The 114,357-nt window shown below is 69.9% G+C and carries 105 protein-coding genes and 1 pseudogene (1 of these 106 only partly in view); 57 read left to right on the top strand and 49 right to left on the bottom strand.

The genetic code is table 11. The features are described 5' to 3' along the window. The 5 genes from IEZ21_RS20780 to IEZ21_RS20760 form a co-directional block, all read right to left on the bottom strand. Positions 1–632: the 5' portion of an MCE family protein gene (locus tag IEZ21_RS20780; RefSeq protein ID WP_189323412.1), read on the bottom strand. It extends 616 nt beyond the left edge of the window; the window shows 632 of its 1,248 coding nt (coding positions 1–632); the start codon lies at positions 630–632; its stop codon lies beyond the left edge, outside the window. Between the two features lie 8 nt (positions 633–640). Further along, a complete protein-coding gene (locus IEZ21_RS20775) occupies positions 641–1,456 on the bottom strand; it encodes an MlaE family ABC transporter permease (RefSeq protein WP_189323411.1) in 816 nt (271 codons plus the stop codon). 3 nt (positions 1,457–1,459) lie between these two features. Beyond that, positions 1,460–2,230: an MlaE family ABC transporter permease gene (locus IEZ21_RS20770; protein ID WP_033324626.1), complete on the bottom strand. Its 771-nt coding sequence runs from the start codon at positions 2,228–2,230 to the stop codon at positions 1,460–1,462. Then, positions 2,227–3,165 (bottom strand): ABC transporter ATP-binding protein, encoded by a 939-nt coding sequence (locus IEZ21_RS20765; protein WP_189323410.1) that lies wholly within the window; start codon positions 3,163–3,165, stop codon positions 2,227–2,229. The genes IEZ21_RS20770 and IEZ21_RS20765 overlap by 4 nt, the downstream gene beginning before the upstream one ends. A 145-nt stretch (positions 3,166–3,310) precedes the next feature. Further along, a complete protein-coding gene (locus tag IEZ21_RS20760) occupies positions 3,311–4,378 on the bottom strand; it encodes an RNA polymerase sigma factor (protein WP_308429638.1) in 1,068 nt (355 codons plus the stop codon). A 291-nt stretch (positions 4,379–4,669) separates the two neighbouring features. Between IEZ21_RS20760 and IEZ21_RS20755 the strand changes: the two genes are divergently transcribed. The 12 genes from IEZ21_RS20755 to IEZ21_RS20700 all read left to right on the top strand — a co-directional run bounded on the left by IEZ21_RS20755 (position 4,670) and on the right by IEZ21_RS20700 (position 15,946). Continuing rightward, positions 4,670–5,425 carry a hypothetical protein gene (locus IEZ21_RS20755; protein WP_033324621.1) on the top strand — a complete coding sequence of 252 codons (756 nt, stop codon included), beginning with the start codon at positions 4,670–4,672 and terminating at the stop codon, positions 5,423–5,425. Next, positions 5,422–7,695 (top strand): hypothetical protein, encoded by a 2,274-nt coding sequence (locus IEZ21_RS20750; RefSeq protein ID WP_189323408.1) that lies wholly within the window; start codon positions 5,422–5,424, stop codon positions 7,693–7,695. Before IEZ21_RS20755 ends, IEZ21_RS20750 begins: the two co-directional genes overlap by 4 nt. Then, positions 7,692–9,368, top strand: coding sequence for a hypothetical protein (locus IEZ21_RS20745; RefSeq protein WP_189323407.1), 1,677 nt, complete (start codon positions 7,692–7,694; stop codon positions 9,366–9,368). Before IEZ21_RS20750 ends, IEZ21_RS20745 begins: the two co-directional genes overlap by 4 nt. Before the next feature lie 70 nt (positions 9,369–9,438). After that, positions 9,439–9,690, top strand: a complete 252-nt coding sequence (locus IEZ21_RS20740; RefSeq protein ID WP_189323406.1) for a YkoF family thiamine-binding protein — start codon at positions 9,439–9,441, stop codon at positions 9,688–9,690. Continuing rightward, positions 9,687–10,064: a helix-turn-helix domain-containing protein gene (locus tag IEZ21_RS20735; RefSeq protein ID WP_189323405.1), complete on the top strand. Its 378-nt coding sequence runs from the start codon at positions 9,687–9,689 to the stop codon at positions 10,062–10,064. The genes IEZ21_RS20740 and IEZ21_RS20735 overlap by 4 nt, the downstream gene beginning before the upstream one ends. 105 nt (positions 10,065–10,169) lie before the next feature. After that, positions 10,170–10,406, top strand: a complete 237-nt coding sequence (locus tag IEZ21_RS20730; protein WP_189323404.1) for a hypothetical protein — start codon at positions 10,170–10,172, stop codon at positions 10,404–10,406. Then, entirely contained in the window at positions 10,406–10,789 is a 384-nt protein-coding gene (locus IEZ21_RS20725; protein WP_033324611.1) for a hypothetical protein, read from the top strand. The genes IEZ21_RS20730 and IEZ21_RS20725 overlap by 1 nt, the downstream gene beginning before the upstream one ends. Positions 10,790–11,100: 311 nt before the next feature. After that, entirely contained in the window at positions 11,101–12,615 is a 1,515-nt protein-coding gene (locus IEZ21_RS20720) for a multicopper oxidase family protein (protein WP_189323403.1), read from the top strand. Positions 12,616–12,765: 150 nt separating this feature from the next. Further along, on the top strand, positions 12,766–13,284 hold the full coding sequence (uraD, locus tag IEZ21_RS20715) for a 2-oxo-4-hydroxy-4-carboxy-5-ureidoimidazoline decarboxylase (RefSeq protein WP_189323402.1): 519 nt from the start codon (positions 12,766–12,768) through the stop codon (positions 13,282–13,284). Next, entirely contained in the window at positions 13,284–13,625 is a 342-nt protein-coding gene (uraH, locus tag IEZ21_RS20710) for a hydroxyisourate hydrolase (protein WP_189323401.1), read from the top strand. The genes uraD and uraH overlap by 1 nt, the downstream gene beginning before the upstream one ends. 6 nt (positions 13,626–13,631) lie before the next feature. Then, entirely contained in the window at positions 13,632–14,534 is a 903-nt protein-coding gene (gene pucL / locus IEZ21_RS20705) for a factor-independent urate hydroxylase (RefSeq protein WP_189323400.1), read from the top strand. A 38-nt stretch (positions 14,535–14,572) separates the two neighbouring features. Next, positions 14,573–15,946 carry an 8-oxoguanine deaminase gene (locus IEZ21_RS20700; RefSeq protein WP_189323399.1) on the top strand — a complete coding sequence of 458 codons (1,374 nt, stop codon included), beginning with the start codon at positions 14,573–14,575 and terminating at the stop codon, positions 15,944–15,946. 358 nt (positions 15,947–16,304) lie between these two features. Here IEZ21_RS20700 and IEZ21_RS20695 read toward each other — a convergent pair whose 3' ends face one another. Both IEZ21_RS20695 and IEZ21_RS20690 read right to left on the bottom strand, forming a co-directional pair. Beyond that, on the bottom strand, positions 16,305–18,518 hold the full coding sequence (locus IEZ21_RS20695) for an alpha-N-acetylglucosaminidase (RefSeq protein WP_189323398.1): 2,214 nt from the start codon (positions 18,516–18,518) through the stop codon (positions 16,305–16,307). Positions 18,519–18,671: 153 nt separating this feature from the next. Next, a complete protein-coding gene (locus IEZ21_RS20690) occupies positions 18,672–19,469 on the bottom strand; it encodes an AraC family transcriptional regulator (protein ID WP_189323397.1) in 798 nt (265 codons plus the stop codon). 96 nt (positions 19,470–19,565) lie between these two features. On the opposite strand from IEZ21_RS20690, the gene IEZ21_RS20685 reads away from it, so the two are divergent. Further along, on the top strand, positions 19,566–20,420 hold the full coding sequence (locus IEZ21_RS20685; protein ID WP_373302256.1) for an SDR family oxidoreductase: 855 nt from the start codon (positions 19,566–19,568) through the stop codon (positions 20,418–20,420). 80 nt (positions 20,421–20,500) lie between these two features. On the opposite strand, the gene IEZ21_RS20680 is transcribed toward IEZ21_RS20685, so the two are convergent. After that, positions 20,501–21,994: an MFS transporter gene (locus tag IEZ21_RS20680; RefSeq protein ID WP_281399462.1), complete on the bottom strand. Its 1,494-nt coding sequence runs from the start codon at positions 21,992–21,994 to the stop codon at positions 20,501–20,503. A 101-nt stretch (positions 21,995–22,095) separates the two neighbouring features. Here IEZ21_RS20680 and IEZ21_RS20675 point away from each other — a divergent pair, with 101 nt between their 5' ends. After that, positions 22,096–22,497 carry a winged helix-turn-helix transcriptional regulator gene (locus IEZ21_RS20675; protein ID WP_189323395.1) on the top strand — a complete coding sequence of 134 codons (402 nt, stop codon included), beginning with the start codon at positions 22,096–22,098 and terminating at the stop codon, positions 22,495–22,497. 34 nt (positions 22,498–22,531) lie between these two features. Here the strand turns inward: IEZ21_RS20675 and IEZ21_RS20670 are convergent, their stop codons facing one another. The 4 genes from IEZ21_RS20670 to IEZ21_RS20655 all read right to left on the bottom strand — a co-directional run bounded on the left by IEZ21_RS20670 (position 22,532) and on the right by IEZ21_RS20655 (position 25,678). Further along, entirely contained in the window at positions 22,532–22,930 is a 399-nt protein-coding gene (locus tag IEZ21_RS20670) for an acyl-CoA thioesterase (RefSeq protein WP_373302255.1), read from the bottom strand. A 114-nt stretch (positions 22,931–23,044) separates the two neighbouring features. After that, positions 23,045–23,698, bottom strand: coding sequence for a hypothetical protein (locus IEZ21_RS20665; protein ID WP_189323394.1), 654 nt, complete (start codon positions 23,696–23,698; stop codon positions 23,045–23,047). A 167-nt stretch (positions 23,699–23,865) separates the two neighbouring features. Then, positions 23,866–24,399, bottom strand: coding sequence for a hypothetical protein (locus IEZ21_RS20660; protein ID WP_189323393.1), 534 nt, complete (start codon positions 24,397–24,399; stop codon positions 23,866–23,868). 70 nt (positions 24,400–24,469) lie between these two features. Beyond that, the gene (locus IEZ21_RS20655; protein WP_189323392.1) at positions 24,470–25,678 is read right to left on the bottom strand and encodes a pyridoxal phosphate-dependent aminotransferase; all 1,209 of its coding nucleotides are present in this window, start codon (positions 25,676–25,678) and stop codon (positions 24,470–24,472) included. An 86-nt stretch (positions 25,679–25,764) separates the two neighbouring features. On the opposite strand from IEZ21_RS20655, the gene IEZ21_RS20650 reads away from it, so the two are divergent. Next, the gene (locus tag IEZ21_RS20650) at positions 25,765–26,400 is read left to right on the top strand and encodes a winged helix-turn-helix transcriptional regulator (protein WP_189323391.1); all 636 of its coding nucleotides are present in this window, start codon (positions 25,765–25,767) and stop codon (positions 26,398–26,400) included. Positions 26,401–26,433: 33 nt separating this feature from the next. Here IEZ21_RS20650 and IEZ21_RS20645 read toward each other — a convergent pair whose 3' ends face one another. Continuing rightward, entirely contained in the window at positions 26,434–27,945 is a 1,512-nt protein-coding gene (locus tag IEZ21_RS20645; protein WP_189323390.1) for an IucA/IucC family protein, read from the bottom strand. An 83-nt stretch (positions 27,946–28,028) separates the two neighbouring features. On the opposite strand from IEZ21_RS20645, the gene IEZ21_RS20640 reads away from it, so the two are divergent. Then, positions 28,029–29,546 (top strand): IucA/IucC family protein, encoded by a 1,518-nt coding sequence (locus tag IEZ21_RS20640; RefSeq protein WP_189323389.1) that lies wholly within the window; start codon positions 28,029–28,031, stop codon positions 29,544–29,546. 71 nt (positions 29,547–29,617) lie between these two features. Then, positions 29,618–29,728: pseudogene (locus IEZ21_RS49130) on the top strand (HipA family kinase); the annotation flags it as partial. 218 nt (positions 29,729–29,946) lie between these two features. On the opposite strand, the gene IEZ21_RS20635 reads toward IEZ21_RS49130, so the two are convergent. The 20 genes from IEZ21_RS20635 to IEZ21_RS20540 all read right to left on the bottom strand — a co-directional run bounded on the left by IEZ21_RS20635 (position 29,947) and on the right by IEZ21_RS20540 (position 50,083). Continuing rightward, positions 29,947–30,618 (bottom strand): DsbA family oxidoreductase, encoded by a 672-nt coding sequence (locus IEZ21_RS20635; RefSeq protein ID WP_189323388.1) that lies wholly within the window; start codon positions 30,616–30,618, stop codon positions 29,947–29,949. 267 nt (positions 30,619–30,885) lie between these two features. After that, on the bottom strand, positions 30,886–31,869 hold the full coding sequence (locus IEZ21_RS20630; RefSeq protein WP_189323387.1) for a carbohydrate kinase family protein: 984 nt from the start codon (positions 31,867–31,869) through the stop codon (positions 30,886–30,888). A gap of 60 nt (positions 31,870–31,929) precedes the next feature. Then, on the bottom strand, positions 31,930–33,153 hold the full coding sequence (gene metK / locus IEZ21_RS20625; protein ID WP_189323386.1) for a methionine adenosyltransferase: 1,224 nt from the start codon (positions 33,151–33,153) through the stop codon (positions 31,930–31,932). A 109-nt stretch (positions 33,154–33,262) separates the two neighbouring features. After that, entirely contained in the window at positions 33,263–34,480 is a 1,218-nt protein-coding gene (locus IEZ21_RS20620) for a 3-deoxy-7-phosphoheptulonate synthase (protein ID WP_189323385.1), read from the bottom strand. After that, complete coding sequence (locus IEZ21_RS20615) at positions 34,477–34,968, bottom strand: PhzA/PhzB family protein (protein WP_189323384.1); 492 nt, start codon at positions 34,966–34,968, stop codon at positions 34,477–34,479. Before IEZ21_RS20615 ends, IEZ21_RS20620 begins: the two co-directional genes overlap by 4 nt. Positions 34,969–35,051: 83 nt before the next feature. Next, on the bottom strand, positions 35,052–36,599 hold the full coding sequence (locus IEZ21_RS20610; protein ID WP_189323383.1) for a class I SAM-dependent methyltransferase: 1,548 nt from the start codon (positions 36,597–36,599) through the stop codon (positions 35,052–35,054). Positions 36,600–36,630: 31 nt separating this feature from the next. Further along, positions 36,631–38,016 carry an aldehyde dehydrogenase family protein gene (locus IEZ21_RS20605; RefSeq protein WP_189323382.1) on the bottom strand — a complete coding sequence of 462 codons (1,386 nt, stop codon included), beginning with the start codon at positions 38,014–38,016 and terminating at the stop codon, positions 36,631–36,633. Beyond that, positions 38,016–39,038 (bottom strand): phenazine antibiotic biosynthesis protein, encoded by a 1,023-nt coding sequence (locus IEZ21_RS20600; RefSeq protein ID WP_246567957.1) that lies wholly within the window; start codon positions 39,036–39,038, stop codon positions 38,016–38,018. Before IEZ21_RS20600 ends, IEZ21_RS20605 begins: the two co-directional genes overlap by 1 nt. A gap of 120 nt (positions 39,039–39,158) precedes the next feature. Next, positions 39,159–40,187, bottom strand: coding sequence for a 3-oxoacyl-[acyl-carrier-protein] synthase III C-terminal domain-containing protein (locus IEZ21_RS20595; protein WP_189323380.1), 1,029 nt, complete (start codon positions 40,185–40,187; stop codon positions 39,159–39,161). An 18-nt stretch (positions 40,188–40,205) separates the two neighbouring features. Further along, the gene (locus IEZ21_RS20590; RefSeq protein WP_189323379.1) at positions 40,206–40,463 is read right to left on the bottom strand and encodes an acyl carrier protein; all 258 of its coding nucleotides are present in this window, start codon (positions 40,461–40,463) and stop codon (positions 40,206–40,208) included. Then, on the bottom strand, positions 40,460–41,998 hold the full coding sequence (locus IEZ21_RS20585; RefSeq protein WP_213089330.1) for an amino acid adenylation domain-containing protein: 1,539 nt from the start codon (positions 41,996–41,998) through the stop codon (positions 40,460–40,462). The genes IEZ21_RS20590 and IEZ21_RS20585 overlap by 4 nt, the downstream gene beginning before the upstream one ends. A 175-nt stretch (positions 41,999–42,173) precedes the next feature. After that, positions 42,174–42,782, bottom strand: a complete 609-nt coding sequence (wrbA, locus tag IEZ21_RS20580; RefSeq protein WP_189323377.1) for an NAD(P)H:quinone oxidoreductase — start codon at positions 42,780–42,782, stop codon at positions 42,174–42,176. A 19-nt stretch (positions 42,783–42,801) separates the two neighbouring features. Beyond that, the gene (locus IEZ21_RS20575; RefSeq protein ID WP_246567955.1) at positions 42,802–43,287 is read right to left on the bottom strand and encodes a flavin reductase family protein; all 486 of its coding nucleotides are present in this window, start codon (positions 43,285–43,287) and stop codon (positions 42,802–42,804) included. A gap of 115 nt (positions 43,288–43,402) precedes the next feature. Continuing rightward, positions 43,403–44,056: a phenazine biosynthesis FMN-dependent oxidase PhzG gene (phzG, locus tag IEZ21_RS20570; protein ID WP_189323375.1), complete on the bottom strand. Its 654-nt coding sequence runs from the start codon at positions 44,054–44,056 to the stop codon at positions 43,403–43,405. A gap of 9 nt (positions 44,057–44,065) precedes the next feature. Beyond that, positions 44,066–44,905 (bottom strand): PhzF family phenazine biosynthesis protein, encoded by an 840-nt coding sequence (locus IEZ21_RS20565; RefSeq protein ID WP_189323374.1) that lies wholly within the window; start codon positions 44,903–44,905, stop codon positions 44,066–44,068. Between the two features lie 39 nt (positions 44,906–44,944). Next, positions 44,945–45,280 (bottom strand): hypothetical protein, encoded by a 336-nt coding sequence (locus IEZ21_RS20560; protein ID WP_189323373.1) that lies wholly within the window; start codon positions 45,278–45,280, stop codon positions 44,945–44,947. Further along, entirely contained in the window at positions 45,277–47,184 is a 1,908-nt protein-coding gene (locus IEZ21_RS20555; RefSeq protein ID WP_189323372.1) for an anthranilate synthase family protein, read from the bottom strand. Before IEZ21_RS20555 ends, IEZ21_RS20560 begins: the two co-directional genes overlap by 4 nt. Continuing rightward, on the bottom strand, positions 47,181–47,804 hold the full coding sequence (locus tag IEZ21_RS20550; protein WP_189323371.1) for an isochorismatase family protein: 624 nt from the start codon (positions 47,802–47,804) through the stop codon (positions 47,181–47,183). The genes IEZ21_RS20555 and IEZ21_RS20550 overlap by 4 nt, the downstream gene beginning before the upstream one ends. Before the next feature lie 97 nt (positions 47,805–47,901). Continuing rightward, complete coding sequence (locus IEZ21_RS20545; RefSeq protein WP_213089329.1) at positions 47,902–49,113, bottom strand: acyl-CoA dehydrogenase family protein; 1,212 nt, start codon at positions 49,111–49,113, stop codon at positions 47,902–47,904. Positions 49,114–49,270: 157 nt separating this feature from the next. Further along, positions 49,271–50,083: an SDR family NAD(P)-dependent oxidoreductase gene (locus IEZ21_RS20540; protein WP_189323369.1), complete on the bottom strand. Its 813-nt coding sequence runs from the start codon at positions 50,081–50,083 to the stop codon at positions 49,271–49,273. Between the two features lie 293 nt (positions 50,084–50,376). Here IEZ21_RS20540 and IEZ21_RS20535 point away from each other — a divergent pair, with 293 nt between their 5' ends. The 3 genes from IEZ21_RS20535 (at position 50,377) to IEZ21_RS20525 (ending at position 52,994) form a co-directional block, all read left to right on the top strand. Next, positions 50,377–51,066 (top strand): class I SAM-dependent methyltransferase, encoded by a 690-nt coding sequence (locus IEZ21_RS20535; protein WP_189323368.1) that lies wholly within the window; start codon positions 50,377–50,379, stop codon positions 51,064–51,066. Between the two features lie 11 nt (positions 51,067–51,077). Next, positions 51,078–51,476 (top strand): VOC family protein, encoded by a 399-nt coding sequence (locus tag IEZ21_RS20530; RefSeq protein ID WP_189323367.1) that lies wholly within the window; start codon positions 51,078–51,080, stop codon positions 51,474–51,476. 438 nt (positions 51,477–51,914) lie between these two features. Further along, a complete protein-coding gene (locus tag IEZ21_RS20525; protein ID WP_213089327.1) occupies positions 51,915–52,994 on the top strand; it encodes a ParB/RepB/Spo0J family partition protein in 1,080 nt (359 codons plus the stop codon). 163 nt (positions 52,995–53,157) lie between these two features. On the opposite strand, the gene IEZ21_RS20520 is transcribed toward IEZ21_RS20525, so the two are convergent. Together IEZ21_RS20520 and IEZ21_RS20515 are read right to left on the bottom strand one after the other, a co-directional pair. Continuing rightward, positions 53,158–54,537, bottom strand: a complete 1,380-nt coding sequence (locus IEZ21_RS20520; RefSeq protein WP_189323366.1) for an FAD-binding oxidoreductase — start codon at positions 54,535–54,537, stop codon at positions 53,158–53,160. A 185-nt stretch (positions 54,538–54,722) separates the two neighbouring features. Next, the gene (locus IEZ21_RS20515) at positions 54,723–55,673 is read right to left on the bottom strand and encodes a LysR family transcriptional regulator (RefSeq protein WP_189323365.1); all 951 of its coding nucleotides are present in this window, start codon (positions 55,671–55,673) and stop codon (positions 54,723–54,725) included. A gap of 58 nt (positions 55,674–55,731) precedes the next feature. Here IEZ21_RS20515 and IEZ21_RS20510 point away from each other — a divergent pair, with 58 nt between their 5' ends. The 3 genes from IEZ21_RS20510 (at position 55,732) to IEZ21_RS20500 (ending at position 57,301) form a co-directional block, all read left to right on the top strand. Beyond that, on the top strand, positions 55,732–55,866 hold the full coding sequence (locus IEZ21_RS20510) for a transposase (RefSeq protein ID WP_189323364.1): 135 nt from the start codon (positions 55,732–55,734) through the stop codon (positions 55,864–55,866). Between the two features lie 245 nt (positions 55,867–56,111). Beyond that, positions 56,112–57,026: a HipA family kinase gene (locus IEZ21_RS20505; protein ID WP_189323363.1), complete on the top strand. Its 915-nt coding sequence runs from the start codon at positions 56,112–56,114 to the stop codon at positions 57,024–57,026. Then, complete coding sequence (locus IEZ21_RS20500) at positions 57,023–57,301, top strand: Rdx family protein (protein WP_189323362.1); 279 nt, start codon at positions 57,023–57,025, stop codon at positions 57,299–57,301. The genes IEZ21_RS20505 and IEZ21_RS20500 overlap by 4 nt, the downstream gene beginning before the upstream one ends. An 18-nt stretch (positions 57,302–57,319) precedes the next feature. Here IEZ21_RS20500 and aceB read toward each other — a convergent pair whose 3' ends face one another. Beyond that, positions 57,320–58,942, bottom strand: coding sequence for a malate synthase A (gene aceB, locus IEZ21_RS20495; protein WP_189323361.1), 1,623 nt, complete (start codon positions 58,940–58,942; stop codon positions 57,320–57,322). Between the two features lie 142 nt (positions 58,943–59,084). Beyond that, on the bottom strand, positions 59,085–59,684 hold the full coding sequence (locus tag IEZ21_RS20490; protein WP_189323360.1) for a nucleotidyltransferase family protein: 600 nt from the start codon (positions 59,682–59,684) through the stop codon (positions 59,085–59,087). Between the two features lie 188 nt (positions 59,685–59,872). Between IEZ21_RS20490 and IEZ21_RS20485 the strand changes: the two genes are divergently transcribed. Beyond that, positions 59,873–60,187 carry a DUF5955 family protein gene (locus IEZ21_RS20485; RefSeq protein WP_189323359.1) on the top strand — a complete coding sequence of 105 codons (315 nt, stop codon included), beginning with the start codon at positions 59,873–59,875 and terminating at the stop codon, positions 60,185–60,187. Between the two features lie 469 nt (positions 60,188–60,656). On the opposite strand, the gene IEZ21_RS20480 is transcribed toward IEZ21_RS20485, so the two are convergent. Beyond that, entirely contained in the window at positions 60,657–61,475 is an 819-nt protein-coding gene (locus IEZ21_RS20480) for an IclR family transcriptional regulator (protein ID WP_189323358.1), read from the bottom strand. A gap of 243 nt (positions 61,476–61,718) precedes the next feature. Here IEZ21_RS20480 and allB point away from each other — a divergent pair, with 243 nt between their 5' ends. The 3 genes from allB (at position 61,719) to IEZ21_RS20465 (ending at position 65,319) form a co-directional block, all read left to right on the top strand. Further along, positions 61,719–63,089 carry an allantoinase AllB gene (gene allB, locus IEZ21_RS20475; protein ID WP_189323357.1) on the top strand — a complete coding sequence of 457 codons (1,371 nt, stop codon included), beginning with the start codon at positions 61,719–61,721 and terminating at the stop codon, positions 63,087–63,089. Positions 63,090–63,094: 5 nt separating this feature from the next. Beyond that, positions 63,095–64,198, top strand: coding sequence for an allantoicase (alc, locus tag IEZ21_RS20470; RefSeq protein WP_189323356.1), 1,104 nt, complete (start codon positions 63,095–63,097; stop codon positions 64,196–64,198). A gap of 110 nt (positions 64,199–64,308) precedes the next feature. Beyond that, positions 64,309–65,319, top strand: coding sequence for a DUF6236 family protein (locus tag IEZ21_RS20465; protein WP_189323355.1), 1,011 nt, complete (start codon positions 64,309–64,311; stop codon positions 65,317–65,319). Between the two features lie 66 nt (positions 65,320–65,385). Here IEZ21_RS20465 and IEZ21_RS20460 read toward each other — a convergent pair whose 3' ends face one another. Then, a complete protein-coding gene (locus tag IEZ21_RS20460) occupies positions 65,386–66,174 on the bottom strand; it encodes an SDR family oxidoreductase (protein WP_373302254.1) in 789 nt (262 codons plus the stop codon). A 137-nt stretch (positions 66,175–66,311) separates the two neighbouring features. Here IEZ21_RS20460 and IEZ21_RS20455 point away from each other — a divergent pair, with 137 nt between their 5' ends. Both IEZ21_RS20455 and IEZ21_RS20450 read left to right on the top strand, forming a co-directional pair. Continuing rightward, positions 66,312–66,941: a dihydrofolate reductase family protein gene (locus IEZ21_RS20455; RefSeq protein WP_189323354.1), complete on the top strand. Its 630-nt coding sequence runs from the start codon at positions 66,312–66,314 to the stop codon at positions 66,939–66,941. A 117-nt stretch (positions 66,942–67,058) separates the two neighbouring features. Continuing rightward, on the top strand, positions 67,059–67,451 hold the full coding sequence (locus IEZ21_RS20450) for a guanyl-specific ribonuclease (protein WP_189323353.1): 393 nt from the start codon (positions 67,059–67,061) through the stop codon (positions 67,449–67,451). 42 nt (positions 67,452–67,493) lie between these two features. Here IEZ21_RS20450 and IEZ21_RS20445 read toward each other — a convergent pair whose 3' ends face one another. Then, positions 67,494–67,694, bottom strand: coding sequence for a hypothetical protein (locus tag IEZ21_RS20445; protein ID WP_189323352.1), 201 nt, complete (start codon positions 67,692–67,694; stop codon positions 67,494–67,496). A 180-nt stretch (positions 67,695–67,874) separates the two neighbouring features. Between IEZ21_RS20445 and IEZ21_RS20440 the strand changes: the two genes are divergently transcribed. Together IEZ21_RS20440 and IEZ21_RS20435 are read left to right on the top strand one after the other, a co-directional pair. Beyond that, a complete protein-coding gene (locus IEZ21_RS20440) occupies positions 67,875–69,197 on the top strand; it encodes a sensor histidine kinase (RefSeq protein ID WP_373302253.1) in 1,323 nt (440 codons plus the stop codon). Positions 69,198–69,250: 53 nt separating this feature from the next. Then, positions 69,251–69,925, top strand: coding sequence for a response regulator (locus IEZ21_RS20435; protein ID WP_189323351.1), 675 nt, complete (start codon positions 69,251–69,253; stop codon positions 69,923–69,925). A 62-nt stretch (positions 69,926–69,987) separates the two neighbouring features. Here the strand turns inward: IEZ21_RS20435 and IEZ21_RS20430 are convergent, their stop codons facing one another. Then, on the bottom strand, positions 69,988–71,001 hold the full coding sequence (locus tag IEZ21_RS20430; protein WP_189323350.1) for a Gfo/Idh/MocA family protein: 1,014 nt from the start codon (positions 70,999–71,001) through the stop codon (positions 69,988–69,990). A 127-nt stretch (positions 71,002–71,128) separates the two neighbouring features. Here IEZ21_RS20430 and IEZ21_RS20425 point away from each other — a divergent pair, with 127 nt between their 5' ends. The 8 genes from IEZ21_RS20425 (at position 71,129) to IEZ21_RS20390 (ending at position 81,782) form a co-directional block, all read left to right on the top strand. Next, the gene (locus tag IEZ21_RS20425) at positions 71,129–71,866 is read left to right on the top strand and encodes a GntR family transcriptional regulator (RefSeq protein ID WP_106972571.1); all 738 of its coding nucleotides are present in this window, start codon (positions 71,129–71,131) and stop codon (positions 71,864–71,866) included. A gap of 175 nt (positions 71,867–72,041) precedes the next feature. Beyond that, positions 72,042–73,193 (top strand): ROK family glucokinase, encoded by a 1,152-nt coding sequence (locus tag IEZ21_RS20420; protein ID WP_189323349.1) that lies wholly within the window; start codon positions 72,042–72,044, stop codon positions 73,191–73,193. Further along, a complete protein-coding gene (locus IEZ21_RS20415) occupies positions 73,190–73,771 on the top strand; it encodes a sugar kinase (protein WP_189323348.1) in 582 nt (193 codons plus the stop codon). Before IEZ21_RS20420 ends, IEZ21_RS20415 begins: the two co-directional genes overlap by 4 nt. A gap of 185 nt (positions 73,772–73,956) precedes the next feature. Next, on the top strand, positions 73,957–76,842 hold the full coding sequence (locus IEZ21_RS20410) for an SCO1167/SCO6262 family helicase (protein ID WP_189323347.1): 2,886 nt from the start codon (positions 73,957–73,959) through the stop codon (positions 76,840–76,842). After that, positions 76,842–78,860 (top strand): SWIM zinc finger family protein, encoded by a 2,019-nt coding sequence (locus IEZ21_RS20405; protein ID WP_189323346.1) that lies wholly within the window; start codon positions 76,842–76,844, stop codon positions 78,858–78,860. Before IEZ21_RS20410 ends, IEZ21_RS20405 begins: the two co-directional genes overlap by 1 nt. Positions 78,861–78,984: 124 nt before the next feature. Continuing rightward, complete coding sequence (gene pcaDC, locus IEZ21_RS20400; protein WP_189323469.1) at positions 78,985–80,268, top strand: bifunctional 3-oxoadipate enol-lactonase/4-carboxymuconolactone decarboxylase PcaDC; 1,284 nt, start codon at positions 78,985–78,987, stop codon at positions 80,266–80,268. Positions 80,269–80,314: 46 nt separating this feature from the next. Next, complete coding sequence (locus tag IEZ21_RS20395) at positions 80,315–80,950, top strand: MBL fold metallo-hydrolase (RefSeq protein ID WP_189323345.1); 636 nt, start codon at positions 80,315–80,317, stop codon at positions 80,948–80,950. 52 nt (positions 80,951–81,002) lie between these two features. After that, the gene (locus IEZ21_RS20390) at positions 81,003–81,782 is read left to right on the top strand and encodes an exodeoxyribonuclease III (protein ID WP_189323344.1); all 780 of its coding nucleotides are present in this window, start codon (positions 81,003–81,005) and stop codon (positions 81,780–81,782) included. Between the two features lie 186 nt (positions 81,783–81,968). On the opposite strand, the gene IEZ21_RS20385 is transcribed toward IEZ21_RS20390, so the two are convergent. Beyond that, a complete protein-coding gene (locus IEZ21_RS20385) occupies positions 81,969–83,684 on the bottom strand; it encodes an SGNH/GDSL hydrolase family protein (protein WP_373302261.1) in 1,716 nt (571 codons plus the stop codon). Between the two features lie 267 nt (positions 83,685–83,951). On the opposite strand from IEZ21_RS20385, the gene IEZ21_RS20380 reads away from it, so the two are divergent. Then, positions 83,952–84,389: a DUF6278 family protein gene (locus IEZ21_RS20380; protein WP_189323342.1), complete on the top strand. Its 438-nt coding sequence runs from the start codon at positions 83,952–83,954 to the stop codon at positions 84,387–84,389. A gap of 4 nt (positions 84,390–84,393) precedes the next feature. Here the strand turns inward: IEZ21_RS20380 and IEZ21_RS20375 are convergent, their stop codons facing one another. Both IEZ21_RS20375 and IEZ21_RS20370 read right to left on the bottom strand, forming a co-directional pair. After that, positions 84,394–85,977, bottom strand: a complete 1,584-nt coding sequence (locus IEZ21_RS20375; protein ID WP_189323341.1) for an alpha/beta fold hydrolase — start codon at positions 85,975–85,977, stop codon at positions 84,394–84,396. 116 nt (positions 85,978–86,093) lie between these two features. Next, entirely contained in the window at positions 86,094–86,852 is a 759-nt protein-coding gene (locus tag IEZ21_RS20370) for a hypothetical protein (RefSeq protein WP_189323340.1), read from the bottom strand. Positions 86,853–86,956: 104 nt separating this feature from the next. On the opposite strand from IEZ21_RS20370, the gene ggt reads away from it, so the two are divergent. Further along, on the top strand, positions 86,957–88,759 hold the full coding sequence (ggt, locus tag IEZ21_RS20365; RefSeq protein ID WP_189323339.1) for a gamma-glutamyltransferase: 1,803 nt from the start codon (positions 86,957–86,959) through the stop codon (positions 88,757–88,759). A gap of 33 nt (positions 88,760–88,792) precedes the next feature. On the opposite strand, the gene IEZ21_RS20360 is transcribed toward ggt, so the two are convergent. Beyond that, the gene (locus IEZ21_RS20360; RefSeq protein ID WP_189323338.1) at positions 88,793–91,435 is read right to left on the bottom strand and encodes an ATP-dependent Clp protease ATP-binding subunit; all 2,643 of its coding nucleotides are present in this window, start codon (positions 91,433–91,435) and stop codon (positions 88,793–88,795) included. A 459-nt stretch (positions 91,436–91,894) separates the two neighbouring features. After that, entirely contained in the window at positions 91,895–92,671 is a 777-nt protein-coding gene (gene map / locus IEZ21_RS20355) for a type I methionyl aminopeptidase (protein ID WP_189323337.1), read from the bottom strand. Positions 92,672–92,732: 61 nt separating this feature from the next. On the opposite strand from map, the gene IEZ21_RS20350 reads away from it, so the two are divergent. From IEZ21_RS20350 to IEZ21_RS20310, 9 genes are all read left to right on the top strand, one after another. Then, the gene (locus tag IEZ21_RS20350; protein ID WP_189323336.1) at positions 92,733–92,984 is read left to right on the top strand and encodes a helix-turn-helix domain-containing protein; all 252 of its coding nucleotides are present in this window, start codon (positions 92,733–92,735) and stop codon (positions 92,982–92,984) included. 174 nt (positions 92,985–93,158) lie between these two features. Next, on the top strand, positions 93,159–94,796 hold the full coding sequence (locus IEZ21_RS20345) for a hypothetical protein (RefSeq protein WP_189323468.1): 1,638 nt from the start codon (positions 93,159–93,161) through the stop codon (positions 94,794–94,796). Positions 94,797–95,218: 422 nt separating this feature from the next. Continuing rightward, a complete protein-coding gene (locus tag IEZ21_RS20340) occupies positions 95,219–96,061 on the top strand; it encodes a nitrilase-related carbon-nitrogen hydrolase (protein ID WP_033320165.1) in 843 nt (280 codons plus the stop codon). Continuing rightward, positions 96,058–97,341, top strand: coding sequence for an aspartate aminotransferase family protein (locus IEZ21_RS20335; protein WP_189323335.1), 1,284 nt, complete (start codon positions 96,058–96,060; stop codon positions 97,339–97,341). Before IEZ21_RS20340 ends, IEZ21_RS20335 begins: the two co-directional genes overlap by 4 nt. Positions 97,342–97,364: 23 nt before the next feature. Next, entirely contained in the window at positions 97,365–98,927 is a 1,563-nt protein-coding gene (locus IEZ21_RS20330; RefSeq protein WP_189323334.1) for a PucR family transcriptional regulator, read from the top strand. Between the two features lie 155 nt (positions 98,928–99,082). Next, entirely contained in the window at positions 99,083–99,925 is an 843-nt protein-coding gene (locus IEZ21_RS20325) for a nitrilase-related carbon-nitrogen hydrolase (protein WP_033320168.1), read from the top strand. Between the two features lie 88 nt (positions 99,926–100,013). After that, entirely contained in the window at positions 100,014–101,417 is a 1,404-nt protein-coding gene (gene hydA, locus IEZ21_RS20320; protein ID WP_189323333.1) for a dihydropyrimidinase, read from the top strand. A 10-nt stretch (positions 101,418–101,427) separates the two neighbouring features. Further along, on the top strand, positions 101,428–102,447 hold the full coding sequence (locus IEZ21_RS20315; RefSeq protein ID WP_189323332.1) for a TIGR03842 family LLM class F420-dependent oxidoreductase: 1,020 nt from the start codon (positions 101,428–101,430) through the stop codon (positions 102,445–102,447). Positions 102,448–102,564: 117 nt separating this feature from the next. Next, positions 102,565–104,124, top strand: coding sequence for an NCS1 family nucleobase:cation symporter-1 (locus IEZ21_RS20310; RefSeq protein ID WP_189323331.1), 1,560 nt, complete (start codon positions 102,565–102,567; stop codon positions 104,122–104,124). 29 nt (positions 104,125–104,153) lie between these two features. Here the strand turns inward: IEZ21_RS20310 and IEZ21_RS20305 are convergent, their stop codons facing one another. From IEZ21_RS20305 to IEZ21_RS20295, 3 genes are all read right to left on the bottom strand, one after another. Beyond that, positions 104,154–104,822, bottom strand: coding sequence for a hypothetical protein (locus tag IEZ21_RS20305; protein WP_189323330.1), 669 nt, complete (start codon positions 104,820–104,822; stop codon positions 104,154–104,156). Positions 104,823–104,971: 149 nt separating this feature from the next. After that, positions 104,972–105,805, bottom strand: a complete 834-nt coding sequence (locus IEZ21_RS20300) for a class I SAM-dependent methyltransferase (protein WP_189323329.1) — start codon at positions 105,803–105,805, stop codon at positions 104,972–104,974. Further along, positions 105,802–106,812, bottom strand: a complete 1,011-nt coding sequence (locus IEZ21_RS20295) for a carboxymuconolactone decarboxylase family protein (protein ID WP_189323328.1) — start codon at positions 106,810–106,812, stop codon at positions 105,802–105,804. Before IEZ21_RS20295 ends, IEZ21_RS20300 begins: the two co-directional genes overlap by 4 nt. Positions 106,813–106,978: 166 nt before the next feature. Here IEZ21_RS20295 and IEZ21_RS20290 point away from each other — a divergent pair, with 166 nt between their 5' ends. From IEZ21_RS20290 to IEZ21_RS20260, 7 genes are all read left to right on the top strand, one after another. Beyond that, positions 106,979–108,079 carry a sensor histidine kinase gene (locus tag IEZ21_RS20290; RefSeq protein ID WP_189323327.1) on the top strand — a complete coding sequence of 367 codons (1,101 nt, stop codon included), beginning with the start codon at positions 106,979–106,981 and terminating at the stop codon, positions 108,077–108,079. Beyond that, a complete protein-coding gene (locus tag IEZ21_RS20285) occupies positions 108,076–108,744 on the top strand; it encodes a response regulator (protein WP_189323326.1) in 669 nt (222 codons plus the stop codon). Before IEZ21_RS20290 ends, IEZ21_RS20285 begins: the two co-directional genes overlap by 4 nt. Positions 108,745–108,779: 35 nt before the next feature. Beyond that, positions 108,780–109,406 (top strand): DUF4232 domain-containing protein, encoded by a 627-nt coding sequence (locus tag IEZ21_RS20280; RefSeq protein WP_189323325.1) that lies wholly within the window; start codon positions 108,780–108,782, stop codon positions 109,404–109,406. 68 nt (positions 109,407–109,474) lie between these two features. After that, positions 109,475–111,316, top strand: a complete 1,842-nt coding sequence (locus IEZ21_RS20275) for a gamma-glutamyltransferase family protein (protein ID WP_189323324.1) — start codon at positions 109,475–109,477, stop codon at positions 111,314–111,316. A gap of 107 nt (positions 111,317–111,423) precedes the next feature. Then, positions 111,424–112,269, top strand: a complete 846-nt coding sequence (locus IEZ21_RS20270; RefSeq protein ID WP_189323323.1) for an inositol monophosphatase family protein — start codon at positions 111,424–111,426, stop codon at positions 112,267–112,269. A gap of 143 nt (positions 112,270–112,412) precedes the next feature. Further along, complete coding sequence (locus tag IEZ21_RS20265; protein WP_189323322.1) at positions 112,413–113,822, top strand: phytoene desaturase family protein; 1,410 nt, start codon at positions 112,413–112,415, stop codon at positions 113,820–113,822. Next, a complete protein-coding gene (locus tag IEZ21_RS20260) occupies positions 113,819–114,337 on the top strand; it encodes an O-acetyl-ADP-ribose deacetylase (RefSeq protein WP_189323321.1) in 519 nt (172 codons plus the stop codon). The genes IEZ21_RS20265 and IEZ21_RS20260 overlap by 4 nt, the downstream gene beginning before the upstream one ends. Positions 114,338–114,357: the final 20 nt, after the last annotated feature.

The following is a 114,357-nucleotide window of genomic DNA, read 5'->3' as shown; positions in this document are numbered from 1 at the left end:
CCGTACACTTCGGCGACGTCGGCGAACCGCGCGATGTCCTCCTTCAGGGACGGCATGTGCGGGTTGAGGCGGCGCAGATAGTCCTCGACGCGAACGAGGTTGTCGCCGATCCGGTCGCCGCGCCCCTCCAGCGCGGTGGAGAACGCCGAGAGCGTGGCGTTGAGCTTGCCGGGCTGCACGGTCCGCAGCAACGGCAGCAGATCGTTCAGCAGTTGCTGCAACTCGATACCGGCCTTCGTACGGTCCTGGGTGATGACGTCCCCGGCGCGGATGGCCCGGGCGTTCGTGTCCCGGGGCGCCACCAGGTCGACGTACTTCTCGCCGAACAGCGTCTTGGGCAGCAGCCGCGCGTGCACGTCGGCGGGAATGTGCGCGACGTGCTCCGGCTTGAGCGCGATGTCCAACGTGGCCTTCTCGCCGTCGGCCCGCACCGCGCGCACCTCGCCCACTAGTAGCCCGCGCAGCTTGACGTCGGCGCGCGGATCGAGTTGGTTGCCGAGGCTGTCGGCCTCCAGCGTGATGCGCACGACCGGGGTGAACGCCTGCTGGTAGACGGCCACGGCGAGCGACAGCAGCAGCGCGAGCACGGCGAGGAAGACGACGCCGTACAACCGCAGTCTCAGCACTCTCATACGGCGGCTCACCCCGCGATCCGTACAGTCGTGTTGGCGCCCCAGATCGCGAGACTCAGGAAGAAGTCCAGGACGTTGATGGCGACGATCGACGTCCGCACGGCGCGGCCCACGGCGACGCCGACGCTCGCCGGTCCGCCGCTCGCGTAGTAGCCGTAGTAGCAGTGCACCAGGATGATCAGGACAGCGAAGACGATCACCTTGCCGAACGACCAGAACACGTCGACCGGCGGCAGATACTGCTGGAAGTAGTGGTCGTACGTGCCCGCCGACTGCCCGTAGTAGCCGGTGGTGATGGTCCGGGCGGCGAGGTACGAGGACAGCAACCCGACCACGTACAGCGGGATCACGGCGACGAACCCGGCGATCATCCGGGTCGTCACCAGGAACGGCAACGAGGGCACGCCCATGACTTCGAGGGCGTCGGTCTCCTCGCTGATCCGCATCGCGCCGAGCTGGGCGGTGAACCCGGCTCCGACGGTCGCGGACAACGCGAGCCCGGCCACCAGCGGGGCGATCTCCCGGGTGTTGAAGTACGCCGACAGGAACGCCACGAAGTTGGAGGTGCCGAGCTGGTTGAGCGCGGCGTACCCCTGAAGACCCACCTCCGTGCCGGTGAAGAACGACAGGAAGGCGATGACACCGACCGTGCCGCCGACCACGGCGAGCGCGCCACGGCCGAAGCTCACCTCGGCGAGCAGCCGCAGGATCTCTTTCTTGTAGCGGCGCAGGGTACGCCCTGTCCACGCCAACGAGCGCCTGTAGAAGGTCAGTTGGCTGCCCAGCTCTTCGAGGGAGCGAAGTGGGCGGTCGAGAAGTCGCATCGACTAGCCCCTCTGCGGAACGACTTGGAAGTACACGGCGGTCATCACGAAGTTCGTCACGAACAGCAACATGAAAGTGATCACCACCGACTGGTTCACCGCGTCGCCCACGCCCTTCGGACCGCCCTTCGCGGTCAGTCCCTTGTACGAGGCGACGATCCCGGCGATCGCTCCGAAGACGAGGGCCTTGATCTCGGCCGCCCAGAGGTCGGAGAGCTGGGCGAGGGTGGTGAAGGAGGCTAGGTAGGCGCCGGGGGTGCCGTTCTGGAGGATGACGTTGAAGAAGTAGCCGCCTGCGACGCCGACCACCGACACCAGGCCGTTGAGCAGCACGGCCACCACCATCGAGGCCAGTACGCGGGGCACGACGAGGCGGTGGATCGGGTCGATGCCGAGCACCTGCATCGCGTCGATCTCGTCCCGGATCTTGCGCGCCCCGAGGTCCGCGCAGATCGCCGTGCCGCCCGCGCCCGCGATCAGCAGCGCGGTGACGATCGGCGAGGCCTCCCGCAGCACGGCGAGCACCGAGGCCGCGCCCGAGAAGGACTGGGCGCCCAACTGCCGCGTGAGGCTGCCGATCTGCAAGGCGATGACCGCGCCGAAGGGGATCGAGACGAGGGCCGTCGGCAGGATGGTCACGCTCGCGACGAACCAGGCCTGCTGGATGAACTCCCGTGCCTGGAAAGGACGTCGGGGCATGGTCCGGACGACGTCCAGGGCCATCGCGAACAGGTTGCCGGACTGCCTGAGCGCTCCGGTGGGCGACAGGCTCATGCGTCGGCCACCTCCTTCCGGTGCGACTCGGCCTCCCGGCTCGCGATCGCCTGCCAGCGGGGCGGGCGCGAGATGCCTGGACCCGGCAGCAGGCGGGGAGTCAGAGCCTGGCTGCCGGGAGCTTTGGTGGGGGCGTCCAGCTGCGCCAGCTCCTGCTCGACCTGGGCGGCGTCCTTCTCCTCCGCCATGCCGATCGGCCCCTGCATCCGGCCGTTCAGGAACTGCCGTACGACGGGCTCGTCGCTGGTCAGCAGCTTCTCGCGGGGTCCGAACATGACCAGCTCGCGGCGGAACAACAGCCCGATGTTGTCCGGCACCTGGCGGGCCGAGGCGATGTCGTGCGTGACGATCAGGAAGGTCGCGTCGATCTGGGCGTTGAGGTCGACGATGAGCTGGTTGAGGTAGGCCACGCGGACGGGGTCGAGGCCCGAGTCGGGTTCGTCGAAGAGGATGATCTCGGGGTCGAGGACCAGGGCCCGCGCCAGCCCGGCCCGTTTGCGCATTCCGCCGGATATCTCGCCGGGCAGCTTCTCCTCGGCGCCTATCAGGCCGACCATGTCCATCTTCTCGAGCACGATCCGCCGGATCTCGCTCTCCGGCTTACGGGTGTGCTCGCGCAGCGGAAAGGCGATGTTGTCGTACAGGCTCATCGACCCGAACAGCGCGCCGTCCTGAAACAGCACACCGAACAGCTTCCGCACCTCGTACAGATCGTGTTCCCGGAGCTTGGTGATGTCCCGGCCGGCGATCCGCACCGACCCCCGCTCCGGCTTCAACAGCCCCACGAGCGTCTTGAGAAACACCGACTTGCCCGTCCCCGAAGGCCCGAGCATGACCGAGACCTCCCCGGCGGGCAGCGTCAGCGACACGTCCTGCCAGATGACCTGCTGCCCGAAGGACTTGGTCAGCCCTTCCACACAGATCTCGACACCCATCCGGTACACCCTTCAGCCAGCCGTGGAGCAGCTCCGACATCTGCTCTACGGGGAAGAGCGGGGGGTCCGTCGCGATGAGTGCGGATTTTTTTGACGGGGGTGATCGGGAGCCTGACCGGCCGTGTGCGGAAGTGCGGAGGCGGGGCTACGGGAGTGTGCTCGGGGAGGGTACGTCGCTGGGGGTGGGCGTGGCAGCCGGTGCGGACGGAGTGTCTGGGGTCGCCTCGGAGATGGGCTCGGCGCGGCGCAGGGACTTGGTGTCCGGCAGGTCCGGGGCGTCGGGCGCGCTCGGTACCGATGGCAGCTGAGGTGCGTGTGGCAGCTGTGGCACCTCCGGGGCGGACAGTTCCGGCAGCGAGACTTCCGGCAAGGGCGGCACGGACAGGGGGAGGAGCGATCGGTCGTCGGCCGACGGGGATGCCCCGGGCTCGGGAGCCGCCATCGCGTCCGTGGCCGCCTCGCGCGCGTCTGAGGCGCTCTCCCGGACGGGGCCGTCAGATGGGAGCGCTTCGGCGGGCCCCGACACTGTGGGCCGCGGAGGCGGCCCGTCCCCGTCATACGCGTACGGCAGCACGAACCCCGCCACCACCGCCAGGGTCGCCGCCGTCGAGGCGGTCGCCACGGCCTGCGCCTTGCCGCCCCCGTGCGGCCGTCCGCGCCCGAGCAGGTACAGCGCGACCCCGAGGGTCGCCGCCAGTGAGTTGCGCAGCGTCCGCCGGGCCCGGGCCAGCAGCGACTCGACGGTCCGGTAGCTCAGCCCCATCCGCACGGCGACCTGACCGACGTCCAGGTCCTCGGACTTCAGCCGCAGCGCCTCCGCCTGGCGCGCGGGCAACTCACCGCTGCGTACGGCCAGCCACCTGGCCTCGGCCCGGTCGCACACCGCCTCCTCGACGGGCACCGGTCCCGGTGCGATCAGCGTCGGGCTCGTACGGACCTCGGCCTCGCGGTTCACCTGCCGGTAGCGGTCGATGCACAGCCGCATCGTCACCGTCGTCAGCCAGGCCGCGAGCCGCTCGTCGTCCAGGTCCGGGCGCTCCGCTGCGCGCAGCATCGCCTCGTGCACCGCGTCCTCGGCGTCCTCAAGACTCATGGACCTGCGCCGGGCCACCTTGAGCAGATGCTCGCGGTGGCTCCACATGCGCTGCCAACGGTCGTCGGCTGCCGACGTCTGTGCATGCATGGCTTCCGCAGGCATGGTCTCTGCAGGCATGTCCGTCGCCATGGGGCCCCTTCACGCTCACCTGCCGGTTTCGTGTCGTCTGCCGTCCGGCGGGTGGCGACATTACCGCCCGGTAGTCGGGGTTGTGGAGGGGGAGGGTGCCATCGAGTCCGTGCTGTCACCGGTCGGTGGACCGTGAGCTGCACGCCCGTGTGAAGGAAGCTCAAGTGTCACGTGTGTGACATCGCTGTTCGGGGAAGGCGAACGCGCATGGTGGTCAGGGGAGTTGGGGGGCGGGCGATGATCGGATCCCGGGCGGTGCCTACGGATGGCCTCTCTCCCGTGTACGACGACACGGGGGCCGCATCCGCGCGTTTTCTCCTCTGGCTGGCCGAAAAGAGCGGCGGCGTCGCCGGCCGGCGCGTGGCCAGCGACGAGTACGCACACCATGAGCGGTGCAGCCTGGAGCTGGTCGAGGGCATCGTGGAACGCCTTGCCGCGCTCGGCTGGATCGCTGTGCACAACGACTCCGGTGCCGTGCCGCCGCTGGTCAGCCCGACCGGCGCCGGGCTCGCGGAGGTGCGGGCCTGGGACGAGGCGTACGCCGACCGGGACACCCGGCGCCGGTACGCCAAGGCGGCCCTGTTCGCCTGGTGGGACCGGGCCGGGCAGCATCAGAGCGGCGAGTCGAACGCCGAGGCCTTCCTCTGGACGAGGGAGGCCTTCTACTGCGGCCGGCAACTCGCCTTCGAGGACCTGGAGTACGCCAAGGACCACCTGAGCCTGCCCACTCCGGTGCGCGTCGGCGTCACCGAACAGGGCGCCGGAGTGTTCCTGTCCTTCGAGCAGCTCGCCCAGCTGGTGCAGGCGTCCCGGCCCGACCTTTCGGAGAGCGACTCCGAACTGCAGCAGGTGCGCGAGCTCGCCGAGGCTCTGACCGACGCCTCACGGCGCGGTGCCGAGCCCGACCCGGGAATGCTGCAGCGCTTCCTGCAGCACAGCGGTGACCTGGCACAGGCGGGGTCCAGGTCGGTGGGCAGGGACATGGCCTCCGGCATGGTTTCGGAGATCATCCAGTCGATGCTGAGGCTGGGATGAGCGATCCCGCAGGCCCCGCCCTCGTGTCCGAGGGCCAGATTCCGGAGGCGTACGCACGTCAGCCCCTGCTGCGGCAGCTGGTGCCGCGCCTGGTCGGCCTCGAACGCGACCAGCACCGCAGACGGCCACGCCACGAGTTCGCCGAGGATCTGCCGGTGGTGCTGCTCAGCGGGCGGCACGGCACCGGCAAGAGTGCCCTGCTGGACGATCTCAAGGAGGCCTACGCGCCTGACGCCGGGCCTTGGCCGGGGCCGCGCGTGCCGTTCGCGCGGATCAACTGCGCGGCACTGGAGGAGCGGGTCAGGGTCGGCCCGGAGATCTCCAACAACTCCCACGCGGTGGAGGTCCTGGTCGAGCTCGTCACCCAACTGTCGCGTCCCGTCGCCGGGTTCGGGCGGCTCCGCTTTCCCCGGACCACCGCCGGGCTGCTCGCCGTGGTGTCCGCCCGGCGCCCCGGCAACGACGACGAACTGCGGGTGGCCGACCGGCACGCGGCCGCTCTGATGGGGCAGTCGCCGGGTGAGGGCCCGCCGCCCACCTGGGACACGCTCTTCCGCCCGGCGCTGTCCGTTCCCCCGGACGGTGTCACACCGGACCCCGCGGCGTTTCCCGAGGCGGCGGTGCGTACGTATCTGGGCAGGCAGTACCGATGGCGCTCGCGCAGACTCGCCTCCCGCCAGTTGGTCGGCTGGTACGAGAGCTATCGCAGAGAGGCCGACAACCGGCTGCGCGGACTGCCGCCGGGCGCGGACGCGCATGCGCGTCCGGTGCCGGCCGCGGAGCGTGCGGGGGCCGTGGCCCGGCTCTGCCGGGAGTTCCACCAGGGCCGCGGGTTCAGGCGTGGCGTCGAGCGCATGCTGATGGCCGCGTTCCTCGCGGATGTGCGCTACGGGCCCTTCCGGCGGGCGAACCGTGCCCCGCGTCCGCTGCTCCTCCTCGACAACGTGCACACCGACATCGGCCGCGACTTCCTCGAACTGCTCCTGGAGCAACGGGCGCGGCAGAGCCGTGAAACCCGCGACCAGCTGGTCGTGATCGCAACCGAACTGCGCGGCGACGACAACCCGGCCACCCGGGACGACACCCCCGACGAGGAGAACGACCCCTACCCGCAGGCCACCTACCGCTCCCTGCACGAAGTCGGCACGAACTCCCGGTGGACCCGCAGCGGCACCGCTCCCTCGGCGGGCGTACTGGTCCTGCCGCTTCCACCGCTCGACACGGAGCACGTGGAGCGGATGCTGAAGCGCGACGAGCAGGCCTCCTTCGACCCGTACATTGCCACCGCCGTACACGATCTGACCCGCGGCCACCCCATGGGAGCCCGCCGCCTGTGCGACGCCGTGGTGCGCAAGGCAGGCACCGAGGGGTGGGTGACCGCCGAGGAACTCCTCGATCTGACCCATCCCGACGGCGTCGGCGAATCCGTCATCTGGCGGCTGCTCAACACCCTGGTCGGCAGCGAGAACCACGACGAGCTGTGCCTGTTCTCCCTGGCCTGGGACCGGGAGGCGGCCGAGCAACTGGCCGAGCGGTGGGTGCCGCGCCGGATCGACGGCCTGCCAGCGGCCGACGGCGCCGCCGCCCAGCTGGAGCGGGAGCGCTGGTCCCGGGGAACGGGCAGTCGGCCGTTCATCACGGACCGGTTCCTGCGCGCCCTGCTGGTGCATCAGATGCGCAGCGGGCGCGGCGGCAGCGGGGTGGACTGGTTCAGTGCGCACGCCCTGCTCGCCGAGCACCACCGGCGGCGGGCCGAAGGCCGCTCGGGGCAGGCGGAAAGGGCCGAGCGGTCCCGCTTTCTGTGGCACCGGCTCGCCGGGGGAGAGGCACAGGAGGTCGTCGACTGGCTGCACGCGGAGTTCCTCAGGGACGACGGCGACGCGGTCGACTGGCTGCACATCCTGCGCACCGTGGCCCATGCGCCACGCCCGCCGGGCGACATCTGGTTCGAGCAGTGCCAGGAGGTCGGCAAGGGGCGCCGCGACCGGCTGCAACTCCAGGCGGACCCGGAAGTGGGCCTGGAGAAGCAGGCCGTCAACCGGCTCCTGCACGCCCTGTGGTACGCGGCCGACGAACTGGCCGAGGCGGACCGGACGTTGGTCGACCGGATAGGCCAGGACCTGTCCTTCCTCTCCGCCCAGCATCTGACCGGCCGCGCGGTCCTGGCCCAGGCCGCCATCCGCTGGCCGCGCGCCGTGAAGGACGGCGAGGACTGGCCCCTCGAACGCCACTGGCAGGGCGACCAGCCGCGAACGGGAGGGACGCGATGAGCAGCCGTACGGACCGCCGGAACTGGGTCTGGCTGCCGAGCCGGCTGCGCTTCCGGGTACTCGGCCTGATCGATGTGGCGGCCCTGTGGGTGGTGGTCTCCGCGCTGGTGGGGGCCGGTGCCTGGTGGGGTCTGGACACCTACCGGGACCACCGCGACTACTGCACCGAGAACCAGGAGCTGCGGCGCGTGACGAGCGACGCCGGCGAGGAGTGCATCGGCGTCACGGCCGCGGCGTACGCCTTCGACCCGGACCTCGCCGACGTCATGGGCCGGATCGAGGCCGAGAACGAGGCCGCACGGGAAGGGGCACGGAAATCGGGCAAGCCCGTGGTGAGCGTCGCCGTCGTCATGCCGTACACCTCCAGCACTCCAGGCGCGGCCATGTCGAAAGAGCTGATCCGGCACTCCCTCCAGGGCGCCTACCTCGCCCAGCGCGGCCACAACCACGGGCCCGCCACCCGCGACACCGCCATCCAGCTCCTCTTCGCCAATGTCGGCGAGGACCTGAGCCACTGGCAGACCGTGACCGATGAGCTGTCCTCCCGCCGCGGTGACAAGGCTCCCCTCGTCGCGGCCATCGGTCTGCCCAACAGCGACGCCCACACGCTCGACACCGTACGGAAGGGCATCGGGCGCGCGAAGGTCCCGGCCGTCAGCGCGGTGCTCAGCTCCCGCGACATGGAACACCCTTTTCTCTTCAAGGTCTCGCCCTCCACCGACCAGCTCGTCGACGCCCTCAAGCGCCATGTGAGCGCGAACAAGGTGAACCGCGAGGACACGTTCATGATCGCCGACGAGCGGGACGACAACTACGTCGCCAACCTGCGCCGTGTCTTCCGCCAGGAGTTCGGCGCCCAGTACGGCATCACCGACGACGAGGTGCAACGGCGGACCGAGACGTACCAGGGCATCAAGGGCCCCGCGGAGGAGGGCGAGCCGCAGATCTTCCGGCGGGCGGTGTCCGCGATGTGCGCGGTCGGCGCCCGGACGGTGTTCCTGGCCGGCCGCGACGCGGACCTGCCGCCCTTCCTGGAGACCATCGACCAGACGCGCTCCTGCGACAGCGACCCGGACGACGAGCCGATGCGCATCCTGCGCGTCAGCACGGGCCGCGACCCGGTCACCGAGACCGCCGCGATGCGCCGGATCGCCGAGCGGAACAACATCGAGATCGTGACCGCCGCCGCCGTGGACGCACCCCGCTGGCGCGCCGCCAGCAGCGGCGACGACCAGGTCCCCAAGGCCTTCGGGCCCTTCGCCGACTCCTACGACCAGTACTTCGGCAAGAACGGCAAGGAGCAGCCCGACGCCCTCAGCGACGGCTACGCCGTGATGCACCACGACGCCCTCACCGCCGTGGGCACCGCCGTGGCCGCGGCCCAGGACAGCGGCATCGAGTCCGTGGACCACAACGACGTCTACGACGAACTGCGCCGCGGCAGCCCCCTCGCACAGTGCGCCGCGGGCTGCGTACCGGGCGCGAGCGGCGTCTTCACCTTCGCGGACGAGAGCATGGGGACGGACGAGCGCGCCCGGCACGAGGCGGCGACCGGGCTGTGGCCCGTGTGCAAACCGGTACCCGTGGTGACCTTCCCGAAGGAGCGCCTCAGCAGATCGCCGCTCTACCGCACCTACCAGGAGCCGGACCGGACCACCTGCCCCCGCCCGTGAACCGGCAGCGGGCGGAGCCCGATCCTGGCGCGGCGCCCCGTGGCCGCCCCGTGCGCGTTAGGTTGAGCGCGTGCGATTGAGAGTGGAGTTCACGACCGAGCCCTTCGACCTCGACGAGGCGCCGCCGCACGCGCTGGTAGCCCGCGAGGTCATCGAGGCGGCAGAGCTGGACGCGGTGGACGTCGGCCCGTTCGGCAACACCGCGGAGGGCAGCGCCGACGCCGTGCTCACCGCCGTGGACGCCCTGCTGCGCAAGACCCTCGAGTCCGGCGCCACCCGGATCTCGCTGCAGTTCAACGTGATCGCGGAGGACGAGGCGTGACCGGCACCGGGGACGAGCCCTTCATCACGGCCGTGAAGCCACTGGTCGACGCCATGGGCGGCGAGATGCTCCCGCCGGACCAGGCCGGCGAGGACGATGTCGTACTCACCTGGGAGGGCGCCGACATCGTCGCCGTACGCCTGCCGCAACTCGCCGACTCCCTGGACCACATCCTCACGGCACTGGAGCGCAAGCAGGGCAAGCCGCTGGCCGAGCTCGACCGCAAGGCCAAGCAGGAGATCGTACGGATACTCGAGGCACGCGGAGCGTTCTCCGTACGGCACGGCGTGGAAACCGTAGCGAGCGCCCTCGGAGTGAGCCGCTTCACCGTCTACAACTACCTGAACAGGGAGAACGCGGCGAAGGGCGACTGATCCGAGCCGCCGCGGCAGGGTGACCGACGCAGCGCGGCATGGCTCGGACGGGAGCGTGAGCCGAAGGCCTCGCAGGGCAGGCACCAACTAGGTACCATCATGGGTATGCCATCCCTGAACGTGTCCTTCACCGACGAGGAACTGGAAGGCGTGCGCGCGGCCGCCGCGGCTGAAGGCAAGAGCCTCAAGCAGTACCTGCACGACCTCGGCGTACGCGAGATGCAGCGCCAGCGGTTCGTCACCGGCGCCACCGTGTGGGCCGACAGGCTGCGCGGCGAGTTCGACGCGGCCTTCCCCGACGAGGTGCCGCCCTCCGAACGCGACGGGGCCGCAGCCGCCTGATGCCGCCCGTCCCCTACATCGACGTCCCCTGGCTCCTGGATGTCCAGGAAACCGCCCTCGGACACGAGGACATGACGGTCTCGGACTACTCCGCGCTCGTAGCGGCCGTCGCACGGCACAAGACCAGACTGCCGACCCTCGAAACCTCCGACCCGGATGCCGCATGGCGCGCGGCCGCGCTGATGCACACCCTCGTCCGCCTCGAACCGCTCCCGCACCGCAACAGCCTGTTCGCGGCGTTCGTCACCGCGCAGTACATGGACCAGTCCGGTGAGGGCATAGACCCTCCCTACGGCGCCCTGTCCGATCTCGTACGCAAGATCCGCGACACCCGTTTCAGCGTCCACGCGGTCGCCGAGCAGCTGCGCTCCTGGAGACTTTGACGAGCTGCTGTGGCCTTCGGAGACACTCCGAGGGAGAGGACGATCAGCGCGGGCGTCATGGTGATGGCACGCCGGACACCACGAACGGCTCGCACGCACGCCGGTAGGCAGCAGGTGCGAGCCGCCCGTGACAGGCGGCTCGCACCAGCGTGGCGGATTTCTGGCGTATCTGGTGCGGCTGCGCGCTCCGCCTCGCGGTTGGTCTGCTGAACTTGTAGGGGAAATCCCTGAGGAACCATGAGGAGTTGAGTGGGGGGCGGCTGGGGGCCGTCCCCGATGTCGGCGCCGGCGCCCGCCGGGACGCTGGAGTCATGTCTCGCTTCAAACGCGTCCTCATCATTCTCACGACCGTTGCTGTCGTCCTCGGCCTCGCGCTCGTCGGCGGCGCCCTGTGGCTGTACTCCGATGCCAAGGTGTCGACCGTCGGTTCGACCGACTTCAGCAACGAGCTGGCGGTGCCGCCGCCGGCGGCATCGACGGTGAAGAGCGACGGGACCCGGGTCTTCGATCTGACGATGCGGGCCGGGGAGAAGGAGTTCAGGGCCGGGCAGAAGACGCCGACCTGGGGTTTCAACGGGGATTACCTGGGGCCGACGCTGCGTGCCAAGCGTGGTGAGAAGGTTCAGGTGAAGATCGAGAACGCGCTGGGGGAGGAATCCACCGTGCACTGGCACGGGATGCACCTGCCCGCGAAGATGGACGGTGGTCCGCACCAGATGGTCGCCCCCGGCGCGACCTGGACCCCACGCTGGACCGTGGATCAGCCGGCCGCGACCCTCTGGTATCACCCGCATCCGCACGGTAAGACGGAGAAGCATGTGCAGCGGGGGCTGGCCGGGATGTTCCTCCTTCACGACAAGAAGTCCGACCGTCTCGCACTGCCCGACAAGTACGGAGTCGACGATCTGCCGGTCATCGTCCAGGACGTGAAGTTCGACGGGGCGAAGTTCGACCACAGCCGCAAGCTGATGTCGGACACCGGATTCCTCGGGGACCGGACGATGGTCAACGGCACCCTCGATCCGTACAAGGAGATCGGCGACGAGCTCATACGGCTGCGGCTGCTCAACGCCTCGACCGCGCGCATATACGACTTCGGATTCTCCGACGGCCGGGAGTTCGCGCTGATCGGGACGGACGGCGGGCTGCTGGAGAAGACGACCCGGATGGACCGGATCGGGCTGTCGCCGGGTGAGCGGGCCGAGATCGTGGTGCGGATGAAGCCGGGCGAGAAGACCACTCTGCGCAGCTTCCCGCAGGACAACTACGGGGACTTCTGGCAGACGCGTTTCGCAGGCGGCGACGACTCCTTCGACATACTGCAGCTGCGGGCGGCGAAGAGCCTGCGGTCCTCTCCCGAACTGCCCGCCACACTGGGCGAGCTGGAGGTTCCGGACGAGTCGGACTCGGTACGCGGACGGTTCTTCGGGCTGCGCACCTCCGGCATCAACGGCAAGAAGATGGAGATGGGCCGGGTCGACGAGACGGTCACCCGGGGCACCGCGGAGACCTGGACCGTGCGCAACGAGCACAGCACGCCGCACAACTTCCACATCCACGATGTGCAGTTCCGGGTGCTGGAGGTGGACGGCAAGGAGCCGCCGGCCGAGCTGCGTGGCGCGAAGGACACGGTCTTCGTCCCGGGGAACACGACGGTGAAGTTGGTGATGCGCTTCGACGGACCGGCGGACCCGGACACGCCGTACATGTACCACTGCCATCTGCTGTACCACGAGGACCTGGGGATGATGGGGCAGTTCATGGTCGTCGAGAAGGGTGAGAAGGCGGGCAAGGTGCGTACACCGCACGCACACGCGGGGCACTGAACGCCGCCCCCGACATCCACTGCCGGAAACGGCTCGGCAGTTCCGGATGCGGCTCGTGCCCCCGCCGACCGTCCTGATCCTCGCCGCCTCGGTACCCGAATTTTTCAACAAACTGTTGACGCGGGGTTTCCGAGGGCGTTAGCTGGCTCCGTGACTTCGAGTACGACACCCGGTGGCCTCGCCCACTTCAACGCCCTGGAGGAGCGCGCCGCCCTCGCCGCCCTCCACGAGGTGTGCGCCTCGACGGTGTGGGCAGGGCGACTGCTCGTGCGGCGCCCGTACGAGGCCGTCGACGACCTCTTCGCCGCGAGCGACGCGGCCATGGCTGGGCTGACCAGCACGGACCTGGCGGAGGCGATGGCCGGGCACCCGCCGATCGGGCGGCCGAAGCCCGGGGACCCGACGAGCTCGCGTGAGCAGCGCGGAATGGCCGGCGCCTCCGAGGAGCTCAAGGCGGAGATGCTCGAGCTGAACCTGGCGTACCAGGAGAAGTTCGGCCATGTCTTCCTGATCTGCGCCACCGGCCTGACAGGTGAGCAGATGCGGGACGCGGTGAAGGTACGGATCGGCAACTCGCCGGAGCAGGAGCGGGAGATCGTCCGCACCGAGCTGGGCAAGATCAACCGTATCCGCCTGGCCCGACTCGTAGAAGAACAGGACGACGACTGATGAGTACCGCATCGGTGTCCACCCACATCCTGGACACCAGCATCGGCCGCCCAGCCGAGGGCGTGCCCGTCGCGCTGTCGGCACGCGGCGGCGCCGAGTGGACGGCGCTCGGCGCCTCCGCCACGGACGCCGACGGCCGCTGCAAGGACCTCCCGGCGCTGCCGCCGGGCACCACACACGTACGGCTCCGTTTCGAGACCGAGGCGTACCTCTCCGCGCACCGGGACGAGGCTGCGTTCTTCCCGGAGGTCACGGTCACCTTCACCGTGGCGCCCGGCGAGCACTATCACGTACCGCTGCTGCTCAACCCGTTCGGCTACTCCGTATACCGAGGGAGCTAGTGCCCGATGCCCATCCTTGGACAGAACCAGTACGGCAAGGCCGAGAACCGGGTCGTACGCGTCACGCGGGACGGCGCCACCCACCACATCAAGGACCTCAACGTCTCGGTGTCGCTGAGCGGCGACATGGACGAGGTCCACTACTCCGGCTCCAACGCGAACGTCCTGCCGACCGACACCACCAAGAACACCGTGTACGCCTTCGCCAAGGAGCACGGCATCGACTCCGCCGAGCAGTTCGGCATCCATCTCGCCCGCCACTTCGTGACGAGTCAGCAGCCGATCCACCGGGCCCGCATCCGCATCGAGGAATACGCCTGGGAGCGCATCGAGAACTCCGGGGAGGGCACGCACTCCTTCGTCCGCAAGGGCCAGGAGACCCGCCTCACGCAGATCACGTACGACGGCGAGCAGTGGGAGGTCGTCTCCGGCCTCAAGGACCTGGTCGTGATGAACTCGACGAACTCCGAGTTCTGGGGCTACGTCAAGGACAAGTACACGACACTCCCCGAGGCGTATGACCGCATCCTGGCCACCGAGGTCTCCGGGCGCTGGCGGTTCAACTGGACCGACGACGAGCAGGAGATGCCCGACTGGGAGACGTCGTACGAGCAGGTCAGGAAGCACATGCTGCAGGCCTTCGCGGAGACGTACTCCCTCTCGCTCCAGCAGACGCTCTACGCCATGGGCGCGCGCATCATCGACCACCGCGACGAGATCGACGAGGTCCGCTTCTCGCTCCCGAACAAGCATCACTTCCTGGTGGACCTGGAGCCCTTCGGCCTCAAGAACGACACCGCCGACGGAGCTGTGTACTTCGCCGCCGACCGCCCGTACGGCCTGATCGAGGCCACTGTCCTGCGGGACGGCTGCGAGGCGCACATCCCGGTCGACCTCAGCAACCTCTGACGCGGACACGGAAAAGTACACGAAAGTAGGGACGAACGATGGCCCAGCGCATCGTCATCGAGAACTGCGCGATCGCGACCGTGGACGCCGACGACACCGAGTACGCCTCCGGGTACATGGTCGTGGCCGACAACCGCATTGAGTCGCTCGGAGCGGGCAAGGCCCCCGAGGGCCTGGAGGACGTCGTACGCCGCATCGACGCGACCGGCCACCTCGTGACGCCTGGCCTGGTCAACACGCACCACCACTTCTACCAGTGGCTCACCCGCGGCCTCGCCACCGACCACAACCTCTTCAACTGGCTCGTCGCGCTCTACCCGACCTGGGCGCGCATCGACGAGCAGATGACGTACACGGCGGCCCAGGGCTCGCTCGCCACGCTGGCCCGCGGCGGTGTCACCACCGCGCTTGACCACCACTACGTGTTCCCGAAGGGTTCCGGCGACCTGTCCGGCGCCATCATCCGCGCCGCCCGCGAGACGGGCATCCGCTTCACCCTCGCCCGTGGCTCCATGGACCGCAGCGAGAAGGACGGCGGTCTGCCGCCGGACTTCGCGGTCGAGACCCTCGAAGGCGCGCTCGCCGCCACCGAGGCGACCGTCGACGAACACCACGACGACTCCTTCGACGCCATGACGCAGGTGGCCGTGGCCCCCTGCTCGCCGTTCTCGGTGTCGACCGAACTGATGCAGCAGGGCGCAGAGTTGGCGCGACGCAAGGGCGTACGGCTGCACACGCACGGCTCGGAGACCGTCGAGGAGGAGCAGTTCTGCAAGGAACTGTTCGGCATGGGCCCGACCGACTACTTCGAGTCCACGGGCTGGCTTGGCGAGGACGTGTGGATGGCGCACTGCGTCCACATGAACGACTCCGACATCGCCGCCTTCGCCCGTACGAAGACGGGTGTCGCCCACTGCCCTTCGTCCAACGCCCGCCTTGCGGCCGGGATCGCACGGGTTCCCGACATGCTGGCGGCCGGCGTCCCGGTCGGCCTCGGCGTCGACGGCACCGCGTCGAACGAGTCGGGCGAGCTGCACACCGAACTGCGCAACGCGCTCCTCATCAACCGCCTCGGCGCACACCGGGAAGCCGCCCTGAACGCCCGTCAGGCGCTACGCCTCGGCACCTACGGCGGTGCCCAAGTCCTGGGCAGGGCAAGGGAGATCGGCTCGCTGGAGCCGGGCAAACTCGCCGACCTGGTGCTGTGGAGGCTGGACACTCTGGCCCACGCCTCGATCGCCGACCCGGTCACCGCCCTCGTCTTCGGCGCGGCGGCACCGGTCACCGCCTCCTTCGTGGGCGGCAGGCAGATCGCCGAGAACGGCCGCCTGCTGCACGTCGACGAGGACGCCATCGCCCGCTCGACGCGGGAGGAGGCGCGGCGCCTCGCGCGGATCGCCGCGCAGGGCTGAACAGGGGGCTCCGCCCCTTCGACCCCGCCAGGGGCGCTGCCCCTGGACCCCGCTGGGGCTGCGCCCCAGACCCCCATCGGCCTGAACGGCCTCGTCCTCAAACGCCGGACGGGCTGGTTGTGCCTGGCCTGGGCTGAATCGCTGCGGAAATCAGCCCAGGCCGCGGAAAATCAGCCCCTCCGGCGTTTGAGGAGCGGGGGTTCGGGGGCTGGCCCCCGAAACGGGGTCCGGGGCGGAGCCCCGAGGGGGGGGGCTGGGGGCCAGCCCCCCCTCGGGGGTCTGGGGCGCAGCCCCAGGGATGGGACGGGTAGGGGCGGCGGGGGCGAGAAACCCATGGGCGCAAGGCCCGCAGGCCCGCTCAGGAAGTCGCAGCGAGCCGTTCGCGAACCCGCACAGCGGCCTCGTACGTGTCCCCGACCGGCCGCGTCGCCAGCCGCCCAGGCTCCCGAGTCCAGCGGTCCTCGAGCGCGAACCAGTCGATGGCCCTCGGCTCCCGGCCCTCCGCCAGTGCGGCCCGCAGCTCGTCGAAGTACGTCGACCAGCGCAGCCGGTACAGCCCGCCGAGCAGCCCCGACCACTCCCGGTTGGCGTAGTCGCGCAGCCCCGCGTCCGCGCCCTGCCGGGTGCCCCACACCGTCAGCAGCGACAGATTGTCGTACGCCAACTGGTCCCGCTCCTCCTCGTCGGCGCCCCAGGCCCGCGCGTCGGCCACCCAACGTCCCACCAGATGACGGGAGTCGGTGGCCATCAGGGTCTCCAGTACGTCGATCAGCGCGAGCCAGTCGCCGGCCAGCCGGTCCAGCTCGGCGGCGTCCCCGGCGTCGTACGCCTTCTTGACGCGGGGGAGGAGGACACGGCTGCGGTTGGAGGCGGACTGGCGGGCCACGTCGAGGAGGTCGTAGCGGTAGGCGGAGGAGCCGCGAAGTCCCGCGGGAACCTTCAGCAGCTCGTCGAGCGCGGGCTCGAAGTCCTCGGCGCTGTATCGGAGTTGCTTGGGCGACCACTTGGCGGCCGACCTGGCCGTGAGCGAGGGTCTGGCCCCGAAGAACCCGTCGGCGCCCTCGCTCCACGAGTCGGCGCGGGTCGTGCCGTACGCGGTGCGGCGCAGGATGTCCCAGGCGGCCTCGGCGTGCGAATCACGTGCTCCGTAGCGTGCGTAGGCCCAGTCCCTGAACCACACCTCAAGGTTCAAGTCACCCTCCTCCCAGGCCAGTTCGGAGAACAGGTCGAAGGCGGCGGGATTATTGTCGACCGCCTCCGGCATGAGGGCGACACCGCGCAGAGTGCTGCCCTTCTTGGTGCGCCACTTGTTGTACAGCTCGACCCAGTCGGGGGTGTTCGCGCCCATCGTCGTGTGGCCGCCGAAGTTCCAGATGGAGCCGAAGGCGTACGGGGTGTCACCCCAGTCGGCCTCGCGGTCGACGACGGTCGGGAAACGGTCGGACAGTCCGTCGACGACGAGCATGTGCCGCTTGTCGACGGCGTCGACGATCGCCCTCGGCGGATTGCGCTGCCAGCCGAGGATCACCCAGATCGCCTCCGGATGCGCGGTCAGCAGCGCCTTCTCGACGCCCTTCGCCGCCTCGCCGACCGGTACGTCTCCCGGGTCACCGCCCTCGTGCAGCAGGTCCATCTTGTAGAGCGTCGAAGGGCCGAACATCTCGTCCTGGACGCGGTAGAAGGCGGCCGCAACCCGCGCGAAGTGGTCGGTGCGCGGGTCCAGCCAGTCGGGCCGCGCGAGGCCCATCCACTCACCCTGCGGCAGGGGCCGCGCGCCCGGATTCCGCTCGGCGAAGCCAGGCGGGACCGTACCGAAGTAGCCGGGGAACACCGGCTTCATGCCCAACTCCCGTACCCGGTCGACGATCCGCCGCCCCAGCGCGGCCCGCGCCTCGAGCAGCTGCCGCGAGACCGGATACGGGAACGCGCTCATGTTCTGCATCAGGAACCACGGCTGATGGGCCGGGCCCGCGATCCACGCCCGCAGCTCCTCGTCCGTGTGCCCGAACTCCTGGAACACCCGGTGGTAGAGCGCGTCCGCGCCGATGTACACCAGCACCTCGTTGTAGCCGTGCAGTGCCAGGATGTCGAGCTCGCGCTCCCAGTACGTCCAGTCGTTGTACGCGCCCGTGTAGCCGTCGTTCGTGTCGTTGAGGACGAAGCGGTGCGGGACGTTGGCCCGGCGGGTGACGGTGCCCTCGAAGCCGGGCAACTGCTCGGGGAGGTCGAGCTGTTCACCGGCCCAGCTGATGTTGGCGTGCGTGATGTGCTTCAAGTACCAGCGCAGTCCGGCGAGTTGGGTACCGGGCGTGGTGCCGCCGATGGTGATCCGCCCGGTGCTGCCCGAGACCTGGAAGGCGTCGGCCCCGGCGGGGCTCGTCGTCTCGAACCGCAACTGCTCCCAGTGCCGCGGCAGTAGCCGCCGCGCCGCCCTGCTCGCTGCGCCGGCCTGAGTCACTGAAGCCCCCTTGGCGTCCGTGGCGGAGGAACTCTTCGCTGGTGCGTTCGAGCAGGCTACGACACCGGCCGATGCGGCAACCGCGATCAGAAACGCACGACGAGCAAGAGGCATTTGGGGTCTCCGATTCCACGGCTGAGGGATGCCGTGGAGAGGGATACCCGACGAGTGAGGACTTGAGCGTGGAAATACGGCCACATGGCGGAGAACGTGTCATGAATGGGCAAGTTGGCCCAAGGGTTTCGCCCCGGGCCCAGTTCCTCGGCCTCAGATCCGGCTGAAGGCCTGGCAAGGCTGGGCGTTCGGCAGACGGCCGGTGAAGAAGGAGGTGGGCGGAACGCCCATCAGGGTGCGGAAGTCGGATGTCATGTGGGACTGGTCGTAGTACCCGGTGGTGGTGGCGAGCTGGGCCCAGGACGTGGTGGCGGCATGGGTGAGCACATGCCGCACGCGGCCTATGCGCGCGTAGTGCTTGGGGGACACGCCGACTCCCTCGGAGAACAGGTTGCGCAGTTGCCGCTCGCTGACGGCGAGGCGACGCGCCAAGTCCTGCACCTGGGAGGGGACATGGTCCGCGTTCGTCGACAGCGCTTCGACGGCAGCCCGCAACAGCTCACGCCGCGAGCGGTCCGTGGCGGCGGACAGCCGGTCCGGCAGCACCTCTGCCAAGTGGCTCACCACATCCTCGGCCTTCAACCACCGCAACTCGTCGGCAAGTTGCCGGGCCGAGGAGTCAGGAAGGTCCCCCAGGCGTACGACCCGCCCGACGAGATCGACCGCCGCAACGCCGAGCAACGGCCGCGCCGTACCCGGCCCGAGCCGAACCTGCACACAGGACACGGGCCGCTTGCTCGCGTGATACAAGGCACGGGTGCGCGGCCCGACGACGACCGTGTCTCGACGCCCGTTCTCCTCGACCCTGACCACCAAATTCGTCGCCGTGTCCGGGACGTGGGTGAACGGCTCACGCGACTCACCGTCGACCGACCCGAAGCCGATGTCGGCGATCCAGGGTCGCAACGCGTCAGGGGTGGGAAGAGTGCGCTCGGCAAGGAAGTTGGTCACCCTTCCACCGTAATCGCGCCGGACCGCCGCACGGCCGCCCGAACCGTGCCGGAATTTCCTAGAGACCCCGACCACCGGCCCGGCACGGTGGTGCTCATGATCCTCGTAACCGGTGCCACGGGCACCATCGGCAGTGAAGTCGTACGACAGCTCGCGGAACGTGGCGAGAAGGTCCGCGCCCTGACTCGCGACCTCTCGAAGATGAAGGCGCCCAACGGGGTGGAGGTGACACGAGGGGACTACCTCGACCCCGCGTCCGTCGATGCCGCGCTGTCCGGCGCCACGGCCGTCTTCCTGGTCGGCGTCCTGGGCCCGGACGACGCGGACCGCGACCGGGCCCTGGTCGCGCAGGCCAAGGCGGCGGGCGTACGCCGCATCGTGAAGCTCTCCGCGATCGGCACCGGCGACCCCGCCATCGGCAGGGTCGGCTCCTGGCATCTCCCGGGCGAACAGGCCGTGAGGGAAAGCGAGTTGGAGTGGACGGTGCTGCGGCCCTCGTCCTTCGCTTCGAACACTCTGAGCTGGGCCGAACCCATCCGGGCGGGCAAGCCCGTGCCGAACATGACCGGCGATGGACTCCAGGGCGTCATCGATCCGCGCGACGTCTCCGAGGTCGCCGTCGAGGCTCTGCTCTCCGCACGGCACTCGGGCCACACCTACACGCTGACCGGCCCCGAGACGATCAGTGTCCCCGACCAGGCCACGATCCTCGGCGAGGTACTCGGCCGCCCGGTCGACACCGTGGACCTCACTCCGGACGAGTCCTGCGCCCAGCTGACCGAGTGGGGCATGGACGCGGCGTACGTGGAGGGCGTCATGGCCGGCAGCGCGTACGTACGTATGGGCGGCAACGCCGTCGTCACGGAGGGAGTACGGCAGGTGCTGGGCCGGCAGCCGCGTACGTACCGGGAGTGGGCGGAGGACCACAGGACGGCCTTCGGCGGGGCCTGACGCGCGGCGGGGCGTGGAGCGGGGCACGCCTCCCGTCTCCACGCCCGCGCTCCACTTCCCACGCGCCTGCCGCATCCGCCTCAGCCGTACACCTCCGCACGCTCCTCGGCCTTCTCCGGCTCCGGTGCGGAGGACGCGCGCCCCGGCCGGAGCACCACCGCCGCGAGCAGCAACCCCGCCGCCGCGATCCCCGTACCGACGGTGAACGCCAGCCGGTGGCCGTCGGCGGTCGCCGCGACCAGGGCCTCGCCCTCGCCCAGGAGTCCGTCCGTGCGGCTCGCCGCCAGTGTCGTGAGGACCGCGAGACCGAGCGAACCGCCCACCACCTGCGTGGTGTTGAACAGGCCGGAGGCCAGGCCCGCGTCCTCCTCCTGGGCGCCCGACATCGCGAGCCCGGTCACCGCGGGCAACGCCGCCGCGAACCCGGCGGAGAGCAGTAGCATCGCGGGCAGCACATCCGTCATGTACGAACCGTCGACCGGCGCGCGGCTCAGCAGCGCCATCCCGGCCGTGATCAGCACGAGCCCGACGAGCAGCACCCGGTACGGGCCGAAGCGTCCGATGGTCCGCGCGGACAGGCCCAGCATCAGGATCCCGATCAGGACGGGCGCGGGCAGGAACGCCGTGCCGGTCATCAACTCGCTGTAGCCCAGGACCCGTTGGAGGTAGAGCGCGCCGATGTACTGGAAGCCGAACATCGCCGCGACCATCAGGATCTGCACCCCGTTCGCGCCGGTGAGCAGCCGCGAGCGGAACAGCCGCAGCCGCAGCAACGGACGCTCGGCCCGCGCCTGCCGCAGAGTGAAGGCGACGAAGAGGGCGAGTGAGACCGCGGCCAGTACGAGCGTGCCGCCGAGACCTCGGTCGCCGGCGCCGACGATCGCGTACACCGTGAGCATCAGCGCGCCGGTGACCAGCGTGGCGCCCGGGTAGTCGGCGCCCTTGCCGAGCCCGGCGCCGCGGTCGGGGGCGAGGACCCGCAGCGCGGCGAGCCACGCGACCACCCCGATCGGCAGGTTGATCAGGAAGATCCAGTGCCAGCCGATCGTCTGGGTCAGCGCCCCGCCGAGGAATATGCCGAGCGCGCCACCCGCCGCACCGACCGCGCTGAACACCGCGATGGCCTTGGCCTGTTCGCGCGGCTCGGGAAAGAGCGCGACGAGCATGCCGAGCACCACGGCCGAGGTCATGGCCCCACCGACGCCCTGCAGCGCCCGCACCGCGATCAGCATCCCCTGGCTGGTGGCGACCCCGCACAGCACCGACGCCGCGGTGAACACGGCCAGCCCCGCGGTGAACATCTGCTTGCGGCCGACCAGGTCACCGAGCCGCCCTACGAGCAGCAACAGCCCGCCGAAGGGGATCAGATACGCGTTCACGACCCACGCGAGGCCCGGCCCCGAGAAACCGAGGTCGCTCTGGATCGCGGGCATCGCGACGGTCACGATGTTGCCGTCCAGGATCGTCATCAAGGTGCCCGCGCACAGGACGACGAGGGACGCCCAACGGGAGTACGTTCGCTCTGTGCGTGAGCCGAAAAGTGACTCATTCCGGGACTTGCTCCGGGACGACATGGCCACGGCCTCCGTATCGCTGCTGGATGTTCCATAGGTGCACGACTTGTAACGGGGAACATCGTGAGTGACCATGGAGACCGGCGTAAGGAGGCACTTCAATGTCCCAGGGGAACACCGGTGTTACTCCGCAGGTCGTGCACGCGGAGGGGTGCCCGGTCCGCGAAGTTCTTGACAGGGTCGCGGGCAAATGGAGTGTGATGATCATCGTGGCCGCCGCGCACGGCCCGATCCGCTTCACGGAACTGGAGCGCAGCATCGAGGGCATCAGCCGCCGCATGCTCACGCTGACCCTGCGCAACCTGGAGCGCGACGGACTCCTGACGCGCACCGTCCACCCGACGGTCCCGCCGAAGGTCGAGTACGAACTCACGCCCGTGGCCCGCGAGTTGCACACCACCCTGCTGGGCCTGACCGACTGGGCGGAACGGCACCGCGTCACGATCGCCGAGTCTCGCGCGGCGTACGACGCCAAGCACCGGCCGGAGCTGCTGGACGCCTAGCCCGGGGGTCAGTTGAACACCTACGCGCGACGGATCAGAGGCCGAACAGTCGAGGATCCGTGGCCAGAGCGCGGAAGTACTCGCGTGGGTCCGCGACCAGCTTTCGCTCCTTGAGGTCCATCAGGCCGCCGGTGGCCGAGATTTCGGCGGCGACCGTGCCGTCGGTCTTGCGTATCGTCTGCTCGACTCGGAAGATCTTGGACTCGTCCATGTGGAAGTCGCACGTCACCTCGACTTCGTCGCCCGCCCGCAGCTCCCGCTTGTAACGGATGGTCGTCTCCAGCGTCACCGGCCCCACCCCCTTGGCTATCAGGCTCTCCTGGCTGACCCCGGCGGCCTGCACTAACGACCAGCGGGCGTGCTCCGCGTAGTTCAGATACACGCTCTGGTTCAGGTGGCCCAGCATGTCGGTCTCGTACCCACGGACGGTCACACGGACGGAAAACGGTCCCGACGCTGCTGTCGCTTCTGACACGGCTTCCCCTTCTCGACGGTTGTGATCACCAGCTTGGCATGCTCGGCTCACACGCGTCGCGGTGAGGTGAAGTCACACCCGTCGCGGTGAAGCCAGCAGATAGCGCGCCCGGGTACGAGGCTCCGTGTACTCCCCGACCTGCCAGCCCGCCTTCTCCAGCGTGGCCGCACAGCCTTGCCGCGACTCGGCGTCTGGTACGTGCACCGCGACCGCCTCCGGCTGCGGCGTCGCACGCACCCGGTAACCGTCGGCGTCCGCCCCGGCGGGCCGGTGCCCCGCCGCCTCCAGCGCGAGCGCGGCGGCCTGCACCAGATGCGTACGCTCCCATCCGCACGGCCGGTCCACGGCACCGTCCGGATTGGTCATCCGCCGCAGCTCCAGGAGCCCCTGCCAGGCGCTGTGCACCTCACGTATGCGCCCGGGCCCCGTATCGACGCTCTCCTCGCCGCCGATCCGGGCGGCGAACACACCGGTACCGGCGGGCGCACGACTGGCGGAGTCCTCGGCGGTGGGGACACTGGCGACCTCGGCCTCCGCAGCCCCCTCCTCACGTATCCGATGCCCGGCCGGTGTCAGAAAGTGGTCGTGCGGCGGCCGGGGATGCCGAAAGGCGAGCCCACGCTTCACCAGCGCCGCGAGCTGGCTCTCCGTACCCCTGAGCCGCCCCGTCACGGGATCGGCGGCATCGATGACACGCCGCTGCGCGGCGGTCGGCGGTCGTGTCACGGCGTGCTCCTCCCCGAATCCGGCTCCACTTGATCAGTGAGCCCATTCGAAGACTACGACCCGCCTCTGACACCAGGGGGCTTCTGATGGACCTCCGCGGCGTCACGGAGGTCCATCAGAAGCCCCCTGCCCTTTCGTCCGTCACCCGCCCTTTCGTCCTTCGCCCGTCACAACTCGCGAGCCCACCGCTCCAACTCCTCGAAGTCCCGCTCCCGCAGCCCCTTGCGCGGATCGATCGGCAGCAGGAGCGCCGCCGCGTCGTGGTGCGCGGCGACATGCCGTACGTCGAGGTCGGTGATCATGTCGTCGACCCACACGAAGGGCCGGCCGGCAGCCCACGTCACGACGTGCCGCGTCTTCCAGTACAGCCCGTCGGGATCCCTGACGAACATCTCGGGCCACTCGATCACCGGCAGATCGCCCGGCAGCCCGATCACCGGCGCGATCATCTCGTTGGCCTCGTGCATCCACGTGGTCGCCCACGCCAGCTCGTACGGCAACGCCATCAGCCGCGCCCCATGCCCCGGATTGAGCCGCACCCGCAAGCCGCGCCGCAGGCGCCGCGACCCCGGCACCTGCCGCGCGGACCAGTTCGCGGGATGCAGCCGCCGCGTCACATACCCGCGCGGCCGGACGAACCGCGCGCCGTGGGGATTGAGCGGTCCGTCGACGTCGAGGAGCAGCAGAGGTCGGTCAGTCATGCGAAGAGAGTTACCCAGACCAACCAGGCATGTACGCACGGGAGTTCTTGCCAAGAACTCCTGCCGCCGACTACTGCCGATACCCGCTCAGGAACCGCCCGATCCGCCCGATCGCCGCGTCCAGGTCGTCGACGTACGGGAGGGTGAGGATGCGGAAGTGGTCGGGGCGGGGCCAGTTGAAGCCGGTGCCCTGGACCACCTGGATCTTCTCCTGCAGGAGCAGGTCGAGGACGAACTTCTCGTCGTCGTGGATCTTGTGCACCTGGGGGTCGATGCGGGGGAACGCGTACAGCGCGCCCTTCGGTTTCACGCAGGAGACGCCCGGGATCTCGTTGAGCTTCTCCCAGGCTCGGTCGCGCTGTTCGCGCAACCTGCCCCCGGGCGCGGTGAGTTCGCGGATGGACTGACGGCCGCCGAGCGCGGCCTGGATGGCGAACTGGGCGGGCGCGTTGGCGCACAGCCGCATGGAGGCCAGCATTGTCATGCCCTCGAGGTAGTCGCGCGCGTGCTGGCGCGGGCCCGTGACGACCATCCAGCCGGAGCGGAAACCCGCCACGCGGTACGTCTTGGACAGTCCGCAGAAGGTGAGGACCACCAGGTCGGGGGCGAGGGAGGCGACCGAGTGGTGCACGGCGTCGTCGTACAGGATCTGGTCGTAGATCTCGTCGGCGAAGACCATCAGGCCGTGCCGGCGCGCGAGGTCGAGAATGCCCTCGATGATCTCCTTCGGATAGACCGCGCCCGTCGGGTTGTTGGGGTTGATGATGACGACGGCCTTGGTGCGGTCCGTGATCTTGGCCGCCATGTCGTCCAGGTCCGGGTACCAGTCGGCCTGTTCGTCGCAGAGGTAGTGCACCGCCTTGCCGCCCGCGAGCGTCGTCACCGCCGTCCAGAGCGGGAAGTCCGGGGCGGGGATGAGGATTTCGTCGCCGTCCTCGACCAGCGCCTGCACCGCCATCGAGACGAGTTCCGAGACACCGTTGCCGAGGAAGACGTCGTCCACGCCGACCTCCAGGCCCAGATCCTGGTAGCGCTGGGCGACGGCGCGGCGTGCCGAGAGAATGCCGCGTGAGTCGGTGTAGCCGTGTGCCTGCGGCAGCATGCGGATCATGTCCTGGAGGATCTCCTCCGGCGCCTCGAAGCCGAAGAGCGCCGGGTTGCCGGTGTTCAGCCGGAGCACGCTGTGGCCCGCCTCCTCCAGGGCGTTCGCGTGCTCGATGACCGGACCCCGGATCTCGTAACAGACCTCGCTGAGCTTGCTCGACTGCCGGAACTCCATGCGGTGCGCACCTCCAGGTTGGTGTGTTGCTTGGTTTTACCAAGTACCAGCTTGGAAAGTCCAACAACATGTCTAGACTGCGCCGCATGTCACCTCGCCGAAGCTACGACCAGTACTGTTCCGCGGCCCGGGCCCTCGACGCCGTCGGTGACCGCTGGACCCTCCTGATCGTGCGCGAGCTCCTCGCCGGTCCACGCCGCTACACCGACCTGCACGCGGACCTGCCCGGCGTGAGCACGGACGTCCTCGCCTCCCGGCTCAAGGACATGGAACGGGACGGGCTGGCCACCCGGCGTCGGCTGCCCCCGCCGGGAGCGGCCTTCGTGTACGAACTCACCGACCGCGGACGCCAGTTGCTCCCCGTCCTGCAGGCGCTGGGCGAGTGGGGCGCGCCTCTGCTTCAGGAGCGGCGGCCCACAGACGCGGTGCGCGCGCACTGGTTCGTGCTGCCGTTGCTGCGCTGCCTGACGGGACTTGGCGAGGGGGTCGTACAAGTACAGCTGGAGGAAGGGGAGTTCTACGTACGCCTCGGCGCCGAGGACGGCGGATCTGTCTACGGGGAGGGAGCCGCGCCCGAGGAGCCCGATGCCCGGCTCGCGCTCGACTCGGGGACGTGTACGGCACTCGCCGGGGGCGGACTGACACTACGGGAAGCGATACGGGCCGGGCGTGTCGAAGTGGCGGGCGACGGGCCGCTGGCCAAGGAGCTACGGGACATTTGAGGGCGCGGCGTCATCCTTCCAGCCCACGGCAGTTCAGGCCGCCTCCAGCGGATTCGGCACCCGCGCCCAGATGTCCCCCGACCGCTCCGGTGAGAGCCGCATCAGCGTCAGTGCCTTCGTGGGCAGCGGTCCGTCCAGCAGGACCGCCAGGTCAGGCGTGCGCGGCAGGTCTCGTACGGCCGTGGAGAGCGCCTCGCCGAGCGCCGCACTCGAACCCGCCGTCGCCCCCAGCGTGCCCGTGACGAGCGAGCCGAACAGCTTACGGCGCAGTGTGGTCTCGTCGTCCGTGATCAGCCGGCCGGACAGGTCCGGGGCCGGGATGCCATGGCGGGCGAGGCGGGCCGGGCTGATGCGGATGTCGGCAAGGTCGCGGTAGATCAGGCGGGTCGGGGCGCCCGAGGGGGAGAGCACCACGAGGAGATTCTGGCCGTGGGCCTCCAGCGCCACGCCCAGCTCCAGCAGCCGCAGACACACCGTCAGCGCGAGCCGCGTGAACTCGGCCATCCAGGAGGGGGATTGGGGCAGATTGGTCATGGTGAGCGCGGCGACCGGTACCACCCGCTCGCCCTCCGCCGCGTACATCTCAGGCGCCTCGCGCACCGCGGCCGCGAGATCGGGTGTGCGGGCGGTGACCGCCCCCAGGGTGCGCGTGATGTGAAGGAGACCGTCCAGGCGGGCGGCGACGGAGTCCAGGAATGCCGACACCGTCGCGGCCGTGGCGATCGAGTACACCGAGATGTCCCGCACCGCCGACGTCAGCCGGGCGCTCAGCGCGGTCTTGATGTGCGGCCCGCCGGGCGCGGCGTCGGCGAGCGTGCGCAGCGACATGAGGGGGTGCGCGGTGATGCCGGACTCGCCCACCAGCTGCTCGTCCTTCAGCACATGCCGGGCCTGCCACGGATGCACCGGGATCAACACCCGCCCGGTCTCCCGGTACGGCCACTCGCCCGCCACCAGACACGCCTCCTCCGGCGCGGGGACCAGGCCCAGCTCGACCACCGGCCGGTGCTCGGGCGCGTACGCCAACTGCTCGGCCACCGAAAAGCCCGGCCGGGAACGGCAGTTGGGGTGGAAGGGATGCCCGTCGACGATCCGCTGCTCCCACTCCCAGGTCGCCGAAGGGGCCTCAAGGGGCGGCTGGTTGGCGCGAGACAGGGCCAACGAGGCGCCGCTGTGGTCGAGTTCGGCGGCGAAGGCGTCACCGTGCGGAAGGGAGAGGGCGGTCATGAGTGCGGCCGGGTGGTCGTACGCCGAACCGTCCAGCTCAACCTCCGTAACAGAGGCGGCAGTTCCGTACGCATCCGAGTGCGGCCCGTGCAGCCGCCGGCCGTCGGCCAGATGCAGCGTCAGACCCTCGCCCCCCTGCTCCCGCCGCGTGATCCACGGCAGCGGCTCATGGGCCAGACCACGCCACAGCCGGGTCAGCACGGCCGCCCGGGCGCCCGGCAGCTCGGCGGCGTACCGCGACAGCAGAGAGGGGCATGCGGTACGCAGCTCGGCGGCGAGGTCGGACTCGGCCTCGGCCGGGGTGGGGGGATGGTGCACGGGGTGGCTCCTCGGGTGTGGGGACGGCGTCGGGACCGGGTACTACGGCAGACATACTGATCGTCAGCACCCGTATGGAACGAATGGATCGCGTGGAACCCATGCTCCCCAGGCCTCCCAGGGACGACGTCGCAGAGGCCGCCGACGCGTACGCGGCAGCGCCGCTGCTCAATTGTCTGCTGCGGGAGGTGGCCGAGCCCGCACCGGGGTCCGGTGAGCGGCCCGTGTACCGGCTTCCTGCCGGGGGACGGCTGCTGCGAGTACGCGGTGGACGCCGGCCCGCCGAGCCGGAGGTCTACGCCGCCGGGGCCTGGCACCGCCTCACCCACGCCGAGCTGGTCAAACTCACCGCCGACGAGCTGCGCCGGCACACCGGCCTGGTCAACTCCGAGCTGCCCGCCGAGATGATCGACAGCCGCGACGCGGTGGCGGCGCTCCTCGTCGCACGCGCAGGGGCCACCCCGCCCGAGGACCCGTATCAGCGCTCCGAGCAGTCCCTGATCACCGGGCACCCCTACCACCCCGCGCCCAAGGCCCGCGGCGGCGGCCCGGTCGCCGGCTGGCTCCCGTACGCCCCCGAGGCGTACGCCCGCTTCCCGCTCATCCTGCTCGGGGCGCGGGAGGACACGGTCGTTGAGGAGGGCGACCTGCGGGCGATCGACGCGCTGGGCCAGGCCCCTCCCGGCTACCGGCTCCTGCCCGCCCACCCCTGGCAGCTCGACCTGGTCGGCACCCGACCGGAGATCCGCGAAGCCTTTGCCGACGGACGCCTCGTACGACTCGGCCACTCCTCGCCCCCGGCCTGGCCCACCGCGGCCATCCGCACGGTGTACGACCCTGCCGCCGACCTCTTCCTGAAATTCAGCCTCGACGTCCGCATCACCAACGACATCCGCCGTCTCTGGCGCCACGACCTCCTCGCACTCCGCCGCACGGACGCGGCGGTCACCTCGGCGTTCGCGGACGTGGACGGCCCCGCGGCCTGGCTGAGCGACCGCGGCTACCGCACCGCGAGCTTCGCCTTCGAGGAACTCGCCGTCCTCGTACGCGACGGCCTGCAAGGCCACGTCCTCCCCGGCGCCACCCCCTTGCTGGCGGCGGCCCTCACGGAAGGCTTCGACGGCAGCCCGCTGGACTCCCTCGCCGACCCGGCGGCCTGGTGGACGGCGTATGTGCGTCAAGTCGCCCCGCCCGCACTGGAGTTGTTCGCCCGGCACGGTGTCGTACTCGAAGCGCATCTGCAGAACACGGTGGTGGCCGTGGACGACGCCGGTCTGCCGGTGCAGGCGCTGTTCCGGGATGCCGAGGGCGTGAAGCTGCTGCCCGACGTCACGCGCGCCGCCGGCTGGGAGCGGCTGGTGTACTGCCTCCTCGTCAACAACCTCCTTGAGATCGCAGGGGCGTTGGAGGAGCGGTATCCGGGGGTGAAGCTCTGGCCCGCCGTACGGCGGGAGTTGGGGCGTTACGAGGCGGGGGTGCCGGAGGTGGGGGAGCTGCTCAGGTCTCCCACGCTGCCCGGCAAGACGAACCTGTTGTTGCGGTGGACGGGGGCGGATGGGGCGGATGCCCGGTACCTGCCGCTGGCCAACCCTCTGCTGTAGGTCGCATTCCGGGCGGGACCGGGCAGAGAATACCGATCAGGCGGGCGAGCGGCCGTTTTACCGTGGTCCATGTGCTGCGCGAAGTGACTGCCGACTGATACGTGACCCCGCTGAGGTCCGGCGCCTCCGTGCCCGGAGTCGTCGAGGCCGACGACCTGGGGACGTACGTCGTGAAGTTGTCCACCTAGGGGTGCGTACCTGCGGTGATGCGGCTATCCCGGTGCCTCCGACGGGGAGCCCCGTCGTGCTGAAGCCACCGGATGGACTCGTCGGCGTGCGCGCCGCGGAGCCGACGCGCCCGACGACCGCGACGCGGTGCGCACCGGTCACCAACTCGGGCGCGGCGACCGGGCCCCTCGAGAAGCGACGCAAGCTGCTCGGAGGCCCGGGGACTCAGCGATCAGGTCCTCAGTGCTGCCATCCTGGCGAGGAGAGCGGCGGGCTTGAGCGGTTGAGAGCTGTGGATGCGGGGCATACCTCGTTCCCACGTGTGATCGCTCAGGCCGGGATTGTGGTGGGTGTCGCCATTCGGCCAGAAGACCTGGGGGCTGCCCTGGATCGGCAGCGTCTTGCTGATCTCGTACTCCGCGAGCACGTCACCGCGAACCGGCTGCGTGAACCAGATCCGCATGATTGCCTCGTGGTCTGCACGGTCCGTGTGCACGAGCTCGAGGGCGTGTCGCAGGCCGGCGGCGATACTCACGTCGACCTGGTCCCGGAAGAACGCAACCCGCAGTCCGTAGTCGACCTCCTCGGCAAGTGCCGGTCCACCCACCCTGCGGGCGGCTGCGACCAGCTCGAAAGCGGGAAGGAACGTCGAGGGCCAGGACGGGTTCTCGTACGCGCTGAACAGACCCGGTTCCTCCGCGGCCAGCACGATCGTCTCCGTGGCCACGATGTCGTGCGGTGTGCCGCGCTCGTTGACCCATTCGAGCGGCCACGGTCGAGGGTTGAACACGACGTTGGGCAGGCGGAGTTCCTCCCTGGCTCCGCGCAGGCGATGCAGGCAGACCAGGGCCCACGGGCAGTGGATGTCCGACCAGACGTCGACCAGCACTTCTCGTTCAGTCATCGTGCGTAGAGGGCTCGAGCACTCGAGCGCCGACGACCTGGCGCCAGACCTCGAAGCCGTGCGGGTCGCCACCTGCCAACGGATCCCACCAAGCGGCTGCGTCGCCCACGGCGAACACGTCGGTCGCTCCGAGTGCCCGGCCAGACTCGTCGCAACAGACTCCGTCGTTGACGGCTAGCCCACTGTCGTCCAACCACGATGTGTTGGGAACGGCGCTGTCTTTGTTAGGACCTCTAAGGGCATGGGCCTGCCGTGTCCGGTGACCGTTCATGACAGACCGGCCAGCCGGGGCTCGATCTCCCGTGCCACGGCGTGACCGTAGGTCGAGCCGATCCGGGAGACCAGATCGGTGGGCAGGAGTTTGTACTCCTGGGTGCCGACTGATTCGAGGACCACCGTCGCCAGCGCGCAGCCGAGTTGGGCCGCCCGTTCGTGCGGCCAGTTCCAGACGACGCCCGCGAGGAAACCGGCCCGAAAGGCGTCGCCTACACCCGTCGGATCAGTGATCTCGTTCGATGGCACTGCCGGGACGCGGACGCGGAAGCCGTCGCCGCGGGCAAGGGAGACCCCCTCGGCGCCGAGTGTGGTGATCCAGGTGCCGACCCGGCGCAGGATCTCGTGTTCGGTCCAGCCGGTGTGCTCCTGCAGCAGTGCAGCCTCGTACTCGTTGCCGAACAGGAAACGGGCACCGTCCACGAGACGGCGCACCTGTGCTCCGTCCAGCCGGGCCAGTTGCTGGGACGGGTCCGCGGCGACGGCGATGCCCAGGCTGTGCGCGGCCGCGGTGTGATGCAGCATCGCCTCGGGGTCGTCGGCACCGACGAGAACGAGGTCGAGGCCGCCGACGCGCCCGACGACCGAGGCGAGGTCGATATTCCGGGCCTCGGCCATGGCCCCCGCGTAGAACGTGGCCAGCTGGTTCTGCTGCAGGTCCGTGGTGCACACGAACCGCGCGGTATAGAGCGTCTCGCTGACCTTGACCGACGAGGTGTCGACACCGGCCGCGCGCAACCGGTCGTCGTACTCGGCGAAGTCGACTCCCGCCGCGCCCACCAGTACGGGGCGCAGACCGAGCCGACCCAGGGCGAACGAGATGTTGGCACCGACTCCTCCCCGGCGTTCCTCCAACTGATCGGCGAGGAACGACAAAGACACCCGGTCGAGCCGGTCGCTGAGGAGCTGATCGGTGAATCTGCCGGGGTAGACCATCAAGTGGTCGGTGGCGATCGAGCCGGTCACGGCAATGCGCACGACGGATTCTCCTTGAGTTCGCGGGACGGTACGCAGAGGTGCGGGGACGGGTGCGCGCTCTCAAAGCCCCGTCGCCGTCCGCAGCGCCTCCACGCGGTTCGTCCTCTCCCAGGTGAAGTCCGGGAGTTCGCGGCCGAAATGGCCGTACGCCGCCGTCTGGGCGTAGATCGGACGCAGCAGGTCGAGGTCGCGGATGATGGCGGCCGGGCGGAGGTCGAAGACCTTGGAGATGGCCGCCTCGATCTTCTCGGCGTCGACCTTCGCGGTGCCGAAGGTCTCCACGAACAGGCCGACCGGCTCGGCCTTGCCGATCGCGTACGCCACCTGGACCTCGCAGCGGGCGGCCAGGCCCGCCGCGACCACGTTCTTCGCCACCCAGCGCATCGCGTACGCGGCCGAACGGTCCACCTTGGACGGGTCCTTGCCGGAGAACGCGCCACCGCCGTGCCGGGCCATCCCGCCGTACGTGTCGATCACGATCTTCCGGCCGGTCAGCCCCGCATCCCCCATCGGACCGCCGATCTCGAAGCGGCCGGTGGGGTTGATCAGCAGCCGGTAGCCGTCCGTGTCCAGCTTGATGCCGTCGTCCTGCAGCGCCTTCAGCTCCGGCTCCACCACGAACGCGCGGATGTCGGGGGCGAGAAGAGAGTCGAGGTCGACATCGCTCGCATGCTGCGAGGAGACCACCACCGTGTCCAGACGGACCGCCTTGTCGCCCTCGTACTCGACGGTCACCTGCGTCTTTCCGTCCGGGCGCAGATACGGGACGGTGCCGTTCTTGCGGACCTCGGACAGTCGGCGGGACAGGCGGTGCGCCAGGTGGATCGGAAGTGGCATCAACTCGGGCGTCTCGTCGGTCGCGTAACCGAACATCAGACCCTGGTCACCGGCGCCCTGCCGATCCAGCTCGTCATGCTCCGCGCCCCCGGCGGCGCCTTCCCCTCGGGACTCGTACGCCGTGTCCACGCCCTGTGCGATGTCCGGCGACTGTGCGCCGATCGACACCGATACACCGCAGGAGGCGCCGTCGAAGCCCTTCTTCGAGGAGTCGTAGCCGATTTCGAGGATCTTGTCGCGCACCAGCTGCGCGATCGGGGCGTACGCCTTGGTCGTGACCTCGCCCGCCACGTGTACGAGGCCGGTCGTGATCAGCGTCTCGACGGCGACCCGGGACCTCGGGTCCTCCCGCAGGAGCGCATCCAGGATCGTGTCGCTGATCTGGTCAGCGATCTTGTCGGGGTGACCCTCGGTCACGGACTCCGAGGTGATCAGGCGACGGGACATGGGTGTCTCCATGAGTAGCGGCTGTGGCGAGGGGATGGTCTGGGCCGGGCCGCAGGTGGCAGTCGGCGAGTGGACACCCGTCGACTGCCACCTGCGGAACCGGGCAGGGTCAGCAGGGTTCGTTGTGGAAGCGGGTTTCGGACCAGGCCGAGACCAAGGAGACGGCCTGCCGGGAGTTCAGCCGGGGATCGCAGAGGGTCGTGTACGGGGCGTCCGCGAACGTCATCGCGGACGCGTCCGCCACGCACTCGGTCACCTCGTCGGGCGTGGTCTCCAGGTGCAGCCCACCGGCCACACCGTCCGCCGCGGCCACCGCTTCCCGGAAGCGCTGGACCTCCCGGACCATGGTGTCGACGTGACGGGTCTTCCTGCCGTTGGGGGCGGGGACGGTGTTGCCGTGCATGGGGTCGCACAGCCAGATCACCGGGTGGCCCTCGGACCGCACCTTCCCGACCAGGGCCGGCAACCGGTCCGCGACCAGATCGGCTCCCATCCGGGCGATGAGGGTGAGCCGGCCCGCCTCCCGCAGGGGGTCGAGCCGCGCGCACAGGGCGAGGATCTCGTCCGCGCCCATCGTGGGGCCGACCTTGCACGCCACCGGGTTGATGACTCGGGCGAGCAACTCGACATGAGGGCCGTCCACTTGGCGGGTGCGTTCCCCGATCCACGGCCAGTGGGTGGATCCGAGCCAGAGCCGACCGTCTTCGAGCCAGCGGATCATGGGTACTTCGTAGTCCAGGAGCAGTGCCTCATGGCTGGTCCACACCACGGATCCGCCGTCGAGTGGAGTCCCGTCGCCCGACGTGCGCCAGCCGAGGCGCTTCATGATTTCGCTCGCGGCCATATAGCCGGTCAGCATGCGCAGCGGGTCCGGAGTCCGACTCTCCGGGTCGGACTCCGGGCTGTTGACCATGTGCCCCCGGTAGACGGGCAGGGTGAGGTCGCCGATCTGCTCCGTCGGGTTCGAGCGGGGTTTGGCGAACTGGCCGGCGATACGCCCGACGCGCAGCACCGGTGTGCGGGTCACCGTGCCCAGGGCGACGGCGAGCAGGTCGAGCAGGCCGGATTTTCGCCGCACATGCTGCTCCGTGCACTCGCCCGGATCCTCGGCGCAGTCACCGGCCTGCATCACGTGGACTTCACCGGCGGCGACCCGGGACAGGAGGGAACGCAGCGTGAGTACGGCGTCCGGACCGACCAGGGGAGGACTGGCACCGAGGATCTCCCGCACGCGACGAGCCTGCGTGGGATCACTCCATTCAGGCTGCTGCCGCGCCTTTTCCTGCCCGGCATGCACCGCGGACAGCGCGGAGGTCACAGGAGTCATGTCGGGATGCCTTCGCGACGGATCTCCGGTACGTCGATGCCCAGCGCCCGGAACTGCCGGCACGGGTTCATGAACTCGCGCTGCTGCTTGATCAGTCCGTTCTCGAAGAGGAACGAATGAATGAAGTGGTTCTCGTAGTAGCCCTCCGGATAGCCGGCGTAGACGATCTTTCCCCGGCCGTGGCACTCGACCCAGAACCGGTTGGGGTCCTGTGTGTCGAAGACTTCGATGTCGGTCCAGACCCAGTCTGGGAAGCACCGCAGGGACCACACGGCGTGCTCACCCAGCCGGTCCCGGCCGCGGATGACGATCGGCTCGCCGCTGTCCGTGGTCCACAGGCCGCCGATTCCGTCCTCGGTGAAGAGCAGGTGCCGCTTGAGACGGTCCTGGCCACGGGTGTTCATGTACTGCTCGACGATGGCGCGGTTGTGGTCACGGAGTTCCCTGTCGTCGGCCGGGGCCTGAGAGCGTGCGGTGTCGTGCGACATGGGTGTTTTGACCTTTCGTCACGGGTGGGGCGTTCTTTCTGTGGCATTGCGTTTGGGAATGTGGGGCTGCTCTTCGAGGTCTTTCAGGCGCGTGACCGACCGGCTGCCGAGTCCGTGAAATCCGGCTCGGGGAGCGCCTGCCGGTCCGGCGTACCGTCGGGGCGCAGGGGCAGCGCGTCGAGGGTGATGACCACGGCAGGAACCGACTGTTCGGGCACCCGTTCACGGAGCCAGGCCCGCAGCCTGGCGGAGAACCGGTTGGCACGGTGCGTGGCGGCCGGAACCTCGGAGAGGGTCGGCGAAGCAGCCGTCGCGCCAGGGCGGTACGTACCGGCGAGCGCCGTACGCAGGGGGTGCGGCCGTGGGGAGGTGAAGACGGCCTCGAAGTGGTCGGGACGGTCGGGACTGGGGACCAGGGCGATGTGCAGGCCCTGTTCGGAGGCCAGGCGGGTGAGGTCGTGGGGGTCCGTGCCCATCGGCTGGGCCAGCAGCCGCCGGGCACGGACGGCGTCACCCTCGGCGAGAGCGGCGCAGGCCCCTGCCTCGCCCGCGAGACGAGCGTTGGGGATGTCCGAGACGCGGACCGGCAGCGCGCCATCGCTCAGCCGGCCGGCCAGATGGTCGAGGTCCCGGACATCGCTGCCCCAGCGCAGCCGGGGGCAGTCGCCGACGTCGATGATGTCGTCGGCCGGAGCCTTGTGGAGGACGACATCGAAGCGGTGGCGGGAGATCTCGTTGTGGAACGCGCCCTGTTCGAGCTGGATGTCGACTGCGGCGACCGCGGGGGAGACGGAGGGAAAGGCGGCGAAGTAGTCGGGATGGATGAGGAGTTCCTCGTCCCGGCCCCGGCTCTTGTCGACGGCCCTGGTGAGGGCGGCCGCGTCGGTGCCGGGCGTACGGCCGAGCGCCACGGCGGTGTGGAAGTAGTCGACGCTCCTCAGGTCCCGGCTGTCACCGATGAAGAAGGAGCCACCAGGGACGAGGAGGGACAGCGCCCGGTTGATCACCGTGGTGAGGTAGTCACCGCTGGGAAAACACTGGGTGACGGAGTTGATGACGATGGTGTCGAAGTAGTCGGCCGGGAGTCCGTCCACGCGGTCGGCGGCCTGTGCCCGGAGGGTGACTCGGTCGGCGAGCCGGGGGTCTTCCTTGATGTGGCGGGAAAGCTCGTCGATCGCGGTGGTGGACACGTCGGTGGCCCAGTAGGTCTCGCAGTCGGGCGCGAGCACGGAGAGCAGAAGTCCGCTGCCGGCGCCGATTTCCAGGACGCGGCGCGGACGGAGCCGACGGATGCGGTCCACGGTGGCGTCACGCCACTGCCGCATGGCGTCGATATCGATGGGTCGGCCGTCGTAACTGCTGTTCCAGCCGGAGAAGTTCTCCCCGAACCGGACGGCGGGCGAAGCGGTGTAGACACGGTCGTAGATCTCCTGCCACTCCTCCACCCGGGCCCGAGCGCCCCCTCCTCCGCCGTCGGCGGTGTGGGGGGTGGGCACCACATAGGCGACCAGGCGCGGGTCGTCGGCTTGCCGTGGCGTGTCCCAGGGGATGACGAGTGCTTGCGCGACCCGGTCGTGCTGAGTCAGGACGTTCTCGATCTCGCCCGGTGCGGCACCGTTCTTGTCGGGCATGTCTCTCGCTTCCTTCGGACTTCGGGCGGTGTCAGTCGCGGATGATGGTCTTGCTGCGCATGAGGAACTCGGCGAGATATCCGTCGTGTGGGAGCCCGGACTCCATGAAGTGCGTGCGATGGTCCCCGACATAGACGTTGCTGATGGTGGGCTCTGCGATCAGCCGGTCGATCAGCCGGTCGTCACGAGTGATCGCGTTGAGGACGAGGCTGTTCCGCAGGGGAGCCACACCGTCCTGGGGCGTCCAGGGCGCGACCCAGACACAGGGGAAGGGCAGTTCGACGCCCGCCTGCGGGGCGTCGGGCCGGTCGAGTTGATGGATCGCGGGACGCAGCGCGGCACCGCCGTCCTTCAGGTCCTCGACGATGCCGTCGCCGCCGAGCCAGGGGCGGGTGCCCGCCGCCATACGGAGCAGATACGCCTCGATGGCCCGCGCGGCGGCGGCCGGCTGCACCGGCAGCACCGCTTCCTCGTCCTCCGGGGGCAGCCCAACCGGTGCGGAGAGCCGCTCGACGAGTGCCGCACACAGCGGCGCCGGATCACCCTCCATGTAGATCGCCGTGGTGTTCACACATCCGGTGCCGCCGTGTCCGCTCACGGAGTCGACGATCGTGTCGAGATGCGCGCGCCAGTCCACGTCGGCGGTCAGCAGGATCTTCGACCGCCCCGGCCCCTGGATCAGTACGGTCGGATCGCCCGCGAACTTACGGACGATGTCCTCACCGCCGTACACCATGCCCAGGTCGGCACCGCGCACCAAGCTGTCCGCCTGCGTGTGGTCGGTGGGCAGCAGCACCACCTGGTCGTCGGGGAAGCCCGCGGTGCGCAGTGCCGTGATGAGCCGGTGGGGGGTGAAGGGATCGCGGCGGGAGGGCCGGACCGCGACGCGCCAGCCCAGCGCGAGCGCCTCCGGCCAGAGGCTGTGGGGGCCCGGGTGGTTGCCCGCCGCATGGACGGCGAACACGTCGCCCCTGCGTGACCACACACCACGGCCGGTCCGGGTGAGCGGATCCCGCCAGTCGTTGACCGTGCCGGCGGGTCGCGCCCGCTGGACGCTGTCGTACACCCGGGACAACCGTGCCGCGGTGGTGCGCATGGCCCGGCGCACCACGGAGATCGGTACGCCGCCCACTCGGCTGACGGTGTGCACGTACTCCTCGGGCGACTGGCCGGACAGCGTGGACGTCGCGAAGAGTTCGGCCGCGCGGACGATCAGACCGATCCGCTCGTCCGCCGGCAAGGGGCTCGTACGGCGCAGCGCGCGCAGCGTCCGGTTGACGAACAGCGAGGGAACCAGGCTCAGTTCGGCCACGGACCTGCCGGAGACATCCGTGACGTCCATGCGGTTCCGAGCCCGGTAGCTGCCGCCCGCGCCCAGTGCTTCGAGGCGCAGCGGACCGGAGGGCGGGCCGGCCATCAGTAGACCCCTTCGATGACGGTCTCGTTCTCGAACACCGCGACCGGGGCGATGTCCGCGACCGAGTCGCCGACGCCGTCCTCGGGCGGGGCGACTCGGGTGGCGAGGTCGCGCTCCAGGTTGTTCGGGAGCAGGAACGACTTGCTGACATGGCTGACGAGGACCCGGCCGCGTTCGCCGTACCCCACCGTCCGGAGGTTCTCCGGGTCCACGACCGAGAACGTCACGTAGGGGCTGGGGGCGTCGAAGACACAAGGGCCGGGGTCGGGCAGGCCGGGGCGTTCGCCGGCCATTCCCAGGATCATGGTGCTGCCGTAGTTCCCGCACAGAACCGTCCCGGGGAAGATCTCGGTGCGGTAGAGGTGCCGGGAATCCGGGTCCAGTTGGGTACCGCCCCACCTGATGGCGTGCACCTTCTCGTTGACCAGCTCCACCAGATCGTCCCGCTGGGCGAGCCGCTCCAGCAGTGACGGCGTAATGGTGAGAACACCGATGTCCTGTGACCGCAGAACGAACTCGGCCTGGTCGATGAGGTGTTCGGCGTAGGCGCCGGCGTCACGGCCCTTGCCCTGTGCGATGAGTCTCTTCACCCAGCGCGGATCCAGATCGATCGTGAATCCGCGGGTGCCGTGGGTGTCCGCGGACCGGCGGAAGTATTCGCCGACGATATGCGGTCCGGTGGGCACTATGCCCAGCCAGTTGGCGCCGCGCTCGAATCCGTGCGCATCCAGGTTCGCGTTGCTGGTGGCCAGCATGCGATCCAGCCAGTCCCGCAGCAGCACGACCCGTTTCGGCGCACCGGTGGTGCCGCCGCTCTCGAAAACACCGACCGCATCCGGGCGGGCACCGTACCCGCGGGGAATCAGATCCTCGACACGGACGTTCCGGAGTTCGGCGGCGACATTCGGAAACAGTTTGAGGTCTTCGTGCGTCTTGACGTCCGTACGGGGATCGAATTCAAGGGTCCGAGCGCGTTCCAGCCAGAACGGACTGCCGGTTTCCGGACCGAAATGCCATTCCATGGCGGATTTGATGAATTCCTCCGGATCGGGGTGTTCCCCGAACGGAAGCTCAAGTGGCCGCGTGGCAGGCGACGGCACAGCGGTTCCCCTTCCTCTCGGATGTTCCTCTCAGAGGCGCCATCAGATCTGGATCAACGTGGCGGACCAGCGGCCCGTCGAGATGCCGCAGAGGGCCACCACCTCGCCGGCCGCCAGCTCGCCGCGCTCCAACTGCAGCCCTAGCGAGACCAGTTGGTCTGCGGCGCCCATGTGACCGTGGTCCGGCGCGAGGCCGGCGTTGGTGCGCTCCAGCGGCAGCCCCAGCGGCTCCGCGACGGCGGAGATACTCGCGGCGCTGTCATTGAGATAGATGAGATGGGCGATCTCGCCGCGGTCGATTCCCGCCCTCGTACAAGCGGCATCGATCACCTCCACGAGCCGCTCGTAGCGGTTTTCCAGGAAACGCTGGAAGCTGTCCGGGTCATTGGCGAACTGTTCGCGGATGCGCGCATGGCCGCCCGGTGCGGTGAGACTCGACCAGCCCTCCGGCGGCACGGGGTTGACGGCGCCGCCGAAGTCGATACGGAGGAGATCACTGTGTTCGGGATCGGTGAACTGCTCACTCGCCAGCCATCGGTTGGACGCGTGGTCCCGCCGCAGCACGACGGCGACGGCCGCGTCACTCAGCACCGTGTTGATCAGGTTCATCCGGTTGCGGTGGAACTCGCTGATCCTGTTCACCGCCACGAACAGCGCGGTGTCGACCTCGGGCTGCATCGCCATCGTCGAGGCCACGTAGTACGGGCCGTGCACACCGGCCCCGCAGCCCTCGGTGAGCAGGAGGGTCTGGGCACGCTCGATCTTCAGCTCACGGGCGAGAACGGCGGCGCCGTCCCACGACAGGTACTCCGGAACGTCCGAGACCGCGAGCACGACCAGATCCAGCGCGTCCGCGCTCAGTCCGATCCGGCCGAGAGCCTGCTGCGCCGCAGCCGCGGCGAGGTCGGTGGCCTGTACGCCGTCGGGAGCGCGGTGGAAGGTGCGGTAGCCCCAGTTGAGCACTCGCTCGGGGTCGCGTACGTAGGTGCCGGCGACGGACGCCACGTCCTGGTCCTCACCGAACGCGTAGCCGAAGCTGCTGATCCCAAGGTTCACTATCGGGCCGGCCATCACATTCTCCCTCTTCTCTCAGGTTCGGATGACTCGGGATGCCAAATCCGCCGCGGCAGCGGCGAGGTCCTTCTCGAAGAGGACCATCAGGTCGTAGTCGGCACCGAAGCGTTCCTTGGCGTATTTGCCAAGCCGGAGTGCGAGGACGGAATGTCCGCCCAGATCAAGGAAATTGTCGTCCGGTGACACATCGGGCTCGTCAAGGATCTCTGCCACCCATTCGATGGTCAGCCGCTGAATCTCCGTCACCTGATCCGTGGCGGGGTTTTTGCTCATCGAGCACGCTCCCTTTCCTTTTCCCAGAGCCGAACCACTTCGGCTCGGTCGACTTTTCCGTTGACGGTGCGGGGTAGGCGGGGCAGCGGCTGATAGCCGGTCGGCCGCATGTAGGTCGGCAGCAGGTCCTTGACGTGGGCGCGCAGGTCCCGTGTGCCGACCGGGTCCTTGTCGTCGGCCGGTACATAGGCGCACACCAGCCGCTCGTCCCCGGGCGCGAACTCACGCACCCACACCACCGCGTCGGCGACCCGGCTGTGGGACTGCACCGCCGCCTCGATATCGCTGAGCTCGATCCGATGCCCGCGCAGTTTCACCTGAAGGTCGGCTCGTCCGTGAAAGACCAGATCGCCTCCGGGGCGCAGGCTCACCAGGTCACCGGAACGGTAGTAGCGCACCACGGGGCCGCCATCGGGCGATGGTGCCGGTGCCGGACCGCTGACAAAACGTTCGGCATTGAGTTCCGGCCGGTTGAGGTAGCCCTTGCTGAGCTGCGGACCGGACAGCCACAGTTCGCCCTGTTCACCGGCCTTGGCGTCCCGGCCGTCCGAGGCGACGACGCGGAAGCCGAATCCGGGCAGTGGACGGCCGATGACGGAGGCGTCTCCGTCGAGGTCCTCCTGGGTCACCTCGTGGAAGGTGGTGTGCACGGTGGTCTCGGTGATCCCGTACATGTTGACGAGCGTCGGCCGGTTCAGCCCGAAGCGTTTGGCCCAGGGCCGGACCGTGCCGGGCAGGAGCTTCTCGCCGTCGAAGATCACATAGCGCAGCCGCGGCAGGACGGCGTCCTCGCGAAGCACCGCGGCGGAGAGCTCGCTGAAGGCGGTGGGCGTCTGGTTCAGGACCGTGATGTCGTGCTCCGCGAGGAACCGCAGGCAGCGCTCCGGGGAACGGGCCGTCCAGGGCGGCATGATCACCAGCCGGGCGCCGGTGGAGAGCGGGCCCCATATCTCCCACACGGAGAAGTCGAAGGCGATGGAGTGGAAGAGCAGCCAACGATCGGCCGCGGAGAACGAGAACTTCTCCGCCGCGCCCGCGAGCAGTGCGATGACCGCGCCGTGGTGGATGGGTACGCCCTTCGGCTGCCCCGTGGTGCCGGAGGTGTAGATGACGTACGCGGTGTCGTCGGGACCCGGCAGCCACGACGGTGCGTCGGCCGGACCGGCAGGCGGGAGGGGCGTGCCCTTGAGCTCGGTCACACTCTCCTGGCCGATGACGGGAATCCCGTCGACGGCACAGCCGTCCGGGTCCCCGATGAACGCGACGGCCTGGCTGTCCTGGACGATGAACCGGTTCCGCGCCGGGGGATTGCGCACCTCGAGTGGCACATAGCTCGCCCCCGTCCGGAGCACTCCCACCATCGACGCGATGGCCTCGGCGCTCGCCGGCATCCGTAGAGCGACACGATCGCCGCGGCCCACGCCGTGGGAACGCAGCAGCGAGCTGATCGCGAGCGACCACGCGTCGAGTCGCCGGTACGAGACGGACGTCCCGTCGGCGGTCAGTGCGGTGCCCTCGCTGTGCTCCGCGACCACGGCGGTGAACGCCTCGACGAGCGTCCGAGGAACCTCGTGCCCGGGTGCTCCGCTTTCCGGAGGAGTTCTCAGTCCGATTTCCGGCCCGGTTTCTGACCCGCTTTCCGGGGGCCGGGTGCTTCCCGTTTCCATGTCTTTCCTCCCGTCTGCTGTGTTCAGCTCTGCGCTGTTCTGTTCAACCGGCTTTGATGGCGCGCGCGAATCTCACCACTCGTTCCGCCTGGACCCGGGCCGCATTACGGGTGGTGTCGTCCACCGGCTGGGTGCCGCCCCTGGTGTGGTGCGCGGTGCCGTAGGGATTGCCGTCGGCGAACTTCTCGGGGCGGGTGTAACCAGGGGCGACGACGATTCCGCCGAAGTGGTGGAACGAGGTGGTCAGCGCCAGCAGAGTGGACTCCTGGCCGCCGTGCAGACTGCTGGTGGCGGTGAACGCGCTGTAGACCTTGTCGGCCAGCAGTCCCTCGCGCCAAGCGTCACCGAGCGAATCGAGGAAGCTTTTCAGCTGGGCCGACACATTGCCGAACCGGGTCGGAGACCCCATGATCACCGCGTCGGCCCACAGCAGGTCCTCGACAGTGGCGCAGTGCACATCAGCTGTGGCGGAGGCATGTGCGGACCACGCCGGGTTCGAGGCGATCGCGGAAGGCTGGGCGAGTTCGGAAACCTTGCGCAGCCGGACCTCGGCACCGGTCTTCTCGGCGGCCTCGGCGACTTCCCGGGCGATCTCGGCCACGGTCCCGGTGGCGGAGTAGTAGACGACGGAGACATTGACGGTGGCGCTCATGGCGAGGGCTCCTCCGGGCTCACCAGTCGGTGAGGTGCAGTGCGCTCAACTGCCGGTCCTCCGGGCAGTCGCTGGGCGCGGGTCGGGCGAACGAGCGGTCGTAGTAGACGAGTGGGGTCCGGTCAGTGACGTAGGTCGCCTCGACGCGACCGATGAGGACGCTGTGGTCGCCGACGTCGAGGACGGAGTGCATGGAGCAGGCGACCCGGACACAGGTGCCGGGCAGGCCGGGCAGACCCAGCTCGCACGACTCCATGTCGCTCCCTGCGAACCGGTCGATTCCCGAGGCGGCGAAGCGGCGGGCGACGCCGCCCTGTTCGTGCGCCAGCACATTGATCAGAAAGTGCCGTGCCCCGGTGAAGGCGGCGTGGGTGCTGGCGTGCTTGTCCAGGCAGACCAGGACGAGGGGAGGCTCCAGCGACACGGAGCTGAACGAAGTGGCGGTGAAGCCCCAGCGCTTCCCGGCGGCGTCGACCGTGGTGACGACCGTCACGGGGCCGGGCACACGAGCCAGCGTGCGCGTGAAAACCGTGCGTTGCATAGCGTCGGCACTTTCTGCAGGCGGTCAGAGTGGCAGGGACAGGGCGGCAGATGGGCGGAGCGGGGGCGGGCAGTGGCCGTCAGGGCTGCAGCCGTTCCACCCGCCATTCGCCGACGTCATGGCGGTAGCGCAGCCGACGGTGCAGACGGTCTGGGGCGGCGGACCAGAACTCGACCTCCGCCGGGGCGAGCAGGTAACCGACGAAGCGATCGGGGCGGGGCAGAGCGTCACCTACGTCCGCGAGCCGACGGGCCTCGGCGCGCAGTGCGGACACGTCGGGAAGCGGCTCGCTCTGTCTGGAGGCCGTCGACATGGAGTGCAGCGGGACGGGGCGAGCCGCCCACAGGGCGTCCGACTCCGCCGCGCCGAGTTCCGAGACCGGCCCGGACAGGGCCATTTGCCGGCCGGTCTCGCGCCAGTAGAACAGCCCGGACGCCCAGCCGGTGTCGGCCAGTTCCCGCCCCTTGCGGCTGGTGCGGTGACTGGTGAACACCAGGCCGCGGTCACTGAGTTCCGTGAAGGTGACGATGCGGTTGGAAGGACGGCCTTGAGGGGTCGTGGTGGCCAGTGCCAGGGAGCGGGGCTCGCGGGTTCCGCTCTCGACGGCCTCGGCCATCCAGCGCTGGACCAGACCCATGGGTTCGGGCGGCGGCAGCGCGTACTCGGGGAAGTCGAGCTCGGCGTCCGCGGTGAGCGATTCGAAGCGGCTGCTGTTCGCGTACGACCTGTTCACACGATCTCCTTAGACGCAGATGGTGCCGCGGGCGACGACTGTGCCATGGCCCCCGACGTGTACGGCGCTGACGTGGTCGCCCGTGCCGTCGGCGGTGGCCCGCATGAGCGAGGGCCTGCCCATTTCGACGCCCTGGAGGATCTTGATGTCCTCGCCGTACGCGACGTGGCCGTGCCGGGCGAGGTGAATGGCCAGCGGCCCCGCGGCCGACCCGGTCGCCGCGTCCTCGACCACGCCGTACGCCGGGGAGAACATCCGCGTGCGCCAGTGGGTGCCCTCGCCCGCGAAGCAGTTGGCGGCCATGTCGGGAAACTGGGCCAGCGCCCGGTGGTCGGGGTGCAGCGCGGACAGTGCCGCCACGCTCTCCAGCCCGACGAAGACATGTCGGGGACCATTGCGGTAGATCTCGACCCTGGCGGTCGAGGAGTCGACGCCGAGCGCGGCCAGCAGTGCCGCCTCGTGTTCGTAGGGCTGCCAGGTGGGGACGGGCTGGCGCATACGGACGGCCACCGAGTCGTCCTCGTTGTCCAGCACGATCTCGCACGGGATGACACCCATGGCCGTCTCGATCCGCAGCCGGTCCTGCTTCATGGTGAGGCCCAGGGCTACGGCGGTGCCGAGCATCGGGTGTCCCGCGAAGGGCAGTTCGTTGACCGGGGTGAAGATCCTTATCCGGACGTCGCCGGAGCCCTCGGCCGGCAGGACGAAGGTGACCTCGGAGAGGTTCATCTCCCGGGCGATGCGCTGCATCGTGTCGGCTGTCAGGTCGGCGCTGTCGAAAAAGACGGCCACCGGGTTGCCTTCGAGCGGCTTGCGGGCGAAGGCGTCCACGACCATGTACTCGTGCACAGGCAGACTCCTGGCGGGGTTGTGGGGGTGTGGGAGGACTCAGACCATGAGCGCGTGGCCGAGACCGTGGAGGGCGGGGAGCGAGTGGATTCCCTCGACCGTGGCCTCGATCTCGAACCGCTCGCGGTGGGTGGGCGGCCCACCGATCAGCTCGGCCGCGCGGTTGGCCGGCAGCGCCCCGTCCGCTGGGCGGTCCGCCTCCCAGAGCATCACCGCGCCCCAGCGATTGGCCCCGCTGTCGGCCATCCACAACTTCAACAGCAGACCGGGCACCTTCGTCCACGGCCCGACGGCTTCGTTCCGCAGGTGTTCGCGGAGGGATTCGATGGTCTGCGGGGATCCGTCCAGATCCCACCATGCGATGTCGACCCTCATCGGCCCAACGCCTCCCGGACTGCTGCCGCGGTGATACGGGGACCATCGACGGTGAGTACCGACTCGGCGTGGAACTGCATGGACGAGAAGTGCGGGCCGCGCAGCGCGTGCACCTCATGGGTCTCACGATCGCGGCTGACGTGCACCGGGCCGAACTCTTCGGGGGCCAGCTTGTCCTCGGCACTGTGCGCGGCGTAGGTGTTGTAGAAACCCACCCGTTCCCGGCCGCCGAACAGGTCGATCTCCCGCTGCACCCCCTGGTTGGGGATGTCCCGGCGGACCAGGTCGAGCCCGAGTCGCAGGCTGAGCACCTGATGGCTCAGGCACACGGCCACGAAGGGGCGGCGCTCGGTGAGCAGGGCGTCCACCGCCGACCGAAGATGGGCGATCCTCGGGTTGTCCACTGCGCGGGGGTCGCCGGGTCCGGGTCCCAGTACGACGATGTCGTTCCCGTCGAAGGAGTACGGCTCGTCGAAGCGCCGGGTCGTCACCGACAGACCCAGCGCAACGAGCTGTTGGCTCATCATCGCGGTGAAGGTGTCCTCGGCGTCGATGACGAGGGCCCGGATCCCTGCCAGCCCGATGGATTCCTCGGACCGGTCCGAGTCGTCCCGCAACCAGAAGTCAGCAATCCCCGTGTTGCGACGCTCCAGTGCCGCGCGGACCTCGGGATGGGTACTGAAGCGGGTGTTCTCCTCGGTTTCCCAGGCGGCGAGCAGTCCGGACACCTTGGCGTGGGTCTCCGCGACCTCCGCGTCCCGGTCCGAGTGACGTACGAGCGTCGCACCGACGCCGATGCGTATCCGGCCTTCCGGATCGATATCGGCGGTGCGGATGAGGATGGCGGAGTCGAGGACGCGCTCACCATTGGCGTCGTGGCCGATCAGCGCCGCGATTCCACCGTAGTAACCGCGCCCTTCCGGCTCGTAGCGCCGAATGATGCGGGCGGCGCTCTCCAGCGGACTGCCGGTGACCGTCGGGGCGAACATCGTCTCGTGCAGGATCTCGCGTATGTCCCGCCCGGTCCGGCCCTCGATGAAGTACTCGGTGTGTGCCAGCCGCGCCATCTCCTTGAGGTAGGGCCCGACGACCCGACCACCGTCGTCGCAGATCCGCGCCATCATCTTGAGTTCTTCGTCGAGCACCATGTAGAGCTCGTCGGTCTCTTTGCGGTCGGCGAGGAACTCGGTGATGCCCTGGAGGGTCGGGCCGGTCGGCGGGTAGCGGTAGGTGCCGCTGATCGGGTTCATCACGGCGGTGCCGCCGCTGAGCGAGATGTGGCGCTCGGGGGTGGCGCCGACGAAGGTCCGTCCTTCGAGGTGGATGGCGAAGGTCCAGTACGCACCCTCCTCACGGCTCAGCAGTCGGCAGAACAGCGACAGGGCGGTCCTCGGGGAGTAGTCGCCGATGTCGGCCAGAAAGGAACGTTTGATCACAAAGTTGGAGCCCGAACCGGTGCCGATCTCGTCCTTGACGATCCGATGGACGATGTCGGCGTACTCGTCGTCCGCCACATCGAATCGCCCGCCGGCCAGCCGCACCGGCAGGTCGGAGACCTTGCTCATGAGTTCGGGCAGCGTCGTGGTTTCCTGACCGGTGATGGTCATGGCCATCAGCGGGGCCCCGTCGTCGTGCACGGTGAACCCTCGTTCGGCGATCTGCCGGTAGGGGACGACCGCGAGAACCTCGTGTGCCGGGCCACTGCTCCCGGCCGGGATTTCTGGGAGCGGGATGCCGGCCAGCGAGGCATGCGTGGACACATCGCCCACGAGTACGTCAACCGTGCCCGAACCACCGCTGTCCGGCCGATGAAGCAGCGCGAAGGCGGAGAGCTCGGCGGAAGACTCAAGGGCGAGAATCCGGTCGAGCAGTCCAGAACCGGTGGTCTCATCGCGCGCCGTCATGCGAGCACCTCCCCGGCCGGGAGGACCATCCCGCAGCGTTGTGCCACGTAATCCATGGCGAGCCGGTGGTACGCGGCGGAGAAGTCGCCGACGGCATCCGCCACCAGGAACGGCTGGATGTCGTTGGCGAACGCCTCCAGCGCGGTGGCCAGCAGGCCGACGTGCGCGTAGACGCCGCACAGGATGATCTGATCGCGGCCCGACTCCCGTATCCACTCCAGCAGTTCGGACCGGAAGAAGCCGCTGTACCGCCATTTCGTGAAGGTCCGGTCTTCCGCGGCGGGCGCGAGCTCGGCCACCACCTCGCGGTCGGCGGGCTCGGTACGCATTCCGGGGCCCCAGAAGTCCTTGAGCAGCCCGCGTTGCTCGTCGGTCATCCCGCCGGGCTGCGCGGTGTATGCGGTCGGCACTCCCAGCGCGGCGCAGCGTTTCCTCAACTGTGCTGTGTTGTATATGAGTTGGCTGCGCAGGGGGTCGGGGAGCGGCTTGAGGAAGTAGTGCTGCATGTCGTGGACGAGCAGCACCGCGCGCTCCGGGGCCGGGGTCCACTGGGCGAGGTTCCCGGGCAACTCGCCTTTGGTCGGCAGTGAATAGGATGCGACGGGCGGTATGCCAGCCATCAGGCATCTCCTTTGTCAGGCGCTGCGAAGGTTTCGAGCGCCGCAGACGGACGTGCGTAGCCATGCGTCCGGCGCCCGGCCGGAGCCTTTGCCGGCCTCACACCAGGAGGCTGATCTCCCGCGGGTCCTTGCCGACCAGCGCACGGCCGTAGACCTGCTGCGGGATGCCCATGCCGAAGCCGGCGTGCCGGCTGCCGACATTGACGTCGCGCCAGATCCGCTGGAGCGGATTGGACTCGGCGAAGGCCGACGAGCCATAGGCGGTGAGCAGGATGTCCACCGCTTCCCGGCAGAGCTGGGTGACCTGCGTGGAGTCCATGCGCGCACGGGCCCGCGTGACGACATCCGGGTTCTCGCCCGCCGAGGCGAACCGGTCGATGCGGTCCGTGAGGGCCGTCGCGAGCAGCCTGGCGGATTCGATCTTCGTCGCGGCGGCCGCCAGATCGAGCTGCAGGGTCGGCGACTCGGTCTGTTTCGCATAGGTGGAACCGGCCACGGGCCGGGTCGACGCCTTCTCCTGGACGTAACGGAACGCCGCGTCCGCGCCGCCGATGAGCGATCCGATCAGGCCGACGCAGAAGATCCCGGTGAAGCTGTTCCGGTAACGGTGGCCGGCGTCGATCAGGCCGTCCGTCTCACCGTTGAGGACCGGCACATACGGCAGAAGACGGTGCCGGGGAACGAAGACGCGTTCGGCGACCACGGTGTTGCTGCCGGTCCCCCGCATGCCGGCGAAGTGCCAGGTGTCCTTGACCGACAGCTCGTCCATTGGCATGAGGGCGAACTGCACGACCGGTTTGCCGGCGTCGGCGCCGTCGACGACGAGGCCGCCCATCCACTCCGCATGCAGGGAGCCGGAGGCGTAGGGCCACTGGCCGCTGATGAGCACGCCGCCCTCCGTCTCCTCGACCCCGTTCGAGGGCCTGCCCAGGACGAACGCCGTCCGGGCGTCCGGATTTCCGCCCCACACCTCGTCCTGGGCCGCTTCCGGGAACAGCGACACCACGAAGTTCCCGGCGTTCACGACGCCGGTGACCCATGCCGCGGAGCAGCAGCCGCGGCCGACTTCGACAGCGACTTCCAGCAGCGTTCGGATGTCGGTCTGGTGACCACCCAGCCGCTTCGGGGTCATCAGCCGCATGAGTCCTGACTCGGTGAGCGCCGTCACGGCCTCGTCGGTCAGACGGTGCGTGCGGTCGGCCTCCGCGGCAGCCTCCCAGAGCCGCTCGCGCAGAGCGGCCGCTCGTGCCACCAACTCGGTGCGGTCCGGGGACCGCTCCGCCGCGACGGCGTCTGTGTCTACCAGCACACTCGATTCCTTTCGTGTTCTGTCGGCCCCGAAGCCGCCGAAGGCGCCGGGTCGGCCTGCGAAGTCGTGTTCTCGCGGCTCAGGGAGCGGGGCGAGCGCACGAGTCGGGCGAGTCATGTCGGGCAGGTGGTGGGCAGCCGCGCTGCGGCTGCGGGGATCAGTCGCCCTGGGCTGCCCTGGCCACCGGGTCCCACTGTTCCCAGGTGTGGATCCGGTCCTCGTACACCCTGCGCGCGGTGTCCAGCGCGGAGGCGCCGAGGAAGACGCGCAGCGGCGGGTCCGGTGAGTCGACGATCTCCATGAGCGGGCCCGCGGTGGCTGCCGGATCGCCCGGCAGGGATCCGGCCGACGGGGCCTCGGCCCACTCGGCGTACGCGGCCCCGGGTTCGGCCCACACAGCCGAACTTCCGCGCCAGTCGGTGCGGTAGGGCCCGGGTTCCACGAGGGTGACGCGGATGCCGAAACGGGCCACTTCCTGTGCCAGCGAGTCGCCCAGCCCCTCAATCGCCCATTTGGACGCGTGATAGAGACCGAGCATGGGCCAGGAGGCGATACCGGCGATGCTGGACATGTTCAGAATGTGTCCGTCGCCCTGGGACCGCAGGATCGGCAGCACGGCCTGAGTGACCCAGAGCGTGCCGAAGAAGTTTGTATCGAATTGGGCCCGTGCCTGCTCCTCCGTCACATCCTCGACTGCGCCGAATAGCCCGTACCCGGCATTGTTGACCACGACGTCCAGCCTTCCGAACCGCTCGTGGGCCGCGGTTACCGCGGCCCGGACGGCCTCGCGGTCGGAGACATCCAAAGACAGCAATTGCACGGCGTCGCCGTATTTCACGGCGAGATCGTCGATGGACGCGAGGGAGCGGGCGGTCGCGGCGACCCGGTCACCGCGTTCCAGGGCAGCCTGTGCCCACACTCTGCCGAATCCACGGGACGTTCCTGTGATGAACCAGACCTTTGCGGGCACAAGAGTCCCCCTTGCCTTGTCTTGCCCTTGTCGCACGGCACTTGCGCCGGCTCCGCACAGCGGGGACGGCAGATACTGGGGTCTATTCATTACGAAGATCCGGGCCTGTGTCCATGCCGCGGAAATTCGGTGCTCATACCATGCTTCCGGTGTCCAACCGGGGAACCTCACCGGTTGGACACCGGGTGGCCGGGGTGTTCTTCCGTGCGCCGCCCAAGACGTAGATACTGTCGAAGAGCATCGTTCCGGATCCGGTAACCAGTTCACCTGAATTTCACCGAAAGGACTCCTCGATGGGTCAGTACGATTTTGCCGAGGCCGACTTCAACGCAGTGTATGAGGGCGGAGATCTGCTGCCCGGAGCCGCTATCAAAAGCGTTCCGTGGGACATCGGCGAGGCGCAGCCTGCCGTGATCGAAATGGAGCGCGCCGGACGTTTCAGCGGTGATGTTCTCGATATTGGGTGCGGTCCGGGTGACAATGCCGTATTCCTCGCCGGACGCGATTACCGCGTGACCGCCGTCGACGCCGCATCTGCGGCCATCGAGCAGGCCAAGAGGCGTGCCGAGGGTCTGGATATCGAGTTCGCCGTCGCAGACGCAACCGTCCTGGCCGGATATGAGGGGCGGTTCGACAGCGTGCTTGACAGCGCGTTGTTCCACACGCTGGAAGGGCCGCACCGTCGGCGTTACGTCAGCGCGCTGCACCGCGCCACGAAGCCCGGCGCGCGTCTGAGCATGCTCTGCTTCGCCGATGTCCCCGGAGGGATGCCGGCTCCGCTGTCCGTGACCGAGCGGGATGTGCGTACCACCCTGACCGACGCCGGCTGGGACGTCACTCATCTGTCCCAGGGGGTGTTCGCGGGCGTGGCCGCCCCCGTGAAGACGTTCTTCGAGAAGCTAGGTTCCCATCCCGAGCTGGACGAACGAGGCCGCACCCGGCTGCCGGTCTGGCTGGTGTACGCCGACCGGCAGACCGTCTGAGCGGTGACGCCATGGACTTCCGTGCGTTCCCCGTCGTCCATACCCGGCAGGTCTCCGCCGTCGCCGCGTTCTACGAACAGCTTGGATTCGCGCGCCACACTCAGCATCCCGACGCAGGTGAACCCGGGTTTGTCGGACTGAGGCGGGGCCCGGCCGAGATCGCCGTCTCGGGAATATCGCCGCCGGCGCCCCGCGGCGACCACTCCGCGAACGGCGGGGACCGGTGGGAGATGTTCGTCTTCGTCGAAGAGGTCGACGCCGCCGTGGAACGGCTCCGCAGGGCCGGTGCACCCGTACTGAGCGAGCCTGTCGACATGCCGTGGGGGGAACGGGTGGCCTACGTCACCGATCCTGACGGGAATCGCGTGGCCGTTGCCTCACCCGCGAAGACCGCGGACGGAGCTGCGTGAAGCCTCTGGTGCTGCGCTGCACGCGCCCGTGATCGTCATGCCGGATAGATCGACATCTGCGCATAAAGCAGCCCAGCTGCCGGGAACTGGAGATATCCGACGCAAATCGACATCATCTGGAAGGTGCTATTCCGGATGTGGTGTTGAGAGCGGCTTTCCACTCGTCAAGATTGCGCAAGGGGCTGCATGGCTATTTGAAAGATTGGTATACCAGGGTAATCTTGAGGTGCCCTTGGATCTCCTGGGGCACCCTCGAGCGGGTAATCGAGGGCTGACACCAATCGGGCGAAGGTATCGGAGGTGATGTTGTGCTGGTCAGTCATCCATCGATCTATTGGCATATTCCAGCCGCACCTCGACGGTTCCTGCATGCGGGGGGACGCAAAAGCCCGACGGTGAATATTCACCGTGCGCATCGCGTGACATGAGGAGTTGGAAGTGACGTTCCAGACAGAAGGCACGACCAGCATCGACGTCCTGGAAACCAACCAGCCAAAGCCATCCAGATCCCTCACCAGGTTGCCGTCACGCAGCCACTTCAGCGGGTTGGCAGTGACCGTCCCGATCGACACTCTGCAGGATGCCGATTCAATCCGCCTCTCCGGAATGAATCACGAGCACGTCAATCTTCTGGCCGAAAATCTGGACGACTTACCACCGATCCTCGTGCACGACTCCTCCATGAGGGTCATCGACGGAATGCACCGGCTCCAGGCAGCCCGGCTGAAGAACCGTACGACGGTCCAGGTGATCTACTTCAAAGGAACGGCGAGAGAAGCGTTCCTCCTGGCCGTCGAGTCCAACATCAAACACGGCCTGCCCTTGTCACTCGAGGATCGAAAGGAATCCGCCAAAACGATCCTCCGAGATTTTCCCGAATGGTCGGACCGTGCCATCGCCGCCAAGGTCGGGCTGTCCAACAAGACGGTCGGATCAGTGCGCCGGAACCTTGCGGAGCCCGACGCCCAGCCGAGTATCAGGGTGGGGCTCGACGGACGGGCCCGGCCGATGAGTTCCACCGAAGGCCGGCTGAAAGCCAGCGCCTTCATCGGCGAGCGCCCTGATGCGTCACTGCGCGAGATAGCCAGGACGGCCGGCATCTCCGTGGAGACGGCACGTGATGTACGCAAGCGACTGAAGCAAGGTCAAGGTCCGCTGTTGGATCAGCCGCATCCCGAGCCGCAACCGCGTCACGGTTCCGCCCAGCTGCCGTGCTTGAATCCATGGCAGACGGACCTCGCCGCGACATTCGACTCTCTCAGAAGAGACCCGGCCCTCAAGTACAGCACTGCGGGCCGCAAGTTGCTCCGCTGGCTCGAGGCCCGGATGATTCGTAAGAACGACGTGGACCTGATGCTGCGGACACCCGCCCACCAGGTCGTCAAAGTCGCCGAGGTGGCACGTGTCATCGCGGCTCGCTGGGACGAGATCGCCGTTCAGTTGGAGACCGAGGCATCGGCAGGAGCAGACCACTCCGAGGCTGATCCGGCCGGGAGCGCCGGAGAGGGCTGCACCTAGTGGCCGCCGGAGCTTCGTGCCCGGTTCGGCCGTGGCCAACGCCCCCAGCCAGGTTCTGGCTGGGGGCGTTGGCCACGGAGGATGGCAAAAGACCGGGGCGACCCTGGGTATGTCCATATCTCAGGCATCCCGCGGAGCCGCCCCGGCCAGGGTTTCCACCACGTCAGACCGTGGGCTCGATGTTCTGGTTACGGCGGAAGACATTGGCCGGGTCGTAGACCGCCTTGAGCGAGGACAGCCTGTCCAGGACGGCCTTCTCGTACAGCTCGGACCGGAAGTCGTCGGCGTCCCGCCTGCCGTAGACGAAGTTCAGCGCCCGGCCCAGAGTCCAGTCCGCCACGGCCTCGTCGATCCGCTCGTGCGTCGCGCGTACGTCGGACAGCTCGATGCCCTCGGGCGACGACAGCACCCGCAGGATGTACTGCGCGTCACGGAAGGACACCGCGTTCGCCACCTTGGGGCTGCGCGAGAGAGCACCGCCGAGATGGCGCAGGTCGACGATGCACGACACCGGGGCGTCCGCGCCCGCGAGTTCGCGAACAGCGGTCAGCACCTGCGGGTTGAGCTCGCTCAGCAGCACGCTGTTGCCGTCGTAGTAGTGGGCGAAGTTGGGCTCCCGGTAGATCGAGCCGGCTTCGCTGTAGGGGAGTTCGCCGACGTGCTCCAGAAGCGTCGGTGCGACGTCCCGCCAGGGCCGTACGAGTTCCGGGCCGTCAGCGAGGTCGGTGGTGGCGAAACGGACGTGGACGACGTGCCTGCCGCGCAGCGGTTCGGGGAAGACCGGGATGGGCGGGTAGCCGATCATGCCCACGGACGAGGTCATCGTCTCGGGGACCCGGGAGGTCCACTCGTGGAAGAAGGCGAAGACCGCCTCGGCGTGCTCGAAGCCGAAGAACATGCCGCCGCCGTAGATGCGCTCGACCGGCTGGAGCTCGATCTCCAGACTGGTCACCACACCGAAGTTGTCTCGCCCGCCGCGCAGCGCCCAGAAGAGGTCGGGATCGCTCTCGGCCGTCACATGCCGCAGTTCGCCGTCAGCGGTGACGACGTCGAGGGCGCGCACATGATCGGCGGCGTAGCCGAACTCGCGGGCGAGCAGGCCCATTCCGCCGGCCAGCGTGTAGCCGGCCACACCCACATGTCCGGCGGAGCCGCTGGGCGGTACCAGTCCGTGCGGCTCGGCGCATGCCACCACCTGTTCCCAGCGCGCGCCCGCCTCGATCCTCGCGTACCGGCCCTGCGGGTCCACGGTGACGTCGGCCATCCGCTTGGTGGAGATCAACACGCCACCCTCGTCGAGCACAGTCACACCGTGGCCGGTGGACTGGACCGCGACCGGCAGATCGCCGGAGACGGCGAACTGCACCGCCGCGCGCACGTCCTCGGCCCCGGTTGCTCCGACGATCACGGCGGGCTCGTGGCGGTAGCCGGTCTGGAAGCCGCTGAGTTCCTCTTCGTAGCCGTCCTGCCCCGGGCGGAAGACCGGGCCTCGCACGCGATCGTCCAGGCCGGAGAAGTCGTCCCGCACGTTGTCAGTAGCCATCTGCCAGCGTCCTCACTAGTCATCGCCGAACCCGCCCGGTCAGTCGTGCAGCCGGGCGCCAGTGTCTGCGTTTCATCCTGGGTGGGTCCGGAGCGCAAGTCCAAGAGCGGTCTTTTATCGCTGGCAGAACTACCGGTTATGGAGCGTTGGCGACGAGGAGTTCAGTCGCGGCCCGTCGGCGAGGCTCATGCAAGAGAGGACGCCGTACCGGCCTGTTCGTCGGCGTGCCCCTCAGTCTCTTCACCGATCGATGGTCCCAGCGCGGTGCGCGCGTGATCGATGAACATCCGGGCCGCGGGGCTGAGAGGTCCTTGCGACCGCCAGGCGAGGGCCATCCGCCCGTGCAGCCGCGGGCCGCTGACCGTGAGGACGTGGAGTTCCCCGGGGTACTCGGCGGCGAGGGATGCCGGAATGATGGCCGGCCCGAGGCCGCGAACCGCCAGCTCCGCGAGCACGGTGGGGTCACTGGCCTCGAAGGCCACACGCGACTCGAATCCCGCGGCGGAGCATGCCTCGTCCAGGCAGGCGCGCATGCCGGTTCCCCGGGGAAGGCTGATCAGCCGCTGTTCCCGCAGAGCGTCGATGGTGATGGTGGAGCGCGTGGCCAGCTGATCGCTGGGGCTGACGGCGACGACGAGCGGCTCGTCCACGAAGACGTGGAGCGCGGTGCCCGACGGGGTGGCGGTGGCTGTCAAGGCGACGATCGCCGCATCGAACCGCCCGCTGTGGACGCCTTCCAACAGACAATCGGAGTTCTCTTCGGAGAGAGTGGCCTCGACAGCAGGAAACTCCTTGTGGAAATCGGCCAGCACAGCGGGCAGGTCGAGCCCCGAGCAGGAACGCACCATCCCCACGGAGACCCGCCCCCGGACCAGCCCTGCGAACTCGTCCACGACAAGCCGCACCCCGTCCACCCTGCTGAGCACGGCGCGGGCGTGACCCAGAACAGCAGCCCCCACCTCGGTGAGACGCACCGTGCGTCCCGTACGGTCCAGCAGCTCCTGCCCGAGCTCGGCCTCGAGTCGGCGGATTTGGGCGCTCACTCCCGGCTGCGCGACATAGAGCCGCGCGGCGGCCTTGGTGAAACTCGCTTCTTCCGCCACGGCCACGAAGTACTCCAGCTGACGCAACTCCATGATTGACCATGCTACTTGGCGTTGATGCCTGGCCCGGGAGGCGAGGGCGGATCCCCGGGTGAAGGCCCTCACGAAGCTGCTCGGCGTCGGCCGGCTCACCGCGGTGATCATCGTCGCGGAGATCGGCGAGGTCGCCCGGTTCCCCTCGATCCGTATGCCTCGATCATGCTGGATGCGGGGGAGCCAGCCGTGACGTTGGCGCGATGGCTCGGACACTCCTCGCCGGCTGTCACGCTCGGTTACTATGTTCACTTCATGCCGGAGGCCGGAAGTAAGGGGCGCACCGCCATTGACGGCCTGCTCGGGAGACAGGGAGAGGGGCATGCCAGTCGAAACTCCCCGGATTCTCCCCGGGGCTGGTCGCGAGCGGTTCCCCGGGTTGCAGCCGATTGGGTTCGCCGTGCAATGTGAGGCAAATGGTCCATGGAGCCTTGGAAAATGCTGAGGGAGGTCGCTGCAGCCCGCTATATCGCGCCCCTGCGCTCTGGCGGCTCCGTCCCCGGAATCGTCGAGGCCGATGACCTGGGGACGTACGTCGTGAAGTTCACCGGCTCCGCGCAGGGCAGGAAGGCGCTGGTCGCCGAGGTGATCGTGGGTGAGCTGGCCCGTGCGCTGGGGCTCAGGTTCCCCGAGTTGGTCCTCGTGCACTTCGACCCGTCGATCGCCGACGGGGAGCCGCATCAGGAGGTGCGGGACCTGCACAGCGCCAGCGCCGGCGTCAACCTCGGCATGGACTTCCTGCCGGGCGCGAAGGACTTCACGCCCGAGGTCGCCGAGACATTCCGCGTCGACCCGCTGGAGGCGGGCCGGATCGTCTGGCTCGACGCACTGACCGTCAACGTCGACCGTACGGTCCACAGCTCCAACCTGATGGTCTGGCCCACGTTCGGCACCGCGCCCCCGCACCTGTGGCTGATCGACCACGGCGCCGCCCTCGTCTTCCACCACCGCTGGGACGCGACGGAACCGGAGAAGGCGTACGACTTCCGGCATCACGCGCTCGGCCACTACGCCCCGGACGTACGGGCCGCCGACGCCGAGTTGGCGCCCCGCGTGACCGAACGGCTGCTCCGCGAGATCACGGCCGAGGTGCCGGACGCCTGGCTCGCGGACGAGCCGGGCTTCGCCACGCCCGACGAGCTGCGCGAGGCCTACGCCGGCTACCTCCACGCGCGCGTGCGCGCATCGGCGGCGTGGCTGCCCACGGATTTCCCCACCCGGGAGGAACTCGCCGCCGAGGAGGCCCTCCGCGCGGCGAAGAGTCAGCGAGGCCGTCCGAAGTGGCTCCAGCGGGTCCCCGACCTGCACGGCAAACCGGCGGCGGAACAGGATTGGTCGGTACACCTCGGATGACCCACCGCGTTCAGATCGAGTACTGCACCCAGTGCCGCTGGCTGCCGCGCGCCGCATGGCTGGCGCAGGAGCTCCTCACGACCTTCGAGGCCGAGCTGACGGAACTCGCCCTCAAGCCCGGGACCGGCGGAGTCTTCGTCGTACGCGTCGATGACGAGGTCGTCTGGGACCGGCGCGAGCAGGGCTTCCCGGAGCCGACGGCCGTCAAGCGCCTCGTACGCGACCGAGTGGCCCCGGGCAGGACCCTGGGCCACTCGGATAAACCGGCGGACTGACTCGGCTTTCGAGCTGACTCAGCCGGCGAGCTGCTCGTACGCGGGCAGCGTCAGGAAGTCCACGTACTCCTCGTCCAGCGACACCTTCAGGAGCAGGTCGTGGGCCTGCTGCCAGTTGCCGGCTGCGAAGGCCTCGTCGCCCAACTCGGCGCGGATGGCGGCCAGTTCTTCGGCGGCGACCTTGCGAGCCAGCTCCGGTGTGGCCTTTTCGCCGTTCTCGAACTCGACGCCCGCGTTGATCCACTGCCAGATCTGGGAGCGGGAGATCTCGGCGGTGGCCGCGTCCTCCATCAGGTTGAAGATCGCGACCGCACCGAGGCCGCGCAGCCAGGCCTCGATGTAGCGGATGCCGACCTGGACGGCGTTGACGAGGCCCGCGTACGTGGGCTTGGCGTCGAGGGAGTCGATGGCGATCAGGTCGGCTGCCTTGACGTCGACGTCCTCGCGCAGCCGGTCCTTCTGGTTCGGCTTCTCGCCGAGCACCGCGTCGAAGGAGGCCATCGCGATCGGCACGAGGTCCGGGTGCGCCACCCAGGAACCGTCGAAGCCGTCCCTCGCCTCGCGGTCCTTGTCGGCCTTGACCTTCTCGAAGGCGACCTTGTTGACCTCCTCGTCGCGCCGCGAGGGAATGAACGCCGCCATGCCGCCGATCGCGTGCGCGCCGCGCTTGTGGCAGGTGCGCACGAGGAGTTCGGTGTACGCGCGCATGAACGGGGCCGTCATCGTCACCGCGTTGCGGTCCGGCAGCACGAACTTCGGCCCGCCGTCACGGAAGTTCTTGACGATGGAGAAGAGGTAGTCCCAGCGGCCCGCGTTCAGCCCCGAGGCGTGGTCGCGGAGTTCGTAGAGGATCTCCTCCATCTCGTACGCCGCCGTGATCGTCTCGATGAGGACGGTGGCGCGGATGGTGCCCTGCGGGATGCCGACGTAGTCCTGCGCGAAGACGAACACGTCGTTCCAGAGGCGGGCCTCCAAGTACGACTCCGTCTTGGGGAGGTAGAAGTACGGGCCCTTGCCGAGGTCGAGCAGGCGCTGCGCGTTGTGGAAGAAGTACAGCCCGAAGTCGACGAGCGCGCCCGGGACCGGGGTGCCCGAATCGTCCACCAGATGGCGCTCGTTGAGGTGCCAGCCGCGCGGGCGCATCACGACCGTCGCCAGCTCCTCGGCCGGCTTCAGGGCGTACGACTTGCCCTCGGGGGAGGTGAAGTCGATACGGCGCTCGTACGCGTCGGTGAGGTTGAGCTGGCCGAGGACCACGTTCTCCCAGGTGGGAGCCGAGGCGTCCTCGAAGTCCGCGAGCCAGACCTTGGCGCCCGAGTTGAGGGCGTTGATGGTCATCTTGCGGTCGGTGGGTCCTGTGATCTCGACGCGACGGTCGTTCAGGGCCTCCGGTGCCGGGCCCACCTTCCAGGAGTCGTCGGCGCGGATCGCGGCGGTCTCGGGGAGGAAGTCGAGCGTGGAGGTACGGGCGATCTCGGTGCGGCGCTCGGCACGACGGGCGAGGAGCTCGTTGCGCCGGGGCGTGAACTGCCGGTGCAGCTCGGCCAAGAAGGCGAGCGCCGCGTCCGTGAGGACCTCACCCTGCCGGGGCAGGGGCTCGGCGTCGACGATGGCCAGCGGGGACGGCGCTGGTGCGGACATGAGCTGTCACTTCCTTCAGCGAGCTGACTTCAGTACACGGCGGCACTGGGTGCCAGTGGATACTAATTTCCTCATGGTGGAAGTTCAATGTTTTGTTGATGTCAGGATTCTCCGAGTCATCCGAGTCACAAGATTCTCTGAGTCACTCGAGGTGGATCAGATCGCTTTCCGTGTCGATGTCGTACGCCTGCGCCACATCACCGCACTCGACGAGCGTGATCGCGTCGTCGTGAGCCTTCAGATAGGCGCGTGCCCCGCGATCCCCGACCGCAGTCGCGATGATGCCTGGCCAGTGGTCGGCGCCGAACAGCACGGGATGCCCGCGTACGCCGTCGTACGCGGCTGCCGCGAGCGATGCCTCGGAGTCGTACGCGGCGAGCACGCGGGCCACCGCCTCCGGCCCGATGCCGGGCTGGTCGACCAGCGACACCACGGCGGCCCGCGCCCCCGTACCGGCCAGCGAGTCGAGCCCGGCGCGCAGGGAGGTGCCCATGCCCTCCTCCCACTGCGCGTTGTCGACGAGGACGCAGCCGGGCAGTACGGCCCTGGAACGTACGAGGTCCGCCCGCGCCCCCAGGACCACATGCACCCGGGCGCAGCCGCCCGCAAGCAGCACCCCCGCCGCGTACTCGACGAGGGGGCGCCCCCGGTGCTCGAGCAGCGCCTTGGGCCGCCCGCCGAGCCGTCGGCCCCCGCCCGCCGCGAGCAGCAGCCCCGCCACCTGGTCCCGTTTCGCTGTCATGCCTCCTGAATACCTGACGCCGGGGCGAGTTCATGGTTTCCATGGACTGAATTTCGGCTCTCGGAGTGGCGCCCACCGCTCCGGGTGGCGTTTACTGGCCCGCGGCCCCCCGGTGCCTGACCAACGCCACGGGGCGCCCGACAGAGGCAGTACGTCCGGCGCACGAAGGAGTGCGAGGGGGGAGAGCTGTGTTGCGGAGCTTGGGGCAGAGGCGGCCAGTGACCGGCAGCGACGAGGATCCAAGGGTGGCGGAGCTCAGGACCGCGGTGTCCAGGCTGCGCCGCGAACTCGCCGCGCATCCGGCCGAGTTCCCGGATCGCGGGATCGCGGAGGACGAACTCGCCGCGCTCGCCGCGATGACGGTCAGTGGCATCCCGGAGGTACCGCGGCTGCGCCGCTCGCTGCTGCTGATCGCCGGCTCCATCGGGTCGGTGAGCGCGCTGGCGCCGCGTCTGCAGGAAGTGCGTAGCGCGGTGGATCTGTTCGGGGAGCCGCGCCGCTGAGCGCCACTGCCTCCGGCGGTTGGGCGGTTTTTGGGTGCGGGTTTGTGGGTGGCTGGTCGCGCAGTTCCCCGCGCCCCTGGGTGGGTGGGGGGTGCGGGGTCGTGGGCCGGTGCGTCAGCCCGTCGCAGGGCGGGCATACGGCCCTGGCCTGGTACAAGGCCCTGGTCCTCCGAGACAGAACCTAAGCGACGGGCATACGACGCACCGGCCCACGACCCCTCCCGCCGGAGGGAAACTGCGGGTAGTTGGGGGTGCGGGCTCCCCCCGGCGCGGACTTGCTCAGGGCGCGAACTTTTCTGGGGGCACGGGCAGCCGCAGGCTTTTGCTTTTAGGGGCGCGGGGAACTGCGCGACCAGCCACGACGCACCCGCAGCCGCGACACGACATGTTACCCACCACCCCCTGGCGGGAGCCTGGGGCGCAGCCCCCTCACGCGGTGGAGCCGTAAATCGATACAGCCCCGCGCCCCTTACGGGGCGCTTGGCCCCGAGCTCGCCAGTGCCTCCGACAGTTCCATCGCGATCTGCTGCAGCACGGGCACGGTCTTCTCCGTCATCGTCTCCGTGACGCGGCCGGCCGGGCCGGAGATCGAAATCGCCGCCGCGGTGGGGGAGTTGGGCACGGAGACGGCGAGGCAGCGGACGCCGATCTCCTGCTCGTTGTCGTCCACCGCGTACCCGGAGCGGCGTACCTCTTCGAGTGCGGTGAGGAATGCGTCCGGCGTGGTGATCGTCTTCTCTGTGGCGGCCGGCATGCCCGTGCGGGACAGCAGTGCGCGCACCTCGTTCGCCGGGAGGTGCGCGAGCAGCGCCTTGCCGACGCCGGTGGAGTGCGGCAGCACCCGGCGGCCGACCTCGGTGAACATCCGCATCGAGTGCTTGGACGGGACCTGGGCGACGTACACGATCTCGTCGCCGTCGAGCAGTGCCATGTTCGCCGTCTCGCCGGTCTCCTCGACCAGGCGGGCCAGGTAGGGCCGAGCCCAGGTGCCGAGCAGCCGGGACGCGGACTCGCCGAGGCGGATCAGGCGGGGGCCGAGCGCGTACCGCCGGTTGGTCTGCTGGCGTACGTAACCGCAGGCCACCAGCGTGCGCATCAGCCGGTGGATCGTCGGCAGCGGGAGTCCGCTGCTCACGGAGAGCTCGCTGAGGCCGACCTCGCCGCCCGCGTCCGCCATTCTCTCCAGCAGGTCGAAGGCGCGCTCGAGGGACTGGACGCCACCGCTGGGTGCGGAAGTCTTCGATGCGGAGGCATCCGCGGGGGCGTCGCTGGCGCTGGGCGTCGGCACGGGCGTTCCTTTCAGGTCCGGCAGGAGGGGAAGCCTATCGGCCGGTCGGTTTGTTGACTGACCGGCTGCGGATAACTACGTTCTGCTTGATGGAAGATTAATTCCGCTTTACGGAAGGCGCTAGGCATAGGGGCGCGCTCTTGACGGGGCAGGGCCCGCGGTGAAGACTCTTCAACATAACGTTGAATTTCGCATTGTGGAAGAGGCGGAAGCAGCGGAACGGTACGGCAGAGAGGGGTCCGGGTGTCCGACGACGGATGGAGCGAGGGACAGGGCGAAGGGCGGGGCGAACTGGTCCTGCGCTCGACGCGCGTCATCACTCCCGAAGGGACGCGCGCCGCCTCGGTCGCGGTCGCCGCGGGCAAGATCGCGGGCGTACTGCCGTACGACGCCGAAGTGCCCCCCGGAGCGCGGCTCGAGGACTTCGGCGACGACGTCCTGCTGCCCGGTCTCGTCGACACCCACGTGCACGTCAACGACCCGGGCCGCACGGAGTGGGAGGGCTTCTGGACCGCCACCCGCGCCGCGGCGGCCGGCGGCATCACGACGCTGATCGACATGCCCCTCAACTCCCTTCCGCCGACCACGACGGTCGACCACCTTCGTACCAAGAAGGACGTCGCCCGGTCCAAGGCGCACATCGACGTCGGCTTCTGGGGCGGGGCTCTGCCCGACAACGTCAAGGACCTGCGACCGCTGCACGACGCCGGAGTCTTCGGCTTCAAGGCGTTCCTCTCGCCCTCCGGAGTCGACGAGTTCCCCGAGCTGGACCAGGAGCAACTCGCCCGTTCGCTGGCCGAGATCGCCGGATTCGACGGCCTGCTGATCGTGCACGCCGAGGACCCGCACCAGCTCGCCGCCGCCCCCCAGAGGAGCGGCGGCAACTACGCCGACTTCCTCGCCTCCAGGCCGCGCGACGCTGAGAACACCGCCATCGCCCAGCTCATCGCGCAGGCAGGGCGCCTGCACGCGCGCGTGCACGTGCTGCACCTCTCGTCCAGTGACGCGCTGCCACTGATCGCCGCCGCCAAGCGGGAGGGCGTACGGCTGACCGTAGAGTCCTGTCCGCACTACCTCACGCTCACGGCCGAGGAAGTCCCGGACGGGGCCAGCGAGTTCAAGTGCTGTCCGCCGATCCGTGAGGCGGCCAACCAGGACGCGCTGTGGCAGGGCCTGATCGACGGCACGATCGACTGCATCGTGTCCGACCACTCACCCTCCACCGCCGACCTCAAGACGGCCGACTTCGCCACCGCCTGGGGCGGCATCTCCTCGCTCCAGCTGGGCCTTTCGGCGATCTGGACGGAGGCACGCAGACGGGGCCGCTCCCTCGAGGACGTCGTTCGCTGGATGTCCGCGCGCCCCGCCGAACTGGCCGGGCTCTCCCAGAAGGGCGCCATCGAGGCCGGCCGCGACGCCGACTTCGCGGTCCTCGCGCCCGAGGAGACCTTCACCGTCGACCCCGCCGCGCTGCACCACCGCAACCGGGTCACGGCGTACGCGGGCCGGACCCTGCACGGCGTCGTCAAGTCCACCTGGTTGCGCGGCGAACGCATCGTGGCCGACGGCGAGTTCGGCGAGCCCACCGGCCGACTTCTCGAAAGGAACAGCTGATCAACGTGACGGCGACACCTGGCTTCACCGGCGACGCGAGCCCGTACGGAGGCGGCGATCCGTACGCGGACTACCGCACCGCCGACTTCCCCTTCACGCGGTACGCCAACCTCGCCGACCGCCGCCTCGGCGCCGGTGTCATCGCCGCCAACGACGAGTTCTTCGCCCAGCGCGAGAACCTGCTCGTGCCCGAGCGCGCCGAGTTCGACCCCGAGCACTTCGGGCACAAGGGCAAGATCATGGACGGCTGGGAGACACGGCGCCGCCGGGGCGCCTCCGCCGAGCATCCGTGGCCCACGGCCGAGGACCACGACTGGGCGCTCGTACGCCTGGGCGCCCCCGGAGTCGTACGCGGCATCGTCGTCGACACCGCGCACTTCCGTGGCAACTATCCGCAGGCGGTGTCGGTGGAGGGTGTGTCGGTGCCGGGGTCTCCGTCGCCGGAGGAGTTGCTGTCGGACGACGTGAAGTGGACGACTCTCGTGCCCCGTACGGCCGTTGGCGGCCACGCGGCCAACGGCTTCGACGTCTCCCTGGAGCAGCGCTTCACGCATCTGCGCGTCAACCAGCATCCCGACGGGGGCATCGCCCGCCTCCGCGTGTACGGCGAGGTCGTGCCGGACCCCGAGTGGCTGACCGTGCTCGGCACCTTCGACGTCGTGGCCCTGGAGAACGGCGGCCAGGTCGAGGACGCGTCCAACCTCTTCTACTCGCCCGCCACCAACACCATCCAGCCGGGCCGTTCCCGCGCGATGCACGAGTGCTGGGAGACACGCCGCCGTCGCGACACGGGCCACGACTGGATCCGCTACCGGCTCGTCGCCCGCTCCGAGATCCGGGCGATCGAGATCGACACGGCGTATCTGAAGGGCAACTCGGCCGGGTGGGCCTCGGTGTCGGTGAGGGACACCGAGAGCGGCGACTGGGCCGAGGTCCTGCCCCGCACCCGTCTCCAGCCGGACACGAACCATCGCTTCGTCCTGTCCGGGCCGGTCGTGGGTACGCACGCGCGCGTGGACATCTTCCCGGACGGGGGGATTTCGCGGTTGCGGCTGTTCGGGTCGCTGACGGAGGAGGGGGTGGCGCGGCTTCGGGAGGTGGCTGGCTGACCTCCGAGGGGCGCACGGCCGGAAGCCCCGGTGCGGTCCTCCGCACCGTCGCGTTCCGCTACGGTGAACTACCGCCTGTAGGCGGGAAGTTCAGTGCGCGGGGAGATGTGATGGCGGTTCTGCTCTATTACCCCTTGGTGACGCCGCCCACGGAGATTGTCCATCAGGCGCTGCTCTACTGGGACGGCCTCGCCTCGGTCGTACCGCGAGACCCGGAGGTCTACAGCGCCGCCGTCTCCAGGGAGTTGGAGGACTTGAGGAGCCAGGCCCTCTATACGCCGCTCACCTTCGACCGCCAATCCATGGATTCACTGGACGACCCCCGTTTTGGGGGTGCGTTCCGCGGCAGTCTGGCCTCACAGGTACTGATACAGGAGCTGCAGTACCTGGATGCGAACCGCGAGCGGTTGCTGGCCGGACCGAGCGCCGTCATCTACGGCTCGAAACTGAGCTACTGGTTGGAGCGGGAGCTGGTCCGGCGCGAGCTGGCCGTTCCGAACCGGGACCGGGGTTTCTGGAGCCTCGTAGTACCGGCAGAGGTATGGCAGCTAATCGTCGGTGTCACGGTCCGCGAGCTGACGTGCGGCAGGTATGCCTCGTACGTCCCCTACACGGAAAGCGATGACGCCTACAGGCGGGCCTGGAGCGCCCCCACTCGGGACCGTGTGCCCGCCTGGGAGATCGAGCTGGGCAAGCTGCTGCCTGTCCCCGCCCCGGGCACTGCCACCGCCGACGTCCTCGCCTTCCGCGAGCGCTACCGCGACGAGCGGCTGCGCCTGATGAGGGCCCTCCACCGCATGGTCGGAGACCTGCGGCGCGACTACGACCACCCCGCCGATGTGCTGGCCCAGCTGAAGGCGGAGCTGAAGGACGCCGTCCAGGACTACCGGGGAGCGGCGAAGAGTAGCCGGATGGCGTGGGTGAGCCGGGGAGTGACGGTCACAGTGGCGGTGTCCGCCGCTGCTCTGGGCGCCCTGGTCGTGCCCGACGTCGGGTGGCTCCTGGGTGTGGGCAGCGGCTATGCGCTCAACGTGGCCACCCGGGAGATCCGTCCGCTGAGCGAGGCCCGGGATGACCACGACTTCAGCTATCTGCACCGGGTCGAGCGGGACCTGCCCTGAATCCGCAGGGAATCCCAGGGATCCCGCCGGGCGCCTCAGGCCGCGATGACACGGCAGCCTGTTACCTCAGGCCGCATACCCCCCATCCACCGCGAACTCCGCCCCCGTCACATACCCCGCCTCAGCCCCCGCCAGGTACGCGACCATCGACGCCACCTCCCCCGCGGAGCCGAACCGACCGAGAGCCGTGACCGCGCTCTGGGCCGCCGCGTACGGCCCTGTCGCCGGGTTCATGTCGGTGTCGATGGGCCCAGGGTGGACGATGTTCGCGGTGATGCTCCGATCGCCCAGCTCGCGCGCGAGTGCCTTCGTGAGGCCGGTCAGCGCGGACTTGCTCATCGCGTAGAGGGTGCCGCCGGGACCGGGTACGCGCTGCGTCATGCAGCTGCCGATCGTGACGATGCGGCCGCCGGAGGCGAGATGCGCGGCAGCCGCCTGGGCGGTGAGGAAAACGCCGCGCACATTGACCGCGAGGATGCGGTCCACATCCGCGGGGGACAGTGTCGGCAGCGGACCCAGAAGCCCGACACCCACGTTGTTGACCAGCACGTCGAGCCGCCCCAACACCTCAACGGTCCGCCCGACCGCCCCCGCCGCCTCATCCGCGTCCGCGGAGTCCGCCCGCAGCGCCAGACCTCGCCGGCCCAGCGCTTCGATCTCCCGTACGACGTCCTTCGCGGCTTCCTCGCCCTGTACGTACGTGATGGCCACGTCCGCGCCGTCCCGCGCGAGCCGGAGCGCCGTGGCCGCTCCGATACCGCGGCTGCCGCCGGTCACGAGGGCGACCTTGCCGTGCATCGGATTCCGAGAAGCGTCCGTGAGGTCCTGAGAAGCCATGGGCTCTTGAGAAGTCATGGCTTCATCACACCGGCTGGCGCATCCCGGTGCTGGCGGCAAACGGACTCCGAGTCCACGGACCGATGAGTTGCGGACGCGAGAGCGGTCTGAGCTGATGACAGAGACACCACCTCCTTCCAAGGAAGGCACTCATCATGGGCAAGCTCACCCTCACCAGCTTCGTCACCCTCGACGGCGTCTACCAGGCCCCCGGCGGTCCCAACGAGGACACGCGCGACGGGTTCGAGCACGGCGGCTGGAGCGTTCCGTACGGCGATGAGGACTTCGGACGGTTCATCGACGAGGTCTTCGGCCGGGCGGGCGCGTTCCTGCTCGGACGCCGTACGTACGAGATCTTCGCCGCGCACTGGCCCAGGGTCACCGACCCGGGCGACCCGGTCGCGGGCAAGCTCAACTCCCTGCCCAAGTACGTCGCCTCGTCGACCCTGACGCAGGCCGACTGGGCCGGTACGACGGTCGTCCGCGGCGACCTCGCCAAGGAGGTCACCGCGATCAAGGAGAACACCGGCGGGGAACTCCAGGTCCACGGCAGTGGCGCCCTCGCCCAGTCCCTCCTGGCGCTCGATCTGGTCGACACCGTGCACCTGCTGACCTTCCCCGTCGTACTCGGCACGGGCCGCCGTCTCCTCGTCGAGGGCGCCGTACCGACCGCGTTCACCCACACCGAGGCCCGCGTCACGAGTACGGGTGTCGCCATCCACACGTATGAGCTGGCAGGGCGCCCGCAGTACGGCTCGTACGAGCTGCCGGCGGAGACCGCGTAGCGGCGATATGCCGGCCGCCCGGCAGGTTAACTCCCGGAAAAATCATGCGACTTGCCGGGCGAAATTGTCGGCCTTGACATTGACATGCCACTGTCTACGCGCGTCATGCTAGGAGTCATGAGATTCCCCCCACGCACCACTCGCATCGGCGCCCTGGTCGCCCTCGCATCCGCCCTCCTCATCGGCGGCGCCGCCACGGTCCCCGCGACCGCGGCGCCGACCGCCGTCGGCAACGTCTGCTACAGCGCACTGCCGTCCCAGGCGCACGACACGCTCGACCTGATCGAGTCGGGCGGCCCCTTCCCCTTCCCCCAGGACGGCACCGTCTTCCAGAACCGCGAAGGCATCCTTCCTGACCAGAACACCGGCTATTACCACGAGTACACGGTGATCACGCCCGGCTCCGACGACCGCGGTGCTCGCCGCATCGTCACGGGTGAGGAGCAACAGGAGGACTACTACACCGCGGACCACTACGAGTCGTTCCGGCTGGTCAACTACAGCTGCTGACCAGCAGCCGTCCCCCATGCGGCTGCTGGTCACCGCTGCCGGTCACCCGGATCTCAGGCTCTCGGCGACCGCGAACAGCGCGAGCGACAGAACCACCAGCGCGACGCTCGCGTAGATCTCGTAGTCGTCGAGGAAGCCGACTCGTTGTACGAGGCCGATGTCCCAGTCGGTGAACTCGTGCACCAGGCCGGCCGCGCCCTGCAAGAAGGCGATCACGCCGAGAAACTCCAGAACCTGCTTCATGGCAGGATCCTCGCCCCGCGGACCCCCCACGCTCATCGGCCGCGGGGCGAGGTATGCCTGACGGAAGTCTGGAGTCCGTGCGGAGGGGGCGCGCCGAAAGTCTTCGGTGGTGCGACTTTGGTCGGCGATCGTGCACGGAGGGGAGGTGTGGATGGCCGTTGATGCGTAGATTTGCCGACCGTGAGAGGTAACGAGCGTACGTCGGGGGCGGGACCAGGAGCGGCAGGGCTGACGCCCGAGCCGGAAGCTGTTCCCGGGCCGTTGCCCGGGCGGCGCTGGCTGCCCTCGGCGGTCGCCGTCGAGATCGACCCCGACCGGGTGGCGCGCGTCGGGCGGACGGGGCGGCCCCGGCGTACCGTGCGGGACTGGGTCGTCGACTTCGCCGCCTTCCTGGTGGCCGTGATCGTTGGCCTGCTCGGTGCTGACACGCTGTCCCAGACCCCTGACCTCCCGCGTGCGCTGGAGGTCGCCGACCAGTGGATCGGTGCATTTTCCTGTGCCGCGGTCTGGCTGCGTCGCCGCTGGCCGGTCGGCCTCGCCGCGGTCATGGTTCCCATCAGCTTCGTCTCGACCACGGCAGGCGGGGTGGGCCTGGTCGCGCTGTTCACGCTGGCCGTGCACCGGCCCTTCAAGTACGTCGCCTGGGTCGGCGGTGCCCACGCCGTGCTGTCCCCACTCTTCTTCTATCTGAGGCCCGAGCCCGATCTCGACTACGTCCCGTCGGTGCTCATCGGGTGGGTGCTCACCGCCGCGATCGTCGGCTGGGGCATGTACGTCCGTTCCCGCCGTCAGCTCCTGCTGAGCCTGCGGGATCGTGCCCAGCGCGCCGAGACGGAGGCCTCGCTCCGTGCCGAGCAGGCGCAGCGGCTGGCCCGGGAGGGGATCGCTCGCGAGATGCATGACGTACTGGCCCATCGGCTGACGTTGCTGAGCGTGCATGCGGGGGCGTTGGAGTTCCGGCCCGATGCGCCTCGGGAGGAGGTGGCCCGGGCTGCCGGGGTCATTCGGGAGAGTTCGCACGAAGCGTTGCAGGACCTGCGGGAGATCATCGGAGTGTTGCGGTCCGGGCCCGCGGGCGGGGAGTCGGGGGAGCCCGGGCGGCCTCAGCCGACGCTCGGGGCGCTGGAGTCGCTGGTCTCCGAGTCGCGTGAAGCCGGGATGAAGGTGAGCCTCGACAACCGCGTTGCCGATGCCGCCTCGGTGCCCGCCTCCGTCGGGCGTACCGCGTATCGGATCGCTCAGGAGGGGCTGACCAATGCGCGCAAGCACGCGCCCGGGGCGGAGGTGACGGTGTCCGTTTCGGGGGTGGCGGGTTCAGGACTCACCGTGTCCGTACGCAATCCGGCTCCGCCGGGGGAGGTGCCGCTGGTACCCGGGTCCGGGCAGGGGTTGATCGGGTTGACGGAGCGGGCGATGTTGGCGGGGGGGCGGCTTTCGCATGGGCCGGTGGGGGATGGGGGGTTCGAGGTGTCGGCTTGGTTGCCGTGGGGCTCCGGCGGCTAGGCCCGAGCCCAACGCCACCGTAAGAACCCCCAGTTCATGATTACGTGAGGCTCATGACTCCGATCCGTCTGCTCCTCGTCGACGATGACCCGCTGGTTCGCGCCGGACTGGCCTTCATGATGGGCGGTGCCGATGATCTCGAGATCGTGGGGGAGGCCGCCGACGGGAGCGAGGTGGACGAACTCGTCGAGCGGACCCGCCCCGATGTGGTCCTCATGGACATCCGGATGCCGAACGTGGACGGACTCGCCGCCACGGAACGGCTCAGGGAGCGAAAGGACGCGCCGCAGGTCGTCGTGCTGACCACCTTTCACGCCGACGAGCAGGTCCTGAGGGCACTGCGAGCGGGCGCCGCCGGATTCGTACTCAAGGACACCCCACCGGCGGACATCATCGAGGCCGTACGCCGTGTCGCGGCCGGCGACCCCGTTCTCTCCCCCACGGTCACCCGCCAGTTGATGGCGCACGCCGCGGGCGGCAGCGGCCCGGACACCCGGCACGCGACCGCCCGCAGACGCATCGCAGCTCTCAACGACCGCGAACGCGAAGTGGCCGTCGCCGTCGGACAGGGGCACTCGAACGCCGAGATCGCCCGCGAGCTGTTCATGAGCGTCGCCACCGTCAAGACCCACGTGTCCCGCATCCTCGCCAAGCTCGACCTCAACAACCGAGTACAGATCGCCCTGTTGACGTACGACGCGGGACTCCTGGAGGGCGACGGGCACTGAGCGCTGAGAGCGACCAGCCCCAGATGGCCCGCAGCTTTCGAGTCGCCTCTCCAGCGGAGCGTTCAGTCCCGGCCGCCCGGGATCTCCGCCACCGACACCAACCGGCGCTCGCGCCGCGAGAGTTCGCACGCCTCGGCGATCCGCAGCGCCTGCAGCGCCTCGCGCCCGTCGCACGGGTTGGCGCGCTCCCCGCGCACGACCTCGACGAAGGCGTGCAACTCCGCCTCGTACGCGGGCGCGAAGCGCTCCAGGAAGCCGGTCCACGGCTTGGTCGCGGGCGGCGGGCCGGTCGGCTCCGTGGAGGCGATCGGCGTACGGTCGTCCAGGCCGACGCCGACCTGGTCCAGCTCACCGGCCAGTTCCATGCGTACGTCGTATCCGGCGCCGTTCATCCGGGTCGCCGTCGCCGTGGCGAGCGTGCCGTCGTCCAGGGTCAGGACGGCCGCGGCGGTATCGATGTCATGCGCCTCGCGGAACATCGCGGGCCCGGCGTCCGAGCCCATCGCGTACACCTCGGTGATCTCATGGTCCGTCACCCAGCGCAGGATGTCGAAGTCGTGCACCAGACAGTCCCGGTACAGGCCGCCCGACAGCGGGAGATACGCGGCCGGGGGCGGCGTCTGGTCGGATGTCATCGCCCGCACGGTGTGCAGCCGCCCGAGGCTGCCCGAGCGCACCACCTCGCGCGCGGCCGTGTAGCCCTCGTCGAAACGGCGCTGGAAGCCCATCTGCAGGATCGTTCCGGCCGTCTCGACCTCGGCGAGTGCGTGGAGCGTGCCCGGCAGATCGAGGGCGATGGGCTTCTCGCAGAACACCGGGAGCCCGGCGCGTGCTGCCCGACCGATCAGTTCGGCGTGGGCCGACGTGGCCGCGGTGATGACGACGGCGTCCACGCCCCAGGTGAAGATCTCATCGACGCTGGGAGCGGCCGTGGCGCCCAGACGGTCGGCCAGCGCACGGGCCCGGGCGGTGTCCGCGTCGGTGACGATCAGAGATCCGCCGACCTCACGATGGCGACTGAGAGCCGTCGCATGGAATGTACCGATACGACCCGTTCCGATAAGTCCGATGCGCATGGGACCAAACTGCGGCTGAAACCAGCCCGCTGTCAAGCTTTGTCCTGACAATCGAACTTCACGACTTCCCGTCATCATTCACCAGAGCTACGCTCGCCCCGTGCCCAAAGCAGAAGTGGATCCGACCGTGACGCTCCAGCTCAGCGTCGACCGGAGCAGTCCGGTGCCGTTGTACTTCCAGCTGTCCCAACAGCTCGAGGCGGCGATCGAGCACGGCGCGCTCACGCCCGGCAGCCTCCTCGGCAACGAGATCGAGCTCGCCGCGCGGCTCGGCCTGTCCCGGCCGACGGTTCGCCAGGCCATCCAGTCCCTCGTCGACAAGGGCCTCCTCGTACGCCGCCGCGGCGTCGGCACCCAGGTCGTACACAGCCAGGTCAAGCGCCCGCTGGAGCTGAGCAGCCTGTACGACGACCTGGAGGCGGCCGGCCAGCGCCCGGCGACCCGGGTCCTCGTCAACACCGTCGTCCCCGCGTCGGCCGAGATCGCCGCCGCCCTCGCGGTGGCCGAGGGCAGCGACGTACACCGGGTGGAACGGCTGCGCCTGGCCCACGGCGAGCCGATGGCGTACCTCTGCAACTTCCTGCCGCCCGGCCTCCTCGACCTGGACAGCTCCCAGCTGGAGGCCACCGGCCTGTACCGGCTGATGCGCGCCGCCGGCATCACCCTGCACAGCGCCCGCCAGACGGTAGGAGCCCGCGCCGCCACCGTGGTGGAGGCGGACCGCCTGGGCGAACCCGAGGGTGCTCCCCTCCTCACCATGCAACGCACGACGTTCGACGACACGGGGCGGGCGGTGGAGTACGGCACGCATACGTACCGGGCGTCGCGCTACTCGTTCGAGTTCCAACTGCTCGTACGCCCGTGAGTTCCCCTTTTCCCGCGACCGTACGGGGAGCGCCCTGTAAGGGGCGCGGGGAACTGCGCGACCAGCCACGACGCACCCGTGACCTTGTAAACGGCCTGCAGTTTCCAGGCGGCCCCAAGCGAAGCGAAGGGGCTCCCCGTGCAAGCCAGCGCCAGCGTGCGGCAGAATCGGCGCGATGAGCACCTACCGCGACCTCGCCCTCGCACACCGCGGCTCCGCACGGGGCACCGTCCTGCGGACCGTCGGCACGCGTGAGCGCCGATCGCATCTGACGGCTCCCCGCGTCCCCACCGTCGGCATCGACATCGGCGGTACGAAGGTGATGGCGGGTGTTGTCGACGCGGACGGCAACATCCTCGAGAAGGTCCGCACCGAGACCCCCGACAAGTCCAAGAGCCCCAAGGTCGTCGAGGACACCATCGTCGAACTGGTCCTGGACCTCTCCGACCGGCACGACGTGCACGCCGTCGGCATAGGAGCGGCCGGTTGGGTCGACGCCGACCGCAACCGCGTCCTGTTCGCCCCCCACTTGTCGTGGCGCAACGAGCCTCTGAGGGACCGGATCTCCGGGCGCCTCGCCGTGCCCGTCCTCGTCGACAACGACGCCAACACCGCGGCCTGGGCGGAGTGGCGCTTCGGTGCGGGCCGTGGCGACGACCACCTGGTCATGATCACGCTGGGCACCGGTATCGGGGGCGCGATCCTGGAGGACGGCCAGGTCAAGCGCGGCAAGTTCGGTGTGGCGGGCGAGTTCGGCCATATGCAGGTCGTGCCCGGCGGCCACCGCTGCCCCTGCGGCAACCGCGGCTGCTGGGAGCAGTACAGCTCAGGCAACGCGCTGGTGCGCGAGGCCCGTGAACTCGCCGCCGCCGACTCCCCGGTGGCGTACGGCATCATCGAGCACGTCAAGGGCGACATCTCCGAGATCACGGGCCCGATGATCACCGAGCTGGCCCGTGAGGGCGACGCCATGTGCGTCGAGCTGCTCCAGGACATCGGCCAGTGGCTCGGCGTCGGCATCGCGAACCTGGCCGCCGCGCTCGACCCCTCCTGCTTCGTCATCGGCGGTGGTGTCTCGGCGGCCGACGACCTGCTGATCGGCCCCGCGCGGGACGCCTTCCGGCGCCATCTGACCGGTCGCGGCTACCGCCCCGAGGCCCGCATCGCCCGCGCCCAGCTCGGCCCCGAGGCCGGGATGGTCGGCGCCGCCGATCTCGCCCGGCTCGTCGCCCGCCGTTTCCGGCGTGCCAATCGGCGCAGGGTGGAGCGCTATGAGCGGTACGAGCGGTATGTGCAGTCGCGTCGTACGACACAGGGGTCGCTGTGACGGCCGCCGCACTGTCCCACCAGGTGCCGTCGCCGGACGATCCGCGCCCGCCCGAGGGCCGGGGCCACAAGATCCGCCGACGCGCGCTGACGCTGCTGATCATCGTGCTGCTGATCGGCATCCCGGCCGGCTATCTGGTGATCTCCGCCAACCAGAGTCGTGACAGCGGCAGGAACAAGGAAGAGAAGTACGCCGCGAGGGGCCTCACCCCGGACTGGCCCTCGCGTGTCCAGCGCCGTCTCTACCATGTGCCGATCCCGCCGGGCTCGAAGAAGGTCTCGTACTACGAGACGAACAACTGGAGGACCAGCCGTCTGTACGTCCAGTTCCGCACCAGCGACGACGGCTTCGACAAGTTCCTCAAGAGCATCGGCACCAGCCGCGCCGCCCTGGAGAAGGACGACTTCCCCATCAGCGCCCGCCACCGGAACATCGTCGACTGGGACTTCACGACACCCGGCCCCTGGTCGGGCCTCACCCGCGCGCGGAAGAACCCGACTCCCACGCTGGACATGGTCGTGAACTGGTCGAAGCCCGGCCGTCCCATGGTGTACGTGGTCTCCAGAACGACGCCCTGACCTTCCTGACCTTGACCTTCCTGACCTTCCGGTGACCTCCCGGTTCGGCCGCCGAGCCCGATTGTCAGACCCGGCCCGTACAGTCGAAGACGAGTGATCCGACTGGTTCGACGACCAGTGTTCCGACTGGGCCGACGACCAGTGGTCCGACTGGTCCGACTGCGGTGAGGGAGGTGGCAGGGAGCATGAGCGTGGGGGAGGTCGAGGGGCGCGTGGCAGAAGCCGCGCGGACCGCCGTGCCGGTCCGGCTCGCGGCCGTCTTTCTGCCGGCCGGACTGCCGCGGGACGGGCGGATCGCGTTCTGGGACCCGGACGGTGGGGCGCTGCCGGAGGGCGAGCAGGCCGAACTGACGGTGGTGCGGCGGCATGGCGCGGGAGTCCGGCGGGCATCGGCGCCCGCACTGACCCTCGCGATCGGCGAGGCGCTGCCCTTGCTCGTACGGGCGAGGCGGGACCCCGCGGCGCATCCCGCCACGACATGCTGGGGCGCCGCCGCGCTGCACGCGCTGCGGCTCCTCGCGCGCGGGCGACTGCTGCCCGGACTGACGCAGGACGGCCACGACGCGTGGCGCGCCGGACCACTGGATCCGGACGACATCGCCCACTTGAGAGCGGTGGCCGCGGCCCTCCCGTACGAGGGACATGCCGTACCGCTCCCCGGCCGGAGCCCACTCCAACTGCCCGACCCGGAAGCGCTGATGCGCGCCTTCCTCGACGCCGTCGCCGACACCCTGCCACGCACCGAGGCCGCGCCGTACGCGGTCGGGAAGCCCTTCGCCGCGCGCGAGCCGCAGCGGTTGCCGGGCGCCCGGCACTGGGCGGCAGAGGTCGCCGCGGGCATGGACGCGGGCGTACGGATCTCGCTGCGCCTGGACCTGTCCGCGTACGACCTCTTCGACGACAGCGACACCGACGACGGCGAGGCCACGCGGAGGGCGGGCGCGGCCGTCGTCCAGGTGCACAGCCTCGCCGACCCCACCCTCGTCGTCGACGCCGCGGCCCTGTGGGCGGGCGAGGCCGACGCGACGTTCGGGCCACGCGCGCGCGTGGACGCCGCCCTGGCCGTGCGGCGCGCGGCCCGTGTCTGGCCGCCGCTGGACCGGCTGTCGGAACAGTACGTACCGGACGTACTCGCGCTGTCCGAGGACGAGTTGTCCGATCTGCTCGGCGTCGCGGCGACCCGCCTCGGCGCGGCCGGAGTCGCCGTGCACTGGCCCCGCGACCTCGCCCAGGACCTGAGCGCGGCGGCGGTGGTGCGTCCGGCGCCCGGTTCTGCCACGGACGGCACCGGGTTCTTCGAGAGCGAGGAACTGCTCCAGTTCCGCTGGCAGTTGGCGCTCGGCGGCGATCCGCTCAGCGAGGCCGAGATGGACACGCTGGCCGAGGCGCACCGGCCCGTCGTGCGGCTGCGGGACCAGTGGGTGCTCGTCGATCCGGCCCTCGTCCGCAAGGCGCGTAAACGCGAACTGGGTCTGCTCGACCCGGTCGACGCGCTCTCCGTCGCGCTCACCGGCAGCGCGGAGGTCGACGGCGAGACGGTCGAGGCGGTGCCCGTCGGCGCGCTGGCCGCGCTGCGCGACCGGCTGACGGCGGGGGTACGGCCCGCCGAGCCGCCCGCCGGTCTGACGGCGACGCTGCGGGACTACCAACTGCGCGGGCTGGCCTGGCTCGACCTCATGACCTCGCTCGGCCTCGGCGGCTGCCTCGCCGACGACATGGGGCTCGGTAAGACCGTCACCGTCATCGCCCTCCACCTGAAGCGGGCGCGCCGCGAACCGACCCTCGTGGTCTGCCCGGCCTCACTGCTCGGCAACTGGCAGCGGGAGATCAACCGCTTCGCCCCCGGCGTCCCCGTCCGCCGCTACCACGGAGCGGGCCGCACACTGGAGGACCTGGACGGCGGATTCGTCCTCACCACGTACGGGACGATGCGGTCGGCGGCGGCCCGGCTCGCCCAGCAGCGATGGGGCATGGTCGTCGCGGACGAGGCGCAGCACGTCAAGAACCCGTACTCGGCGACCGCGAAGGCACTGCGTACGATCCCCGCGCCGGCCCGGGTTGCCCTGAGCGGGACACCCGTGGAGAACAACCTCTCCGAGCTCTGGGCCTTGCTCGACTGGACGACCCCCGGACTGCTCGGCCCCCTGAAGTCCTTCCGCGCCCGGCACGCGCGCGCGGTGGAGAACGGCGAGGACGACGAGGCCGTGGCCCGCCTGGCCCGGCTGATCCGCCCCTTCCTGCTGCGCCGCAAGAAGTCCGACCCGGGCATCGTCCCCGAGCTCCCGCCCAAGACGGAGACGGACCACCCCGTCCCGCTCACCCGAGAACAGGCCGCGCTCTACGAGGCGGTGGTGCGCGAGTCGATGCTGGCGATCGAGACGACAGAGGGTATTGCCCGCCGGGGCTTGGTACTGAAGTTGCTGGGTGCGCTGAAGCAGATCTGCGACCACCCCGCGCTGTACCTGAAGGAGGACGTCCCGCCGAAGACCGGCGACCTCCCCCACGCTCGGCTCCGCTCGCGCGGGGGCACCCCCACCGCCGCCCGGTCCGGGAAACTGGCCCTGCTCGACGAGTTGTTGGACACGCTGCTCGCCGAGGACGGTTCGGCGCTCGTCTTCACCCAGTACGTGGGGATGGGGCGACTGATCAGCTCCCACCTCACGGCCAGGGCGGTACCGGTCGAGCTGCTGCACGGCGGTACGCCGGTGCCCGAGCGCGAACACATGGTGGACCGTTTCCAGAGCGGGGCGACGCCTGTCCTGGTCCTGTCCCTGAAGGCGGCCGGCACGGGCCTGAACCTCACGCGCGCGGGCCATGTCGTCCACTTCGACCGCTGGTGGAACCCAGCGGTCGAAGAACAGGCCACCGACCGCGCCTACCGCATCGGCCAGACCCAGCCCGTCCAGGTCCACCGCCTCATCACCGAGGGCACGGTGGAGGACCGCATCGCCGAGATGCTCGCCTCGAAGCGGGCGCTGGCCGACGCGATCCTGGGCTCCGGCGAGGCCTCCCTCACGGAGCTCACCGACCGCGAGCTGTCGGACCTGGTCTCACTCCGGAGGTCGGCGTGATGTCTTCGACAGGGCGACCGGACCCGGCGCGCTCATCCGGTGAGGCCAGGCCCGCCGATGTGGCCCGCCGTGCCCTGTGGGCCGCGCGGCGCGGTCAGGTCGGGAACGACGAGGTCGACTCGGAGGATGACCACTCCGCCACCCCCGAGGCGCGACCGGCGACACGAGGTACGGACCAGGCGGCCTCCGAGGCGACCGCCGCCCGGCGGCAGACGCAGCGGACTGCGCAGGGGCCCCGGCCGGGTGACGTGGCGCGTGACGCTCTGCGGGGTGCGGGCGGGCCACGCACCGTGCGTACCGAGGACGAGGCCGCATCCGAGCCCGTCCCGGTCGCCGACCGTCCCGACGATGGCGTGGGCTCCGGTGCGCCGCGTCCCGGTGACGTGGCCCGCGAGGCCTTGCGTGCCGCCCGAACCGGCGCGGGTCGGTCCCGTACAGCCTTTGGGGCCAAGGGAGTTGATGGCCCGAGCCGCCCCGTTGCCGCGAAGCCGAAGCCTTCCGCCTCGGCACCGTCACCGAGCACAGCAGACCGCCGCGCGGCGCCTCCCCGCAGCCCCGTCCACTCGGCAACGACCCCGGAAGCCGCCCCTCCGCCCACCGAGCGAAGGTTCCCACCCGGCCCGGCGCCCGCTGTAGGTCCCGTCGGCCGAGACGCCCGTACGCGACCCACCGGGCCCGCGCCCGACGCGGACGGTCCACCGCCCCGTTCCCTCTCCGCGCCCGGAGGAGCCCCCCAGCCGCACACCACACCCCCAGCCTCCGCCGGCGACCTGCGGCGTACCTTCCCCGCCCTTCCGCGGCAGTCGCCCGGAGGCGGCAGGTTCGCCGAGACGTGGTGGGGTGACGCCTGGGTGAGGGCGCTGGAGGAGGCGGCGCTGGATCCGGCGCGGCTTGCGCGCGGGCGGGTGTATGCAGGGGAGGGGCACGTGGATGCCGTGACCGTCACGCCGGGGCTCGTGCTCGCGTATGTGCACGGGAGCCGGCCGCGGCCGTACCGCGTGCAGATCCGGATGCGTACGCTCACGGACGAGGACTGGGAGCGATTCCTGGACGCCGCTGCCGAACGGCCGGGGCACATCGCGGCGTTGCTCGACAAGGACATGCCCCAGTCGCTCGCCGAGTGCGGGGTCGAACTGCTCCCCGGCCCCGGAGACCTCGAACCGCACTGCAGCTGTCCCGACTTCGGCCACCCCTGCAAGCACGCGGCCGCCCTCTGCTACCAGACGGCACGGCTGCTGGACGAAGACCCCTTCGTGCTGCTCCTGCTGCGCGGCCGAGGCGAGCGCGAGCTGCTGGACGCACTGTCACGCCGCAACGCCGCCCTGGCCGCCCGCTCAGCCCACGCAGGCCAGAAAGGAGGCCAAGAACCCGAACTTCCCGGCGTACGCGCTCGTGACGCCCTGGCACCCCGCCAACTCCCGCCGCTGCCACAGCCGTTGCCCCCGCCAGCACACCCCGAACAGCCGCCGGTCTATCCGGCATCCCCGGGCGGCCCGGACCCGATGGCCCTCGACCAGCTGGCCACCGACGCGGCCACCCGAGCACACGCGCTGCTCACGACGGGACGTGACCCGGTCGCAGAGCTGACGCTCTGGCAGGACGCCGTACGCCTCGCCGCCACCCGCCCCGGCTCCGGCCTCACCGCCACCACCCGCGCCCTGTACGCGTCCCTCGCCTCCGCCGCCGGCCGCACCCCCGCCGACCTGGCGCGTGCGGTCGCCGCCTGGCGCCAGGGCGGACTCGAAGGGCTCGCCGTCCTCGAGGAAACCTGGGACCCACCGGCGGGCCGCTTCGACCGCGCACGCCCCCTCCTCCTGGCCGCCGACTTCCCTGCCTTCCGCCCCTGGCACAACCACCTCACCCACCCTCGCGGCCACATACAGCTCCGCCTCGGCCACGACGGCCTCTGGTACGCGTACGAGTCGGAACCGGGCCACGACGACTGGTGGCCCCGGGGAACCCCCGACCTCGACCCGGTCGGCGCCCTCACCGGCCTGGGCACACCGGACGCCCCATGAGCCCCGGCCGAACCCTCCAGTGCGCCGTCGCTTCACATGTGGCGGCCCCGTGCAGGCAATGTGGACAAACCGGTCCCGTTTTCGCGCCCACAGGAGCGGAAGCTAGCTTGGAGCGGTGAGTGAGATGAAGTCCCCCGCCCTCCAGTACCGCTTCGACGGCCCGGAAGATGCTCCGGTCCTTGTCCTCGGCCCCTCGCTCGGTACCACCTGGCACATGTGGGACCGGCAGGTCCCGGAGCTGATGAAGCACTGGAGGATCTTCCGGTTCGACCTGCCGGGCCACGGCGGCGCGCCCGCGTACCCGGCCGGTTCGGTCAACGACCTCGCCGACCGGCTGCTCGGCACGCTCGACGGGCTCGGCGTCCAGCGGTTCGGCTACGCGGGCTGCGCGCTCGGCGGCGCCGTCGGCACGGAGCTGGCCCTGCGCCACCCGGAGCGGGTCGCCTCGCTCGCCCTGATCGCCGCCTCACCGCGCTTCGGCACGGCAGACGAGTTCCGCCAGCGCGGAGTGATCGTACGGACGAACGGCCTCGACCCCATCGCCCGTACGTCCCCGGAGCGCTGGTTCACCACCGGCTTCGCCGCCGCCCAGCCCGCGATCACCGAGTGGGCCGTGCAGATGGTGCGCACCACCGACCCCGGCTGCTACATCGCCGCCTGCGAGGCGCTCGCCTCTTTCGACGTACGCCCCGAACTCGGCCGCGTCGGCGTGCCCACGCTCGTCCTCGTCGGCTCCGACGACCAGGTCACCGGCCCCGCCGAGGCCCGCACCCTGGTCGCCGGAATACCGGACGCCCGTCTCGCGGTCGTGCCCGGCGCCTCGCACCTGGTCCCCGTGGAGCAGCCCGCCGCGGTCACCGACCTCCTCGTACGGCACTTCACCAGCGCCTGGCAGCCCGCCTTCGACACGACCACCGGCCATATGGCGATCGCGGCGTCCCCGGTCAAGCCGGTGCTGGCCGCGGCCCCGCCGGTCGCGCCCGTCGCCGAGATCGCCGCCGCCGAGCAGCCCGAGGCCCTGGGCAGGCCCGACCCGTACGACGCGGGCATCAAGGTCCGCCGCGAGGTGCTCGGCGACGCGCACGTGGACCGGGCGTTCGCCCAGGCGGACGAGTTCTCCGGGGACTTCCAGGAGTTCGTCACGCGCTACGCGTGGGGCGAGATATGGGACCGCCCCGGTCTGGACAGACGCTCCCGCAGCTGCGTCACGCTCACCGCCCTCGTCGCGGGCGGCCATCTCGAAGAGCTCGCCTTCCACACCCGGGCCGCCCTCCGCAACGGCCTCACTCCGGCCGAGATCAAGGAAGTACTCCTCCACGCGGCCGTCTACTGCGGTGTACCGGCGGCGAACAGCGCCTTCAAGGTGGCGCAGCAGGTCATCCGCGAGGAGACCACACCTCAGGAGTGAGTACCGGGAGTGAGGTCGCTCCTGGGTCAGGGGCAGGATGGAACCCATGAAGCTCACGAAGAAGTCGCACGCCTGTATCCGGCTCGAGAAGGACGGGCGCATGCTCGTCATCGACCCCGGCGGTTTCAGCGAGGAGGACGCCGCGGTCGGCGCGGACGCGATCCTGGTCACGCACGAGCACCCCGACCACTTCGACGAGGGCCGTCTGCGAGCCGGTCTTGACGCCAACCCCGGCGCCGAGCTGTGGACGCTGAAGTCCGTCTCCGACCAGATCGCGGCGGCGTTCCCCGGCCGTGTGCACACCGTCGGCCACGGCGACACCTTCACGGCCGCGGGCTTCGACGTCCAGGTCCACGGCGAGCTGCACGCCGTGATCCACCCCGACATCCCGCGCATCACCAACGTCGGCTATCTCGTCGACGGCGGTCGCGTCTTCCACCCGGGCGACGCCCTCACCGTCCCCGACCAGCCCGTCGAGACGCTGATGCTCCCGGTGATGGCCCCCTGGAACAAGATCGCCGAGGTCATCGAGTACGTACGCGAGGTCAAACCGCAGCGCGCGTACGACATCCATGACGCCCTCCTCACCGACCTCGCCCGCCCGATCTACGACCGGCAGATCGGCGGCCTGGGCGGCGCGGAGCACCTGCGGCTGACGCCGGGCGCCTCGGCCGAACTCTGAGCGCAAGCCTTCCGCGGGGCTGTTGTCAGACCCTCCCGGTAAGTTGTGAGGCATGCGGATTGCCACCTGGAACGTGAACTCGATCACCGCCCGTCTCCCCAGGCTGCTGGCCTGGCTGGAGAGCAGCGGCACCGACGTGCTGTGCCTCCAGGAGGCCAAGACCACCGCCGAGCAGTTCCCCACCGAAGAGCTGAGCGCGCTGGGCTACGAGTCGGCGGTGCATGCGACGGGCCGTTGGAACGGCGTGGCGGTGATCTCCCGCGCAGGCCTCGAAGACGTGGTCAAGGGCCTGCCCGGCGACCCCGGCTACGACGGCGTCCAGGAGCCCCGCGCCATAGCCGCGACCTGCGGCCCGATCCGCGTCTGGTCGGTGTACGTGCCGAACGGCCGAGAAGTGGACCACCCCCACTTCGCGTACAAGCTCCAGTGGTTCGAGGCCCTCAAGGCGGCGATCGCGGGCGACGTGGGCGGCAGCCGCCCGTTCGCGGTGCTGGGCGACTACAACGTCGCGCCGACGGACGACGACGTCTACGACATCTCCGCCTTCGAGGGCTCCACCCACGTCACCCCCGCCGAGCGCGCCGCCCTCACCGAACTCCGCGAGGCCGGCCTCTCGGACGTGGTCCCGCGCCCCCTCAAGTACGACCACCCGTACACGTACTGGGACTACCGCCAACTCGGCTTCCCCAAGAACCGCGGCATGCGCATCGACCTGGTCTACGGCAACGAACCTTTCGCAAAGGCGGTCACGGACGCGTACGTGGACCGCGAGGAGCGCAAGGGCAAGGGCGCGTCCGACCATGCGCCGGTGGTGGTGGACTTGGACGTGTAACCGAGCGCCCTGCCCCTGTAGCCGGGCGCCCGTCGGGGGCGCCCCGTCAGGGGCGCGGGGCTGTATCAATGTGCGGCTCCGCCGCGATGGGGGTCCCCCCGCTCGAGCGAATTCGAGAGTGGGGGAGCGACCAGCCACGACGGACCCGCAGCCGAATGACGACCTTCCCGCGAAGCGGCGCTGCAGCTACAGCACCCTCAAATCCACAGCCTCCGCCAGCGCAGCGAGCCCTGCATTCCCCGGATGCAGGTGATCCCCGCTGTCGTACACGGGCAGCATCCGCGAAGGACGTGCGGGATCCCGCAGCACCGCATCGAAGTCGAGCACCCCGTCGAACGAGGAGCTGGACCGAATCCACCCGTTCACCGCGGAGCGGCCGGCGTCGGCGGCAGCCGTGCACCGCGCCTCGCCCTCGCAGGGGACGATCGTCGCGGCCAGCACCCGCAGCCCACGCGCGTGCGCCCGGTCGGCGATCTCCCGCAGCCCGGCGATGACCTGGTCCGCGCTCGCACCCCAGCGGACGTCGTTGACGCCCTGGAACACGATGGCCGTACGGGCCGACGTCTGGGCGAGGACGTCACGGTCGAGACGGTTCAGGGCGCTCACGCCGCCCGTGTCGGTGGAGATGCCGTCACCGGGGTAGCGGTCGGTGACCACACGGTTCGCCGAGATGCCGTGGTTGAGGACCCCGTAGTGCGGGACCACGTCCTGGTCCCGCAGCCGCCTGGCGAGCACATCACCCCAGCGCAGGTTCGCGTCCGGCGTCGACTTCTCGCCGTCGGTGATCGAGTCCCCGAGCAGCACCACGGAACCGGGCCCGCCGCCCACGTCCACACCGGTCAGTAGCGGCCAGTTGCTGATCGCCGAGGTGTACGCGTCCGGGGTGGCGTCCGCCGCGTGGTCGCCCGGTTCACTGAGGTACGACCGCTGGACGGCGAGGCTGTGCACGGGCGCGGCGGTCACCGTTCCCGGCAGATGGAAGCTCACCAGCAGATTGGCGTCCGCGGGCACATCGAAGCCGAGCGGATCGCTGAACGCCTGAGCCCCCGCGGGGATTTCGGTCCCGGCGGCACCCCGGAACGACAGCGGCACGGGAGCGCTCCGCGGGCTCGCACCGGACGCCTGGACCGCCACCGTCGCGCTGCCGATCCGTACGGGCGCCGCGGCGAAGGTGTTGTCGAGCCGGATCCGTACGCGCGGCCCGCCTGCCGAGGTGTGCACCACGAGGCGCAGCGTCCGGTCCGTCCAGGGCCCGACCGCCGTGTACCCGGAGGTCGAAGTGGCCCAACTGCCCGTCCAGCCCGGGGCACCGGCGCGTACCGACAGCGCGAACACATGCAGGTCGGCATTGCGCGGCAGCTGGACCGAGGAGACGGCCCGGCCGTGCACGAGCGGCACAGTCACGACGTACAGCCGTGCCTTCTCGGCGAGTTGGCCGCCGGGCGTGTTGACGTGGGGGAGTGCGACGGCCTTGGTAGCGAGGGGGCCGCGGCGCCAGTCCGGTGCGGTCAGCCGGTACGAGGAGCGCGAGCCGTTCGCGTACCGCACCACACCCGTGCCCGTGGCCGCATCGCCGGCCGTGCCCGCCACCAGGAACGCGAGGGCTTCGCCACGGCCGCGTACCCGGACGGACTGGCCGTCGGCGCGCACGTTGTCGGGTTGGCCCGCCGCCCTGCGTGGCCAGGTCAGCCGGGCACCCTGGACGGTCAGTGTGCGGCCCGGCGTCCAGCCCGCGGCGGTCAGGTCCCGAGCCGACAGGGAGCCGCCCGAGCCGTCGAAGTCCGCCTCGCCGGGCCGCGCGTCATCGCTGACGGCCGTGTTGTCGAAGAGCCGCTCCAGCGGGAGCGGCTCGGCCCGGGTGGGCAGCCCGGTCTTCGCGGACGCCGTCGGCACCGCCATCATGAGAAGGGCGAGAGCGACGGCCGGACCCCAGACACGTCGGTGCACGACCGACTCCTCCCGTTTGCCGACAGGACAACGCGTGCTGCAAGGCATGTGCGAGACAACAGATGCAAGCGACAGACGCGCGACAACAAGTGCTCCGGGAAGCCAAGGAGACGGCAGGGACCCGTCAATGATCGACGCGCGAACTCCTGGCGAAATCCCCTGGAACAAGCGGCTCCGCGTGCCCTGTGGTGCGCCGGGCGATATGGATGACAGGCTGGAGGTATGAACATCTCGTTCCTGGGCAACTGGCGCAAGAAGCGAGACCCCGCCAGAGTCGCTGTCTTCTCCGACAGCGAGAGTGATCGTGAGGGGTTGGCCGAGCTTCTCTCCGAGTGCGAACTGCTGCGCTCCCAGGCGTACCGGGCGGGAATCGAACTCGACGACTCCCCGGCCTCGTTGGAGGCGCTCGACCAGCTGCTGCCGCGCTGGCGCGACGACGAGGAGAGCCTGCCCTGGCTCGGCAACGACGCCGGCCTGTATCTCGGCACCGTCATCCTGCGCACGGTCCCCGGCGCGACCTGGCAGCTGTGGCCCAACGGCCAGCCGGTGGTGCGGCTGGAATCCGGCCGCGAGATCGACGTGGTCGCCGCCGGGCGCGAGTGGGCGACCAGCGGCGTACCGGAACTCTCCCAGCTGTACGGCGAGGTGTCGGAGGCGTAGTCCGTTACCCGCCCAACGGAACCGACACGTACGACGGATCGGCCGGGGGCGAGGAGAAGGTCAGCTGCGCCCCGGTCGGGTTGTGCTCGATGTAGAGCGGGTCGACCGTGTCGACGACCAGGGCGAGCCGATGGCCCGCCGGGACGTCGTAGGCCGTGGAGAACAGCTCCAGGTCGACGCCGAACGGCTTGCCCGGCGTCTGCCCGTGGAACGTGTACGGCGCGTTGGTGACCAGTTTGCCGAGGCCGAGCGGGCCCACGTCGTAGAGGTACGCGACGAGGGTGCCGCTCTCCTTGTTGCTGGTGACCGTGGTGTGCAGCTTCGTGGTCCCGCGCACTCGCCCAGCGCTCGTGTACTTCTCCGACTGCCATACGGCGGCGTACCGGCGTGGCAGGAACGGCATCGAGGCCATCGGGGGCAGTTTGGCCACCTGGTCGAGGATGCTGGAGAGGAAGACGATCCCGCCGTCCGCGCCGGAGTTGACGTTCGCGCGGATCGTGGTGGTGCCCGCGAGGTCGATCTTCTTGCGGGTCGCGGTGACCGACTTCCAGTCCGGGTAGCCCTCGTAGCCGCCTGTGGAGCGGGACTTGAGCCGGACGGGCTGCTCGCGGTCGATGCCGTTGGCCGCGCCCTTGAGGTGGTGGTCGAACCAGCGGGCGGTGTCGGTCCACACGTCGTTGGGCAGGCCGAGCAGCCCGGTCGCCTCGTTGGTGGCGTGGTCGCCGGGGCGCAGTTCCAGCCGCTTGGGGCCGGTCAGTTTCTCGTAGAAGTCGGCGTACTGGTTGGGCGGGAAGATCGTGTCGCCCCAGGCGTTGGCCATCATGACCGCCGTGCCGTTGGCGTTGATCCGGTCGACGTACGTCGCGGGGGAGCGCTTCTTCCCCCAGGCGATGATCTCCGGCTCCCTGGCCAGGTTGGAGGCGAAGAAGTCCTTGAAGATCTGCTTGAGTTCGGGGCTCTGGCGGCCGGTGATGTTGCCAGCGCCGTCCAGCAGAGCCGCCGCCTGGGAGTGCTGGGTGCGGTCGGAGTAGATCGAGTCGATCAGGTCGGCCCAGCCGCTGAGTGCGGCGACCGCCTTGACGCGCTTGTCGTGTGCGGCGGCGAGCAGGCTGATGCCCGCGCCGTACGAGAGGCCCGCCATGCCGACCTTGTCCGCGTCGGCCGGGGTGTTGGCGAGCGCCCAGTCGATCACCTTGGAGGCGTCCGCGATGTCGGGCGGGCCCGCCACCTCGATATGGCCGCCGGACTCCCAGAAGCCGCGCACGTTGTAACTGACGACCACATAGCCGGAGTTGGCGAGCTTCTGGGCCTGTGCGAGGTACTCGACCTGGGGCAGGCCCCAGCTCGTCGGCAGGACGATCAGCGGGTAGCGGCGGGTGCCGTCGTCGTCCGTGGGGGTGACGACGTTGGCCTTGAGGGTGGTGCCGCCGTCGCCGGCGATGTCTACGAACCGGACGCCGGCCGCGGCTGCCTGCATGCCCGGCGCCGACTGGGCGGCAGGGGCGAGCCCCAGGGCCGTGCCGGCGAGCAGGGTCGCCGAAACGGCACCAACGGCGGTGGTACGCAGGCCCTTGCGAGGGCTTCCCATGGGTCACTCCTCACTCGTGTAAGTGCAAAGTGACCCGACGGTAACCGTCGTCTCTTACCGTAGGTAACCCGTCGGTAAGTTACGTGCGAGTAACGATCGTTGAAATGTGTAGAGACCTAGGAGGAGCGATGTCCCTTCTGGGGAGCGGCCTCAACTGCCGGGGTCTGCGCGGCCTTTGTGACGTCCGCGACGAGTTCGACGACATCGGAGCCGTACGCCTGGGAGTTGGTGACCTTCAGGAGCAGGACGAAGGAGTTGTTGCCGTGCTTGCGCGCCAGCCGCTCGTGATGGCGGGCGAGATAGCGGGTGGCCGCCTGGTTGGTGATCGCGCGCTGGCCGCAGAAGACGAACACGGGTCTCGTCGTGTCGTGGCCCTGGCCCGCGGTGAGCCGGGCGAGAAACGCGTACTCGGTCCGGCCGGGCTCCAGGCGATAGGTCTCCCCGCCGATCTGGAAGGCGCCGCGGTCCGGGCCCGGCTCCGGATCCGTGTTCAGGCGGACGCCCGGCAGCAGCGAGTGCAGATGCGCGGCCATCCGGCGGTTCGCCGAGGGGTGGCCCACACAGAACTCCGTACGCTCCCCGAAGCCCTGCTGCGCCGCGTCGTGCGCGACGAGTTGGGAGTGCGCGCCGCAGTCCTTGATCAGTGCGGCGAGTTCGAGCAGCGCGGCCACATCGTGGCGCACGACCGTGAGATCCGGGCCGCCCGCATCGCGATTCACCACCAGCAGCGACTCGGAGTTCTCGGGCAGCCCGAAGAACGCCTGCTTACGGTGGAGTTTGCGCTTCCACAGGTACGTACGGGCGAGCCAGCCGAGCGCGGCGCCGATGACTGCGAGGGCCGCGCCCAGAACGATGTTGCGCACGTCGTCATTCATGGGCGCGCATGGTAGCGGGCGCGTCGGAACGCTGTTCGAGGAGTCCCTGACGGGATCATGGCAAAGAAGTACGCTGCGCAGACGGCTGTTAACTGGAGGTAGGCATGCGTCGTCCGGTCAGACGGAAGCTCGCGGTCCTGGCGGTCTCGGCCGCTGTGGTCTCGGTCGGGGCGGCGGCACCCCCGTCCGCTCCTGCGGGCGCGCCGCCCGAGAAGGAGCCGGTCGCCGTCGGATACGGCGGGGCCGTGTCGAGCGTCGACGCGGACGCGTCCGCCGCCGGTATCGAGGTCCTGCGCAAGGGCGGCAACGCGGTGGACGCGGCCGTCGCCACGGCAGCGGCGCTCGGCGTCACCGAGCCGTACTCCGCGGGCATCGGCGGGGGCGGCTACTTCGTCTACTACGACGCCAAGTCCCGTACGGTGCACACCATCGACGGACGCGAGACGGCGCCCCTGACCGCCGACTCGGGACTCTTCCTGGAGAACGGGCAGCCGATCCCGTTCGCCGACGCGGTGACCAGCGGCCTCGGCGTGGGAACGCCCGGGACGCCCGCCACCTGGCAGACGGCACTCGACGCCTGGGGCAGCAAGCGGCTCGGCCCGCTGCTGAAGCCCGCCGAGCGGCTCGCGCGCGAAGGGTTCACCGTCGACCCGACCTTCCGCTCCCAGACCGAGTCCAACCAGGCCCGCTTCAAGGACTTCCCGGACACGGCCGAGCTGTTCCTCCCCGGCGGCCAACTGCCCGTGGTCGGCACCACCTTCAAGAACCCCGATCTGGCGCGCACGTACGAGGAGTTGGGCCGCAAGGGCGTCGGCGCGCTCTACCGCGGCAAGCTGGCGCGGGACATCGTCGACACGGTCAACGACCCGCCCGTGGACCCGGCTTCGGGACGCAACGCACGCCCCGGCGAGCTGTCCCTGAAGGACCTCGCCGCGTACGAGACGAAGCGGCAGGCGCCCACGAAGACCTCGTACCGCGGCCTGAACGTCTACTCCATCGCCCCCTCCTCCTCCGGCGGCACCACGGTCGGAGAGGCGCTCAACATCCTTGAGAACACGGACCTTTCGAAGGCCTCGGACGTCCAGTACCTGCACCGCTACATCGAGGCGAGCCGTATCGCCTTCGCGGACCGGGGGCGCTGGGTGGGCGACCCCGCCTTCGAGGACGTACCGACGAAGGAACTGCTGTCGCAGAAGTACGCCGACTCGCGCGAGTGCCTGATCAAGGACGACGCGGTACTGAAGAGCCCGCTGGCGCCGGGAGATCCGCGGAACCCCGCGGCCTGCTCGGCCGGTGGTACGGCGGCGCCGACGACGTACGAGGGTGAGAACACCACGCATCTCACGGCGGCCGACAAGTGGGGCAACGTCGTCGCCTACACCCTCACCATCGAGCAGACCGGCGGCAGCGGCATCACCGTCCCGGACCGCGGCTTCATCCTCAACAACGAGCTGACGGACTTCTCCTTCACACCCGCCAGCCCCGACGTGCACGACCCGAACCTGCCGGGTCCGGGCAAGCGGCCGCGCTCGTCGATCTCGCCGACGATCGTGCTGGACCAGCACAACAAGCCGGTGGTGGCGCTCGGGTCGCCGGGCGGCGCGACGATCATCACGACCGTGCTGCAGACGCTGACGGGCTTCGTTGACCGTGGCCTTCCGCTGGTCGACGCGATTGCCGCGCCACGCGCCAGCCAGCGCAACCAGACGACCACCGAGCTCGAACCCGGCCTGTGGAACAGCGAGTTGAGGACTGGGCTGGAGTCGATCGGCCATGGCTTTAGGCAGAACCCGGAGATCGGCGCGGCGACGGCCGTCCAGCGGCTGCCGAACGGGAAGTGGCTGGCGGCGGCGGAGAAGGTACGGCGCGGGGGCGGCTCGGCGATGGTGGTGACACCGGCGAAGTAGATCGGCCTTCGGCTTGACGGGTCTCGTCGTGGCTCAGCCTTCGGCCTGGCCCGTCTCGTCGGTGCCCTCATCGGTGTTCTCGTCGGTGCGGAACACCGGCTCGCCGTACTCGATGTCCACCGTCACCCGGCTGCCCGGCGTGAGCCGGCCGTCGAGGAGGAGACGGGACAGCCGGTTGTCGATCTCCCGCTGGATGGTGCGGCGCAGCGGCCGGGCGCCGTACTCGGGCTCGTGTCCGCGCTGCGCGAGCCAGTCGACGGCCCGGTCGGTGAAGGTGACCGAGACGTCCCGGGTGCGCAGCCGGTGCCGCGTCTGATCCAGCAACTGCTCGGTGATGCGGTGCAGTTGATCGCTGGTGAGCTGCCGGAAGACCACGACCTCGTCGATGCGGTTGAGGAACTCCGGCCGGAAGTGCTGGCGCAGCGGTCGCAGGATCTGCTCACGGCGGGCCCGCTCGTCGGCCTCGGCGTCGCGCGCGGCGAACCCGAGGCCGGTGCCGCGGGTGATCGCCTCGGAGCCGAGGTTGCTGGTCATCACGATCACGGTGTTGGTGAAGTCCACCGTGCGGCCCTGGGCGTCGGTGAGCCGGCCGTCGTCGAGGACCTGCAACAGGATGTTGAAGACATCGGGGTGGGCCTTCTCCACCTCGTCGAGCAGGAGCAGCGAGTACGGGTGCCGCCGTACGGTCTCGGTGAGCTGCCCGGCCTCCTCGTGGCCGACGTAGCCGGGCGGGGCGCCGACGAGCCGGCTGACGGTGTGCCGTTCCTGGTACTCGCTCATGTCCAGGCGCACCATCCGCTCCTCGCTGCCGAACAGGGCCTCCGCCAGCGCGCGGGCCAGCTCCGTCTTGCCGACCCCGGTCGGGCCGAGGAAGAGGAAGCTGCCGATCGGCCGGTCGGGGCTGGCAAGCCCGGCCCGGGAGCGCAGCACCGCGTCGGCAACGACCCTGACCGCCTCGTCCTGTCCGACGACCCGCTCGTGCAGATGCTCCTCCAGGCCGAGCAGCCGGTCCTTCTCCTCGGTGGTGAGGCTGCTGACCGGGATGCCGGTCTGCCGGGAGACCACCTCGGCGACGGCCTCGGCGGTGACCTCGAGCTGCTGCCCCTCGTCGGCCTCCCCGTCGTGCCCCGCCTCGATCTTCGTCTTCAGCTCGCCGATCCGGTCGCGCAACTGTGTGGCCTGCTCGTACTGCTCGCTCGCCACCGCCTGGTCCTTGTCCCGGGTGAGCTGCTCGACCTCGCGCTCCAGGGCGCGTACGTCGGTGCCCTTGGTCCTGGCGCGCAGCCGCACACGGGCACCCGCCTGGTCCATCAGGTCGATGGCCTTGTCCGGCAGATGGCGGTCCGTGATGTAGCGGTCGGACAGCTCCACGGCGGCGACCAGGGCCTCGTCGGCGTAGCGGACCTGGTGATGGGCCTCGTACCGGTCGCTCAAGCCGCGCAGGATCTCCAGCGCGTCCGCGGCGGAGGGCTCGGGAACCAGGATCGGCTGGAACCGGCGCGCCAGGGCCGCGTCCTTCTCGATCCGGCGGAACTCCTCCAGCGTCGTGGCACCCACGACGTGCAGCTCACCGCGGGCCAGCGCCGGCTTGAGGATGTTGCCCGCGTCCATCGAGCCGCCCTCGCCGCCGCCTCCGGCGCCGACGACGGTGTGCAGTTCGTCGATGAAGACGATCAGCTCGTCGGAGTTCGTACGGATCTCGTCGACGATGTTGGTCAGCCGCTCCTCGAAGTCACCGCGGTAGCGCGTCCCGGCCACCACGCCCGACAGGTCCAGGGCGACCACCCGGCGGCCGGCGAGTACGTCGGGCACGTCGCCGTCGGCGATGCGCTCCGCGAGGCCTTCCACGATGGCGGTCTTGCCCACGCCCGCGTCGCCGATCAGGACCGGGTTGTTCTTGCCGCGCCGGGACAGCACCTCGACGGTCTGCTCGATCTCCTGGTCCCGGCCGATGACCGGGTCGATACGGCCCTGCCGCGCGAGGTCGGTGAGATCCCGGCCGTACTTGTCCAGGGTCGGGGTGGGGGAGGAACGCGGCCGCTCGGGATGCGCGGGGGCGCCTGCCGCCGGGGCCGATCCCTCGGGCGGGCCGGGGGAGGGGCTGAACCGGGCGGCGTTCAGGATGTGCCCGGCGGCGGAGTCGGGGTTCGCGGCGAGGGCGCTGAGGACGTGTTCGGGGCCGATGTAGCCGACGCCTTGCGCCCTGGCCAGGGCGTGGGCGTCGAGGAGGGCGCGCTTGACCGCGGGGGTGATGCCGAGGGGGGTGTGGGGGCGGTCGTCGGGCTGGGCGTCGGTTCGGTCCTCGGGCCGGTTGTCGGGCCTGTCGGTGGACTGGTTGCCGGGCTTGGTCGCGGACTGGTTGTCGGCCGGGCCCACTCGTTCGTCGATCTCGGTGGCCAGCGCGTCGGGGTCGGCGCCGGCGCGGGCCAGGAGGCTGCGGGTGGGTTCGACGGCGAGGGCGGCGCGGAGGAGGTGCTGGGTGTCGAGGTCCGTACTGCCGTGCTCGGTGGCGTACGTCGCGGCGGTGGCGACCAGCTGGCGGGCGGGGCCGCTCATCAGCCGGCCGATGTCGATGTGCCGGGGGGCGGGGCGCGGCCCGCCCCCGAAGAAGCGGGCGAAGAATTCTCCGAAGGGGTCCGGGCCGTAGCCCTGCGGACCTGGGAAGCCGCTGGTCATGGCCGTCCTCGCATGTCGACTACCGTGCGGCTCGCGAGTGCCCATGACTCCGTCGGTTACACGTGGGGTTCGTTTTTGGGTGCGGGTGTGTGGGTGGCTGGTCGCGCAGTTCCCCGCGCCCCTGGGTGGGTGGGGGGTGCGGGGCCGTGGGCCGGTGCGTCAGCCCGTCGCAGGGCGGGCATACGGCTCTGGGCTGGTACAGGGTGCGGGTTCTCCGAGACCGAAGCTAAGCGACGGGCATAGGACGCACCGGCCCACGACCCCTCCCGCCGGAGGGCAAGTGCGGGCACATCGGGGTGCGGGCTTTCCCGGGGCCCCGGCTTGTTCGGGACGCCAGGTCCTCGGGCGCGGGCAGGCGCAGGCTTTCGCTTTTCAGGGGCGCGGGGAACTGCGCGACCAGCCACGACGGCGCCGCACTCGCCCAAGAACCGAACCCACCCCTCGGGTAGGCGCCTCTGCTCAACCGCCGGAGGCAACCGTCAGGATCCTGGGACCCGTGGTGGTGATGGCCACCGTGTGCTCGGCGTGGGCTGCACGGGAGCCGTCGTTGGTTCGGAGGGTCCAGCCGTCTGCGGCTGCGTGGTAGCCGTCCGCGCCGGAGGCGATGAGCATGGGCTCGATGGCCAGGACCATGCCGTGGCGGAGGGGGAGGCCCCGGCCGGGTCGGCCCTCGTTCGGGACCGGAGGGTCCTCGTGCATGCGGCGGCCGATGCCGTGGCCGCCGAAGCCGTCCGGAATGCCGTAGCCCGCCGCGCGGCACACCGTGCCGATGGCGTGCGCGATGTCGCCGATGCGGTTGCCGACGACGGCCGCCTCGATGCCCGCCGCCAGGGCGCGCTCGGCGGTCTCGACGAGACGTAGGTCGTCGGGGCGGGGCCGGCCCACGACGAAGCTGATCGCCGAGTCGCCTGCCCAGCCGCCCAGTTCGGCGCCGAAGTCGGCGGAGAGCAGGTCGCCGTCGCGCAGCCGGTAGTTGGTCGGGATGCCGTGCACGATCGCGTCGTTCACGGAAGTGCACAGGACCGCCGGGAAGGGCGTGGGGGCGAAGGAGGGCCGATAACCGAGGAAGGGGGAGCCGGCGCCTGCGCTGCGCAGGACGTCGTGGGCGACCTCGTCCAGTTCCAGGAGCGAGACGCCGATGTCTGCGGCCTTCCGTACCGCCGTGAGGGCCCGGCCCACGACCTGGCCCGTTTCGTACATCGCGTCGATAGACGTGTCCGTCTTCAGTTCCACCATGCCAATTACTATACCGCTCGACACCTATTAATATACCGCTTGCCGGTATTAGTATGGGGCCATGGTGCGAAACCCCCTGACCCCCGAAGAGCGTGAACGTGGCGAGCGGCTCGGCCAGTTGCTGCGCGAGGCCCGTGGTGGCCGCAGTATGGCGGAGGTCGCCGCCAGCGCGGGCCTCTCCGCCGAGACGCTCCGCAAGATCGAGACCGGCCGGGCCCCGACCCCCGCCTTCTTCACCGTGGCGGCACTGGCCGGAGCGCTGGGTCTGTCGATGGACGAGATCGCGGGGCGGTGCGCACTGACAGGGGTGTAGGCGGCCTTCGCGTTACGAGACTTGCCGGCCTCTCGAAGCTCCGCCGCGCACATCACGTTCCGAGTGGGCCGGAGTACTGTGCGGCCCGTCCGAAAGCCTGTCGTAGCACATCCGTAACACGAATGGTGTTTTCTACCGGAACGGAGTACTCCAGGCTGGCGTGGGGTGAACATAATGACGGTGGAACAACTCCCGGGCCAGGTACGGGAGTTCGCTCAGTATCTCAAAGGGCTGCTGACCCGGCTCGACCAGGGCGGCGGGTGGTGCGCTGTGTTCTGGCAGCGCGATCCCGAAGGGATGCGGGCCTGCCTGGACGGCTGGGAAGTGCCGCCCTGGGACGTCGTGGAGGCCCTCCTCCAGGACCTCGCCGCCGCATACGGTGACCGGGCCGCCGCGCAGGAGACCGAGCGGGCACGCGTCCTCCACCGCGCCTCACTCGCCGCGTACGACGCCCGACCCGGCGGCCGGGACGCCCTCGGCGACCGCCTCGACGTCATGCTCCGCGAACAGCGCTACGCCGCCGAACGCCAGGCGGAACTCACCCAGTCACTCCGCGCCGCCACCTCCCGCGACGAGGCCGACTCCATACGCCTCGACCTGGCCTGGGCCAGCGACGACCACGAACGCGCCACCGCCCGCTGCGCCGAAATCCAGTCCCGCCTGGACGAGTTGGACCGCCGGACGCCGGGTGGACACGCACGCGAGGCGATGACGATCCCTCCGGGGGACGGCGGGGGCGTGGTCTGGGTCGACGAGGGGTCCGACGGGGGCGAGGGGCCGACGGACGACGGTTACGGGGGGCCGTCCCATGGGCGCGGTGGTGCGTACGGCTCCGAGCGTGCCGCCGGGAGACGCGTGGGCGCGCCGCGCCGGGAGTCGATCGAGGACGACTGGCCGGACATCTGGCGGGACTCGACCACGCGTCGGGCTGCCTGGCAGCCCGACGCCGGTGTGGACACCCCGGCCCCGATGCCCGCCTCGCCCTCACCAGAACACGCCAGCCCGTCCGACGACCGGACCTCTCCGGCCGACTCCTACCCCGCGCCATCCACGCCCACCGCTCCCGCCGCCCCAAAGGGGACCAAGGCGGCCAAGCAGCGCTCCAAACGGCGGCCCCGGGGCAGTGCCCGCTTCGCCGGGATCGAAGCGGACACTGATGCCGGCGCCGTACCGGCCATGCCCGCGCCTGCCGCCACGGAACGCAGCCCGCGGGGGGTTCGTTACGCAGGGGCCACCGAGGAGGCGGAGCGGCGGCCGTCGGCGCGGCGCGAGCCGTTGGACGACGACGCGCGGCGGGCCACGGTCGAGACGGTCCAGCGGCTCGTCCGGCTGCGTGGCGAGGGCCGCAGCGGCGAGGCACACGTCCTGCTGGCCGAAGCCGCGTACTGGCCTGCGGCCCGCTTTCCCCTACTCGCCGCCGAGCTGCACCGCGCGGGCCTGGGTGCGGACTGGTCCACGCTTCTGTGGGAGGCGGTTTCGCTGCCGGCCGACCGGCTGGTCGCCGCGGCCGATGCGCTCGCGGCGGCGGGGCGTACGGCGGACGGCCGGCAGATGCTGCGACAGGGTGTCACACGGCCCGCCTCGGAGATCGGCGAAGCGGTGTTGGCGCTCGCCGAGGATGGCCGCGACCGCGAGGTGCGCGCGCTCCTCGACGCGTACGTCCGCGTTCGCACGCCCGAGGAAGTGGCCCGCAGCGCGGCCCCCGACCCGGCGTGCCTCGCGCCCCTCCTCCTGGAGGCGGCCAAGGCCGTGTCCGAGGAACGCCACTGGGACTTGGTCCACGCACTCCGCGTCGCCGGTTACACGGGGTGACGGCGCCTCCGGCGGGGGCGCCTTTAGGGGTGGTGGGTTCGGTTCATGGGCGACTGCCGGCCCGTTGTGGCTGGTCGCGCAGTTCCCCGCGCCCCTAAAAGCAAAAGCCTGCGGCTCCCCGCACCCCGAAGACCCCGGCGCCCCGGGCAAGCCCGTGCCCACGACCCCGCACCCCCACCCACCTAAGGGGCGCGGGGAACTGCGCGACCAGCCACACCCAACCCGCAGCTGCCCAACCGCCGGAGGTAGCCCGCCCAACCGCCGGAGGCACCCCCACCGGAGTGGGAAACATGATCGATTCCCCCGGTTAACGACGATGGTCTTGCCCAGCGCAGCGGCTCCGCTTACTTTCGGGGCTCTACGACCAGCGTCTACGGGCGTAGAGTCGTAGAGGCTGACGTCCCGGTCGAAGGAGCAAGCTCATGGCCAACGTCGTACGTGCCGCCCTGGTCCAGGCCACCTGGACCGGCGACACCGCAACCATGGTCGCCAAGCACGAGGAACACGCCCGCGAAGCGGCCCGCCAGGGCGCGAAGGTCATCGGGTTCCAGGAAGTCTTCAACGCCCCGTACTTCTGCCAGGTCCAGGAGCCGGAACACTACAAGTGGGCCGAGCCCGTACCGGACGGCCCGACCGTGACGCGTATGCAGGAGCTCGCGCGCGAGACCGGCATGGTCATCGTCGTCCCGGTCTTCGAGGTCGAGCAGTCCGGCTTCTACTTCAACACCGCCGCCGTGATCGACGCAGACGGCACCTACCTCGGCAAGTACCGCAAGCATCACATCCCCCAGGTCAAGGGCTTCTGGGAGAAGTACTACTTCAAACCGGGCAACCTGGGCTGGCCGGTCTTCGACACGGCCGTCGGCAAGGTCGGCGTCTACATCTGCTACGACCGCCACTTCCCGGAGGGCTGGCGTCAACTCGGTCTCAACGGCGCCCAGTTGGTCTACAACCCCTCCGCCACCTCCCGCGGCCTCTCCGGCTACCTCTGGCAGTTGGAGCAGCCCGCCGCCGCCGTCGCCAACGAGTACTTCATCGCCGCGATCAACCGCGTCGGCCAGGAGGAGTACGGCGACAACGACTTCTATGGGACGAGTTACTTCGTCGACCCCCGTGGGCAGTTCGTCGGCGAGACCGCGAGCGACAAGAGTGAGGAACTCGTCGTGCGTGACCTCGACTTCGACCTGATCGAAGAAGTACGGCAGCAGTGGGCCTTCTACCGGGACCGCCGCCCCGACGCGTACGAAGGACTGGTGCAGCCATGAGTGACCTGTACGCCCGCCACAAAGCCGTCCTCCCCGACTGGCTCGCCCTCTACTACGCCGACCCTCTCGAGATCACCCACGGCGAGGGCCGCCACGTCTGGGACGCCGACGGGAAGAAGTACCTGGACTTCTTCGGCGGGATCCTGACCACCATGACCGCGCACGCGCTCCCCGAGGTGACGAAGGCCGTCAGCGAGCAGGCCGGCCGGATCATCCACACCTCGACCCTCTACCTCGACCGGCCGATGGTCGAACTCGCCGAGCGCATCGCCCAGTTGTCCGGCATCCCGGACGCCCGCGTCTTCTTCACGACGTCCGGCACGGAGGCCAACGACACCGCACTCCTGCTGGCGACCACGTACCGGCAGAGCAACCAGATCCTGGCGATGCGCAACAGCTACCACGGCCGTTCGTTCAGCGCGGTCGGCATCACCGGCAACAAGGGCTGGTCGCCGACCAGTCTCTCGCCGCTCCAGACGCTGTATGTCCACGGCGGCGTCCGCACCCGCGGCCCGTACGCCGAGCTCAGCGACGCCGAGTTCATCGCGGCCTGCGTCGCCGATCTGAAGGACCTGCTCGGCCATGTCCGCGCGCCCGCGGCTCTGATCGCCGAGCCCATCCAGGGCGTCGGCGGCTTCACCGCACCGCCGGACGGACTGTACGCGGCCTTCCGCGAGGTACTCCAGGAGCGCGGCATCCTGTGGATCGCCGACGAGGTGCAGACCGGCTGGGGCAGGACCGGCGACCACTTCTGGGGCTGGCAGGCCCACGGCCAGAGCGGCCCGCCCGACATGCTGACCTTCGCCAAGGGCATCGGCAACGGTATGTCGATCGGCGGTGTCGTCGCCCGCGCCGAGGTCATGAACTGCCTCGACTCCAACTCCATTTCGACCTTCGGCGGCTCACCGGTCACGATGGCTGCCGGGAACGCCAACCTCACGCACCTCCTCGAACACGACCTCCAGGGCAACGCCCGCCGCGTCGGCGGCATGCTCATCGAGCGGCTGCGGGCCATCTCCGCGCAGCTGCCGGGCGTACGCGAGATCCGTGGCCGAGGGCTCATGATTGGCATCGAGCTGGTGAAGCCCGGCACCGACGAGGCCGACCCGGACGCGGCCGCCGCCGTGCTCGAAGCGGCCCGCGAGGAAGGCCTGTTGATCGGCAAGGGCGGCGGTCACAACACCAGCGTGCTGCGCATCGCCCCACCACTCTCGCTCACCGTCGCGGAGGCCGAAGAGGGCGCCACGATCCTCGAGCGGGCGCTGAGACTCATCCCGTAGGACCTGAGCAAGGGAACGTCGCTATGCCCACCGCCTCGGAACCCGCTCTCTCGGTTCGCCAGGTCCTCGGCCTGGAGCGGGTGCTTGCCGGAGAGCCCGAGGTGGTGGCCGGTGCCAGCCAGCTCGACCGGCCCGTGCGCTGGGTGCATGTCGCCGAGGCCGCCGATGTCGGCGTGATGCTCAGCGGCGGGGAGATGGTCCTCACCACCGGTGTGCTGCTCGCCGGTGACGTGGAAGCGCAGGCCGAGTACATCCGCTCGCTGCACCGCGCGGAGGCCGCCGCCGTCGTGCTGGGCCTGGGGCGCGCCTTTCCCGCAACGCCCGATGTGATGCGCCGGGCCGCCGAGCGGTGCGGGCTGCCGATGGTGGTGCTCCACCGCCCTTTCCCCTTCGCCGAGTTGACGGAAGAGGTCCAATCCCGGCTTGTACAAAGGAAGTTCGCGGCCGTCAGTCTCTCGGAGGCCGTACGGACCGCGCTGACCGGGCTCATCACCGCGGGCGCCCCGCTGCAACGGCTGCTCGACGAGGTGGCAGGACACAGTGCCTGCCCCGTCGTCGTCACCAACCTCGCGCACCGTGTGCTCGCGACGGCGGGGGAGCGGTCCGCGGTGGACGACGTGCTGCGTGACTGGGAGCGCATCGCGCGGCAGGCGGGCGGCAGCGAGGGCGACGGCTGGGTCCGTGCCGAGCTGGGCGGGCGCGGGGAGCGCTGGGGGCGCATCGTGCTGTGCGGCTATCGCGGGGACGGTGCCACCGGGCGGCTGCTCGCCGATCGCGCCGCCGAAGCCCTCGTACTGCATCGCATGCTCGGCGGACCCGCGCCTTCCTGGGAGGAACAGTCCGCGCAGGGCCTGCTGACCGACCTCGTCTCCGGTGTCGTACCGGCCCGGCAACTGTTGCCGCGGGCGCGGGCGGCAGGGCTGCCCGTCAACCGGCGGACGTTCGTGCCACTGGTGGTACGGGACGGTGAGCCCGCCCAACTCGACCGGGTGCTACGGCTGTTGGGGATGCCCGGCCTTGTCGCCGAGCTGGCCGACGGGGCCACCGCCGTGCTGCTGAGCCTGGCCCGGGACCAGGACGCGGAGGCGCTGGCGACGCACTTCGCGACCCGGTGGCGTACGGAGTCGGGGGAGCACAAGACGGTCGTCGCCGCCGCGGATCCGCGGACCGTGTGGGACGACGTGCCCGCCGGTCTGCGCGAGGCCCAGCATGTGGCAGACGCGGTCGCGACGACGCCCACCGAGCTGGACCTTCCGGTGGTGGTGCGCCTGCGGGACGTACATCTGCGGGGCCTGATCCGGCTGCTGCGGGACGATCCGCACGTGCAGTCGTTCGCCGAGCGGGAGCTGGACGGGCTGCTGTGCGGGGACGGCACGGCCGAGCAGGAGCTGCTGCCCGTGCTGCGGACGTATCTCGCGACCGGCCGCAACAAGTCGCGTACCGCCCAGCTCCATCACGTCTCCCGGCCCGCCCTGTACCGCCGGCTGGAGGCCATAGAGGCGCGGCTCGGGGTCGATCTCGACGACTTCGAGCAGGCCGCGTCCGTGCACATCGCGCTCCTCGCGCACGATGCGCAACAGGGGTGAAACATGGAACGACATGGGAAAACGGTGGTGAAACATGGGCCGACGGCGGAGTGACACCGTGGAACGCCATGCCCCCGTAGACGTGACACCGTGCATCTCAAAGACCTCTTTCGGACTTCCTAGGCTCGCCGCACACCGAGTGACCGGAGGTCCCGATGAGCAGAGTGGTCCGCGCCGCCGTCTTCCAGACCGCCTGGACAGGCGACAAGGAATCGATGATCCAGGTCCACGAGCAGGCGGCCCGCGACGCCGCCGCGCAGGGCGCCCAAGTCCTGTGTTTCCAGGAGCTGTTCTACGGGCCGTACTTCTGCCAGGTCCAGGACAAGGCGTTCTACGAGTACGCCGAGCAGATCCCCGAGGGGCCGATCGTGCGCCGCTTCCAGGCGCTCGCCAAGGAGCTGGGCATCGTCCTGGTTCTGCCGATGTACGAGGAGGAGCAGCCCGGCGTCCTCTACAACACCGCGGCGGTGATCGACGCCGACGGCTCGTACCTCGGCAAGTACCGCAAGACGCACATTCCGCAGGTCGAGGGCTTCTGGGAGAAGTTCTACTTCCGGCCCGGCAACAGCGGCTGGCCGGTCTTCGACACGGCCGTGGGCAAGATCGGCGTCTACATCTGCTACGACCGGCACTTCCCGGAGGGCTGGCGCGCGCTCGGTCTCGCCGGGGCCGAGATCGTCTTCAATCCCTCGGCCACCTCACGCGGTCTGTCCGGCTACCTCTGGCAACTGGAGCAGCCGGCCTCCGCCGTCGCCAACGAGTACTTCGTGGGCGCCATCAACCGTGTGGGCGTGGAGGAGCTGGGCTCCAACGACTTCTACGGAACCTCGTACTTCGTGGACCCGGAGGCGCAGTTCGTCGGCGAGGTGGCGAGCGACAAGGAGACCGAACTCGTCGTACGCGACCTCGACATGGCCAAGCTCCGCGAGGTCCGCGACCGCTGGCAGTTCTACCGCGACCGGGCCCCCGGGGCGTACGAGCCGCTGACCGCACCCTGACCGCAGTCCCGGCGTCCGCCGATCCGGCGGACGCCGGGCGCATCCGTACCTCATCCGCACCCACCACGGCAGGACCAGGAGAGGGAACATGAGCAGCCGTACCGTCATCCGCGGTGGCCTCGTCATCACCGCGTCCGACGAAATCCACGCCGACGTCCTCATCGAGGACGGCCGCATCGCCGCCCTCGCCGCGAGCGGCACCCCCGCCGCCGAGGCCTGGACAGCCGAGCGGACCATCGACGCCACCGGAAAGTACGTGATTCCGGGCGGCGTCGACGCCCATACGCACATGGAGCTGCCGTTCGGCGGCACCTTCGCCGCCGACACCTTCGAGACCGGCACCCGGGCCGCGGCCTGGGGCGGCACCACGACGATCGTCGACTTCGCCGTGCAGAGCGTGGGCCACTCGCTGCGCGAGGGCCTGGACACCTGGAACGCCAAGGCCGACGGCAAATGCGCCATCGACTACGGCTTCCACATGATCGTCTCCGACGTCAACAGCGAGACGCTCAAGGAGATGGACCTGCTCGTGGAGGAGGGCGTCACCTCCTTCAAGCAGTTCATGGCGTACCCCGGCGTCTTCTACAGCGACGACGGCCAGATCCTGCGCGCCATGCAGCGCTCCGCCGAGAACGGCGGGCTGATCATGATGCACGCCGAGAACGGCATCGCGATCGACGTACTCGTGGAGCAGGCGCTGGCGCGCGGCGAGACCGACCCCAGGTATCACGGCGAGGTGCGGAAGGCGCTCCTCGAGGCCGAGGCCACTCACCGCGCCATCAAGCTCGCGCAGGTCGCGGGCGCCCCGTTGTACGTCGTGCACGTTTCGGCGATGGAGGCAGTCGCCGAGCTGGCACGGGCGCGCGACGAGGGCCTGAACGTCTTCGGTGAGACCTGCCCGCAGTATCTGTTCCTGTCCACGGACAATCTCGCGGAGCCCGACTTCGAGGGGTCCAAGTACGTGTGCTCCACGCCGCTGCGGCCCAAGGAACACCAGAAGTACCTGTGGCGGGGCCTGAGGACGAACGACCTCCAGGTCGTCTCCACCGACCACTGCCCCTTCTGCTTCGTCGGCCAGAAAGAACTCGGCCGCGGCGACTTCTCCAAGATCCCCAACGGTCTGCCGGGCGTCGAGAACCGTATGGACCTCCTCCACCAGGCAGTCGTCGACGGGCACATCACCCGCCGCCGCTGGATCGAGATCGCCTGCGCGACCCCGGCCCGGATGTTCGGCCTGTACCCGAAGAAGGGCACCATCGCGCCGGGCGCCGACGCCGACGTCGTCATCTACGACCCGGGGGCCGAGCAGATCATGTCCGCCGAGACGCACCACATGAACGTCGACTATTCGGCGTACGAGGGCAAGAGCGTCACCGGCCGCGTCGAGACGGTCCTCTCGCGGGGCGAACTCGTCATCACCGAGCGGGAGTTCACGGGACGCGCCGGGCACGGCGTCTACACCCCCCGCTCCACCTGCCAGTACTTGAACTAGGAGTGGTGCCATGGACTTCGGACTCGTCCTGCAGACCGACCCCCCTGCTTCCCGTGTCATCAGCCTGATGAAGCGGGCCGAGCGCAACGGCTTCACGTACGGCTGGACCTTCGACTCCGCCGTGCTGTGGCAGGAGCCGTTCGTGATCTACAGTCAGATCCTGTCGAACACGTCGAAGCTGAAGGTCGGCCCGATGGTCACCAACCCGGGCACCCGCACCTGGGAGGTCACCGCCTCGACCTTCGCCACGCTCAACGACATGTTCGGCAACCGCACGATCTGCGGTATCGGCCGCGGTGACTCCGCGATGCGGGTCGCCGGGCGGAAACCGAACACGCTCGCGCGGATCAGTGAGGCCATGAAGGTCATCCGGGCCCTCGGCAGCGGCGAGGAGGCGGACCTCGGCGGCACGGTGATCAAGCTCCCATGGGTCAAGCCGGGCGCCGAACTCCCGGTCTGGATGGCCGCGTACGGCCCGAAGGCGCTGAAGATGACCGGCGAGGAGGCCGACGGCTTCATCCTCCAGCTGGCCGATCTGTATCTGACCGAGTACATGGTCAAGGCCGTGCGCGACGCGGCTGTGGCGGCCGGCCGTGACCCGTCCGACGTCAAGATCTGTGTGGCCGCGCCCGCGTACATCACCGAGGACGACTCGCCCGAGGCGCTCGCCCACGCGCGGGAGCAGTGCCGCTGGTTCGGTGGGATGGTCGGCAACCACGTCGCCGATCTCGTCTCCAAGTACGGCGATCACTCCGACGTGGTTCCGGAGGCGCTCACGGACTACATCAAGGCCCGCGAGGGCTACGACTACTCGCACCACGGGCGCAGCGGCAACCCCGACACCCAGTTCGTGCCCGACGAGATCGTCGACCGGTTCTGTCTGATCGGCACGGCCGAGCAGCACATCGAGAAGCTGAACGCGCTGCGTGAGCTGGGCGTCGACCAGTTCGCCGTCTACGACATGCACGACGCGCAGGAGGCCGTGATCGACACGTACGGCCAGAAGGTCATCCCCGCGCTGAACTCCTGATCCGAATCCGAACCGCTCCTCCCCGCCCCCCACCTTGTTCTCCCCTCCCCCTCGTCCCGGGGAGGGGATCAAGGCCCCGCACGGCCTTTCCCGTCCCACCTCTTGATTGGCCTGCCCATGACCGAAACCGTCCCCACGGGTCCGCCGACAACCCAGACCACCGACAACGCCGGCCGGATCGAACTCGCCCCCGGCGCCTTCCCCACCGACAGTCCCTTCGCCAACGAGGACCTGCGTCCCGTTCCGGTCTCCGAGCGCAAGTGGACGACGTACAACTTCGCGGCCCTGTGGATCTCCATGGCCCACTGCATCCCCAGCTGGACCCTGGCCTCCGGTCTGGTCGCCCTCGGTATGGACTGGAAGCAGGCCGTCTTCACCATCGCCCTGGCCAACGTGATCGTGCTTTTGCCGATGCTGGCCACCGGCCATGCCGGACCGAAGTACGGGATTCCGTTCCCGGTCCTTGCCCGCGCCTCCTTCGGGCTGCGCGGTGCCAACATCCCGGCGCTGATACGCGCGGCCGTGGCCTGCGGCTGGTTCGGCATCCAGACCTGGATCGGCGGCAGCGGCATCTTCGCGCTGGGCTCCAAGCTCACCGGCGGTGAGTGGGAGAAGGCCGGGCAGATCGCGGGTAACCCGTGGCCGCTGTGGCTCTGTTTCCTCCTCTTCTGGGCGGTGCAGATCGCGATCATCTACCGCGGTATGGACTTCCTGCGGCATTTCGAGAACTGGGCCGCGCCCTTCGTGATCGTCGGCGCCTTCGTGCTGCTGATCTGGATCGCGGTCAAGGCGGACGGCTTCGGCCAGCTGCTGTCGCAGCCCTCGCAGCTCGGCTGGGGCCCGGACTTCTGGCCGGTCTTCTTCCCGTCCCTGATGGGCATGATCGGCTTCTGGGCCACCTTGTCCCTCAACATCCCCGACTTCACACGCTTCGGCGCCAGCCAGAAGGCGCAGACCTGGGGTCAGTCCCTTGGCCTGCCCACGACGATGACGCTGTTCGCGATCCTCGCCGTGCTGGTCACCGCCGGCTCCGAGGTCGTCTACGGCGAGGCGATCTGGGACCCGGTCGCCCTCGCCGCCAAGGCGGACAACGCCTTCGGCCTGCTCTTCGCCCTGATCACCGTGATCGTCGCGACGATCTCCGTGAACATCGCGGCGAACGTGGTCTCCCCGGCGTACGACCTGGCCAACCTGGCCCCGAAGTTCATCAACTTCCGTACGGGCGCGCTGATCACGGGTGTCATCGGCATCCTGATCTTCCCGTGGAAGCTGATCTCCACGCCCGAGTTCTACATCTTCACCTGGCTCGGAGTGGTCGGCGGGCTGCTCGGCACGGTCGCGGGCATCCTGATCGCGGACTACTGGATCGTCCGCCGTACGGTCCTCCATCTCGCGGACCTGTACACGCCCGGCGGGCGCTACTGGTACACGTCCGGCTGGAACCTGAAGGCGGTGGTGGCCTTCGTGGTCGGCGGTGTGCTCGCGGTCGGCGGCTCGTACTCGACGGTGAACGCCGAGGGCGCGAAGAACGGGCCGTTCCCGGTCGACGGACTGATCCCGTTCCTGAAGCCGCTCGCCGACTACGGCTGGACGGTGGGCCTGGCCACTTCGCTGGTGCTGTACGTGGTGCTGATGGGTGGCAGGGAGCGTGAACCCCAGCCTCAGGACGCCGTCTGACGGTGGTGCGGGCGCGTTGGAGAACGGCTCTACTGGGCCTTCTCCAGCGCGGCCACCGCCTCCTTGGCGGCCTTGATGGCGCCCTTGTTGATCTCGTCCGTGCTGGGCGCCTTCTTCGTCTCGAAGTCACTGCCGTTGTACGTGATGACCACCAGCGCGTTGGAAGCGCGGGCGATCACCATGCCTTCGCGCGTCTGCTGCTTGTCCTCGGTGGTGAGGTTCACGACGGAGTACGCCTCGTCGCCGAGCCCGGGGACCGCTCCTCCGCCGCTCTGCTTCGTGATGCGTTCCTTGTAGGCGGTGGCGGCGGTCTGGTCGGTCTTCTTGATCTCGTACGAGACGTCGAGCCAGCGGTAGTCGAACCCCTTGAGCGCGTTCCAGGAGCAGGTGCGGCGCACCGACTCGTCGCTCGACGGGATCTCCTTGCCGGCCGTCTTGGCGCCCGGCACCAGCGAGGTCACCGTCTTCTTCCCGAGCCCTTCGCAGGGCTTCGGCGAGACGCGGTACGTCTGGCTCGCCGCCGCCGTGGACGGCGCGGTCGGCGACGCGCTGGGTCTGTCCGAGGCCGTCTTGTCGTCCGCCTCTCCGGCAGGGGACGCGGCGAACGGCCCGGACGCCAGCGCCCAGCCGGCCGAGGCGAGCACGACGACCGGCAGCAGACGCGCGGTGAGGGCGAGCGGCAGAGGAAGAGAACGCACGGCGCATTTCTCGTGAGGATGGGTGCGGAGGGGGCCACACGGCGGACGGGACGCCAGTGTCACATGCCTCTCTGTGAGACGAAAGTGTGAACTCGCTCCGTACTCGTGTGGTCACAGGGGCTCGCTGTTGACGGACGCGGTGACGCGGTTCAGAGCGGCCGGGTCCCCGTCACGAGCCATACGCCGGCATTCAGGCGTACGCCGCGGTCGGTCTCGTACGGGCGCATGGTGTCCTCCAGGGCCGCGCGCGTGGCGGCGGAGACCGTACGGTCCGGGGTGCGGGAGAGGAGGAAGCCGACCGCGTCGGCGGCGTCCTGGCCCCACATGGTTTCGACGGGCACCGGGGTCACGTTGATGTCGTCGTATCCCTGGAGCGCCGCGCGAATGCGCTCAGGGTCGGACAGAGACATCATCGCGACCTGTGCGGCTGCCAGGTCCGGGGTGGGCTCGTCCTCCCCGAGGAGCTTGCGGAACAGGCTGAATACCTGAGCCTCCTCGGTGTCCGGACCCGGCGGCTGCGGACAGATGAACGCGAGCCGCCCACCGGGGCGCAGCGCACGCGCGAGGTTCCGGAAGGCGGCCGTGTGGTCGGCGAAGAACATCACGCCGCCTCGGCTGATGACCACGTCGTACCCGGCACGCGGGAACAGGTGCAGCTGCGCGTCGGCGTGCTCGTACGCGGCGTTCGTGATGCCCTTGGCCGCCGTGCTCGCGCGCGCCCTGTCGAGGAGCGGCGCCGAGATGTCGACGCCGACGGCGTGTCCGTGCGCGGCCAGCCGGGCCGCGATCCGGGTCGTCGCGCCGGCACCGCAGCCGACGTCGAGGACACGGTCGCCCGGCGCGATCGCCGCGCCTTCGAACAGCGCGTCGTTGACGTCGGCCAGCATCGCGTCGTAACGGTCCTGGTGGGCGGCCCAGTGTCGGCCCATGGGGCCGTTCCAGGCTTGTGCCTGACGGGAGTTGACGGTCTCGGTCTCAGTCATGCGGTCTCCTCATGGATGCGAAGGGGCAGCGCCCGCTCGATGCGGTCCACGGCGGCGAACGCGCCGTATGCGATCAGATGGACCAGACAGTGGTCCGTGTACGGGGGCTTCTTCCAGACCGCCACGTCTTCGTCGGCGATGCGGTACGGCGCCAGCGCGGCCAGCAGCGCCAGACGCGCGCCGGGCCGGTCATCGCGGTTCGGCAGGTCCTTCCAGCCGAGCGGAGGATGCGTGCCGTCCCACGCCTCGACGGTCTCACGTACGAGCGTCCGGTCGGCCTCGGTGAGGAGGTCGGCACCTGCGGTGGCGGCCCTCCTGAGCGCCGCGTACGCCGGGCCGACCGTCGTCCCTGCCGCCCAGGAGGGGCCGGGGCCCGTTTCGTCCTCGTCGAGGAGCGCGAGGCTCGCACCCGGGACGATGCGTCGGCGCACAGTCTTCGCCAACGAACGGCCTCCCAGGCTGCGTACCACCCTGAAGCGCTGGACGTTGCCGGGGAGCAGGTTCTCGGTTACCAGGGACGAGACGATCCGGTTGATGAAGTGGAAGGAGAGGGAGGTGCCCACGTACCCGGGGGTGTGTTCGGCCGGGAAGGGGAGCGTCGAGACGTCCGGGCTGCCAGGGATGCGGGTCGCCTCGCCCCAGGCGAGCACGCGCGCGTGCTGCTCGTTTTCCGGCGGCTTCCCGTGTGCCAGGCGCTCGGCGAGGGCGTGGTCGCCGGTGGCGTGCAGCAGCATGGTGTGCGCGTCCACGCAGAACGGGCACTTGTTGGCGCGCGACACTCCTACGGCGGCCAACTCCTTGCCGGTGCGGCTGCCGTTGCCGGCGATCAGGGACTCACGCAGCAAGGCCCAGGTGGGAGCGAGGAGTTCGGGGGCCGAGGAGAGGGCGACGAAGGGGGAGGCGTCCTCGATGCCGAAATCCGTGGCGAGCTGCTCGTAGACGGCGGCGGTGCGGCCGGTGGCGGCCTTGGGCGGGATGGGCTCGGTGTACCTGAAGGGTGAAGTCATGAGGAGAACCCTGGTTCCGGCGGGTACTTTCGGGCGTCGTACGGGCGAAGGCAGTTGAGGCTGCGCCGACGAGGTCGGCCGGTCGGTGGACTACTGCGCCGGGAGTAGTCGCGGGGTTGTCCACAGGGCTGACGCCGTTGTCGGCGCGGCGGTTTACTGTGCGGACATGGACGGGGACCAGGTGTTACACGGGCGCGTCGTCGACGTGGCGCTCGCCGTCGTGATCGGCGCGATCGTCGTGGCCGCGGCGGTCTTCGACGGGGACACGACGCCGTTCGACTACGCGTTGATCGTGGCCGGTTCGTTGGCGCTGGCGGCGTATCGGCGGGCGCCGCGCGTGGTGCTCGCCGTGACCACGATTGCCCTGACCGGCCATGTGCTGCACGCCCACCCCGGACCGGTGTCCGCTCTGCCGGTGGTGGCCGCCGTCCACACGGCGGCTCAGGCGGGGCACCGAGGCGTGGGCGCGATCGCGAGCGCCGTGTTCCTCGGGGGGTATCTCGCGACGGACCCCACGTCCCAGGACTCCGTCGAGCGGACCGCGCTGCTGGCGGGCTGGTTCCTGTGCGCCGTCGTCACCGGCCTCGCTGGGCGCAACTGGCAGGCGTATCTGCGCCAGACCGAACAGCGTGCGCTGGAGGCCGAACGCACCCGCGAGGAGGCTGCCCTGCGCCGGGCGGGCGAGGAACGCCTGCGGATCGCCCGGGAGTTGCACGACTCCCTCACGCACAGCATCTCGATCATCAAGCTCCAGGCGGGCGTCGCTGTCCACCTCGCCCGCAAGCGCGGCGAGGAGGTGCCGCCCGCGCTGCTCGCCATCCAGGAGGCCGGCGGCGAGGCGATGCGCGAACTGCGCGCCACGCTGGAGGTGTTGCGCACCGACGAGCCCACCGGCACTCCCGCCCTGCTCGTGGAGCGCGCCAGGGCGGCGGGCCTCGCCGTCGACCTGACCGTGAACGGCCGCGAGCGTCCGCTGGCGGCGACCGTGGACCGTGCCGCGTACCGCATCGTCCAGGAGGCCCTCACCAACGCCGCCCGCCACGCGGGACCCGCCAAAGTCATCGTCCAACTGGATTACGGAAAGGGCGAGTTGGATATACGGATCGACGACGACGGCACCGCTGACCCGGCCCGGCCGCCCACCGAGGGCATCGGCCTCACCGGCATGCGTGAACGTGTCACGGCGCTCGGCGGCACGCTGGATGCCGGTCCGCGCGCAGAGGGCGGCTTCTCGGTGCGGGCCCAACTGCCGCTGGACGCCTCGTGATCCGCGTCGCGCTCATCGATGACCAGGCGCTGATGCGGGCCGGTTTCCGGGCGCTCCTGGACGCCGAGGACGGCATCGAGGTGGTGGGAGAGGCCGCCGACGGGAAACAGGGGCTGGAGCTGGTGCGCGCCCACGTTCCCGATATCGCCCTGGTCGACGTCCAGATGCCGGTGATGTCGGGCATCGAGGCCACCCGCCGCATCGCCGCCGATCCCGAACTGTCCGCCGTACGCGTCGTCATCCTCACCAACTACGGTCTGGACGAGTACGTCTTCGAGGCGCTGCGCGCCGGGGCCAGCGGGTTCCTGCTCAAGGACACCGAGCCCGCCGATCTGCTCCAGGCCATCGAGGTGGTGGCGCGCGGCGAGGCACTGCTGTCGCCGTCGGTCACGCGCACGCTGATCGGCGAGTTCGTGTCCCGGCCACCGGACCGGGCCACCGCTCCCGGCCTGGAGTGCCTCACCCGCCGCGAACGCGAGGTCACCGCGCTCGCCGCGCGCGGGCTCACCAACGAGGAGATCGCCGCCCATATGGTCATCAGCCCCTTCACGGCCAAGACCCACATCAGCCGCGCGATGACGAAGCTCGGCGCCCGCGACCGGGCCCAACTCGTCGTCTTCGCCTACGAGTCGGGCCTGGTGGCGGCACGCGGTCACGCGGAGTGAACCCCTCCGTCGAGGGTGCGTGCGATGATCGGCGCGTGATCGCGATACGCCGCAGGCCAGCCCGCTTTGCCGTCCTCGCCTGCCTGCTGGCGCTGACCGCGAGCGGCTGCGGGCTCTCCGCCGAACTGGAGCGTGAGCGCAACCCGGATCCCAAGCCTCCGCCCTCACCGTCGCTGACCCTGCCCGTGCAGCCGCCCCCGGCCGTCACTCCCGAAGCCTCGCCGAGCGTGCCGGTTCAGGAGGAGTCCGGCTGCCCGTCGTCCGGGGTGCGCTTCGGCACCGAGCTCGTCCAGGGCGCCATGGGGCTGCGCGCCACGAGCCTCATCCTGACCAACTGCGGTTCACGGCCGTACGAGTTGAACGGCTATCCGTCCATCCAGGTGCTCGACGAGGCGGGCGCGCCCCTCACGGGAGTGCGCACCGTCGAGGGCACGGACGAGGTGTCCATGGCCCCGGAGGATCCCGGCCTCGAGCCGCTGACGCTCGCTCCTGGCGAGAGCGCGTACGCGAGCCTGTACTGGCGGATGAACAACGAGAAGGGCATCTATCTGCGCGTCGCGCCCATGGAGGGACGCGAGGTCACGACCGTACGCGCCGAGGACTACCTCGACATCGGCCCCGACAACGTCTTGGGGACGTCGCCCTGGAAGCCGATGGAGTAGCGGGTACTCGGGGGCGCGGACGGGTACGTACGATCTTCGGACGCCTGTCCGACTGTGAGGAGTCGCCCGTGTTCACCACCCGGCCCACCCTCCAGGGCACCTTCGGCATGGTGTCCTCCACGCACTGGCTCGCCTCGCAGTCGGCCATGGCCGTGCTGGAGGACGGCGGCAACGCGTACGACGCCGCCGTCGCCGCGGGCTTCGTACTGCACGTCGTCGAGCCCCATCTGAACGGGCCGGCGGGTGAAGTGCCGATCATCCTGGCCCCGGCGGGCGGCGAGGTACGGGTGCTGTGCGGACAGGGTGTGGCGCCGGCCGGGGCGGAAATCGCCCGCTACAGGGGACTCGGTTTGGATCTCGTACCCGGTACGGGACCGCTCGCCGCCGCCGTTCCCGGTGCCTTCGACGCGTGGATGCTGCTTCTGCGGGACCACGGCACGAAGCCCCTCGCCGACGTCCTGAAGTACGCCATCGGGTACGCGGAGGACGGGCACGCGCCCGTGGAGCGCGTAGGCGAGACCGTCGAGACCGTACAGGAGCTCTTCGAGACCGAGTGGACCTCGTCGGCCGAGGTGTATCTGCCGGGCGGCCGGGCCCCGCGGCCGGGCGAGCTGTTCCGGAATCCGGCGCTGGCCGCGACCTGGAGGCGGCTGATCACGGAGGCCTCCCGGGCGGGCGGTGACCGGGTCGCGCAGATCGAGGCGGCGCGGCGGATCTGGCGCGAGGGCTTCATCGGCGAGGCCCTGGTGCGGCAGGCGGCGCGGCCGGCCATGGACACCAGCGGCGAACGCCACGCGGGCACGCTGACGGCAGCCGACCTGGCCTCCTGGTCCGCGTCCTACGAGGCTCCGGTGACGTACGACTGGCGGGGCTGGACTCTGTGCAAGGCGGGCCCCTGGAGCCAAGGGCCGGTCCTCCTCCAGCAGTTGGCCCTGCTGCCGCCCGAGCTGCCGCGGTACGGCTCCGCGGAGTACGTCCATCTGCTGATCGAGGGCTGCAAGCTCGCGATGGCCGACCGGGAGGCCTGGTACGGGGACGCGGCCGACGTACCGGTGGGGGAACTGCTGTCGGAGGAGTACAACGCGGGGCGGCGGGCGCTCGTCGGGAAGAAGGCCTCGTACGAGCTGCGGCCCGGGAGCCCTGGAGGACGTACTCCGCCGCGGCTGAGCCACCACGCGCGCGTGGTGGCCACCGGGGAGGCGGGGTCCGAACCGCTCGCGGCGCCGGGCGCGGGGGAGCCGACGGTGGCCAAGAGCCCGACGTTGCCGCTGCCGGGGGAGCCCGACGTCTCGGCGGACGGCGGTACTCGGGGCGACACCTGCCACCTCGATGTCGTCGACCGCTGGGGCAACATGGTCGCCGCCACGCCCAGCGGCGGCTGGCTGCAGTCCAACCCGGTCGTGCCGGAGCTGGGCTTCCCGCTCGGCACCCGGCTCCAGATGGCCTGGCTGGAGGAGGGGTTGCCCAACTCCCTCACGCCCGGGCGCCGTCCGCGTACGACGCTCACGCCCTCGCTCGCGCTGCGGGGCGGGGTACCGGTCATGGCGTTCGGCACACCCGGCGGCGACCAGCAGGACCAGTGGCAACTGCACTTCTTCCTGGCCGTCGCCCTGCGCTCCGAGGTGCGCGGCGGACTCGACCTCCAGGGCGCGATCGACGCCCCGAACTGGCACAACGACAGCTTCCCCGGCTCCTTCTACCCACGCGGCATGCACCCCGGCAGCGTCACCGTCGAGGCCCGCATGGACCCGGCCATCGCCCACGAACTGCGTCGCCGGGGCCACGACGTACAGGTCGGACCGCCCTGGTCCGAGGGGCGGCTGTGCGCGGTCGCGCGGGACCCGGAGAGCGGAGTGCTGTCGGCGGCGGCGAATCCTCGGGGGATGCAGGGGTACGCGGTCGGACGCTGACCCTGAGGCTGCTGATACCCCAGGCGCGTGGGGGGAGTTCATGCTGATTCCACCCGGAGTGCACCAGCCGGGTGAGGATTGTCAGTGGCGCGTGCTCTCATGGAGTGGTGATCGAAGACAGTGAAACCATCGAAGAGTTTCTCGCGCACGGTATGTCCGACGTGGAGGAAGCAGTCCGCAAGGCGGCGGCGACAGAGATCATGCCGCGCTTCCGGCAGCTCGCCGCGCACGAGATCGACGAGAAGACCGGCCCGCACGACCTGGTGACGGACGCCGACCGCAAGGCCGAGGAGTACCTCACGGCCGTGCTCGGTGCCCTGCTGCCCGGCTCGGTCGTGGTCGGCGAGGAGGCGGTGCACGCCAACCCGTTGACGTACGAGGCGATCCGGGGCGAGGCACCGGTGTGGATCGTCGACCCGGTCGACGGGACACGGCAGTTCGTGCACGGCAACCCCGGCTTCGCCACACTGGTCGCGCTCGCGCTGGGCGGCCAGGTGCTCGCCTCCTGGACATACGCTCCGGCGCTCGACCTGTTCGCCACCGCGATACGGGGATCAGGCGCCGCTCTCGACGGGGTGCCCCTGCGCTCCGGTTCGCCCGCACCGGACCGCCCGCTCGAAGTGGCCACATCCCACCCGGACTTCACGACCGACGACGAGAAGCGCGCTCTGCTCGCCCTGCGCACGGAGGGCGTGCGGACCCGGCCCTGCGGCTCCGCCGGCCTCGAGTATCTGGCCGTCGCGCGCGGCGAGTTGGACGCCACCGGCTTCTCCTGGGAAGCGGCCTGGGACCACGCGGCCGGCCTGCTGCTGGTCGAGGAGGCGGGCGGTGCGCATCTGACCCGCGCGGGCGAGCCGTTCCGGATAACGGGCGGCAACACCCTCCCGTTCACCGCCGCGCGGGACGCGGCCACGGCTCAGCGGGTGGCGGGCCTGCTGGCGGGCGGAGCCTGACCGCAGGCCGCTGCGCTGTACTCGGGCCGCGGGTCGAAGCGGATGGCCTGCGAGGACCACCCGCGCCCAGGCGCTGTCACCGCCCCGGCATATCCTGATCCCGAGTGGCCACCGGCTGACAAAGGAGTCCGAAGGTGCCGTCGATGCTCGATGCGGTCGTGGTGGGTGCGGGGCCGAACGGACTGACCGCTGCCGTGGAGCTGGCCCGCCGCGGTTTCAGTGTGGCCGTCTTCGAGGCGCGCGACACCGTCGGCGGAGGCGCCCGCACCGAGGAGCTCACGCTGCCCGGCTTTCGGCACGACCCGTGCTCGGCCGCGCACCCGCTGGGCGTCAACTCGCCCGCCTTCAAGGCCCTGCCGCTCGGTCGGTACGGCCTGGAGTGGCTGCACCACGAACTGCCCATGGCGCACCCCTTCCCGGACGGCACGGCGGCGGTGCTGTCACGGTCCGTGGCCGAGACTGCGGCGTCCTTCGGCCCGCGCGACGCGGGGACGTACCGCAGGCTGGTCGACCCCTTCACCGGCAGATGGGACACGCTCGCTCGGGACTTCATGTCCCTGCCGCTCAGCGCGCTGCCCCGCGACCCGGTCACCCTCGCCCGCTTCGGTCTCGTCGGTCTGCCGCCCTCGACATGGCTGACACGCAGATTCCACGACGAGCGGGCCAAGACGCTGTTCGCCGGTCTGGTCGCCCACGTCATGGCCCCGCTCGACGGCTTCGCCACCGGCGCCGTCGGCCTCGTCTTCGCGCTGGCCGCGCACGCGGGCGGCTGGCCCGTAGCGCGCGGCGGCTCCCAGTCGATCTCCGACGCGCTCACCGCGTATCTCAAGGACCTCGGCGGCACCGTCCACACCGACTACGAGGTCAAGCGACTCGACGACCTGCCGCCCGCACGCGCGTACGTCTTCGACACCTCGCCCGCCGCCCTCAGCCGGATCGCGGGCTTCGGGCGGTACTACGAGCGGTACCGGTACGGGCCGGGCGTCTTCAAGATCGACTACGCCCTGGACGGACCGGTGCCCTGGACGGCGAAGGAGGCCCGCCGCGCCGGGACGGTGCAGATCGGGACGAGCAGGGCCGAGATCGGCACCGCTCTGCGCGAGGCCTCGCGGGAAGGGCGGGCCCCCGACGCACCGTTTCTGATCACCGTGCAGCCGAGCGTCGTCGACCCCTCCCGGGCCCCGGACGGCAAGCAGGTCTTCTGGGCGTACGGGCATGTGCCGAACGGCTGGACCGGAGACCTCACGGACGCCATCGAGCGCCAGCTGGAGCGGTTCGCGCCGGGCTTCCGGGACCGCGTTCTTGCCCGCGCCACGGCGGGCCCGCCCGAGATGGCTGCCCGCAACGCGAACTACGTGGGCGGCGACATCGCCTGCGGCGCGGCCTCCGGACTGCAGCTGATGCTGCGGCCCAGGCTGTCCCTGTTCCCGTACAGCACACCGCATCCGGCCGTGTTCATCTGCTCCTCGGCCACCCCGCCGGGGCCGGGCGTGCACGGAATGTCGGGGCACAACGCCGCCAAGGCCGTATGGAGGAGGCTGCGCCAGGCATGAGTGCCACGACCGCCATCGAACTCGTCCAGGGCGACATCACCCGGCAGTCCGTCGACGCCATCGTGAACGCCGCGAACTCCTCACTGCTCGGCGGCGGAGGCGTAGACGGCGCCATCCACCGGCGTGGCGGCCCCGCCATCCTCGACGAGTGCCGCAAGCTCCGCGCCTCCCAGTACGGCAAGGGTCTGCGCACAGGTCGGGCAGTCGCCACGACCGCGGGCGAGCTGGACGCCCGCTGGGTGATCCACACGGTGGGTCCCGTCTACAGCCAGAGCGAGGACCGCTCCGACCTGCTCGCCTCCTGTTACCGGGAGTCGCTGCGGATCGCGGACGAACTGGGAGCTCGCACGGTCGCGTTCCCCGCGATCTCCACCGGCATCTACGGGTGGCCGATCGACGACGGCGCCCGGATCGCGGTGGAGACGGTGCGGGCCACACCTACCTCGGTCGAGGAGGCCAGATTCGTCCTCTTCGACGAGCGGGCCTACGCAGCGTTCGCCGGGCAACTTCGCTGACGGAACCGTGGTTCGGTTCA

This window comes from Streptomyces flaveus (genome assembly GCF_014647675.1).
Classification (GTDB): Bacteria; Actinomycetota; Actinomycetes; order Streptomycetales; family Streptomycetaceae; genus Streptomyces; species Streptomyces flaveus.
The sequence above is the reverse complement of the archived record's forward strand: the minus strand, read 5'-3'. Positions and strand labels throughout refer to the sequence as shown.

Coding starts and splice junctions, on each gene's coding strand:
- IEZ21_RS20775 (WP_189323411.1), bottom strand. CDS start 1,456: ATGCGACTTCTCGACCGCCCACTTCGCTCCCTCGAAGAGCTGGGCAGC.
- IEZ21_RS20770 (WP_033324626.1), bottom strand. CDS start 2,230: ATGAGCCTGTCGCCCACCGGAGCGCTCAGGCAGTCCGGCAACCTGTTC.
- IEZ21_RS20765 (WP_189323410.1), bottom strand. CDS start 3,165: ATGGGTGTCGAGATCTGTGTGGAAGGGCTGACCAAGTCCTTCGGGCAG.
- IEZ21_RS20760 (WP_308429638.1), bottom strand. CDS start 4,378: ATGCCTGCAGAGACCATGCCTGCGGAAGCCATGCATGCACAGACGTCG.
- IEZ21_RS20750 (WP_189323408.1), top strand. CDS start 5,422: ATGAGCGATCCCGCAGGCCCCGCCCTCGTGTCCGAGGGCCAGATTCCG.
- IEZ21_RS20745 (WP_189323407.1), top strand. CDS start 7,692: ATGAGCAGCCGTACGGACCGCCGGAACTGGGTCTGGCTGCCGAGCCGG.
- IEZ21_RS20730 (WP_189323404.1), top strand. CDS start 10,170: ATGCCATCCCTGAACGTGTCCTTCACCGACGAGGAACTGGAAGGCGTG.
- IEZ21_RS20725 (WP_033324611.1), top strand. CDS start 10,406: ATGCCGCCCGTCCCCTACATCGACGTCCCCTGGCTCCTGGATGTCCAG.
- IEZ21_RS20720 (WP_189323403.1), top strand. CDS start 11,101: ATGTCTCGCTTCAAACGCGTCCTCATCATTCTCACGACCGTTGCTGTC.
- uraH (WP_189323401.1), top strand. CDS start 13,284: ATGAGTACCGCATCGGTGTCCACCCACATCCTGGACACCAGCATCGGC.
- pucL (WP_189323400.1), top strand. CDS start 13,632: ATGCCCATCCTTGGACAGAACCAGTACGGCAAGGCCGAGAACCGGGTC.
- IEZ21_RS20700 (WP_189323399.1), top strand. CDS start 14,573: ATGGCCCAGCGCATCGTCATCGAGAACTGCGCGATCGCGACCGTGGAC.
- IEZ21_RS20695 (WP_189323398.1), bottom strand. CDS start 18,518: ATGCCTCTTGCTCGTCGTGCGTTTCTGATCGCGGTTGCCGCATCGGCC.
- IEZ21_RS20685 (WP_373302256.1), top strand. CDS start 19,566: ATGATCCTCGTAACCGGTGCCACGGGCACCATCGGCAGTGAAGTCGTA.
- IEZ21_RS20680 (WP_281399462.1), bottom strand. CDS start 21,994: ATGTCGTCCCGGAGCAAGTCCCGGAATGAGTCACTTTTCGGCTCACGC.
- IEZ21_RS20675 (WP_189323395.1), top strand. CDS start 22,096: ATGTCCCAGGGGAACACCGGTGTTACTCCGCAGGTCGTGCACGCGGAG.
- IEZ21_RS20660 (WP_189323393.1), bottom strand. CDS start 24,399: ATGACTGACCGACCTCTGCTGCTCCTCGACGTCGACGGACCGCTCAAT.
- IEZ21_RS20655 (WP_189323392.1), bottom strand. CDS start 25,678: ATGGAGTTCCGGCAGTCGAGCAAGCTCAGCGAGGTCTGTTACGAGATC.
- IEZ21_RS20650 (WP_189323391.1), top strand. CDS start 25,765: ATGTCACCTCGCCGAAGCTACGACCAGTACTGTTCCGCGGCCCGGGCC.
- IEZ21_RS20640 (WP_189323389.1), top strand. CDS start 28,029: ATGGATCGCGTGGAACCCATGCTCCCCAGGCCTCCCAGGGACGACGTC.
- IEZ21_RS20635 (WP_189323388.1), bottom strand. CDS start 30,618: ATGACTGAACGAGAAGTGCTGGTCGACGTCTGGTCGGACATCCACTGC.
- metK (WP_189323386.1), bottom strand. CDS start 33,153: ATGTCCCGTCGCCTGATCACCTCGGAGTCCGTGACCGAGGGTCACCCC.
- IEZ21_RS20620 (WP_189323385.1), bottom strand. CDS start 34,480: ATGACTCCTGTGACCTCCGCGCTGTCCGCGGTGCATGCCGGGCAGGAA.
- IEZ21_RS20615 (WP_189323384.1), bottom strand. CDS start 34,968: ATGTCGCACGACACCGCACGCTCTCAGGCCCCGGCCGACGACAGGGAA.
- IEZ21_RS20610 (WP_189323383.1), bottom strand. CDS start 36,599: ATGCCCGACAAGAACGGTGCCGCACCGGGCGAGATCGAGAACGTCCTG.
- IEZ21_RS20605 (WP_189323382.1), bottom strand. CDS start 38,016: ATGGCCGGCCCGCCCTCCGGTCCGCTGCGCCTCGAAGCACTGGGCGCG.
- IEZ21_RS20600 (WP_246567957.1), bottom strand. CDS start 39,038: ATGGAATGGCATTTCGGTCCGGAAACCGGCAGTCCGTTCTGGCTGGAA.
- IEZ21_RS20595 (WP_189323380.1), bottom strand. CDS start 40,187: ATGGCCGGCCCGATAGTGAACCTTGGGATCAGCAGCTTCGGCTACGCG.
- IEZ21_RS20590 (WP_189323379.1), bottom strand. CDS start 40,463: ATGAGCAAAAACCCCGCCACGGATCAGGTGACGGAGATTCAGCGGCTG.
- wrbA (WP_189323377.1), bottom strand. CDS start 42,782: ATGAGCGCCACCGTCAATGTCTCCGTCGTCTACTACTCCGCCACCGGG.
- IEZ21_RS20560 (WP_189323373.1), bottom strand. CDS start 45,280: ATGAGGGTCGACATCGCATGGTGGGATCTGGACGGATCCCCGCAGACC.
- IEZ21_RS20555 (WP_189323372.1), bottom strand. CDS start 47,184: ATGACGGCGCGCGATGAGACCACCGGTTCTGGACTGCTCGACCGGATT.
- IEZ21_RS20550 (WP_189323371.1), bottom strand. CDS start 47,804: ATGGCTGGCATACCGCCCGTCGCATCCTATTCACTGCCGACCAAAGGC.
- IEZ21_RS20535 (WP_189323368.1), top strand. CDS start 50,377: ATGGGTCAGTACGATTTTGCCGAGGCCGACTTCAACGCAGTGTATGAG.
- IEZ21_RS20530 (WP_189323367.1), top strand. CDS start 51,078: ATGGACTTCCGTGCGTTCCCCGTCGTCCATACCCGGCAGGTCTCCGCC.
- IEZ21_RS20520 (WP_189323366.1), bottom strand. CDS start 54,537: ATGGCTACTGACAACGTGCGGGACGACTTCTCCGGCCTGGACGATCGC.
- IEZ21_RS20515 (WP_189323365.1), bottom strand. CDS start 55,673: ATGGAGTTGCGTCAGCTGGAGTACTTCGTGGCCGTGGCGGAAGAAGCG.
- IEZ21_RS20505 (WP_189323363.1), top strand. CDS start 56,112: ATGCTGAGGGAGGTCGCTGCAGCCCGCTATATCGCGCCCCTGCGCTCT.
- IEZ21_RS20500 (WP_189323362.1), top strand. CDS start 57,023: ATGACCCACCGCGTTCAGATCGAGTACTGCACCCAGTGCCGCTGGCTG.
- aceB (WP_189323361.1), bottom strand. CDS start 58,942: ATGTCCGCACCAGCGCCGTCCCCGCTGGCCATCGTCGACGCCGAGCCC.
- IEZ21_RS20490 (WP_189323360.1), bottom strand. CDS start 59,684: ATGACAGCGAAACGGGACCAGGTGGCGGGGCTGCTGCTCGCGGCGGGC.
- IEZ21_RS20465 (WP_189323355.1), top strand. CDS start 64,309: ATGGCGGTTCTGCTCTATTACCCCTTGGTGACGCCGCCCACGGAGATT.
- IEZ21_RS20460 (WP_373302254.1), bottom strand. CDS start 66,174: ATGACTTCTCAAGAGCCCATGGCTTCTCAGGACCTCACGGACGCTTCT.
- IEZ21_RS20455 (WP_189323354.1), top strand. CDS start 66,312: ATGGGCAAGCTCACCCTCACCAGCTTCGTCACCCTCGACGGCGTCTAC.
- IEZ21_RS20450 (WP_189323353.1), top strand. CDS start 67,059: ATGAGATTCCCCCCACGCACCACTCGCATCGGCGCCCTGGTCGCCCTC.
- IEZ21_RS20445 (WP_189323352.1), bottom strand. CDS start 67,694: ATGAAGCAGGTTCTGGAGTTTCTCGGCGTGATCGCCTTCTTGCAGGGC.
- IEZ21_RS20435 (WP_189323351.1), top strand. CDS start 69,251: ATGACTCCGATCCGTCTGCTCCTCGTCGACGATGACCCGCTGGTTCGC.
- IEZ21_RS20430 (WP_189323350.1), bottom strand. CDS start 71,001: ATGCGCATCGGACTTATCGGAACGGGTCGTATCGGTACATTCCATGCG.
- IEZ21_RS20420 (WP_189323349.1), top strand. CDS start 72,042: ATGAGCACCTACCGCGACCTCGCCCTCGCACACCGCGGCTCCGCACGG.
- IEZ21_RS20410 (WP_189323347.1), top strand. CDS start 73,957: ATGAGCGTGGGGGAGGTCGAGGGGCGCGTGGCAGAAGCCGCGCGGACC.
- IEZ21_RS20405 (WP_189323346.1), top strand. CDS start 76,842: ATGTCTTCGACAGGGCGACCGGACCCGGCGCGCTCATCCGGTGAGGCC.
- pcaDC (WP_189323469.1), top strand. CDS start 78,985: ATGAAGTCCCCCGCCCTCCAGTACCGCTTCGACGGCCCGGAAGATGCT.
- IEZ21_RS20395 (WP_189323345.1), top strand. CDS start 80,315: ATGAAGCTCACGAAGAAGTCGCACGCCTGTATCCGGCTCGAGAAGGAC.
- IEZ21_RS20390 (WP_189323344.1), top strand. CDS start 81,003: ATGCGGATTGCCACCTGGAACGTGAACTCGATCACCGCCCGTCTCCCC.
- IEZ21_RS20385 (WP_373302261.1), bottom strand. CDS start 83,684: ATGATGGCGGTGCCGACGGCGTCCGCGAAGACCGGGCTGCCCACCCGG.
- IEZ21_RS20380 (WP_189323342.1), top strand. CDS start 83,952: ATGAACATCTCGTTCCTGGGCAACTGGCGCAAGAAGCGAGACCCCGCC.
- IEZ21_RS20375 (WP_189323341.1), bottom strand. CDS start 85,977: ATGGGAAGCCCTCGCAAGGGCCTGCGTACCACCGCCGTTGGTGCCGTT.
- IEZ21_RS20370 (WP_189323340.1), bottom strand. CDS start 86,852: ATGAATGACGACGTGCGCAACATCGTTCTGGGCGCGGCCCTCGCAGTC.
- ggt (WP_189323339.1), top strand. CDS start 86,957: ATGCGTCGTCCGGTCAGACGGAAGCTCGCGGTCCTGGCGGTCTCGGCC.
- IEZ21_RS20360 (WP_189323338.1), bottom strand. CDS start 91,435: ATGACCAGCGGCTTCCCAGGTCCGCAGGGCTACGGCCCGGACCCCTTC.
- map (WP_189323337.1), bottom strand. CDS start 92,671: ATGGTGGAACTGAAGACGGACACGTCTATCGACGCGATGTACGAAACG.
- IEZ21_RS20350 (WP_189323336.1), top strand. CDS start 92,733: ATGGTGCGAAACCCCCTGACCCCCGAAGAGCGTGAACGTGGCGAGCGG.
- IEZ21_RS20345 (WP_189323468.1), top strand. CDS start 93,159: ATGACGGTGGAACAACTCCCGGGCCAGGTACGGGAGTTCGCTCAGTAT.
- IEZ21_RS20340 (WP_033320165.1), top strand. CDS start 95,219: ATGGCCAACGTCGTACGTGCCGCCCTGGTCCAGGCCACCTGGACCGGC.
- IEZ21_RS20335 (WP_189323335.1), top strand. CDS start 96,058: ATGAGTGACCTGTACGCCCGCCACAAAGCCGTCCTCCCCGACTGGCTC.
- IEZ21_RS20330 (WP_189323334.1), top strand. CDS start 97,365: ATGCCCACCGCCTCGGAACCCGCTCTCTCGGTTCGCCAGGTCCTCGGC.
- IEZ21_RS20325 (WP_033320168.1), top strand. CDS start 99,083: ATGAGCAGAGTGGTCCGCGCCGCCGTCTTCCAGACCGCCTGGACAGGC.
- hydA (WP_189323333.1), top strand. CDS start 100,014: ATGAGCAGCCGTACCGTCATCCGCGGTGGCCTCGTCATCACCGCGTCC.
- IEZ21_RS20315 (WP_189323332.1), top strand. CDS start 101,428: ATGGACTTCGGACTCGTCCTGCAGACCGACCCCCCTGCTTCCCGTGTC.
- IEZ21_RS20310 (WP_189323331.1), top strand. CDS start 102,565: ATGACCGAAACCGTCCCCACGGGTCCGCCGACAACCCAGACCACCGAC.
- IEZ21_RS20300 (WP_189323329.1), bottom strand. CDS start 105,805: ATGACTGAGACCGAGACCGTCAACTCCCGTCAGGCACAAGCCTGGAAC.
- IEZ21_RS20295 (WP_189323328.1), bottom strand. CDS start 106,812: ATGACTTCACCCTTCAGGTACACCGAGCCCATCCCGCCCAAGGCCGCC.
- IEZ21_RS20290 (WP_189323327.1), top strand. CDS start 106,979: ATGGACGGGGACCAGGTGTTACACGGGCGCGTCGTCGACGTGGCGCTC.
- IEZ21_RS20265 (WP_189323322.1), top strand. CDS start 112,413: ATGCTCGATGCGGTCGTGGTGGGTGCGGGGCCGAACGGACTGACCGCT.
- IEZ21_RS20260 (WP_189323321.1), top strand. CDS start 113,819: ATGAGTGCCACGACCGCCATCGAACTCGTCCAGGGCGACATCACCCGG.